At 69.2% G+C, this 114,750-nt stretch carries 102 protein-coding genes (1 of these 102 only partly in view); 58 read left to right on the plus strand and 44 right to left on the minus strand.

The window, feature by feature from the left end; all coding sequences use genetic code 11:
* Positions 1-92 precede the first annotated feature (92 nt).
* The 3 genes from JK358_RS30305 to JK358_RS30315 all read right to left on the minus strand — a co-directional run bounded on the left by JK358_RS30305 (position 93) and on the right by JK358_RS30315 (position 3,377).
* The gene (locus tag JK358_RS30305; RefSeq protein ID WP_201954463.1) at positions 93-395 is read right to left on the minus strand and encodes an ABC transporter permease subunit; all 303 of its coding nucleotides are present in this window, start codon (positions 393-395) and stop codon (positions 93-95) included.
* Positions 396-493: 98 nt separating this feature from the next.
* Positions 494-1,855: an aspartate aminotransferase family protein gene (locus JK358_RS30310; RefSeq protein WP_201954465.1), complete on the minus strand. Its 1,362-nt coding sequence runs from the start codon at positions 1,853-1,855 to the stop codon at positions 494-496.
* Between the two features lie 31 nt (positions 1,856-1,886).
* On the minus strand, positions 1,887-3,377 hold the full coding sequence (locus JK358_RS30315; RefSeq protein ID WP_201954467.1) for a CoA-acylating methylmalonate-semialdehyde dehydrogenase: 1,491 nt from the start codon (positions 3,375-3,377) through the stop codon (positions 1,887-1,889).
* A 196-nt stretch (positions 3,378-3,573) separates the two neighbouring features.
* Here JK358_RS30315 and JK358_RS30320 point away from each other — a divergent pair, with 196 nt between their 5' ends.
* From JK358_RS30320 to JK358_RS30330, 3 genes are all read left to right on the plus strand, one after another.
* The gene (locus tag JK358_RS30320) at positions 3,574-5,172 is read left to right on the plus strand and encodes a PucR family transcriptional regulator (RefSeq protein ID WP_201954469.1); all 1,599 of its coding nucleotides are present in this window, start codon (positions 3,574-3,576) and stop codon (positions 5,170-5,172) included.
* A 201-nt stretch (positions 5,173-5,373) separates the two neighbouring features.
* Positions 5,374-6,276: a D-alanyl-D-alanine carboxypeptidase family protein gene (locus JK358_RS30325; protein ID WP_269811947.1), complete on the plus strand. Its 903-nt coding sequence runs from the start codon at positions 5,374-5,376 to the stop codon at positions 6,274-6,276.
* A gap of 140 nt (positions 6,277-6,416) precedes the next feature.
* Positions 6,417-6,611, plus strand: coding sequence for a hypothetical protein (locus JK358_RS30330; protein WP_201954473.1), 195 nt, complete (start codon positions 6,417-6,419; stop codon positions 6,609-6,611).
* 15 nt (positions 6,612-6,626) lie between these two features.
* Here the strand turns inward: JK358_RS30330 and JK358_RS30335 are convergent, their stop codons facing one another.
* Complete coding sequence (locus JK358_RS30335; RefSeq protein WP_232852186.1) at positions 6,627-7,781, minus strand: DUF5925 domain-containing protein; 1,155 nt, start codon at positions 7,779-7,781, stop codon at positions 6,627-6,629.
* A 149-nt stretch (positions 7,782-7,930) separates the two neighbouring features.
* Between JK358_RS30335 and JK358_RS30340 the strand changes: the two genes are divergently transcribed.
* Both JK358_RS30340 and JK358_RS30345 read left to right on the plus strand, forming a co-directional pair.
* Positions 7,931-8,668, plus strand: coding sequence for a VOC family protein (locus JK358_RS30340; RefSeq protein ID WP_201954475.1), 738 nt, complete (start codon positions 7,931-7,933; stop codon positions 8,666-8,668).
* A 9-nt stretch (positions 8,669-8,677) separates the two neighbouring features.
* A complete protein-coding gene (locus JK358_RS30345; protein ID WP_201954477.1) occupies positions 8,678-9,439 on the plus strand; it encodes an HAD hydrolase family protein in 762 nt (253 codons plus the stop codon).
* A gap of 6 nt (positions 9,440-9,445) precedes the next feature.
* Here JK358_RS30345 and JK358_RS30350 read toward each other — a convergent pair whose 3' ends face one another.
* The gene (locus JK358_RS30350) at positions 9,446-10,135 is read right to left on the minus strand and encodes a hypothetical protein (protein WP_201954479.1); all 690 of its coding nucleotides are present in this window, start codon (positions 10,133-10,135) and stop codon (positions 9,446-9,448) included.
* Between the two features lie 246 nt (positions 10,136-10,381).
* On the opposite strand from JK358_RS30350, the gene JK358_RS30355 reads away from it, so the two are divergent.
* From JK358_RS30355 to JK358_RS30370, 4 genes are all read left to right on the plus strand, one after another.
* The gene (locus JK358_RS30355) at positions 10,382-11,623 is read left to right on the plus strand and encodes an oxygenase MpaB family protein (protein ID WP_201954844.1); all 1,242 of its coding nucleotides are present in this window, start codon (positions 10,382-10,384) and stop codon (positions 11,621-11,623) included.
* Between the two features lie 65 nt (positions 11,624-11,688).
* Entirely contained in the window at positions 11,689-12,012 is a 324-nt protein-coding gene (locus JK358_RS30360; protein WP_201954481.1) for a hypothetical protein, read from the plus strand.
* Between the two features lie 36 nt (positions 12,013-12,048).
* Positions 12,049-12,498, plus strand: coding sequence for a nucleoside deaminase (locus JK358_RS30365; protein ID WP_201954482.1), 450 nt, complete (start codon positions 12,049-12,051; stop codon positions 12,496-12,498).
* Positions 12,495-13,454 carry an isopenicillin N synthase family dioxygenase gene (locus tag JK358_RS30370; RefSeq protein WP_201954484.1) on the plus strand — a complete coding sequence of 320 codons (960 nt, stop codon included), beginning with the start codon at positions 12,495-12,497 and terminating at the stop codon, positions 13,452-13,454. Before JK358_RS30365 ends, JK358_RS30370 begins: the two co-directional genes overlap by 4 nt.
* A gap of 79 nt (positions 13,455-13,533) precedes the next feature.
* Here JK358_RS30370 and JK358_RS30375 read toward each other — a convergent pair whose 3' ends face one another.
* On the minus strand, positions 13,534-14,022 hold the full coding sequence (locus tag JK358_RS30375; protein ID WP_201954486.1) for a nuclear transport factor 2 family protein: 489 nt from the start codon (positions 14,020-14,022) through the stop codon (positions 13,534-13,536).
* A gap of 93 nt (positions 14,023-14,115) precedes the next feature.
* On the opposite strand from JK358_RS30375, the gene JK358_RS30380 reads away from it, so the two are divergent.
* Complete coding sequence (locus JK358_RS30380; RefSeq protein WP_201954488.1) at positions 14,116-14,889, plus strand: sporulation protein; 774 nt, start codon at positions 14,116-14,118, stop codon at positions 14,887-14,889.
* On the opposite strand, the gene JK358_RS40485 is transcribed toward JK358_RS30380, so the two are convergent.
* Positions 14,853-15,725 (minus strand): ATP-grasp domain-containing protein, encoded by an 873-nt coding sequence (locus JK358_RS40485; RefSeq protein ID WP_201954490.1) that lies wholly within the window; start codon positions 15,723-15,725, stop codon positions 14,853-14,855. The two genes, JK358_RS30380 and JK358_RS40485, sit on opposite strands and share 37 nt — an antisense overlap.
* Positions 15,722-16,630, minus strand: coding sequence for an ATP-grasp domain-containing protein (locus JK358_RS30390; protein ID WP_201954493.1), 909 nt, complete (start codon positions 16,628-16,630; stop codon positions 15,722-15,724). The genes JK358_RS40485 and JK358_RS30390 overlap by 4 nt, the downstream gene beginning before the upstream one ends.
* Before the next feature lie 197 nt (positions 16,631-16,827).
* On the opposite strand from JK358_RS30390, the gene JK358_RS30395 reads away from it, so the two are divergent.
* The 3 genes from JK358_RS30395 to JK358_RS30405 all read left to right on the plus strand — a co-directional run bounded on the left by JK358_RS30395 (position 16,828) and on the right by JK358_RS30405 (position 19,269).
* The gene (locus JK358_RS30395; protein ID WP_201954495.1) at positions 16,828-17,571 is read left to right on the plus strand and encodes a sporulation protein; all 744 of its coding nucleotides are present in this window, start codon (positions 16,828-16,830) and stop codon (positions 17,569-17,571) included.
* Positions 17,572-17,701: 130 nt separating this feature from the next.
* On the plus strand, positions 17,702-18,781 hold the full coding sequence (locus JK358_RS30400; RefSeq protein ID WP_201954497.1) for an NAD(P)H-dependent amine dehydrogenase family protein: 1,080 nt from the start codon (positions 17,702-17,704) through the stop codon (positions 18,779-18,781).
* Positions 18,778-19,269, plus strand: coding sequence for a carboxymuconolactone decarboxylase family protein (locus JK358_RS30405; RefSeq protein WP_201954499.1), 492 nt, complete (start codon positions 18,778-18,780; stop codon positions 19,267-19,269). Before JK358_RS30400 ends, JK358_RS30405 begins: the two co-directional genes overlap by 4 nt.
* Positions 19,270-19,344: 75 nt before the next feature.
* Here the strand turns inward: JK358_RS30405 and yaaA are convergent, their stop codons facing one another.
* Complete coding sequence (gene yaaA, locus JK358_RS30410) at positions 19,345-20,088, minus strand: peroxide stress protein YaaA (RefSeq protein WP_201954501.1); 744 nt, start codon at positions 20,086-20,088, stop codon at positions 19,345-19,347.
* Positions 20,089-20,149: 61 nt separating this feature from the next.
* Complete coding sequence (locus tag JK358_RS30415) at positions 20,150-21,667, minus strand: multicopper oxidase family protein (protein ID WP_372440758.1); 1,518 nt, start codon at positions 21,665-21,667, stop codon at positions 20,150-20,152.
* Positions 21,668-21,862: 195 nt separating this feature from the next.
* Between JK358_RS30415 and JK358_RS30420 the strand changes: the two genes are divergently transcribed.
* From JK358_RS30420 to JK358_RS30430, 3 genes are all read left to right on the plus strand, one after another.
* Positions 21,863-23,140 carry a sensor histidine kinase gene (locus JK358_RS30420; protein WP_201954505.1) on the plus strand — a complete coding sequence of 426 codons (1,278 nt, stop codon included), beginning with the start codon at positions 21,863-21,865 and terminating at the stop codon, positions 23,138-23,140.
* Positions 23,137-23,781 (plus strand): response regulator, encoded by a 645-nt coding sequence (locus JK358_RS30425; protein WP_201954508.1) that lies wholly within the window; start codon positions 23,137-23,139, stop codon positions 23,779-23,781. The genes JK358_RS30420 and JK358_RS30425 overlap by 4 nt, the downstream gene beginning before the upstream one ends.
* A 76-nt stretch (positions 23,782-23,857) precedes the next feature.
* A complete protein-coding gene (locus tag JK358_RS30430; protein ID WP_201954510.1) occupies positions 23,858-25,615 on the plus strand; it encodes a proline--tRNA ligase in 1,758 nt (585 codons plus the stop codon).
* A gap of 83 nt (positions 25,616-25,698) precedes the next feature.
* Here the strand turns inward: JK358_RS30430 and JK358_RS30435 are convergent, their stop codons facing one another.
* The 4 genes from JK358_RS30435 to JK358_RS30450 all read right to left on the minus strand — a co-directional run bounded on the left by JK358_RS30435 (position 25,699) and on the right by JK358_RS30450 (position 29,053).
* Positions 25,699-26,352 (minus strand): Uma2 family endonuclease, encoded by a 654-nt coding sequence (locus tag JK358_RS30435; RefSeq protein ID WP_201954512.1) that lies wholly within the window; start codon positions 26,350-26,352, stop codon positions 25,699-25,701.
* A 127-nt stretch (positions 26,353-26,479) separates the two neighbouring features.
* Positions 26,480-27,880 carry a three-helix bundle dimerization domain-containing protein gene (locus tag JK358_RS30440; RefSeq protein WP_307817808.1) on the minus strand — a complete coding sequence of 467 codons (1,401 nt, stop codon included), beginning with the start codon at positions 27,878-27,880 and terminating at the stop codon, positions 26,480-26,482.
* A 157-nt stretch (positions 27,881-28,037) separates the two neighbouring features.
* Positions 28,038-28,472, minus strand: coding sequence for a ferritin-like domain-containing protein (locus JK358_RS30445; RefSeq protein WP_201954516.1), 435 nt, complete (start codon positions 28,470-28,472; stop codon positions 28,038-28,040).
* The gene (locus JK358_RS30450; RefSeq protein ID WP_307817809.1) at positions 28,469-29,053 is read right to left on the minus strand and encodes a hypothetical protein; all 585 of its coding nucleotides are present in this window, start codon (positions 29,051-29,053) and stop codon (positions 28,469-28,471) included. Before JK358_RS30450 ends, JK358_RS30445 begins: the two co-directional genes overlap by 4 nt.
* A 312-nt stretch (positions 29,054-29,365) precedes the next feature.
* On the opposite strand from JK358_RS30450, the gene rimP reads away from it, so the two are divergent.
* The 7 genes from rimP to JK358_RS30485 all read left to right on the plus strand — a co-directional run bounded on the left by rimP (position 29,366) and on the right by JK358_RS30485 (position 36,648).
* A complete protein-coding gene (gene rimP / locus JK358_RS30455; protein WP_201954846.1) occupies positions 29,366-29,998 on the plus strand; it encodes a ribosome maturation factor RimP in 633 nt (210 codons plus the stop codon).
* Positions 29,995-31,023 carry a transcription termination factor NusA gene (gene nusA, locus JK358_RS30460; RefSeq protein WP_201954518.1) on the plus strand — a complete coding sequence of 343 codons (1,029 nt, stop codon included), beginning with the start codon at positions 29,995-29,997 and terminating at the stop codon, positions 31,021-31,023. The genes rimP and nusA overlap by 4 nt, the downstream gene beginning before the upstream one ends.
* Before the next feature lie 145 nt (positions 31,024-31,168).
* Positions 31,169-31,525 (plus strand): YlxR family protein, encoded by a 357-nt coding sequence (locus JK358_RS30465; protein WP_201954520.1) that lies wholly within the window; start codon positions 31,169-31,171, stop codon positions 31,523-31,525.
* Positions 31,526-31,636: 111 nt separating this feature from the next.
* A complete protein-coding gene (gene infB / locus JK358_RS30470) occupies positions 31,637-34,735 on the plus strand; it encodes a translation initiation factor IF-2 (protein ID WP_201954522.1) in 3,099 nt (1,032 codons plus the stop codon).
* 111 nt (positions 34,736-34,846) lie between these two features.
* Entirely contained in the window at positions 34,847-35,137 is a 291-nt protein-coding gene (locus tag JK358_RS30475; protein ID WP_201954847.1) for a DUF503 domain-containing protein, read from the plus strand.
* 24 nt (positions 35,138-35,161) lie between these two features.
* Positions 35,162-35,611 carry a 30S ribosome-binding factor RbfA gene (gene rbfA / locus JK358_RS30480; RefSeq protein WP_201954524.1) on the plus strand — a complete coding sequence of 150 codons (450 nt, stop codon included), beginning with the start codon at positions 35,162-35,164 and terminating at the stop codon, positions 35,609-35,611.
* 32 nt (positions 35,612-35,643) lie between these two features.
* The gene (locus tag JK358_RS30485; protein WP_307817811.1) at positions 35,644-36,648 is read left to right on the plus strand and encodes a DHH family phosphoesterase; all 1,005 of its coding nucleotides are present in this window, start codon (positions 35,644-35,646) and stop codon (positions 36,646-36,648) included.
* Positions 36,649-36,795: 147 nt separating this feature from the next.
* Here the strand turns inward: JK358_RS30485 and JK358_RS30490 are convergent, their stop codons facing one another.
* Entirely contained in the window at positions 36,796-38,388 is a 1,593-nt protein-coding gene (locus JK358_RS30490; protein WP_201954526.1) for a mucoidy inhibitor MuiA family protein, read from the minus strand.
* 322 nt (positions 38,389-38,710) lie between these two features.
* Between JK358_RS30490 and JK358_RS30495 the strand changes: the two genes are divergently transcribed.
* Complete coding sequence (locus tag JK358_RS30495; RefSeq protein WP_201954849.1) at positions 38,711-39,472, plus strand: 3-hydroxyacyl-CoA dehydrogenase; 762 nt, start codon at positions 38,711-38,713, stop codon at positions 39,470-39,472.
* A gap of 101 nt (positions 39,473-39,573) precedes the next feature.
* Positions 39,574-39,993 carry a hypothetical protein gene (locus JK358_RS30500; RefSeq protein ID WP_201954528.1) on the plus strand — a complete coding sequence of 140 codons (420 nt, stop codon included), beginning with the start codon at positions 39,574-39,576 and terminating at the stop codon, positions 39,991-39,993.
* A 49-nt stretch (positions 39,994-40,042) separates the two neighbouring features.
* On the opposite strand, the gene JK358_RS30505 is transcribed toward JK358_RS30500, so the two are convergent.
* Positions 40,043-41,830: an outer membrane protein assembly factor BamB family protein gene (locus tag JK358_RS30505; RefSeq protein WP_201954530.1), complete on the minus strand. Its 1,788-nt coding sequence runs from the start codon at positions 41,828-41,830 to the stop codon at positions 40,043-40,045.
* 305 nt (positions 41,831-42,135) lie between these two features.
* On the opposite strand from JK358_RS30505, the gene car reads away from it, so the two are divergent.
* On the plus strand, positions 42,136-45,666 hold the full coding sequence (gene car / locus JK358_RS30510) for a carboxylic acid reductase (RefSeq protein ID WP_201954850.1): 3,531 nt from the start codon (positions 42,136-42,138) through the stop codon (positions 45,664-45,666).
* 221 nt (positions 45,667-45,887) lie between these two features.
* Positions 45,888-47,213, plus strand: a complete 1,326-nt coding sequence (locus JK358_RS30515) for an MATE family efflux transporter (protein WP_201954851.1) — start codon at positions 45,888-45,890, stop codon at positions 47,211-47,213.
* Here the strand turns inward: JK358_RS30515 and JK358_RS30520 are convergent.
* Genes JK358_RS30520 through grpE form a run of 3 tightly spaced genes read right to left on the minus strand, consistent with a single transcriptional unit; the run spans position 47,210 to position 49,776 of the window.
* Positions 47,210-48,349 carry a 3-ketosteroid-9-alpha-monooxygenase, oxygenase component gene (locus JK358_RS30520; protein WP_201954533.1) on the minus strand — a complete coding sequence of 380 codons (1,140 nt, stop codon included), beginning with the start codon at positions 48,347-48,349 and terminating at the stop codon, positions 47,210-47,212. The genes JK358_RS30515 and JK358_RS30520 overlap by 4 nt on opposite strands.
* Positions 48,346-49,134, minus strand: coding sequence for an SDR family NAD(P)-dependent oxidoreductase (locus JK358_RS30525; protein WP_201954534.1), 789 nt, complete (start codon positions 49,132-49,134; stop codon positions 48,346-48,348). The genes JK358_RS30520 and JK358_RS30525 overlap by 4 nt, the downstream gene beginning before the upstream one ends.
* A 45-nt stretch (positions 49,135-49,179) precedes the next feature.
* Entirely contained in the window at positions 49,180-49,776 is a 597-nt protein-coding gene (grpE, locus tag JK358_RS30530) for a nucleotide exchange factor GrpE (protein WP_201954536.1), read from the minus strand.
* A gap of 50 nt (positions 49,777-49,826) precedes the next feature.
* Here grpE and JK358_RS30535 point away from each other — a divergent pair, with 50 nt between their 5' ends.
* The 4 genes from JK358_RS30535 to JK358_RS40490 all read left to right on the plus strand — a co-directional run bounded on the left by JK358_RS30535 (position 49,827) and on the right by JK358_RS40490 (position 56,486).
* A complete protein-coding gene (locus tag JK358_RS30535; RefSeq protein ID WP_201954538.1) occupies positions 49,827-51,509 on the plus strand; it encodes an Hsp70 family protein in 1,683 nt (560 codons plus the stop codon).
* 33 nt (positions 51,510-51,542) lie between these two features.
* Positions 51,543-54,095 carry a SaeA-related protein gene (locus JK358_RS30540; RefSeq protein WP_201954540.1) on the plus strand — a complete coding sequence of 851 codons (2,553 nt, stop codon included), beginning with the start codon at positions 51,543-51,545 and terminating at the stop codon, positions 54,093-54,095.
* Between the two features lie 123 nt (positions 54,096-54,218).
* Positions 54,219-55,160, plus strand: a complete 942-nt coding sequence (locus JK358_RS30545; protein WP_232852200.1) for a metallophosphoesterase family protein — start codon at positions 54,219-54,221, stop codon at positions 55,158-55,160.
* Between the two features lie 114 nt (positions 55,161-55,274).
* Positions 55,275-56,486, plus strand: a complete 1,212-nt coding sequence (locus tag JK358_RS40490; protein WP_201954543.1) for an XdhC family protein — start codon at positions 55,275-55,277, stop codon at positions 56,484-56,486.
* Positions 56,487-56,520: 34 nt separating this feature from the next.
* Here JK358_RS40490 and JK358_RS30555 read toward each other — a convergent pair whose 3' ends face one another.
* The 4 genes from JK358_RS30555 to JK358_RS30570 are packed head-to-tail and all read right to left on the minus strand — an operon-like array spanning position 56,521 to position 60,885.
* A complete protein-coding gene (locus JK358_RS30555) occupies positions 56,521-57,033 on the minus strand; it encodes a class I SAM-dependent methyltransferase (protein ID WP_201954546.1) in 513 nt (170 codons plus the stop codon).
* Positions 57,034-57,071: 38 nt separating this feature from the next.
* On the minus strand, positions 57,072-59,333 hold the full coding sequence (locus tag JK358_RS30560; RefSeq protein ID WP_201954548.1) for a xanthine dehydrogenase family protein molybdopterin-binding subunit: 2,262 nt from the start codon (positions 59,331-59,333) through the stop codon (positions 57,072-57,074).
* Positions 59,330-60,340 (minus strand): FAD binding domain-containing protein, encoded by a 1,011-nt coding sequence (locus tag JK358_RS30565; protein WP_201954550.1) that lies wholly within the window; start codon positions 60,338-60,340, stop codon positions 59,330-59,332. The genes JK358_RS30560 and JK358_RS30565 overlap by 4 nt, the downstream gene beginning before the upstream one ends.
* Positions 60,337-60,885, minus strand: coding sequence for a (2Fe-2S)-binding protein (locus JK358_RS30570; protein ID WP_372440759.1), 549 nt, complete (start codon positions 60,883-60,885; stop codon positions 60,337-60,339). Before JK358_RS30570 ends, JK358_RS30565 begins: the two co-directional genes overlap by 4 nt.
* Positions 60,886-61,116: 231 nt before the next feature.
* On the opposite strand from JK358_RS30570, the gene npt reads away from it, so the two are divergent.
* The 3 genes from npt (at position 61,117) to JK358_RS30585 (ending at position 63,672) form a co-directional block, all read left to right on the plus strand.
* Positions 61,117-61,791: a 4'-phosphopantetheinyl transferase Npt gene (gene npt / locus JK358_RS30575; RefSeq protein WP_232852202.1), complete on the plus strand. Its 675-nt coding sequence runs from the start codon at positions 61,117-61,119 to the stop codon at positions 61,789-61,791.
* The gene (gene truB / locus JK358_RS30580) at positions 61,791-62,726 is read left to right on the plus strand and encodes a tRNA pseudouridine(55) synthase TruB (RefSeq protein ID WP_201954553.1); all 936 of its coding nucleotides are present in this window, start codon (positions 61,791-61,793) and stop codon (positions 62,724-62,726) included. The genes npt and truB overlap by 1 nt, the downstream gene beginning before the upstream one ends.
* 133 nt (positions 62,727-62,859) lie before the next feature.
* Positions 62,860-63,672, plus strand: coding sequence for a hypothetical protein (locus JK358_RS30585; protein WP_232852173.1), 813 nt, complete (start codon positions 62,860-62,862; stop codon positions 63,670-63,672).
* A gap of 40 nt (positions 63,673-63,712) precedes the next feature.
* Here the strand turns inward: JK358_RS30585 and JK358_RS30590 are convergent, their stop codons facing one another.
* Positions 63,713-65,182, minus strand: a complete 1,470-nt coding sequence (locus JK358_RS30590; protein WP_201954555.1) for an FAD/NAD(P)-binding protein — start codon at positions 65,180-65,182, stop codon at positions 63,713-63,715.
* A gap of 155 nt (positions 65,183-65,337) precedes the next feature.
* Between JK358_RS30590 and JK358_RS30595 the strand changes: the two genes are divergently transcribed.
* Positions 65,338-66,459 (plus strand): helix-turn-helix domain-containing protein, encoded by a 1,122-nt coding sequence (locus JK358_RS30595; RefSeq protein ID WP_201954557.1) that lies wholly within the window; start codon positions 65,338-65,340, stop codon positions 66,457-66,459.
* 5 nt (positions 66,460-66,464) lie between these two features.
* Here JK358_RS30595 and JK358_RS30600 read toward each other — a convergent pair whose 3' ends face one another.
* The gene (locus tag JK358_RS30600; protein ID WP_307817813.1) at positions 66,465-67,211 is read right to left on the minus strand and encodes a metal-dependent transcriptional regulator; all 747 of its coding nucleotides are present in this window, start codon (positions 67,209-67,211) and stop codon (positions 66,465-66,467) included.
* Between the two features lie 206 nt (positions 67,212-67,417).
* Here JK358_RS30600 and JK358_RS30605 point away from each other — a divergent pair, with 206 nt between their 5' ends.
* From JK358_RS30605 to JK358_RS30635, 7 genes are all read left to right on the plus strand, one after another.
* Positions 67,418-68,368, plus strand: a complete 951-nt coding sequence (locus tag JK358_RS30605; protein ID WP_201954560.1) for a bifunctional riboflavin kinase/FAD synthetase — start codon at positions 67,418-67,420, stop codon at positions 68,366-68,368.
* Between the two features lie 95 nt (positions 68,369-68,463).
* Complete coding sequence (gene rpsO / locus JK358_RS30610; protein WP_181580904.1) at positions 68,464-68,733, plus strand: 30S ribosomal protein S15; 270 nt, start codon at positions 68,464-68,466, stop codon at positions 68,731-68,733.
* Between the two features lie 400 nt (positions 68,734-69,133).
* A complete protein-coding gene (locus JK358_RS30615; protein WP_201954562.1) occupies positions 69,134-71,392 on the plus strand; it encodes a polyribonucleotide nucleotidyltransferase in 2,259 nt (752 codons plus the stop codon).
* Between the two features lie 182 nt (positions 71,393-71,574).
* Positions 71,575-72,891 (plus strand): M16 family metallopeptidase, encoded by a 1,317-nt coding sequence (locus JK358_RS30620; RefSeq protein ID WP_372440760.1) that lies wholly within the window; start codon positions 71,575-71,577, stop codon positions 72,889-72,891.
* A gap of 210 nt (positions 72,892-73,101) precedes the next feature.
* Positions 73,102-74,835, plus strand: a complete 1,734-nt coding sequence (locus JK358_RS30625; RefSeq protein WP_201954565.1) for a tetratricopeptide repeat protein — start codon at positions 73,102-73,104, stop codon at positions 74,833-74,835.
* Positions 74,832-76,289: a VWA domain-containing protein gene (locus JK358_RS30630; protein WP_307817814.1), complete on the plus strand. Its 1,458-nt coding sequence runs from the start codon at positions 74,832-74,834 to the stop codon at positions 76,287-76,289. Before JK358_RS30625 ends, JK358_RS30630 begins: the two co-directional genes overlap by 4 nt.
* Positions 76,290-76,349: 60 nt before the next feature.
* A complete protein-coding gene (locus JK358_RS30635) occupies positions 76,350-76,814 on the plus strand; it encodes a VOC family protein (protein ID WP_201954567.1) in 465 nt (154 codons plus the stop codon).
* Here the strand turns inward: JK358_RS30635 and JK358_RS30640 are convergent.
* On the minus strand, positions 76,790-77,320 hold the full coding sequence (locus JK358_RS30640; protein WP_201954569.1) for a GNAT family N-acetyltransferase: 531 nt from the start codon (positions 77,318-77,320) through the stop codon (positions 76,790-76,792). The two genes, JK358_RS30635 and JK358_RS30640, sit on opposite strands and share 25 nt — an antisense overlap.
* A gap of 51 nt (positions 77,321-77,371) precedes the next feature.
* Positions 77,372-77,704: an ArsR/SmtB family transcription factor gene (locus tag JK358_RS30645; RefSeq protein WP_201954571.1), complete on the minus strand. Its 333-nt coding sequence runs from the start codon at positions 77,702-77,704 to the stop codon at positions 77,372-77,374.
* 93 nt (positions 77,705-77,797) lie between these two features.
* On the opposite strand from JK358_RS30645, the gene JK358_RS30650 reads away from it, so the two are divergent.
* Positions 77,798-79,021, plus strand: coding sequence for an MFS transporter (locus JK358_RS30650; protein ID WP_201954573.1), 1,224 nt, complete (start codon positions 77,798-77,800; stop codon positions 79,019-79,021).
* Between the two features lie 109 nt (positions 79,022-79,130).
* Positions 79,131-80,507, plus strand: coding sequence for a pentapeptide repeat-containing protein (locus JK358_RS30655; protein ID WP_232852174.1), 1,377 nt, complete (start codon positions 79,131-79,133; stop codon positions 80,505-80,507).
* Between the two features lie 54 nt (positions 80,508-80,561).
* Here the strand turns inward: JK358_RS30655 and JK358_RS30660 are convergent, their stop codons facing one another.
* Positions 80,562-81,656, minus strand: a complete 1,095-nt coding sequence (locus JK358_RS30660; protein ID WP_201954576.1) for a PQQ-dependent sugar dehydrogenase — start codon at positions 81,654-81,656, stop codon at positions 80,562-80,564.
* 173 nt (positions 81,657-81,829) lie between these two features.
* On the opposite strand from JK358_RS30660, the gene JK358_RS30665 reads away from it, so the two are divergent.
* Positions 81,830-82,582 carry an LppU/SCO3897 family protein gene (locus JK358_RS30665; protein WP_201954578.1) on the plus strand — a complete coding sequence of 251 codons (753 nt, stop codon included), beginning with the start codon at positions 81,830-81,832 and terminating at the stop codon, positions 82,580-82,582.
* 13 nt (positions 82,583-82,595) lie between these two features.
* On the opposite strand, the gene JK358_RS30670 is transcribed toward JK358_RS30665, so the two are convergent.
* Positions 82,596-83,252 carry a class I SAM-dependent methyltransferase gene (locus JK358_RS30670; RefSeq protein WP_201954580.1) on the minus strand — a complete coding sequence of 219 codons (657 nt, stop codon included), beginning with the start codon at positions 83,250-83,252 and terminating at the stop codon, positions 82,596-82,598.
* Positions 83,253-83,329: 77 nt separating this feature from the next.
* Between JK358_RS30670 and JK358_RS30675 the strand changes: the two genes are divergently transcribed.
* Positions 83,330-84,463, plus strand: coding sequence for an alcohol dehydrogenase catalytic domain-containing protein (locus JK358_RS30675; RefSeq protein ID WP_201954582.1), 1,134 nt, complete (start codon positions 83,330-83,332; stop codon positions 84,461-84,463).
* Positions 84,464-84,472: 9 nt separating this feature from the next.
* Here the strand turns inward: JK358_RS30675 and JK358_RS30680 are convergent, their stop codons facing one another.
* Positions 84,473-86,044 carry an esterase-like activity of phytase family protein gene (locus JK358_RS30680; protein ID WP_201954584.1) on the minus strand — a complete coding sequence of 524 codons (1,572 nt, stop codon included), beginning with the start codon at positions 86,042-86,044 and terminating at the stop codon, positions 84,473-84,475.
* 178 nt (positions 86,045-86,222) lie between these two features.
* Between JK358_RS30680 and dapB the strand changes: the two genes are divergently transcribed.
* Together dapB and JK358_RS30690 are read left to right on the plus strand one after the other, a co-directional pair.
* Positions 86,223-86,978 carry a 4-hydroxy-tetrahydrodipicolinate reductase gene (dapB, locus tag JK358_RS30685; RefSeq protein ID WP_201954586.1) on the plus strand — a complete coding sequence of 252 codons (756 nt, stop codon included), beginning with the start codon at positions 86,223-86,225 and terminating at the stop codon, positions 86,976-86,978.
* Positions 86,975-87,466 carry a hypothetical protein gene (locus JK358_RS30690; RefSeq protein ID WP_201954588.1) on the plus strand — a complete coding sequence of 164 codons (492 nt, stop codon included), beginning with the start codon at positions 86,975-86,977 and terminating at the stop codon, positions 87,464-87,466. Before dapB ends, JK358_RS30690 begins: the two co-directional genes overlap by 4 nt.
* A 62-nt stretch (positions 87,467-87,528) precedes the next feature.
* On the opposite strand, the gene puuE is transcribed toward JK358_RS30690, so the two are convergent.
* From puuE to JK358_RS30725, 7 genes are all read right to left on the minus strand, one after another.
* Positions 87,529-88,464, minus strand: coding sequence for an allantoinase PuuE (gene puuE, locus JK358_RS30695; protein ID WP_201954596.1), 936 nt, complete (start codon positions 88,462-88,464; stop codon positions 87,529-87,531).
* Positions 88,461-89,495, minus strand: coding sequence for an allantoicase (gene alc, locus JK358_RS30700; protein ID WP_201954598.1), 1,035 nt, complete (start codon positions 89,493-89,495; stop codon positions 88,461-88,463). The genes puuE and alc overlap by 4 nt, the downstream gene beginning before the upstream one ends.
* An 86-nt stretch (positions 89,496-89,581) precedes the next feature.
* A complete protein-coding gene (locus JK358_RS30705) occupies positions 89,582-90,838 on the minus strand; it encodes a DUF6986 family protein (RefSeq protein WP_307817815.1) in 1,257 nt (418 codons plus the stop codon).
* 52 nt (positions 90,839-90,890) lie between these two features.
* Positions 90,891-91,637 carry an aspartate/glutamate racemase family protein gene (locus JK358_RS30710; RefSeq protein WP_201954600.1) on the minus strand — a complete coding sequence of 249 codons (747 nt, stop codon included), beginning with the start codon at positions 91,635-91,637 and terminating at the stop codon, positions 90,891-90,893.
* Positions 91,638-91,642: 5 nt separating this feature from the next.
* Positions 91,643-93,172: an NCS1 family nucleobase:cation symporter-1 gene (locus tag JK358_RS30715; RefSeq protein WP_201954602.1), complete on the minus strand. Its 1,530-nt coding sequence runs from the start codon at positions 93,170-93,172 to the stop codon at positions 91,643-91,645.
* Positions 93,173-93,262: 90 nt separating this feature from the next.
* Positions 93,263-93,997 (minus strand): GntR family transcriptional regulator, encoded by a 735-nt coding sequence (locus tag JK358_RS30720; protein WP_201954604.1) that lies wholly within the window; start codon positions 93,995-93,997, stop codon positions 93,263-93,265.
* Positions 93,998-94,043: 46 nt separating this feature from the next.
* On the minus strand, positions 94,044-94,496 hold the full coding sequence (locus JK358_RS30725) for a MarR family winged helix-turn-helix transcriptional regulator (protein ID WP_307817816.1): 453 nt from the start codon (positions 94,494-94,496) through the stop codon (positions 94,044-94,046).
* 99 nt (positions 94,497-94,595) lie between these two features.
* On the opposite strand from JK358_RS30725, the gene JK358_RS30730 reads away from it, so the two are divergent.
* Positions 94,596-96,014 (plus strand): DHA2 family efflux MFS transporter permease subunit, encoded by a 1,419-nt coding sequence (locus JK358_RS30730; RefSeq protein WP_232852175.1) that lies wholly within the window; start codon positions 94,596-94,598, stop codon positions 96,012-96,014.
* Between the two features lie 16 nt (positions 96,015-96,030).
* Here the strand turns inward: JK358_RS30730 and JK358_RS30735 are convergent, their stop codons facing one another.
* The 3 genes from JK358_RS30735 to JK358_RS30745 form a co-directional block, all read right to left on the minus strand.
* A complete protein-coding gene (locus tag JK358_RS30735) occupies positions 96,031-96,555 on the minus strand; it encodes a hypothetical protein (RefSeq protein WP_201954619.1) in 525 nt (174 codons plus the stop codon).
* A gap of 168 nt (positions 96,556-96,723) precedes the next feature.
* The gene (kstD, locus tag JK358_RS30740; protein ID WP_201954632.1) at positions 96,724-98,415 is read right to left on the minus strand and encodes a 3-oxosteroid 1-dehydrogenase; all 1,692 of its coding nucleotides are present in this window, start codon (positions 98,413-98,415) and stop codon (positions 96,724-96,726) included.
* A 50-nt stretch (positions 98,416-98,465) separates the two neighbouring features.
* A complete protein-coding gene (locus tag JK358_RS30745) occupies positions 98,466-99,059 on the minus strand; it encodes a TetR/AcrR family transcriptional regulator (protein WP_307817817.1) in 594 nt (197 codons plus the stop codon).
* 91 nt (positions 99,060-99,150) lie between these two features.
* On the opposite strand from JK358_RS30745, the gene JK358_RS30750 reads away from it, so the two are divergent.
* From JK358_RS30750 to JK358_RS30765, 4 genes are all read left to right on the plus strand, one after another.
* Entirely contained in the window at positions 99,151-99,603 is a 453-nt protein-coding gene (locus tag JK358_RS30750) for a flavodoxin family protein (protein ID WP_201954634.1), read from the plus strand.
* Positions 99,604-99,702: 99 nt separating this feature from the next.
* Positions 99,703-100,371, plus strand: a complete 669-nt coding sequence (locus JK358_RS30755; protein ID WP_201954860.1) for a helix-turn-helix transcriptional regulator — start codon at positions 99,703-99,705, stop codon at positions 100,369-100,371.
* A complete protein-coding gene (locus JK358_RS30760) occupies positions 100,368-101,654 on the plus strand; it encodes a sensor histidine kinase (protein WP_201954636.1) in 1,287 nt (428 codons plus the stop codon). Before JK358_RS30755 ends, JK358_RS30760 begins: the two co-directional genes overlap by 4 nt.
* Positions 101,641-102,687 (plus strand): DUF8320 family protein, encoded by a 1,047-nt coding sequence (locus JK358_RS30765; protein WP_201954638.1) that lies wholly within the window; start codon positions 101,641-101,643, stop codon positions 102,685-102,687. Before JK358_RS30760 ends, JK358_RS30765 begins: the two co-directional genes overlap by 14 nt.
* 66 nt (positions 102,688-102,753) lie before the next feature.
* Here the strand turns inward: JK358_RS30765 and JK358_RS30770 are convergent, their stop codons facing one another.
* Positions 102,754-103,203 (minus strand): hypothetical protein, encoded by a 450-nt coding sequence (locus tag JK358_RS30770; RefSeq protein ID WP_201954640.1) that lies wholly within the window; start codon positions 103,201-103,203, stop codon positions 102,754-102,756.
* A gap of 146 nt (positions 103,204-103,349) precedes the next feature.
* Here JK358_RS30770 and dapA point away from each other — a divergent pair, with 146 nt between their 5' ends.
* Both dapA and JK358_RS30780 read left to right on the plus strand, forming a co-directional pair.
* Entirely contained in the window at positions 103,350-104,258 is a 909-nt protein-coding gene (dapA, locus tag JK358_RS30775) for a 4-hydroxy-tetrahydrodipicolinate synthase (protein WP_201954642.1), read from the plus strand.
* Positions 104,255-106,393, plus strand: coding sequence for a ribonuclease J (locus tag JK358_RS30780; RefSeq protein WP_201954644.1), 2,139 nt, complete (start codon positions 104,255-104,257; stop codon positions 106,391-106,393). Before dapA ends, JK358_RS30780 begins: the two co-directional genes overlap by 4 nt.
* Positions 106,394-106,471: 78 nt before the next feature.
* Here the strand turns inward: JK358_RS30780 and JK358_RS30785 are convergent, their stop codons facing one another.
* Together JK358_RS30785 and JK358_RS30790 are read right to left on the minus strand one after the other, a co-directional pair.
* Positions 106,472-107,008 carry a WKL family lipoprotein gene (locus JK358_RS30785; protein ID WP_201954646.1) on the minus strand — a complete coding sequence of 179 codons (537 nt, stop codon included), beginning with the start codon at positions 107,006-107,008 and terminating at the stop codon, positions 106,472-106,474.
* Positions 107,009-107,033: 25 nt separating this feature from the next.
* Complete coding sequence (locus JK358_RS30790) at positions 107,034-107,363, minus strand: DUF4189 domain-containing protein (RefSeq protein WP_201954861.1); 330 nt, start codon at positions 107,361-107,363, stop codon at positions 107,034-107,036.
* 190 nt (positions 107,364-107,553) lie between these two features.
* On the opposite strand from JK358_RS30790, the gene JK358_RS30795 reads away from it, so the two are divergent.
* The 3 genes from JK358_RS30795 to JK358_RS30805 all read left to right on the plus strand — a co-directional run bounded on the left by JK358_RS30795 (position 107,554) and on the right by JK358_RS30805 (position 114,158).
* The gene (locus JK358_RS30795) at positions 107,554-108,171 is read left to right on the plus strand and encodes a TIGR03085 family metal-binding protein (RefSeq protein ID WP_201954648.1); all 618 of its coding nucleotides are present in this window, start codon (positions 107,554-107,556) and stop codon (positions 108,169-108,171) included.
* A 147-nt stretch (positions 108,172-108,318) separates the two neighbouring features.
* Positions 108,319-111,327, plus strand: a complete 3,009-nt coding sequence (locus JK358_RS30800) for an AfsR/SARP family transcriptional regulator (RefSeq protein WP_201954651.1) — start codon at positions 108,319-108,321, stop codon at positions 111,325-111,327.
* 221 nt (positions 111,328-111,548) lie between these two features.
* Positions 111,549-114,158: a DNA translocase FtsK gene (locus JK358_RS30805; RefSeq protein ID WP_201954653.1), complete on the plus strand. Its 2,610-nt coding sequence runs from the start codon at positions 111,549-111,551 to the stop codon at positions 114,156-114,158.
* Between the two features lie 5 nt (positions 114,159-114,163).
* Here the strand turns inward: JK358_RS30805 and JK358_RS30810 are convergent, their stop codons facing one another.
* A protein-coding gene (locus tag JK358_RS30810) for a serine/threonine-protein kinase (protein ID WP_201954662.1) crosses the window boundary here: on the minus strand, positions 114,164-114,750 show its 3' end. Its footprint extends 1,534 nt past the window's final position; only the last 587 of its 2,121 coding nucleotides appear in the window; its start codon lies beyond the right edge, outside the window — the gene reads right to left on this strand; the stop codon is at positions 114,164-114,166.

Raw genomic sequence — 114,750 nt, forward strand, 5'->3', positions numbered from 1 at the left:
TCTCTTGCTCAGCGGTCCGGCCGCCGAGGGATGGGTGCGCGAAAGCCGCCGGACGCCATCATTCGATGACGAAACCGGCGGCTCGCGAAAAATCAGCTGGTGGCGGCGCGATCGTCGGAGCGGCGGCGCATGCGCAGCTGCCCGGCGATGACGAAGACCAGCGAAATCAGGAATGTCGCACTCGCGACGGCCTTCACCTGCGGTGCGCCGGCGAGAATGCCGGGCCACACCAGCGGCAGCACAACGGACCGGAACGCCTGGAAGGGCGTCGCATACAGGTCCATGGCCGCCTCCTGCAGCCTCGGGTCCAGCCCGGAGAGCCGGGCCTTGACGGTCACCACCACGAACGGCGAACAGAACGTGATGTGTGCGATGAGAATAGCCCAGAATCCCAAGGGGATACCGAAACCGATGAGCAGTGTCCGGTGAACCGGTAGCGGGCCGGCGCGTCCCGCAGTCCGGCCGGTTCAAATAGTCGCCGGTGGCTCGGGCGTCAGAGGTGTGCGTCGGCCACCGTCAGGGCCTGGTCGAGAATCGCCAGGCCCTCCTTGGCCTCCGCCTCGGAGATCGTGCAGGGCGGCACCACGTGAATCCGGTTGAAGTTCACGAACAGCAGCAGGCCCGCCGCTTTGGCCGCCGCGACGGTCTCCACCATGGCCGGGCTGGTTCCGCCGTAGGGGGCCAACGGTTCCCGCGTGCCGCGGTCGCTGACGAGTTCGAGCGCCCAGAAGACGCCGAGGCCGCGCACGTCGCCGATGCTCGGGTGCCGTTGTGCCAGTTCGCGCAGACCGGGTCCGAGGACGCGTTCGCCGATCTCGGCGGCGTTCTCGACGATGCCCTCCTCCTGCATGGCATTGATCGTCGCGACTGCGGCGGCCGTGGCGAGCGGGTGCCCGGAGTAGGTGAGCCCGCCCGGGTAGGCGCGGTCGTCGAAGGTGGCCGCGATGTGCGGGGCGATGGCGACGCCGCCCAGGGGCACATAGCCGGAGTTCACGCCCTTGGCGAAGGTGAGGAGATCCGGGACCACGTCGAAATTCTGGATGGAGAACCATTTTCCGGTGCGCCCGAATCCGGCCATCACCTCGTCGGCGATGAAGACGATGCCGTACCGGTCGCACAGTTCACGCACGCCCGCCAGGTATCCCGGTGGCGGGACCATGATTCCGGCGGTGCCGGGCACGGGTTCGAGAATGATGGCGGCGATGGTGCTCGCGCCCTCGAAGACGATGGTCTGCTCCAGATGCTGCAGTGCCCGCTGGGTTTCCTCGGCCTCGGTGGTCGAATGGAATTGCGTGCGGTACAGGAACGGTCCGAAGAAGTGCACGATCCCGGCATTGCCGTGATCGTTGGGCCAGCGCCGGGGATCGCCGGTGAGGTTGATCGCCGTCTCGGTGCCGCCGTGATACGAGCGGTAGCGCGCGAGCACCTTGTACTTGCCGGTGTGCAGGCGGGCCATGCGCACCGCGTGCTCGACGGCGTCCGCGCCGGCATTGGTGAAGAAGATCCGGTTCAGCTCGCCGGGCGTGCGTTCGGCGATGAGCCGCGCGGCCTCCGAGCGCGCCGCGTTGGCATGCTGCGGCGCGACCGTGCACAGGGTCGCCGCCTGCTGCTGGATGGCGGCCACCACCTTCGGATGCTGGTGTCCGATATTGGTGTTCACCAACTGGGACGAGAAGTCCAGCAGCCGGTTGCCGTCGCCGTCCCACACGTACGAGCCCTGTGTGGCGGTGACGACCATGGGTGTGAGCTGCGCCTGCGCCGACCAGGAGTGGAAGACGTGCTTGCGATCCAATTCGTAGGCGCGGGCGGCCTGTTCGCGGGCCGCCTCGGGTGTGAGTCCATTCGGCAGTGTCATGGCGAGAACTCCGTTCGGGTCGGTGGGCGGCTCAGTGGTTCTGCGGGAAGCCGAGATTCAGGCCGCCGTGGCTGGGGTCGAGCCAGCGGGTGGTGACCGCCTTGGTGCGGGTGAAGAAGTGCACGCCGTCGATGCCGTGTGCGTGCGAATCGCCGAACAGCGAGTTCTTCCAGCCGCCGAAACTGTAGTAGGCCATGGGCACCGGGATCGGGACGTTGATGCCGACCATGCCCACCTCGACCTCGTTGTGGAAGCGCCGGGCCGCGCCGCCGTCATTGGTGAAGATGGCGGTGCCGTTGCCGTACGGGTTGGCGTTGATGAGAGCCAGTGCCTCGTCATAGGTTTCGACGCGCACCACCGAGAGCACCGGGCCGAAGATCTCGTCGGTGTAGACGCTCATCTCCGGGGTGACGTGGTCGAGAACGGTGGGGCCGAGCCAGAATCCGTCGGCCTCGCCGTCGGCGCGCACCCGGCGGCCGTCGAGAACCACGGTGGCCCCGGCGTTTTCGCCCGCGTCGATGTAGGAGGCGACCTTGTCGCGATGCGACTTGGTGACCAGCGGACCCATATCGGTGCCGCGGGTGCCGTCGCCGGTGCGAATTGTCTCGGCGCGCTGGGTGATCCGCGCCACCAGATCATCGGCGACCTCGCCGACCGCGACCAGCGCGCTGATGGCCATGCACCGTTCGCCCGCCGAGCCGAAGCCCGCGTTCACCGCCGCGTCGGCCGCCAGATCCAGGTCGGCGTCGGGCAGTACCACCATGTGGTTCTTGGCCCCGCCCAGCGCCTGCACCCGCTTGCCGTGCGCGGTGCCGTTCTCGTAGACGTACCGGGCGATCGGCGTGGAGCCGACGAAGGACACCGCCTTGATCGCGGGGTTCTCCAGCAGTTCGTCCACCGCGACCTTGTCGCCCTGCACCACATTGAAGACGCCGTCGGGCAGCCCGGCCTCCTGCCAGAGTTCCGCTGTCCACAGCGAGGCCGAGGGATCCTTCTCGCTCGGCTTCACCACGACGGTGTTGCCCGCGGCGATGGCGATGGGGAAGAACCACATGGGCACCATGGCCGGGAAGTTGAACGGCGAGATGATCGCCACCGGGCCGAGTGGCTGCCGGATGGAGAAGATGTCGACCTTGGTGGAGGCGTTCTCGGTGTAGCCGCCCTTGAGCAGATGCGGTATGCCGCAGGCGAATTCGACCACCTCCAGGCCGCGGGTCACCTCGCCCAGGGCGTCGGCGAGCACCTTGCCGTGTTCGGCGGTGATGATCGCGGCCAGTTCCTCCTTGCGCTCGTTGAGCAGCTCCCGGAAGCGGAACAGCACCTGGGTGCGCTTGGCCAGTGAGGCATCGCGCCAGGCCGGGAACGCCGCGGCGGCGGCGTCCACGACCGCGCGTACGTCGGCGACGTTCGCCAGCGCCACCTCCCCGGTGACCACACCGGTCGCGGGATTCGTCACCGGCGCGGTGGCCGCGCTGGTTCCGGCGAAGGACTTGCCGTCGAGCCAGTGTGCGATGGTCTGCATATCTCCTCGTTTCGATGGATGGAGTTGTGGCCGTACGGCGAGCGGCCCGCCCCCGGTCGCCGGCACGACGGGGGACGGGCTCGAACGGGCCGTGGGAGGGGGACTGCGGTGGCCCGCGTCTCACTCTGCCGCAGGGCCCCGGGTCGAGCGTCCTACATTTCGTACGGGATTCGCGGCTTCGTATTACGATTCGTCGGTGCTCCTCTCCGTTGCCGATGTGCTGGACATGCCGGTGGTGCGCGCCGGGCAGCCGGAGGTCGTCGGCGGCGGATCGCTGGATCGGCCGGTGCGCTGGGTGCACGTCAGCGAACTCCCGGATGTGGCGAAGCTGCTGGTGGGCCGGGAACTGATTCTCACCACCGGGCAGGCGCTGTCGCAGCACGACGACGCGACCGTCGCGTATCTGGAATCGCTCGCGGCGGCGGGGGTTTCGGGGCTGGTCGTGGAATTGGGCACCTATGTGAAGGAGTTGCCGGAGGTCGTGGGGGAGACCGCCGACCGGCTCGGGCTGCCCGTCGCGGTGCTGCACCGGGTGGTGCGGTTCGTGGAGGTCACCGAGGCGGTGCACCGGGTGATCGTGGCCGACCAGTACGCGGAGCTGGAATTCGCGCGCACGGTGCACGAGACCTTCACGGCGCTGAGCGTGCGGCGGGCATCGCTGGCGGAGATCGTGAAGACCGCGGCGGGGATGCTGGACGCCTCGGTGGTGCTGGAGGATCTGACGCATCGGGTGCTGGCGTTGACCGCCCGGCACACCGCCACCTCGACGCTGCTGGAGCACTGGGAGACCACCTCGCGGCTGCTGCCCGACGCCGACGCGAATGTGGTTCCGGTGGGCCCGCATACGCAGCGCTGGGGTCGCCTCATCCTGCGGTCGAGCCGCGTGCCGAGCGCACGGGCGCGCATGGTGCTCGAGCGCGCGGCGCAGACCCTGACCCTGCACCGCATGATCGAACGCGACCGCTTCGGCCTGCACCGGCAGGCGCAGACCGGGCTCATCGACGACATGATCAACGGCCGGCTCACCGACGAGCGCGATGCCCTGGCGCTGGCGGCGACGCTGGGCCTGGCGCGCCGCTCCCGCTACATTCCGCTGGCGATAGATGTCACCGCCGCAACGGAATCCGACCCGGTGGCGCTGCAGCGGCGCACCGCGGCCATCGTCGACGCGGCCATGCACGGCGTCGCCCTCGGCCGCGCCACCGCCCTGGCCGCCCCCGAGCACGGCAACCGGGTGGTCCTGATCCTCGCGGTGGCCCGCAGCACCGACCTCGACGACACCCTCACCGTCCTGTGCACCGCGATCCTGGCCGAGGTTCGCCGCGTCTCGGGCGTGGACCGCGCCGTCATCGGCGTCGGCGCGGAATCGGATTCTCTGCTCGACACCGCCCGTGAGCTCGCGCAGGCCGCGCACATCGCCGAAGTAGCGCTGTCCCTGTCGACTTCACGCCCGCGCCCGTTCTATCGCAGCGGCGACGTCCGCCTGCGCGGCCTGCTCTCCCTCATTCGCGATGAGCCCGGTGTCCAGCGCTTCGCCGAAACCGAACTCAGCGCACTGCTCCGCCACGACATCCGCCAGACCGCCGACCTGACCCGGACCCTGCGCGAATTCCTGGATCTGGCGGGCAACAAGACCGAATTGGCCAAGCGGCTCAATATTTCCCGGCCCACCCTCTACGACCGGCTCTCCCGTATCGAACGCATCCTCGATGTCGACCTGGACGACGGCGAGACCCGCACCTCGCTGCACACCGCCCTGCTCATCCGCGACCTGGCGGCGGCGGGCGAATCCTGAAGTCCGCTCCGGTTACCCGGCACGGAGGTCTGGCGATAGCTGGCCATCGCGAGAGGGGGACGGTGCCGGGTTGCGTTGCCGGAGGTTCAGCCGCCGCTGAGCGGGAGCCGTCGGTGGCGCCGCCGATTTCGTGGCGAATCGGCGGACGTGTCGCGGCGGTGTCCGGCGAGGCCGGGGGCAGAATGTGGCGCTGTGCGGACAATGGCGCGGGTGCTGCAGGTGGTTGTCGCGGGCGTGGTGGTGGCGGTTGGTCAGGGGGGAGTGGCCGCTCCTGCCGTGAGCGCCCCGCTGCCGATGGTGCCGTGGGTGGGTTCGGAACCGCAGGGGGTGCGGGCGCCGGGGGCCGCGCTGGCCGACGGGGTCACCGGGACGCTGCTGTGGTCGCGGGAGGCGAGCACGCCGGTTCCCATCGCCAGTATCGCGAAGGTGATGACCGCGCTGGTCGTCGTGAGTTCGGGTGACCTCGAGCGGGCGGTCACCGTGCCGTCGGAGGCGATCGGCTACTGCGTGCGACACGACGGCAGCACGGCGGGGCTGGCCGCCGGCGAGGTGTTGACCGCGCGGGCGTTGCTCTACGCGTTGATGCTGCCGTCGGGGTGCGATGCCGCCTACACCCTGGCCGAATCCTTCGGACCCGGCCAGGAGGGCTTCATCGCCCGGATGAACGACACCGCAAGCCATATCGGTATGGGCGGAACGCAATTCACCGATCCCAGCGGTCTGCCGGTGCCCACCGACTACTCCACCTACTCCACTCCGGCGGATCTGGTGAGCCTGGGGCTGCGCGCCATGATGCTGCCGGCCTTCCGCGAGATCGCCGGAGCGCGCGATTTCCACCTGGCCGCCGGGCCCGGCCATCGCGAACACCATTGGCACACCACGAACCAGCTGCTGCACCGCTATCCGGGCGCCGTCGGCATCAAGACCGGCTGGACCGATGCCGCCGGATCGTGCCTGCTGTTCGAGACGGTCCGGGCCGGAATACCGATGATCGGCGTCGTGCTGCACAGCTCGCCGGGTAGTGGCGCGGTCGCCGTCGACGACGCCGAACGCATGCTGCGCTGGGTGTACGACCCCCTCTTCGCCGCGCTGCCGATCGGCTGAGACGCCGGGCTCGACCCGATCGAACCGGGTCGGTGGGGCGATCTGTGTGTGACGCCGCGTATTGACGAAAGTCATACAGCCACGGCCGATTTGGCCTATTACACTTCGTAGTAGTCAATGTGGCCGAGGAGGAGTAACCGATGGACGACTTCGAGCGCGAGGTTCGCCTGTCCGCAGTCCACGTGCACTGGTCCGAGACCGATGCCGCGTTCGTCGCACGCTCCGATCAGTATCCCGGGCTCGTCCACCGCGACGAGTACTCCTCACTCGCCGCAGTGGACGGGCTCATCGACCTCGTGCGGGATTCCTTCGCCCCGCATCGGCTGGTCGCCTGAGATCGGTTGTGCCGGTTACAGATAGCCCGCATCGCCGGTGGCCGGGGCCGGGGTGGCCTGGATGCGGGAGCGATCCTCGCGGGCCTCGATGAGTTCGGCGAGGGTCAGGCCGTCCGGGCCCACCGCCGGACGCGGGCGGTCGCCGAGTTCCCGGGCCAGCCAGGCGGTGGCCTCCGCCTGTGACAGCCGGCCCACCTCGAGCTGCGCCAGGCAGCGGCCGGGGCGCACCACCGCGGGGTGCAGGCGGGACAGATCCTCGTTGGTCGTGATGGCGACCAGGACGTCGCGGCCCTGGCCCAGCATGCCGTCGGTGAGGTTCAGCAGGCGGGAAAGACCCTGGCCGGTGGACTCTTTCGCCGATCCGCGGATCAGCTCGTCGCAGTCCTCCAGGACCAGCAGCCGCCACTTGCGCTTGCTCTCGTCGTAGGTGTCCACGCCGATGGCCACCTCCATGAGATAGCCGGGGGACGAGAACAGCACCTCGGGGTCGAGGACGCAGTCGACCTGGCACCAGTCGGCCCACTCGCGGGCCAGGGCCCGGAGCGCGGAGGTCTTGCCGGTGCCCGGCGGGCCGTGCAGCAGCAGCAGGCGGCCGCTCACCTCCTCGGGGCGCATGGTCATCAGCCGCCGCATGGCCGCGCCCACATCGGTGGCGTAGTTGCCGTCGATCTGCTCCCAGGTGTCGGTCGTGATGCCGCGCTCGCGGCGCTGCGGGCCGTGGGATCCGTTGTGCCAGAAGCCCATCGACACCGTGCTCGCGTCGGGCTCCGGCTCCGCGGTGGCGTCCAGCGTGCACTGCTCGATCACCTCGCGCGCCAGCTCCTCGCTGACGGCGCACACCTCGATGACAGCACTTCCGTTGTCGCGCCGCACGATTCGCAGCGTCCAGCCGTCGCCGACGGCCAGCTTCGAGCGGGTGCCGTTGTCGTCGCTGGTGCGCAGCACGCGGGCCGACTCCGGGCACAGGGGAGCGTCCGGCTTCACATGCTCGAGCTGCTTGGACACGGCGTGCGGCTGTTCGCCATTGACATACGGCGCGAGTCCGAGCGCGTCGATGATGTCGCGCGGGGAGTCGGAATCGTCGAGATTCATTACCCACGAGAGCGTCCCGGCCGTTTCGGCCGCGGACTCCTCGCGGCCGACCAGCCTGAGACGTTCCTGGGTGTTCATAGTCACCCGGACGATCATCCGAACATCCGGGGGTGTGGTCCAGCCATTTTCGGCCCCGCCGTAGTTCTCAAACGATGTAATCATTCAGATATATTCACCTACGCATGTGTTGTGGCTTGTCGTGATCAACCCGAAAGGACCCCGCCACCATGACGAATTCACTGCAAACCGAACAACCCGCCTTCGACCACCTGCTGCACTGGGTGCCCGACGTGGACGCCGCCGTGGCCGCCTACACCGCCGCCGGCATGCCCGCGCACGCCAACCCGCCGGACACCGGATTCCAGCACGGCGGCTGGCGCATGGACGAGCGCTACGTCGAAATCCTCACGGTCACAGACGAGGAGCGGTTCCGTGCACACATGTTCGCGCAGGCATGGACCGCGCTGGAACCTGCCGCCGCCGTCGCGTCCCGAGCCGGCGGCGGCGCGATGACCTTCGCCGTCAACGTGACCGACGTGGGGGAGACGGCCGCCCGGTTGCTCCGTGCGGGCCACAAGATCCTCGACACCGTCATCCCTCGCGAATCCACCGGCGGGAGTATCGGTTTCCGCGAGGTCTTCCTCCTGGACGCGCCGTCCTGGGCCCCGTTCTTCATCACCTACGACCCGCCGCGCGAGGTCTTCCTCGCCCAGATCCCCGCCGGCGCTTTCCCTTCCGGCGACTTCACCATGACGGAGATCGTCATCGAAACCCCTGATCCGGCCCGTTCCGCCGCCTGGCTGGCCGCGGTGATCGGCCTGCCCGTCCACGATGCCGTGCTCGATCTCCCGGGCGGCGCAGTGCGTTTCGTGCCCGGCCCGGCCGACCGCATCATCGAGGCGGTGCTGTCCGGCCCGCGCCCCCTCGACGTGACTCCGGCCGGTCTGCGCTGGCATACCCAGTAGCATTCTGTGATGGCTACACTCGATGCTCGCACAATGGTTTTCGATATCGACGGCACGCTCTGCTTCGACGGCCGCACCATCGACCCCCGCATCGTGTCGGCGATCGAGTCCGGCGCGGAGTCCGGCTTCCACATGGTCTTCGCCTCCGCGCGCCCCATCCGCGACATCCTGCCCGTGCTGGCGGGCGCGTTCGACTCCGCGACCCTCATCGGCGGCAACGGCACCTTCGTGTCCATCGCCGGTGAGGTCCGGGCCCGCGCCGCCTTCGCCCCCGCCCTGGTTCCCACCCTGCTGGCCCTCATCACCCGCTACGAGGCCACCTATATCGCCGACGGGCCCTGGGACTACACCTACACCGGAGCCCCCGACCATCCGATCCGGAACCTCCTGGATCAGGGCAAGCTGGCCCGGAACGTGGCCCTGCACACGCACTCTCAGCTGATCAAGTTCCTCATTCTCACCGCCACCGACATGCACGCCCTGGCCGAAGACCTACGCGCCCTGGGCCTGTCGCCCTATCACCACCTGGACCACAACGTCATCGATCTGGCTCCCGCGCTCACCACCAAGTGGGAGGCGCTGTCGGCCATCGGCCACCACGACTACATCGCCTTCGGCAACGACATCAACGACATCGACCTGCTGAGCAACGCCCGCCATGCGATCCGGGTCGGCAACCACCCCAGCCTCGCCGCCATCGCGCACACCACGGTCGCGCCCGACTCCGCCGCTGTCGCCGCCGAGATCACCCGTCTGACGACGACGGCCTGAGCGCGATCAGGCCGGTTTGGTGACGAGGTGGTGGTAGGCCGTGTCCAAGGGGATGTCCACGGCGAACCAGGCGGCGGGCCGGTCGTCGTCGCGGGGGCACCAGGCGGTGGCGATGCAGAGCCGGGCCACCTCGGGTGCGGTGAGGGCGGGCAGGTGCCAGGTGATGCGGGCGGGGTCGGCGTAGCGGACGCCGTATTCGGTGGAATCCGTTGGGATGGGCGGGATCTGGTGGGCCCAGCTGGTGGGCATGAGGCGACCGTCGGCGGCCTGCAGGGCGAGTAGTTCGGAGTCGGGGCCGCCGATGGAGACCATGAAGTGCTGATTCTCGATGCTGACGGCGGCGAGGCATTCGGCGTTGTCGGGGCCGGCGGCCGCGTCCGCGGGGAGGTCGGTGAGTTCGGCCGAGATGGCGAGGGCGGGGATCGTGCCCTGGATTTGCCAGATGCCCGCCCAGACGGGGACGGGTGCGCCGCCGTCCCAGGGCTGGATGTCGATGCTGCCGATCAGCAGGTCGACGGTGGCGGTGGGCTGCTGCCACCGGTGCAGGTGCGTCCCATTCGGCAAGTGCCACAGGCGGTCCGGTTCGGCGGGCAGGGGATCCGATCCGAGCGAGACGGCGAACCTGACCGCGCCCAGGGGGGTGTCGATCACCGCGGGGCGACTGTCCGCCTGGGTCAGGTCGTCGGTGGGGAGCATGCGCCCATCATGCAGGCCGGGGTTCGGGCGGCGTCCATGGGCTACCGGCACATCCCGCCGAGGGCTCGCGGCGGGTGCGGGTGATGCTGTGTGTTGGCTGAATAAGTTATGGGAAATTCCGATGATCACCGGCGGATCTTTGTGGCGTATCGAGGTCTGAAAACGTTGGTGGAAAGTCGAACACGGGTCGAAACAGCGTGTTAAGTTACTGCGCATTCTGGTCACATGCTCGATGAGGAGTGCGTCATGGACGGAATCAGCAGACGTCGCGCCATGAAAGCCGGCGGAATCCTGGGTGCGATGGGTGCTTTGGCGATCACGTCACCCGCGCGGGCGGAACCGTGGAGTTGGTCGCCGGAGGGCTCGGTCGCCGGATACGGCGCCGGAGCGGACCCGCTGACGGTGTGGGACCCCGAAGCCGACGAACTGGTGGCCGCCCTGATCGACCGGGGCGACGTCCCGCGGGTCAACGCGGCGCTGCGCACCTGGACCAGCAACGGTCAGGCGCTCCCCGCCGAATTGCCCTCGGATCTCCGGTATTTCATGGAGTACGCGCGCCGGCTGCCGCAGTGGATCGACCCGGCCGAGCTTGACCAGGCCATCGGGTTCAACAAGAAGCGCGGCCTGTATCTCGGCGTGCTGTACGGCTTCGCCAGCGGCATGATGAGCACCGTCATCCCGAAGGAGGCCCGCGCGGTCTACTACTCCAAGGGCGGACAGGACCTCAAGGACCGCATCTCCAAGACCGCCAAGCTCGGCTATGACATCGGCAACGCGAATGCCTATGCCCCCGACGGCGAAATGATCGTCACCTGCGTCAAGACCAGGCTCGTGCACGCCGCGGTGCGGCACCTGCTGCCGCAGTCCCCGCACTGGGTGAACTCCGCCGAGGAAGCCGTGCCGATCAGCCAGAACGACATCATGGTCACCTGGCACAGCCTGCCCACCACGGTCATGAAGCACCTCACCGCCTGGAATGTGCCGATCCCGGAACCGGAACGGCAGGGCTTCCTGCACTCCTGGCAGGTGGCCGCGCATCTGCTCGGCGTCCGCGACGAGTACATCCCCAACTCGTGGCCGGAGGCCAATTCCCAAGCGGCGCAAGTGCTCGATCCGATCATCGCCGCCACCCCGGAGGGCACCAAACTCGCCGACCGGCTGCTGGGGCTGGGCGCGAACATCGACTTCGCCATCCTCAGCAAACCGGTGCTCGGCGCGTTCACCCGCTTCCTGCTCGGCGACGCCCTCGCCGACGGACTGGCCATCCCGCGGGAACCGGTCTGGGATCCGCTGCTGCGCTTCAGCTGGGGGCCGTTCATCGCCGTGCGTGAGGGCCTGCTCGCCGCCGTCCCGCCGATAGGCGACCCGTACTGGCTGCTCGACGAATTCCTGCGCAAGGCAGCGCTGATCTACCTGTCCGAACTGCGCATGCCGATCAGCATCGAGATCCCGACCATGAACCGCGATATGAGCCAGCCCGCCCGCTGAGCGACTGAACCTGTTGTCCCCGAACACAATCCGTGCGCATCCTATGCGTCGGCAAAGGAAGTATCATGCGCAATTCGATCGGACTTCTCGCGGCCGCTGTCACGGCCGCGGCACTCGTCGGGACCGCCGCCACCCCGGCGGCCCACGCCGCACCGGTGGCGGACCCCGGAACAGCGGCCGTGGCCGACAGCGGAACCGGTTCCGCCGCAGTCGACTACGGCTCCTCGGCGGCACAGTCCGCGGTCGCCCTCGCCCAGCGCGGCGATGTCCTCGGCGTCATCGTGCTGCTGGGGGTCGCGCCCTTCTACATGCTGACCGGCGGCATCTGCCAGTTGGTCACGGCGTCCTCGTTCGCGGACCCGTGCGCGCCGACTCGATACGGACTGTGATCGGGTTGGCCGTGTCGAGGTGGCAGCATGGTCGCTATGAGCGATGCACAGGAAATGCTGGTCACGGCTTATGACGAGGCGCTACTCGGGCTCGCCGAAGGTGGCATCCCGATCGGGGCGGCGTTGTTCGACAGTCACGGCACGCTGCTCGGGCGCGGCCACAATCGGCGCGTCCAGAACGACGATCCGAGCGTGCACGCCGAAACCGACGCCTTCCGCAATGCCGGACGGCGGCGCGACTATCGCGACACCATCATGGTCACCACGCTCTCGCCGTGCTGGTACTGCAGCGGGCTGGTGCGGCAGTTCGGGATCGGGGCGGTGATCGTAGGGGAATCGACCACCTTCACCGGCGGCCATGAATGGCTTGCGGCACAAGGGGTTTCGATCACCGTCCTGGACGATCGGGAGTGCATCGAGATGATGACGAAGTTCATCGCCGATCGGCCGGACCTGTGGAACGAGGACATAGGAGTCGTGGAATGAACGCCATCGCCACCGTGGATCTCGACCGCTGGCGCGCGGGCGGTGCGGCCGCCGCGCAGGTGCTGCGCGAAGTCGACGCTGGCATGCAGCGGGCCGGATTCCTGCTGGTGCGCGGACACGGTGTGCCGGAAGGACTTCCGGGTGCGTTGCGCGGCGCGGCCCGCCGGTTCTTCGCACTGCCCGAGCAGGTGAAGCAGCGGTACGCGGTCAGCGTGGGCGGGCGTGGGTGGATCGGTCCCGGGCTCGAGGCCAACGGGTATTCCGAGGGCACCGAAACCCCGCCCGATCTGAAGGAGACCTTCGCCGTCGGCGCCGACACGCGCACGGGGAACCGGCGCGTCGACGACGTCTGGTTCCTCGACAATGTCTGGCCGGACGAAGTGGTGGAACTGCGAGAGCTGTCCACCGGCTACACCGCGGCCATGCGCGTCCTGTCCGATGAACTGCTGGCCCTGTTCGCGGCCGCACTCGCGTTGCCGCACAACCCTTTCGCGGGTCTCACCACGCGGCCCACCTGGACCTGCAACATCAACTGGTATCCGCCGTTGACCACGGTCGGCCCGCCCGAACCCGGCCAGTTCCGCATCGGGCCGCACACCGATTTCGGCACCGTCACCGTGCTGGACCGGGAACCCGGCGCGGGCGGACTCCAGGTGTTCACGGAGGCGGACGGCTGGGCCGACGCGCCCTACGATCCGCGCGCGCTCACCGTGAACATCGGTGACCTGCTGGCCCATTGGAGCGGGCAGCGCTGGCCCGCCGGCCGCCACCGCGTGCTGCCGCCTCAGGAATCGGCCCCCGACGAGGATCTGGTCTCGCTCATCTACTTCTACGAACTCGACCACGATGCCCGCGTCACCCCCTTGCCGCCGCCGATCGGCCGGATCGCGGGCCTGGAACCCGTTGTCTCGGCGGACTTCCTGCGCACCCGGCTGGACGCCATCACTCTGGGCTGAAGACCAACCGGCGAGTTCCCGCAGCCGTCGGATGCGGCGGCTGCGGGAGCGACCTGGTCGCGATCGGCCGGGCTGGAACTCAGTTGCCGTGCGGCGCGGGCGCTTCCGCCCAGCGATTGGCGGTGATCGCGAAGCCCGGCAGCGCGTCGGTGGACATCTTGGCCTCGAAGATGCGGTCGTAGCCGGTGCTCGCGATCCGCCACACCCCGTCCTCGCGGCGATAGGTGTCGTTGTAGTAGGCCGCGCCGCGGATCAGGATGTTGTAGTCGGGCACGATCACCGTGTCCTCCAGGCACCAGCTGCCCGTGGCGGTGTCGCCGTCCACCGTGATCTCGGGGTGGTTGGCGACGTGCACGGTGATGATGTTGCCGCCCAGCGCCGTGCTCATGTACCCGACGAGATCCTCGCGTGAGGTGAATTCGAGGGGGCGGCCGCCCGAGGGCGATCCGTACGAGCCGAGCACATCCGGGCACAGCGTGTCGGCGAATTCCGTCCACTGCTTCAGATCCAGGGTGCGCAGATAGCGGTGCTTGAGAGCGCGGATCTGCTCCATCGCGATGGTGTCCATCGGCAGAAGATAGAACCTGTTCTCATCGAGGGCAATGGTCCGTCCCGGTCCGCACGGGTGGACCGAACGGCTTCCGATCACCAGACTGTCCCTATGTTCAAGAAGTTGCTGGCGTCCGTCGGGGTGGGCGGCGCCGAGGTTGAAACCGAGTTGCACACACCCGGAGTCCAGCCCGGCGGCACGGTGCACGGCGTCATCCGTCTCAAGGGCGGCGGGGTCGAGCAGGAGATCTCCCGCGTCGCAGTCGAATTCGTCACCCGCGTCGAACTCGAGCACAGCGAGGAGGAGCAGAGCGCGCACCGCGGGTTCTACTTCACCGAGGTGCACGGGGCGCTGCGGCTGCCGGCGCACGCGCTCTACGACATTCCGTTCGGGCTGTACACGCCGCTGGAAGCGCCCATCACCTTCTACAACGGGCGGCACCTGCCCGGCATGGCGGTGTCGGTGCGCACCATCGTCGAGATCGCGGGCGCGGTCGACACCGGCGACAGCGACCCCATCGGCATCGGGGCGCTGCCCGCCCAGCACGTGATCCTGTCCGCCCTGGAACAACTCGGGCTGTCGCTGCGCTCCGCGGACTGCGAATGGGGTTCGCTGCGTGGCATCCGGCAGGAGCTGCCGTTCTATCAGGAGATCGAATTCGGTGCGTCCTACCGGTATCCGCGCCTGAACCAGCTCGAGGTCACCTTCGTCGCGCGCGCCGACGGGATGGACGTGATCCTCGAGGGTGACAAGAAGGGCAGCTGGTACAGCGAGGGCAGCGACGTCTACGACGTGCTGTTCGTGGACTACAACTCGCTCAGCCACGTGGACTGGACCGCCGTGCTGGATCAGCGCCTGGCGGCTATGGCCTCACGCGGGCACTGAGCCGACGTGAGGGCATGGGCGGCCAGCGCTTCGGCTGCGCCGTCCTGGCCCCGCATGCCGGGGAAGGCGTTCACGTCGATGATCACCGGCTGCCCGTCGACCTCGAGCAGGTCGACGCCGTAGACCTCCAGGCCGAACACCGCGCCGACCCGCAGCGCGAGCTCCGACCACGGATGCGGGCCGGGTAGCGGTTGATCGGGAAGGGTTGTGCCGGAGGCGAATTCCGATCGCCGCAGGGCCGCGAACACGCGACCCGCCACCACCCACAGCTTGTGATCCCAGCCGGTGCCCGGCATCCACTCCTGTGTGATCACCGGCTCATTCGGCCAAAGCTCCTGCAGGGCAGCGAGTTCCGCGCCCTCGGTCACCCGGGTGACGAGATCGTCGCGGCGACTGCGATGGCTCTTCACCACCAGTGCGCGGGGCAGTGGCCCGGTGACCGGACCCAGCCACGACCGCAGCGCCCCGATGTCCGGCCAGGCCGTGGTGGCGGCGAAGGGCAGCCCGGCGTGCTCCGCGCGGCGCGCCATCCATACCCGGTCCTGACAGAACTCCGTCGCCGCCGCCGTGTTGACCACGGGAATTCCGCGCCGCTCCAGCGTGCGGGCGAGTGCGATCGCGGACGGCGTGCGCGCCTTCAGCAGGTACACCTGCGCGGGCTCGGCCGGTGGTTCCGCTGTGGGGGAGAGGGTTTCGACACGGTGCCCGGCCGCCTCCAGCAGTGCGGCGGTACCGGCGAGCAGCGGATGCGCGGCGTCGGCCGTGAGCAGTCCCACCCGAACCGATCCGTCACCCGAGCCGACGACGCCCGCCGCTCGCGCGGCGGTGACGCTCACAGCTGGGCCGCCAATGCGATCCGGCCGGGCTGTTCGGCCGAGCACAGCCGGGAATGCGAGCTGCCGTTGCGTGCGAGGTCGATTACGGCCGCGGCCACCGTTTCCACCGCGTCGGGCACCTTGCGGAAGCTGGGAAAGTCGTTGATATCCACCACGACCGGCCCGTCCGGGCCGAGCACGATATCCACGCCGTACAGATCGAGGCCGAAGATCTCGCCGATCCGCGCCGCGATCTCGGCCACCTCGGCGGTCAGCGGGACCGGGCGATCCGGGGCGGTGCGCGCACCCGCCAGCGGGGAGGTGCGTTCGGTGCCGTAGAGCCGGCCGCCGACGCAGTAGACCTTCAGATCCACACCGGAATTCGGCACATACGGCTGGGCGATCACGAGGCTGGTCTCCGCGAATTCCCCGGCCAGCGCGAGCAGTTCCTCGGGACGCTCCACCCGGTGCACGCCGCGTCCCGAACTGCCGTCGGCGGGTTTCACCACCAGCGGATAGCGTGCGGAGGGTAGTCGAGCCAGATCGGCCAGTCGCGCCGCCGCCCACGTCGGGGGCACCGGCAATCCGGCCGCCGCGGCGATCACGGCCGCGGCGGCTTTGTCCCGCACCCCGCGAATCGCGCGGGCGTCGTTGACCGTGGTGAGCCCGGTCGCGGCGGCGGCCTCCAGCAGCCCCAGGCCCGGCCCACCGGACACGGTCTTCAGCACCCAGGCATCGTGGCTTCCGGTGTGCAGCAGCGAATTCAGTGCCAGCAGTTCACCACCCGGCCGCAGCACCTCGACCCGATGCCCCCAGCGGCGGAGCCGGTGTGCCACTTCGCCCGGCATCCCGTCCCTGCGGTACTGCTCCTCGACCAGAAAGCAGAAACTCATCCGAGCCGCCACGGCGGTCCCCCGATTCTTCACGCTGTTCCCTTGCGGCACAGACTGTTTGCCGTTCCTTCACCACGATCATCTGTTCCGCTCGCTGGAGCGCAACAACTTCGACCCGGCAGTGCCGAAAATTCAGGGTTCGCTCAGGGAGAACCCTGGCCCCACACCGGAATACCGGGTGCGCGGACGCCGCGCTGGCGGAAGTTGCGCGAGCTTGCCAGGATTGGCGCATGGTCGAGAAATTGCCGACGGCGGGCGGCGTCGGCGGAGCCCGGGTCGAAACCGAACTGCACACCCCCGTCGTCCGGCCGGGCGAGCTGGTGCGCGGTGTGATTCGGTTGCGGGGCGGGGATATTCGCCGGGACGTCAACCGGATCGCGGTGGAGCTCGTCGCCACGATCGCCGACGGGTTCGCGGGCGAACACGCGGTGGAGCCGCGGCGGTTCCATCGCAGCGTGGTGGCCGGGCCGTTGCACTGGGAAGCCCACGGGGGCCACGACTTCGAGTTCGAACTGGCCCTGCCGTTCGAAGCGCCGCTGACCGGGTACGACGGCAACTCGCTGCCGGGCACCGCGGTTTCGGTGCGCACCCTCGTCGATCTGACCGACGGCATCGCGGGGGACACCCGCCCCCTCACGGTCGAACCACTGGGCGTGCAACACGAAATCCTCTACGCCCTGGAGGATCTCGGCTTCGGGCTGCAACACGCCGAGCTGGAGGACGGCTGGATCCGGGGCATCCAGCAGGAGCTGGCGTTCTATCAGGAGATTCGCTTCGCGCCGTCCACCGACTATCCGAAGCTCGAGGAGCTCGTGGTCGTGTTCGTTGCCGGGACCGACGGGGTGGAGGTGGTGCTCGAGGTGAACAGGAACGAGGGCGACGCCTACGGCTCGCTCTACGTGGACTATGGCGAGGAAGACGATCTGGACTGGACAGCCACCCTCGACGCGCAGCTCTCCGGCCTCGGGCACTGAGCGGAAATGGCACCGGTTCGCCATGTGAACCGGCGCTGAATCACTGAGTGAGAACGGCTCTGGACAGAAAAACTGTAACGTGTTCTCGATTTCGCTCCGGGAGCGTGCCGGGAGTTGCTAGCCTCCCGGCATGATCGCCACCCTGGTCTGGGGCACCGGCAATGTCGGCCGGGCAGCCATCCGCGCCGTCGCCGCGCACCCAGCCCTCACGCTCTCCGGTGTCCTCGTTCACGATCCCAAGAAAGTCGGTAGGGACGCGGGCGAACTCGCCGGGCTCGACACCGAACTCGGCGTCCCCGCCACCGACGACATCGACGCCGCGCTCGCCGCGAAACCCCGGGCGGTCGTCTACGCCGCCTCCGGGGACATCCGGCCCTTCGAAGCCTTCACCGACATCCTGCGCGCCATCCGCGCCGGAGCCGTCGTCGTCACGCCCGCGCTCTACGCCTTCTACGACCACCGCAGCGCCCCGGCGGATCTGCGCGAGCAGGTCGAGGCGGCCGTCGCCGAAGGCGGCGGGTCGCTGTTCGTCTCCGGCATCGACCCCGGCTGGGGCAACGACGTGCTGCCCCTGCTCATGACCGGGCTGGCCACCAGCGTGGATGTGGTGCGCTGCCAGGAGATCTTCGACTACACCACCTACGACCAGCCCGATTCGGTGCGCTACCTGGTCGGCATGGGGCAGCCCATGGACTACCAGCCGCCCATGCTCGCGCCCGGCGTGCCGACCATGGTGTGGGGCGGGCAGATTCGGCTCATGGCGCGGGCCCTCGGCGCGGAGCTCGACGAGATCGTCGAGACCCTCGACCGGCGTCCGCTCGACGACACCATCAGCACCGAGCGCATGGGCGAATTCGAGGCCGGTACGCAGGGTGCGGTGCGCTTCGAGGTGCAGGGCATCATCGGCGGGGAACCCCGCATCGTCATCGAACACGTCACGCGCATCCACGGCTCCTGCGCACCCGACTGGCCGACGCCGCCCACCGGCGACGGCGCGCACCGGGTGATCCTCGAAGGCCGCCCGCACATCGAGGTCAGCATCGAGGCCACCGATGAGGGCGGCAACCGCTCCGCGGGCGGAAACGCCACGGCCGTAGGCAGATTGGTCGGCGCCATCGACTGGCTCGCCGCCGCCGAACCCGGCCTCTACGACGCTCTCGACATCCCCCTCCGCCCCGCCGTCGGCATTCTCGGAAAGGCCAAGCCATGATCATCGACATTCCCGAAGGCAAAGACCCCATCGGCTACGTCTGGGGAGAGATGGTGCCGGGCATCGGCATCGCCGCCTCCCAGTTCTCCCTCGCCGTCTACGAGCACACCACCCTCGGACTGCGCGAATTCGAAGCCGCCCGTTTGCGTATCGCCGCCATCAACGGCTGCCTGTTCTGCCTGGACTGGCGCACCGACCGCAAGGGCGAGAAGGTCGAGGACACCTTCCTCGACGAGGTCGAGCAGTGGCGCACCAGCGACGCCCTCGACACCCGCGCGAAACTCGCCGCCGAATACGCCGAACGCTATGCGCAGGACCACCACAACCTCGACGACGAGTTCTGGGAGCGCATGAAGGCCCACTACTCGCACGCCGAGATCGTGGAGCTCTCCATGTGCATCGGATCCTGGCTCGCCTTCGGGCGGCTCAACCATGTGCTGGGGCTGGACGCGGTCTGCGTGCTGCCCAGTCACGCCGCCCAGCAGTAACACGCTGTGCCCTGAGCTCGCCTGCCCGGCAATATCCTTGCCGGGCAGGCGATGTCGTTCAGATGTAGTGACCGCTCAGGTGAGGACGAGAAGTTCTGTCGGCGAGGCGATCTCGCAGCGCAGGCCGAACTTCTCCGCCACCCGCGCCACGCCGCCGATATCGGTGGGCTCGGTGCGCGAGAGCACCAGCGCGCGGGCCAGCAGGCCCTTGTGATGTTTGTTGAAGTGGCTCACCACGGTTCGGCTGCCGTCCGGGCGTTCGGTGAGCACCGTCGCCGTCACCGCGCCCGGGATGCGGCCCAGATTCTGGTACGTGCCCGACCGCAGATCGATAGTCAGCGCACCGTCGGTCTCCGCACGCAGCGCCTCGGGCAGCACCTTCTTCCACACCGCCTGCAGCGTCGGCTGACCCGGCAGCTTCGAACCACCCGAGAGCCGGTACGCCGGAATCGGATCGCCCGCCCGGACCACACCGAACAGCGCCGAACCGATCGCCAGGCGCGCATCCGCCTTGGCGCGCTGGGCTTTCGTGAAACCCGGGGCGTCGAGCGCGTCGTAGAGCACACCCGTGTAGCGATCCAGCGCCGGGCGCGTGGGGGAGCTGCGCAGGGCGGCGTTGCGGGCGATCTCCGCGTCCGCGCCCTTGCCCAGACCCAGCGCCGAACGCGAGGCGTCCGGATCGGCCGCGAGCTTCGTCAACTGCGTGACGAGTTCGTCGCGCACCGCCGTGAGCTGCGGCATGGCCAGCGAATCCAGATTCAGCGGACCGCCCGAGCCGCCATCGGACTTGGTTTCGGAGGGAGGCAGCAGCACCAGCACGAGCGCTTAGGGTAGTGCCCCGCACGGCGTGCCGGTGCGGCGGGCGGTCGGTGTGCGCGTGTCACCCGTGCCGACCGTGCGGCGAACCGGACATATCCATCGGCGCGGGCCGCTCGCCCGGACCCAGCACCAGGAACTGGCCCATCATGCCGCGATCCTCGTGCAGCAGCAGATGACAGTGGTACATGTACGGGATCGCCGGGTCGGTGTAGTCGGCGAAGTGCATGGCGAGGGTGTAGGTCACACCCGGCGCGGTGTAGATCGTGTCCTTCCAGCCCGACAGCTCCGGCGGCGGCGCGGCGCCGTCCACCGCGAGCACCTGGTACTGGACGTCGTGGACATGGAAGTTGTGCGGCCAGTTGTCGTTGTTGCGGACCGTCCACACCTGGGTGGACTCGACCGGGATGGTCAGGTCGACGCGGTTCATGTCCATGCGCTGGTTGTTGATCATGAACCACTTCAGCTCGAAGGCGTGATCCGGTGCGGTGGTCGCGGCCGCCAGCGCGGTCATGGGCACGAGCGTGGCGGGCACCTCGGCGGCGGGCCGGAGGGTGCTTGCCGGGCGCAGGCTCAGGATGTCGAAGCTGTCGTCGAAACCGAACTCGGCGGCCCGGTCGATACCGTCGCGCTCGACCACCGGCGTCGATCGCAGGGTGACCGGCTCGCCCGCGCGGACGGTGACCACGATCTCGGCCCGCTCGCCGGGGCTGAGCTGAATCCGGTTCAGCGGCACGGCCTTCGGCATCAGGCCGCCGTCGGTGGCCACCAGCTGGAACACGCGGTCGTCGGAGAATCCGAGCGTGTAGATCCGGCCCGACGAGCCGTTCAGCATGCGCAGCCGGATCCGTTCGGTGCGGACTTCCAGATGCGCGCCCGCGATGCCGTTGGTGACGATGGTGTCGCCTAGCAGGCCCACATCGGTGGGGGCGGACTCGTCCAGTGCGCCATCGGGCGTGAAGCGCCGATCCTGGATCACCAGGGGGATGTCGTCCACGCCGTACTCGCCCGGCAGGCCGAGCGCGTCGGCCTCGTCGTCGTCCACCAGGAACAAGCCCGAAAGTCCCCGGTACACATGCTTTTCGGTGACGCCGTGCGGATGCGGGTGGTACCACAGCGTTCCGGCCTGCTGCGCCACCGTCCACTCGGCCGTCCACTCCGCTCCCGGCGCGATCATCTGGTGTGGGCCGCCGTCCGAGCGCGCGGGTACGTGCATGCCGTGCCAGTGCACCGTCGTCGGCTCGGGCAGGGAATTACGCACGCGGCAGCGGACGGCCTCGCCGCGTCGCGCCCGCAGGGTCGGACCGAGCACCGAACCGTTGAATCCCCAAGTGGCGGTGTGTTTTCCGGCCAGCATCTCGGTGGTCCCGGCCTGGGCTTCCACATCGAACACGCGAACCCCGGCCGCGTCGATGGTCGAGGCGGCGAGCGGCGGAATCGGCAGCGGCCGAGTCGCACCGGCCGCCGAGCCCCCGGTCGCGCTCCCCGCCGACCCGTCCCGCCCCGGCGAGCACCCGGCCACCACCGCCAGCGAGGTGACTGCGAATCCAGTGAGAAAGCCCCTCCGCGAGACCACGACCACTCCTTTGCCTGCCGATTGCTGAACCCCATCCAGCCTCGGCGGCCGTGTCCGTGTGTTGTTCGGCCGCGAGGTCCGTGATCACACCCGCACTTCCGGCCTCGAGGACCTTGTGCCTGCCGGGTGCGGCGTGCTAGGGCACCGGCCGTGGGAGGCTCGGAGCCGGACGGGGTTCGCCGGTCACCTACCGTTGCCTGTGTGAAGGACCTCCTCGACTGGCGTGCTGAACGCCCACTGCTGCGGTATCTGCCGCTGGCGGTGGTGCCGGTGCTGTTGCTCGCGAGCACCTTTCCCGGCCAGTTCCGGGTGCCGCTGAGCTACTGGCTGCTCGCCATGGCGGCCGCCGCGATCTTCGCCTTCGGGCAGCGGTGGCCGCTGCCGGTCTCGCTGGCCGTGTCGGCGTTTGCCGTGCCGATGCTGCACGCCCCCGCGTGGGGGCTGTCGGGTCTGGTGCCGTACCTGGGCGCGGTCGCCCTCGCGGATGTGGTCATGCGCAGCACGGGATGGCGGGTGGCGGCCATCGCCACCGCGGGCTGGGCGCTGGCGGTGATCATCGGCCAGTGGAACGGCCACGACGAATCGCTGCCCCGCGCGGCCGTTCTCGTCCAGGCGGGCACCTACGTCGGGCTGCCGCTGCTGCTCGGCCTCTACCTGCGCGGTCAGCGCACCCTCGCCGCGACCATGCGGGATCGTGCGGTCGAGGCCGAAAACCGCCGTGACGCAGCCGAATCCCATGCCCGGGCCGCCGAACGCAGCGCCATGGCCCGCGAGCTGCACGACCTGGTCGCCCACCACATCGCGGCAATCCTGTTGCGTATCAAGGTCGCCCGGCATGTGGTCGCCGACGCCGATCCGCGCGTGACCGCTGTCCTCGACGATGTCCGCGATACCGCCACCTCCGCCCTCGCCGATATCCGCAGGCTGCTCGCGGCCCTGCGCGACCCGGAACTCAGCGAGGCCGCACCGGTGGATTCCGCCGCGCTGGGTACCGAGATCGCGGCAGCCGTCGAGCGAGTCCGGGCGGCGGGGCTGACCGTGGACGCCGAAATCGACTCTCGGCTGGACGGATTGGACGCGATCGGCCGGCTGACCCTGCTGCGTCTGGTGCAGGAATCGCTCACCAACGCGATGAAGTACGCCGATCGCGCGGCCCCGGTGCGGCTCCGGCTGAGCGACCGGGCGTCCCGCGCCGCGGCTGCGCCCGGCATCGTGCTCGACATCAGCAACCGGCTGCGCGAGCCGTCGGCGGCGGCCGGGGACGGGCACGGCATCATCGGGATGCGGGAGCGGATCGAAATGGCCGACGGCACCCTCGACGTCGGCGCGGTCGGCCGCTACTGGCGACTCGAAGCCCATTTGCCTACCGCCACCGCGCAATCCGGAGTCGGCGCACAGGCCGATGCGACAGCGACCCGGCAGGCGGCGGCACCGTTGCCGGCGACGCCACTCGATGCGGACGGAGGCGCGACGCGATGATTCGGGTGCTGCTGGTGGACGACCAGCGTCTGATCCGCGCGGGCCTGCGGATGCTGCTCGAGTCCACCTCGGATTTCCTCGTGGTGGGGGAGGCCGCGGACGGGGTGGAGGCGGTGCGGGCGGCGGCCGAGCTCGCGCCGGATCTGGTTCTCATGGATCTGCGCATGCCCGGCCGGGACGGGACCTCCGCCACCCGCGATATCCGGGCCGCGCGCCCGGAGTCGAAGGTGCTGGTGCTCACCACCTTCGACGATGACGATCACCTGTATCCCGCGCTCGCGGCCGGGGCGTCGGGGTATCTGGTCAAGGACACCGATCCCGCCGACCTGCTCGCCGCCATGCGCCGCACCATGGAGGGCGACATGCTGTTCTCGCCCGCCCTGCTGCGCCGGCTGGTCGAGCGGGCCGTCACCACACCCGAGCCGCCGCCCGCGCGGGTCGGGCTCACGCCGCGCGAACACGACATCCTCGATCTGGTCGGCGACGGGTACGCCAATCAGGAGATCGCCGACCGGCTGCACCTGGGTCTGAGCACAGTCAAGACCCATATCGCCAACCTGCTCGACAAGACCGGCACCGACAATCGGGTCCGCCTCGCCGTTTACGCCGATCGCAGCCGTCGCAATCAGCCGCTCGAGTGAGCTGCGTCCCGGCCGGGGGTGCGGGAACGGTAATGCGTTGCGGGTATCGCGTGCGCACCGACTACCCTGTGCTTCCGTGATCACGCGCCTCTCCCAACTCTTCCTGCGCACCCTGCGCGACGACCCCGCCGACGCCGAGGTGCCCAGCCACAAGCTGCTGGTCCGCGCCGGATACGTGCGCCGCATCGCCCCGGGTGTCTACTCGTGGCTGCCGCTGGGCCTGCGCACGCTGCGCAAGGTCGAAGAAGTCGTCCGTGAGGAAATGAACGCCATCGGCGCTCAGGAGATCTCGCTGCCCGCGCTGCTGCCGCGCGACCCGTACGAGGCCACCAACCGCTGGACCGAATACGGCGACGCGCTGTTCCGGCTGAAGGACCGCAAGGGCCAGGACTACCTGCTCGGCCCCACCCACGAGGAACTGTTCGCGCTCACCGTGAAGGGCGAATACAACTCCTACAAGGACCTGCCCGTCACCCTGTACCAGATCCAGACCAAGTACCGCGACGAAGGCCGCCCCCGCGCCGGCATCCTGCGCGGCCGCGAGTTCATCATGAAGGACTCGTACTCCTTCGATCTGGACGACGACGGCCTGAAGAAGTCCTACAACGCGCATCGCGAGGCCTACCAGCGCATCTTCGAGCGCCTCGGCGTCTCCTACGTCATCGTGGCCGCCACCTCCGGCGCCATGGGCGGATCGGCGTCCGAGGAGTTCCTGGCCGACAGCCCCGTCGGCGAGGACACCTACGTGATCTGCCGCGAATCCGGCTACGCCGCCAATGTCGAAGCCGTCGTCACCGCCGCGCCGCCGGAGATCGCCATCGAGGGCCAGCCCGAGGCGGTCGTCCACGACACCCCCGGCACCCCCACCATCGCCACCCTCGTCGACTGGGCCAACAACGCCGGTATCGACAAGCAGCTCGGCCGCACGGTGACCGCCGCCGACACGCTCAAGAACGTGATGGTCAAACTCCGCCACCCCGACGGCAAGACCGAAATCCTCGCCGTCGCCGTCCCCGGCGACCGCGAGGTCGACGACAAGCGCCTCGGCGCGTCCGTCGAACCGGCCGAGGTCGAGATGCTCGACGACGCCGACTTCAAGGCCAACCCCTTCCTGGTCAAGGGCTACATCGGCCCGAAGGCCCTGCAGGCCAACGGCATCCGCTACCTCGTCGACCCCCGCGTGGTCACCGGCACCTCCTGGATCACCGGCGCCGACGAACCCGGCAAGCATTACGTCGGCCTGGTGGCGGGCCGCGACTTCACCCCCGACGGCACCATCGAGGCCGCCGAGGTCCGCGACGGCGACCCGTCCCCCGACGGCCGCGGCGTCCTGGAATCCGCCCGCGGCATCGAAATCGGCCACATCTTCCAGCTCGGCCAGAAGTACACCGACGCCTTCGAGGTCGACGTCCTCGGCGAGAACGGCAAGCCGGTGCGCCTGACCATGGGCTCCTACGGCGTCGGCGTCTCCCGCATGGTGGCCGTCATAGCCGAGCAGATGCACGACGACAAGGGCCTGCGCTGGCCCTCCGAGATCGCCCCCTACGACATCCACGTCGTCATCGCCAACAAGGACGAGGGCGCGCGCTCGGGCGCCGAACAGGTTGTCGCCGAACTCGACTCCCAGGGCCTGGAAGTCCTCTTCGACGATCGCACCGCCTCCCCCGGCGTCAAGTTCAAGGACGCCGAACTCCTCGGCATGCCCTACGTCCTCGTCGTCGGCCGCGGCTGGGCCGAAGGCAAGGTGGAACTGCGCGACCGCTTCGCGGGCACCAGCGAAGAACTCCCCGCCGACACCGCCGTCCAGGCTGTCCTCGCCAAGATCCGCGGCTGACCCTCGGCATCAACCGAATACGCACCGAGCCGTGCGACACCTCGTGTCGCACGGCTCGGTGCGTGTAGGGCCACGAACCCGGTTCAGAATTCGAGCTCGGACCACGGGATGCGGATCGCGAAGGGGTGGTCGAACTCTATTCCGAGTGATGCCCCGAACGTCCATTCGCCCGCCACGATGTAGTTGGCAGGGCGAAACGGTGTGACGCCGTCCGGGAGCTGCCCGTGGCCGGATTCGAGGCCGTACGCGCGGATGCTGGCGATCCGACGTGGGTTCCGGCCGAGGATAACTTCCCAGTACCACGGTATTCCCGCGCCCGCGTACCGGGCTTTCTTCGCCTCTACGTCGCGCTCGGTGTTGGACGGCGCGAGAACCTCTCCGGCCACCAGCACATCCGAGGCACGAATGTCCTGGTACTCCTGCTCGAGGCAGCGGAATACCAGGAAGTCCGGAGTGACGAAGTCGGATTTGCCTGTGCGGCCGAAGAATACGTTGGTCTCAGAGGAGACGCGCCAGCACTGTTCCGGATGGCTGGACATTCTCTCCCGGGCGCAACGCCGAAGTGCGGACCACAACAGGTTCGTGAAGTCCTGGTGCTCGGCGGGGCCTCTTCGCACCCACACCACTCGGCCTTCCCACAGCTCGATCTCCCCGGCGATTTCGTCGGGCAGTTGCTCGAGTTCCTCCCAGGTCATGTACTCGGGCAGATCCGGTCCCTCGACAGGTGGGGTCGGCATATCCGCCATGCTACCGAGATCGAATGTGGGATCGGTCTGTCGTTCGCGACTTGTCATCAATCCCCCTCGAATCGGAAATCCTGCAAGGAGGATTCGAGCCGGGGTGCTCCGGGATTGCTTTCCCGGCCTAGTTGTAGGACGCGGCGACGCCGTCGAGGAGGTGTTCGAGGGTGTCGTAGGTGGGCGGGTCGACTATGTCGATGAGGGTGGGGGTTACCGGGATCTGGTGCTGGGCGGCGACTGTGGTGAACAGGGATTGGTCGGCGGGGCGGAAGCCGTGCTCGGCGGCCAGGCGCTGGAGATCGGGGTCGGTGGTGAGGAGTTTGCCGAGGCGGTCGCCGGAGTCGTCGAGGGGGACGACGGTGTGCTGGGAGAGGACCGTGGGGGAGGGGTAGAGCAGGACCATGTCGGACTTGATCTGGTTGGCGATCGCGGCTGCCATGTATTGGGATTCGTAGATCCAGACCAACGGGGTGGGGCCCATGCCGTTGGCGAGGTAGTCCTTGAAGGGGGCGTCGGAGGAGGACTCGGTGTAGCCCTGGCGGGTGAACAGGCGGGAGACGCGGGAGACGGCGTGGTCTTCGGCGGTCCGGCCGCGGACGATGGTGTTGTCGTTGGCCACGTAGGCCGCTACCGAGAGGTACATGGCGGCGGAGTTGGAGGTGCGGGGGTCGGTGGTGGCTACGAGGATGTTCTTGCGGACGGGGTAGGTGGTGTTACCGGGCAGGGCGTCCCACTGGGTGCCCTTCTCGGCGAGGGCCAGATAGGCCTCCATGTCGAAAGTCGGTGGGGTGGTGGGTTTTACGATGCCCGCCTGGGTGAGCAGATCCGCGATGGGGCGGAAGGTGGCAATGGCCATGGGGGAGGAGAAGGGGGTGTATTTGGCGGTGATGTTGCCCGCGCGCTGGATGCGTTCGGCCGCGGCGGCACTGGAGGGGAAGGCGAAATCGTATTCGGCGAGATCGACGGTGGTGGAGATCTGGCGGGAACCCGCGGGTTCCACTTCGATCTTCAGACCGTGCTTCGCCAGTGCGTCGATGACGCGGGGGTCTTCGAAGAAACTCATCTTCTCCGAACCCACGACCCCGCGCACCGTGGTCAGGGACATGGGCGCGGCCGCTATCGGTTCCGAATCCGGTTGGCGCACAACCAATGCCACGACGGAGGCGAGAACCACGGTCATTACCGCCGCCGCGATCCAGACAATGCGTTTGCGGTCGGCGGGGATGAATGTCGGTGCGTCGGAATCCGTTTCCTTCAGCGGCAATCGCAGATCCGGTTGCGGTTGCGGGGAATTGTTCTTGACGGGTGGCTGCTCCAATTCCCGGCGCACGATGCGCTCCACCAGAATCGGAATGAAGTCGCGGATCCTGTGCCCGTCGAAACGCTGCCGGGCGGCGTCCACCATGGCTTCGACACAGTCCGCGGAATGCGTGTCCCCATAGGTTCCGGCCAGGCGATCCGTCAGCTGCCGCAGGGCCTTCTCCTCCTTGGCCGCCCTGTCCTCCACCGCCACGTGTACTGCCACCAGCATCTCCTCGCCTCACCGAAAATGGCTGTGCGGCAGTGGAATTACCACTGCCGACAACCGCGTCGACATCGATGCATAGCGGGGCATTCGAAACAGCGGGTGCCGCGAAGGTGTGCACCGGCTGAACGGCGGGCGGAAACCGGCCCGAACTCGGTCAGGAGCGGCCCGGGAAGGCCGTCGTCGCCGGATTCGTGCCGAGAATCGACTGCCAGGTGGCCAGGCGCAGCGCCGAATCGGTGAGCGCGCCGACCGCGTAGGCGCGGACATCCGCGCCGCCCGCGTGCTCCACCGCCGCGCACCAGGCGACAGCGCAGTCCGATTCGACGGTGACGGCCAATTTCGCGGCCGGAATCGGATCATTCACTTCGAACGGCACCGTATAGGCCGCATCGGGAGCGGGCACCGAAATATTGAGTCGCTCCATCAATTCGATGGTGGCGTCACGGCGGGCGCGATGCGCCGCCGTGTATTCGGCCACCAGTTTCAGCCGATCCGGATTCGCGTAGGCGGCCACCACGCCATAGGCGTAGACAGCGGCGTATTCGGCACTCAACGCATCCTCGAGCGCCTGGGTGTCGGGCGTGGTCATGCCAGCAGCACCCCCGCGTGGGCGGCGCACGCGGCGCTGATCGAACCGAGCAGCCCGGCCCGGTAGCCGGTCTGGGACGCGCACAGATCCGCGGCGGCCCGCTGCGCGCTGGTCAGCCGGGTCCGCAATTCGGCCACCGTCGGCGGCTGCGCGGGCGCGGCCGGGGTGACCGGCGGGGTGCGGTGGCTGGGTGTGGTCCCGTCACCGTAAACGCCGATGACACGGTCGATTTCGGTCCGCAGCGCATCGGCGTGTTCGGCGCGCTGCGCGGCCACGGTCTGCAGTGCTCCGGCCCGGTCGGGGTTGGTGGCAATGGCGGCGGTCGCGTACACGGCATCGGTACGCGCTGATTCCTCTTGTGTGACAAGCGGATCCGGCATCGACGGTGTTTGTTCGGTGGAGCAGGCGACCGCGCCGAGCGCGGCGACGGCCAGCGCGCCCCCTCCGGCCAGCCGCAAGGCGGTCCGGCGGTCCACCGCCGAGCCGGTATCGGGTGAGGATGTGGGGCACAGGGCCGGGGACCCTGTTCGGTCCGGTGGGACCGCGACACCGGCCGACCGGCCGCTCAGACTGCTGCGCACGCATACATCGTGCCAGCCGTCGCAGCCGCACTGCCGTGCCAGGGCCGTCCGATAGGCTGTGATCTCGATCGATACGCCGACCCGTGCGGGCGAGTCGCTCTGGACACGCCGGACGGGCCGGAGCGCCGACCATGCCGAAGTCGAGACCGTTGGCTGGTCCTTTACACTCTTTCAGCGCGTTACGCTAGACCTTCGGTGGGGTATTTCGCCGACTCTGTCCCAACAGAGCCACGAATACCCCGCCAACCGCGCCCGACCAGGATCGTTCACCGACAACTCAACCCGTCACAACTGAACCAGGAGCCGCCCAACATGCCGATGCCGACCGAGGAAAGGGTGAGCCAGCTAGTTGCTGGGCTCGTCGAACGCCGAGGGTTCGACCTCGAAGGCGTAACGATTTCGGCTGCCGGTACCGTGCACGCCCGGGTTCTCGTGACCATCGACAGCGACGGATCCCCCGATCTGGATGCCGTCGCCGGATTGAGTTCGGACATCTCCGAGGCGCTCGACGACGCCGGTGACTTCGGTGAGACCCCGTATCTGCTGGAGGTCACCACACCCGGCATCGATCGCCCTCTCACCGAACTACGTCACTGGCGGCGCGCACAGGGCCGCAAGGCGAAGATCACCCTACGCCCCGGAGTCGAATCTCCGGATGAAAAGGGCAAAACACGCTTCGAGGCCCGCGTGGGCGCCACCACCGACTCCGAGGTGGCGCTGGTCCTCGGCGGCAAGCGGAAACCACACCGGGTGACGGTGCCGCTGGCCGATATCGAATTCGCCGTCGTCCAAGTGGAATTCAGTCCACCCGGCGCCGCCGAACTCGAACTCGCAGGGGGAGTAGCGCAGGGCCGTCCCCAGCCCGGCGCCCAGGAGGTACCCGCAGAAACAACCGAAGACGCTGCAGCAGCAACCGTTTCATCGACCGAAGGGATCGTGGAATGAACATCGAAATCGAAGCCCTGCGCGCGATAGTCGCCGACAAGGGGATCTCGATGGAGACGGTGATCTCCGCGATCGAGTCGGCCCTACTCACCGCGTACCGGCACACCGAGGGCCACCAGCCCAACGCCCGCATCGACATCAACCAGAAGACCGGTGTCGTGCGCGTCATGGCCCGCGAACTGGACGCCGACGGCAATGTCATCTCCGAATGGGACGACACCCCCGAGGGTTTCGGCCGCATCGCCGCCACCACGGCCCGCCAGGTCGTGCTGCAGCGGCTGCGTGACGCCGAGAACGAGAAATCCTTCGGCGACTTCGCCACCCACGAGGGCGATATCGTCGGCGGCGTCGTGCAGCGCGACGCCCGCATGAACGCCCGCGGCACCATCGTGGTCCGCATCGGCAGCGAGGCGCACGGCGCGGAGGGTGTCATCCCGCCCGCCGAGCAGGTGCCGGGCGAGACCTACGAGCACGGCGACCGCATCAAGTGCTACGTGGTCGGCGTCTCGCGCGGTCCGCGCGGCCCGCAGATCACCCTCTCGCGCACGCACCCGAATCTGGTGCGCCGTCTGTTCGCGCTCGAGGTCCCCGAGATCGCCGACGGCTCCGTCGAGATCGTGGCCGTCGCGCGGGAGGCCGGGCACCGCTCCAAGATCGCGGTCCGCTCGACCGTGCAGGGCGTCAACGCCAAGGGCGCGTGCATCGGCCCGATGGGTCAGCGCGTGCGCAACGTGATGAGCGAGCTGGCCGGCGAGAAGATCGACATCATCGACTACGCCGACGATCCGGCCGCCTTCGTCGGGAATGCTTTGAGCCCGTCGAAAGTTGTGTCCGTCACCATCGTCGATCCCGACGCGCGTGCCGCCCGGGTCGTGGTGCCGGACTTCCAGCTCTCGCTGGCGATCGGAAAAGAAGGTCAGAACGCCCGTCTGGCGGCCCGTCTGACGGGCTGGCGGATCGACATCCGGAGCGACGCCGCCCCTGATGTCGCAGGTTCGATGCGTTCGGAGGCCCACCGCGGCTGATCCCGCGAGTGTGCTCCACCCCCGCCGGCGGGCAGCCGCCGGCGGCTCCGCCGAACCCGCGCGATCGACCAAGATCGGCAATGAAACAGACCCCGCGGATGACATGTTGGTAACTTCCCAAGGGGACGGATGCGGAGATCGGGACATGACAGCGGTACAGTGGACGCAGGCTCAGCGCGAGTCTCCGGTTTCATCGCGCGCCGCACAGGTGAAAGAACGCTCCACACCAGTGCGAACGTGTATCGGATGCCGGAAGCGAGCGTTGGCTGCCGATCTGATGCGGGTCGTGGTGCAGGCTTCTGCGAGTAGTGAGCAGAATCTTGCGGTCGTTCCCGATCCGCGGCGCAGACTTCCCGGACGGGGTGCTTGGTTGCACCCCACTTCCGCTTGTCTGAGCCAAGCAGTTCGGCGCCGAGCATTCGGCAGAGCACTACGAGTGTCCGGAAATCTGGATATCTCAGCCCTGGAGCAAGACGTAGAGAACAGGCACGAGCACTCATGAGCACACCGTGAAGTCCAAGCGATGATCGGCCATCGAAATTAGTCGAGGTCGTGCGGGTCGCCCTTCTTCCAGGAAGGGACGCCACGCTCGACCTCATCAGTGAGGAGAGCAGTGGCAGGCAAGGCCCGCGTGCACGAGTTGGCCAAAGAACTCGGTGTCACGAGCAAGGAACTACTCGCACGGCTCAAGGAGCAGGGCGAGTTCGTGAAGTCGGCGTCCTCGACGGTGGAAGCACCCGTCGCACGCCGTCTGCGTGAGTCGTTCGCCCCGAAGAGTGCCCCCGCGAACGGCACCAGCAAGTCCGCCAAGCCCGGCGACGCCCCCCGTCCGGCCGCCAAGCCGACGCCCGGCGCGAGCTCGGGTCCCCGTCCGGGTCAGCCCGGACCCCGTCCGTCCGCCCCGGCCCCGGCAGCTCCGGCTCCGCGTCCGGCGGCTCCGGCCCCGCAGGAGCCGGTGGCTCCCGCGGCGCGCGTCGAGGCTCCGGCCGCGCGTCCGACCCCCGGTGCCAAGCCGGGTCCGGCCGCCAAGCCCGCGCCCCGTCCCGTGGCCGAAACCCCCGCTGCCCCAGCGGCTTCCGCTGCTCCAGCGGCTCCTGCCGCGCCCGCTCCGGGTGCGTCGCGTCCGAACCAGGGCCAGGGTGGCCCGCGTCCGGGCCAGCAGCAGGGTCCGCGTCCGGGCGGCCAGCCCCAGGGTGGCGCGACCCCGTCCGCCGCACCGCGTCCGGCCGGCCCGAAGCCGGGTCCGAAGACGCCGCGCGTCGGCAACAATCCGTTCAGCTCGGCCCCCGAGCAGCCGCGCGCCCCGCGTCCGGCTCCGGGCCCGCGTCCCGGTCCGGCCCAGGGTGGCCCGCGTCCGGGTCCCGGCCAGGATCGTGGCCCGCGTCCGGGTCAGGATCGCGGTCCGCGTCCCGCGCCCGGTCAGGGCGGTCCCCGTCCGGGTCCGGGCCAGGCAGGCCCGCGTCCGGGTGGCGCTCAGGGCGGTCCCCGTCCGGGTGGCCCGCGTCCGAGCCCCGGCTCGATGCCTCCGCGCCCGAATCCGGGTGCCATGCCCTCGCGTGCCGCGCGTCCGGGTCCGGGCCAGGGTGGCCCGCGTCCGGGTCAGGGTCCGCGTCCCGGTGGTGCCGGTCGTCCGGCCGGTGCCGGTGGCGGCGGTCCCTACCGCGGTGGCGGTGGCGGCGCTCCGGGCGCCGGTGCGGGTGCCGGTGCCGGTGGCGGCGCCGCGGGTGGTTTCCGCGGTCGTCCCGGTGGCGGTGGCGGCGGTGGCCGTCCCGGTTCGGGTGGCGGTCGCGGCGGTGCCGCGGGTGCCTTCGGACGTCCGGGTGGCGCGCCCCGCAAGGGTCGTAAGTCGAAGCGGGCGAAGCGCGCCGAGTACGAGTCGATGCAGGCTCCGATCGCCGGTGGCGTGCGGCTGCCGCGCGGCAACGGCGAGATCATCCGTCTCGCCCGTGGTGCCTCGCTGTCCGATTTCGCCGAGAAGATCGGCGCCAACCCGGCTTCGCTGGTGCAGGCGCTGTTCAACCTCGGTGAGATGGTCACGGCCACCCAGTCGGTGAACGAGGAGACCCTCGAGCTGCTGGGCGGCGAGATGAACTACGTCGTGCACGTGGTCTCGCCCGAGGACGAGGACCGCGAGCTGCTCGCCAACTTCGACCTCACCTACGGCGAGGACGAGGGCGACGAGGACGACCTGCAGGTGCGTCCGCCGGTCGTGACCGTCATGGGTCACGTCGACCACGGTAAGACCCGACTGCTGGACACCATCCGTAAGGCGAACGTCCGTGAGGGCGAGGCCGGCGGCATCACCCAGCACATCGGCGCCTACCAGGTGCTGGCGAACGTGAACGGCGACGAGCGTCTGATCACCTTCATCGACACCCCCGGTCACGAGGCGTTCACCGCCATGCGTGCCCGTGGTGCGAAGGCCACCGATATCGCGATCCTCGTGGTCGCGGCCGACGACGGCGTCATGCCGCAGACGGTGGAGGCCATCAACCACGCGCAGGCCGCGGACGTGCCGATTGTGGTGGCGGTCAACAAGATCGACAAGGAAGGCGCGAATCCGCAGAAGATTCGCCAGCAGCTGACCGAATACGGTCTGGTCGCCGAGGAGTACGGCGGCGAGACCATGTTCGTCGACATCTCGGCCAAGCAGGGCACCAATATCGAGTCGCTGCTCGAGGCTGTCGTCCTGACCGCCGACGCGGCACTGGATCTGCGGGCGAACCCCGACATGGACGCGCAGGGTGTGGCGATCGAAGCCCACCTCGACCGCGGCCGTGGCCCGGTGGCCACCGTCCTCATCCAGCGCGGCACCCTGCGGGTCGGCGACTCGATCGTGGCGGGCGACGCCTACGGTCGCGTGCGCCGCATGGTCGACGAGCACGGCGACGACGTCGAGGCGGCGCTGCCGTCGCGGCCCGTCCAGGTCATCGGCTTCACGTCGGTGCCCGGCGCCGGTGACAACCTGCTGGTGGTGGAGGAAGACCGCATCGCGCGTCAGATCGCCGACCGCCGCAACGCTCGCAAGCGCAACGCCCTGGCCGCGCGCAGCCGCAAGCGGATCTCCCTGGAAGATCTGGATGCCGCCCTGAAGGAGACCTCGGAGCTGAACCTGATCCTCAAGGGCGATAACTCCGGTACGGTCGAAGCCCTCGAAGAGGCCCTGCTGGGCATCGATGTGGGCGACGAGGTGCGCCTGCGCGTCATCGACCGCGGTGTCGGTGGCGTCACCGAGACCAACGTCAACCTGGCGTCGGCCTCCAACGCGATCATCATCGGCTTCAACGTCCGTGCCGAGGGCAAGGCGACCGAGCTGGCGAACCGCGAGGGCGTCGACATCCGGTACTACTCGGTCATCTACCAGGCCATCGACGAGATCGAGAAGGCCCTCAAGGGTCTGCTCAAGCCGATCTACGAAGAGGTCGAGCTGGGTCGGGCGGAAATCCGCCAGATCTTCCGCTCCTCCAAGTTCGGCAATATCGCCGGTTGCTGGGTGCTGTCGGGTTCGGTCAAGCGCAACGCGAAGGCGCGCCTGCTGCGCGACAACGTGGTGATCGCCGAGACCATGACCATCGCCTCCCTCCGTCGCGAGAAGGACGACGTCACCGAGGTCCGCGAGGGCTACGAATGCGGTTTGACGGTCACCTTCAACGACATCAAGGAAGGCGACATCATCGAGGCCTACGAGATGCGGGAAAAGCCGCGCGACTAGGTTGAGCAGTACGCGGTCCCTCCGGACCTTCGGGTCCGGAGGGACTGTGCCCCTGTTGATTCCGGGTAACTGTGCGCGCATTCCCCGGGGCGCGTTCATATGACTGAAAAGCTGTTTTTCGGAGCGCTCGAATTCGATATCTTGCTCGGTGATGTGCATTCACTGAAGGAGAAGCGCTCGGTCATCCGCCCGATCATCGCTGATCTCAAACGTTTCGACGTGAGTGTCACCGAGGGCGGGGAACACGACAGATACCGGCGTTCGTTGCTGGGTGTGGCGATAGCCAGCTACGGCATGAATCACTTGACCGAAGTGCTCGACAAGTGTGAACGACACGTCGCCAATCGTCCGGAGCTAGAGTTGCTGGCGGTACGCCGGCGCGTTTTCGGACCCGAAGACTGACGATTATGTGAGGAGGGCAGAGCCGTGGTGGATCAAGCCAGGGCACGCCGTCTCGCCAAGCGGATTTCCTCGATCGTGGCCACCGCCATCGAATACGAGATCAAGGATCCGCGGCTGAAGTTCATCACCGTCACCGACGCGAAGGTGACGGGTGATCTGCGAGAAGCGACCATCTACTACACCGTCATGGGTGAAACCATCGACGCCGAACCGGATTACGCCGAAGCCGCGGCCGGACTGAAGAAGGCCACCGGCATTCTGCGGTCCAAGGTCGGCGCGGGCACCGGGGTGAAGTTCACCCCCACCCTGGCGTTCGTCCTGGACACCGTGCCCGACGCGGCCCGCCAGATGGAGGATCTGCTGGCCCGCGCCCGCGCCTCCGACGAGCGGGTCGCCCAGGTCGCGGTGAATGCCACCTACGCTGGTGACGCCGATCCCTACAAGGCCGACTCCGACGAGGACGGCGAAGACTGACCTGGGGTCGGTGACCCGGGAGGAGAGCACCGGTGACGGAACCGGTCGATCTGGGCGCGGCGGTCGCGGTGCTCGACAACGCCCAGTCGGTGACGGTGCTCTGCCATGTGCAGCCCGACGCCGACACCATCGGCAGCGGCCTGGCCCTGGCCCAGGTGCTGCATCGGCGCGGGGTGCCCGTCCGGGTGTCCTTCGCCGAACCCGCCGAACTCCCGGCCTCCATGCGCTCGCTGCCCGGCATCGAATTCCTGGTGCCGGCCGGTGCGGTGCCCGCCACCGTCGACGTCCTGGTTGCCGTCGACTGCGGCAGCGCCGGACGGCTCGGCTCGCTGCGTGACCGCCTCGACGGCGCTCGCACCACCCTGGTCCTCGACCACCATCGGTCCAACACCCGCTTCGGCATGGTCAATGTGATCGACGAATCAGCCGAATCCACAGCGGGTCTGGTGGCGCGCATCCTCGACGCCTGGGGTGAACCCATCGATCGCGGTGTGGCGCACTGCCTGTACGCGGGCCTGGTCACCGATACCGGCTCCTTCAAATGGGCGCGCCCCGGCTCACACGCCCTGGCCGAACGCCTGCTGGCCACCGGCATCGACGGCGCCACCATCACCCGCACGCTCATGGACACCCACCCCTTCGGCTGGTTGCCCATGCTCTCGCGTGTCCTGGCCACGGCGCAGCTCGAGCGCACCGCCGCCGGGGGAGCGGGACTCGTCTACGTCTTCGTGCGGCAGGCGGATGTGAACGGCGTGCGCTCCGAGGAGGTGGAGAGCGTCGTGGATATCGTGCGCACCACCGCCGAGGCCCAGATTGCCGCTGTCTTCAAGGAATCCCGCACCGAGTCCGGGCACTGGACGGTCTCGCTGCGCTCCCACGATGCCGCCGACGGCACGCCGGGCGTGGATGTGGCCGGGGTGGCCGCAGCGCTCGGCGGCGGCGGACATCGTTATGCGGCAGGCTATTCCGCCACCGGTGCGCCGGAGCCGCTCATTGCCGCCCTGCTCGCGGAACTCGGTTCACCCGCCGGGGCGTAGTTCTCCGACGCGGGCGAGGCCGGGCGCGAACGTACGCATCCTGTCGGCTTCGGGACTACCGGTGGCGTGGAATCCGCTCCGCGCCACCGGATGTCGCGTACTCACGCCACCGGATGTCGCGTACTCACGCCACCGGATGTCGCGTACTCAGTCGTGCAGGCCGTGGATGGTGACGCCCTTGGCGGCTTCGACGCGGTAGCCGAAGGTGATCACGGCCTCGGCCTGCGGATCGAGGTGGGCCTTCCAGGTGACGATGCCCATCTCGTCGCGTTCGGCGGGGTCGGGTTTGGCGGTGGTCTCCTTGACCGTGATGGCGGCGTCGCGGGCGACCGGGAGGCGGTCGAGGACGGTGACGTCGGCGGGGCGCTTGCCGTGGTTGCTGACGGTGATCGTGTATTCCAGTTCGGTGCGCCGGTTAGAGCCGAGGGTGGCCTTGGAGGCATTGCGGCGCACCAGCTCTCGTTCGACGCGGATGCGATCGTCGACGCCGAGGGCCAGTTCTCGTTCCTCACCGGGCGCCCAGATGTCGAGATCGGTGGCGCCGACGAATTCGGCCTCGTGGAACAGTGACGCGCGCCCCGCCGGGAGGGTGTGCTCGGAGTTGTTCTTCGCGGTGGCGCGCAGCACCGCCTCGGGGGAACGGACCGGTGCGGTGACGTGGTCCAGGTGGACTTCGAGGTCCAGTGCGGTGATGACGGTGCGGTGCGCGCTGCCGTCGGAGGCCACCGCGATCGGGCGCAGGGGCGTATAGGTGGCGGCGGTGGCGCCCTGCTCGACGGCGGCGACGGATTCCCGTACCGGCGGCGGGGCGGCGGCCGGAGCCATAGCGGCGGGGGCGGGCATCGCGCGCATGGCGTCCATCGCGAAATCGGCTGTGTCCTCGGAGCGTTCGGCGGCCGCACCGTAGGCGCCCGCCACGGACCTGCGGGCGCGGGCCTTCGGGCGGGGTGCTTCGGCGCTGACGAACCAGGGCGCCAGCTCCGGCACCTCCAGCCCCTGGGCGGGGCGGGCCGTGGACAGCTGCAGACGGCATTCCGGCCAATCCTCGCCGGTGTGCTGACGCACCAGCCCGAACCAGCGCAGTGCGAGCGCGTCGTCGGTGAGCCGCAGGTCGTAGCTGCTGTGCCAGCTCGCGGCCGGGACCATGTAGGAGACTTCCAGATTCGCGTCGGTGTTCTGGGTGGCCTCGACGGTGACGACTACCGCGAGGACATCGGCGCGGGTTTTGCCGCGCAGGTCGGCCAGCCGCCGCGCGATGGCCTGCTGCTCACGAATATGCTCCTGCCGCAACCATTCCCGCTCCCGGCGGGCGGTGTGCACGTTCGCGTACTGGGAGTCGAGGCTTTCGGTGAACGCGGTGACCCGCTCCTCGCCCGCCTTGGCCAGGGCCTCGGCGGAGCGCCGCGCGAGCCGTTCCAGGAAGACGATGCGTGCGTCCGCCGCGCGGTCGGCATCGCCGAGTTCGGCCAGCGCGTCGGCCAGTTCGCGGTTGCGGGCCTCGAGTTCGGTGACCTCTTCGTCGTGCGATTCGGTGTGCCGTTCGGTGACGACGTCCACGCCGAGAACCGTCAGCTCACCGTGTCCCGCGACCCGTACCGAATCGTGCACCAGCCCGAAAGGCAGTGGCGCCACCCGGATTCGATGCTCACCGGCGGTGAGCTCCGCCGTGCCCGAGCGGGTGACCCGCGCCCGGTCGGGATAGACGGTGACCGCGGTGATGGACGTGTCGAGTGTCGTCATGCGAACCAGCCTGCCTCGAGTCGGGCGATCGGGCTCGTGAGATGCGCCGGATCTCGCACCCGCGTCGGCGAGCCGCCCGTCCTACGGCGTGGTGCCGCAGGTCTTCCGACTGCCGATCGGCTGTGCGCGGATCTCACCGGAACGCGGGGTGGCCGGGCGGCCGCGGACTTCGTCCCGGCCCGGGGGTGCTCGCCGGCCTTTGCCGGAGCGGTCGGGTTGGACACAGTGCCCGTCGGCTTTGTGAGAGTGCACGTTGCCGGTTCGCCGGGGGCTTGCTGACATGGAGGGCGCTGCCGTGAACTATCGGAAGGACGCAGCCCTCATGCAGATTCGCGACCATGTCGCCCTCGTCACCGGCGCCGCCTCGGGGCTGGGCCTCGCTACGGCACGCCGCCTGCTCGCCGATGGTGCGAAGGTGGTGCTGCTGGATTTGGCGGACTCCGACGGTGCGGAGGTCGCCGCGGAACTCGGTGACAGCGCGGTGTTCGCGCCCGCCGATGTCACCGAGGAGGACGAGGTGGCCGCGGCGTTCGATCTCGCCGATTCGCTGGGCGCCCTGCGCGCGGTGGTGAACTGCGCGGGCATCGGGCTGCCGGGCCGAATCCTCAATGGCGACAAGGTGGTTCCGCTGCACGCCTTCCAGGTGGTAGTGGATGTGAACCTGATCGGATCGTTCAATGTGCTGCGGCTGGGCGCACAGCGCATGGCGCGCACGGAAGCGCTCGGCGGTGAACGCGGCGTCATCGTCAATACGGCCTCGGTGGCCGCATTCGACGGGCAGATCGGGCAAGCCGCCTATTCGGCGTCGAAGGCCGCCATCGCCGGTATGACCCTGCCGCTGGCCCGCGATCTCGCCGAACATCTGATCCGTGTGGTCACCGTCGCCCCCGGCATGTTCGACACCCCGCTGCTGGCCGCCCTCCCACAGCAGGCGCGCGAATCCCTGGAGGAGCAGGTCCCGCATCCTCGCCGGCTGGGCGACCCCGCCGAATTCGCCGACCTGGTCGCGCATATCGTGGCCAACCCCATGCTGAACGGCGAGGTGATCCGTCTCGACGGCGCGATCCGCATGGCTCCGCGCTGAATCCGATCGGCGCATGCGGAACGATCCTGTGTCCCGGCACGTCACGGCACGGCCCCCGCGCCCGGCGCCCACCTGTGTCCCGCATCTGGAACACTTTCAGTGTGAGTGAGCGGATGGAACGGTTCCTGGCGTGGCGGGACCGGGTGGCCGGCGGTGACAGTGAGCGCGCGATCGCGGCGCGTATGGGCATCGGCAACAACCGGGTAGGCCGCCACCTGCGGGAAAGTGATCCGCCCGTCGCCGAAACCGTCATCGACTTCGCCCGCGCCTACGGCGTCAACCCGGTCGACGGCCTGGTCGCCGCCGGCCTCATCCAGCAGGACGAAGCCCTGCGCGCCGCCGCCAGCGACCCCCTGCGCGCCGCCTCCCAGCTGCAGCTTCTCGACGAGCTCACCCGCCGTGAGAAGGAACGCCTGCGCGGCCCGCTGAGCACGCACGATCCGGAGCACTCCGCGGAAACGTCGCCGGGCCGCCGCCGCTTCCGCCGCGACACGACAGTCGGGAAGGGGCTGCTGACCTGAGCGCGGTGCGCTCCGGCCGCAGCTCCCGCCGAAGGTTCGGGGCCGGCCGCTAGCCGGCTGGGCGGAAGCCGATCAGCTCGAGCTCCTGCCCGTCGTCGCAGTAGCCGAGGATCACACCGGGAGCCGGGACGAGTCCACTGGTCCGGCAGTACCCGGCCGTCTCCAGGAGCGGCTGTGGCTGCGACGGCGCGCCGTCCGTGCGACTCCACGCCCGGATCTCGTCTCGGCCGTCCCCTGATGCGACCGTGTCGTTCGATGCCACCTGCACGATCTGCGTGCCCAGGAGGGCGATGTCGGTGTAGGCCAGGGTGCTCGGCAGGTCGGGGAGCTCGTACTTCGCCACGCCCGTGGTTCGATTCACCACGACATCGCGGGCACCGGCTCCCCGAACCCATTCGCGCGCAACCGCATCCGTGGTCTGCGGGTCGACGGCACCATAGCTGTCGACCCACTCGATCGGCGGGGCGGTGGCGAGCTCTCCGGGTGCGCCGATGACGAGCATGGTGGGGGTGGGCAGATTCCATTCGATCGCGACACCGGTGCGCAGCGGCTTCAGGTCGGCGGAGAATCTCGCCGTGCTGGTCTCCGCTGCCCGGGGAATCTCACGCCGTGCCACGACGGCCCCGGTGCGGGCGTCCAAAGCTGTTATCGCAGCGGATGGTTCGGCACTGTATCCGCACCAGTCGAAGGTGTAGACGGTGGTGGCCGTGACCACGGGCCGCACCCGGTGCGGCTGATGCGCGGCGCACTCGACTGCGGGCTCGGCGGTCCATGCCAGCGCGCCGGTGCGCGGGTCGTAGCCGCGCAACTGATCCCGCCAATCGAGGACCAGCGCGGCGCCGTCGAGCGACTGCGTTCCCAGCTGCTCGTAGGCGCCCGCGTCGATGCCGAAATCCGAATTCCGCCAGAGGATTTCGCCGGTGACGGCATCGAAGGCGATCCATCCGGCGCGCCGCCACTGCGCGAGGATCACGCTGCCGCCGTCGATGGATGTCAGCGACCGTTCGATGTAGCCGCCGCCGATCGGCCTGCCGTCGTCGCCGGTCCGCCGCAGGTAGTGCCAGGTCGGTGCGCCGGTGGCGCCGTCGTAGGCGGTGATCCCTGCCACGGAGCTGACGACGAATCCGGTTCCCGCCGTGGTGAAGTCGCCGAAGAAGGTTTGTCCTCCGGCCCGGCCGGTCGCCGGGACCGATAGTCGATACTGCTCTACGCCGAGACGATCCGGTACCGCGGGTACGGCGACCCGCGCCGCGGTGACATGGTCGAGGTTGCGCCGATCGTCCCCCAGGTACTCGGTGCCGACGGCGACCGCGCCCGAGACGACCAGTCCGGCGACAACCGCCACGGTGGCCGTGCGCCGGGGGATGCGGGCGAAAGCCGAAGGCTCCCCGGCGAGCCGGAGTACCAGCACGCCGCCGAGCGTCACGAGGACGCCTGCGGCGATGGCCGCGGGCAGGGCCGCGAACCAGGGGTGGTCGGTGCGCAACTCGTCCCAGGCCCAGGGCAGCCGATATTTCACCGCCAGGTACGGGAAGGTGAGAAGACCGCCCGCGCCGACCAATCCGACGATCGGTCCCCAGTCCCGGTAGCTGCCGTGGGGTGCCGCCAGGAGCACCGCGGCACAGACGATCAGCAGGAGCGCACCGGCCACCAGGGCGGCGGTGGCGAGCGTCTCCGGCAGGGCGGACAGATCGACGGACGGGCGGTCGGTGAGCCAGCCCTTCGTCCGCATCGACGCGCCGTCGAGCGGCCGTGATTCGGCGTACCAGCGGCTGTAGGCCGCGAGGAGCATGCCGCCCGCGACCAGCCCGGCGCCGAGCGCCCCCGCTGTCGGCACCCGTCGACGTGGAGCCCGTGCGGGCTCCGCTGAGTCTGTCGCGTCACTGGTCGCTGTGGCGTCGTCCGCTGTAGCGGGCACGCTCTCACCCCTCCCGAGCTGGCCTGTTGCCGATCGAACGTCGAGCCTAGTGGTGGGTGGTCCGCGTGCTGCGGCGGGGCGGGTGGCCGGAGATCTCTTGACAGCGGGGTGGTTCGAGGTCGACCTTGAGATAGTTGGCATAGGTAAGTTAATTGGGCAGTGTGGCCGGGTGGCAGGTGGGTTCGGCTGTCACGGGCGATATCGGTCCAGGAAGGCCGGTCGTGGTGCGGGAATCGCGGACTGTGGGGCGTGAACGGCGGATTGCGGCCGCTCTGGCCGAGGAGCAGGTGCGGGCGACACTGTCCGAACCCGCTGTGGCCGAGGCGGTGCGGCGGCCGGGGTTGCGGCTCGGGCAGATCGTGGACACCGTCCTGACCGGGTACGCGGAGCGGCCGGCGCTGGCCTGGCACGCGGCGGAGACGGCGATGGACGGTGCGGGCGGCAGGGTGCGTCGGCTGCTGCCCGAGTTCGAGACGATGACCTACGGTGCGCTGCGGTCACGGGTGAGTGCGCTGGCCGCGGTGTGGGCCGACCTCGGCGACCCGCTCGCGGGAGGGGACGAACCGGCGGACCGCGCGCGGCGCGGTGCGGTGTCTCCGGGGGAGTTCGTGTGCACCCTGGGCTTTTCCAGCCCGGACTATGTGACCGTCGATCTGGCGTGCGCGCGCGTTGGCGCCGTGGCGGTGCCGCTGCAGCACAGTGCCGGTGTGGCGCAGTGGGTTTCGATCATCGCCGAGACCGAGCCCCGGGTGCTGGCCACCGGTCTGGAGCTGCTGGATCCCGCGGTGACGGCGGTGCTCGACGGGTTCATGCCCGACCGCGTGCTGGTGTTCGATTTCCATCCGGAGGTCGACTCGCACAGAGCCGCACTGGAATCCGCGCGGCAGCGGCTGGCGGGGACCGGGGTGGTGGTGGAGACGCTGGGGGAGGTGCTGGAGCGTGGGCGGGCCTTGCCGGAGCCGCCGGTGTACGTGCCCACCGAGGATGCGCTGGCGCTGCTCGTCTACACCTCGGGGAGCACCGGGACGCCCAAGGGCGCGATGTACACCGATCGGCTGGCGGCGGCCTTCTGGCTGGCGGCGGTCGGGATCCGGGTTCCCGCAATCACTCTCAACTACATGCCGCTCAGCCATGTGGCCGGCCGGCTCACCCTGTACGGGACGCTGGTGCGGGGCGGGACGGCGTACTTCGCGGGCGGCAGCGATATGTCCACGCTGTTCGAGGACTTCGCGCTGGTGCGGCCCACCGAGCTGGTGTTCGTGCCGCGCGTGTGCGAGATGGTGTTCCAGCGGCAGCTGAGCGAGGTGGACCGCCGTGTGGTCGCGGGGGAGGACCGCGAGCGGGCCACGGCGGCGGTGGAAGCCGAACTGCGGGATGGTCTTTTCGGCGGCCGGTACCTCACGGCGCTGTGCGCCAGCGCCCCGCTCTCGGCGGAGATGAAGGCGTTCGTGGAATCCGCGCTGGAGGTGGAGCTGCACGACGGCTACGGCTCCACCGAGGCGGGCGGCGGGGTGCTCATGGACAATCGGGTGCGCCGCCCACCGGTGCTCGAATACCGGCTGGCCGATGTGCCGGAGCTCGGATACTTCCGCACCGACAAGCCTTATCCGCGTGGGGAATTGCTGCTGAAGACCACGACCATGTTCCCGGGCTACTACAGGCGGCCCGAGATCACGGCGGAGATGTTCGACGCGGACGGGTTCTATCGCACCGGTGATGTGGTGGCCGAACTGGAGCCGGATCACCTGGTGTACGTGGATCGCCGCAACAATGTGCTCAAGCTGTCGCAGGGTGAATTCGTGACGGTGGCCAAGCTGGAGGCGGTCTTCGGAACCAGCGAGCTGATCCGGCAGATCTTCGTGCACGGATCGGGCGAGCGGGCCTACCTGCTCGCGGTGATCGTCCCGGTGGCGAGCGCCGCGGGGATGGATCCCGTGGAACTGAAAGCGGCACTGACGGATTCCCTGCGGCGCATCGCCCGCGATGCCGGCCTCGAATCCTATGAACTGCCTCGTGATTTCCTGATCGAGACCGAACCGTTCACGGTGGACGACGGCCTGCTGTCGGGAATCGGAAAACTGCTGCGGCCCAACCTGACCGCCCGCTACGGCGCCCGGCTGGAACAGCTCTACGCCGACCTGGCCCGGCAGCAGGGCGACGAACTGCTCGCCCTGCGCCGCGCGGCTGCCGACCTGCCGGTGCTGGAGTCGGTGAGCCGGGCCGCGCGGGCGGTACTCGGCTGCGCCGCAACCGATCTGCGGCCGGACGCGCACTTCGCCGACCTGGGCGGTGATTCGCTGTCGGCTCTGTCGTATGCGACGCTGCTGCGCGAGATCCTCGGCGTGGACGTGCCGGTCGCCGTGATCGTCGGCCCCGCAACCGATCTGGCGGCCATCGCCGCGCACATCGTCGCCGCGCGCGAGTCGGACGGCCGGCGGCCGACGTCGGCAGCGATCCACGGGGACGGGCGGGTGCTGCGCGCCCGCGATCTCACCCTGGACCGGTTCCTCGATGCGGACACCCTGGCCGCCGCCGCGGCGCTGCCCTCGGCCCCGCAGCCGCCGCGCACCGTGCTGCTGACCGGAGCCAACGGATACCTCGGCCGCTTCCTGTGCCTGGAATGGCTGCGGCGGCTGCGTGATTCGAACGGCACCCTGATCTGCCTGGTGCGCGGCGCCGATGCCGAGGATGCGCGCCGCCGTCTCGAGGCCGCGTTCACCGGCACGGATCCGGCGCTGCACGCGGAGTTCCAGGAATTGGCGAGGCATCGGCTGCGCGTGCTGGCCGGTGACATCGACGCCCCGAATCTGGGCCTGAGCGAGGCGGATTGGTCGGAGCTCGCCGAGACTGTCGACCTGATAGTCCATTCGGCCGCCCTGGTGAACCATGTCCTGCCGTACGAGCAGCTGTTCGGTCCCAATGTGCTCGGTACCGCGGAGATGATCAGGTTGGCGATCACCGTGCGCCGCAAGCCGATCAGTTATCTGTCGACGGTCGCGGTGGCCGCCGGGATCGATCCCGCCGAGTTCACCGAGGACGGCGACATCCGCGAGACAAGCCCCGAACGCGGTCTCGGCGACGGGTACGCCAACGGTTACGGCAACAGCAAATGGGCGGGCGAGGTGCTGCTGCGCGAAGCCCACGACCTGTGCGGCCTCCCGGTGGCGGTCTTCCGCTCCGACATGATCCTGGCGCACAGTGGTTTCGCCGGTCAGCTCAACCTGCCGGACATGTTCACCCGCCTGCTGCTCAGCGTGCTGGCGACCGGCCTCGCGCCCGGCTCGTTCTATGCCACCGACCCGGCGGGCAATCGGCAGCGCGCCCATTACGACGGTCTCCCAGCCGATTTCACCGCCGCCGCCATCACCGAGCTCGGCGTCCGGGTCACCGCCGGTTTCGAATCCTTCGATGTGCTGAACCCGCACGACGACGGCGTCTCGCTCGACGAGTTCGTGGACTGGCTGATCGACCAGGGTCACGCCATCGACCGTATCGACGACTACGCGGAGTGGCGTTCGCGTTTCGACACCGCGCTGCGCGCCCTGCCCGACCGGCAGCGTCGCAATTCCCTGCTCCCGCTGCTGCACGCGTTCCGCCGTCCGGCCCCGCCGATTCGCGGTGCGGCCCTGCCCGCCAAGAAGTTTCACGCTGCCGTGCAGCAGGCGGGTCTCGGCCCGGCGGGCGATATCCCGCATCTGTCCCCGGAGCTGATCGCCAAGTACGCCGCGGATCTGCGGCTGCACGGACTGCTGTAGCTCTTCGCCGATGGTCGGCGAACTGGCCGTTCGGATCAGCAGGCGGGCCGGTGCGCGCGCCGGGAGCGGCGCGTCGCTTGCCGAGGCGTGTCGGGCGCGTGTGTCAAGGTGGGCGAGTGCGAAGTGGTGACGAGGCGGCGGGAGCGCGGGAGCGGCCGGAGACCGGCAACGGTGCCGCGCGGGAGACCGCGACACGGACCGGGCGATCCGGCGCCGAGGACGTGGCCGACGCGGGTCCGCGCCGAATCCTCGGGATCGCGGTGCCGACCCTGGGAGTGCTGGTCGCCGAACCCGTCTACCTGCTGTTCGATATGGCTGTGGTGGGCCGCCTGGGCGCGCTCGCGCTGGCGGGGCTCGCGGTGGGCGGGCTGATCCTGGCGCAGGTGAGCACCCAGCTGACCTTCCTCAGCTACGGGACGACGGCGCGGGCGTCGCGGCGGCACGGCGCGGGGGACGAGCGCGGTGCGGTGGGGGAGGGCGTGCAGGCCAGCTGGCTCGCGATCGGTGCCGGGTTGGCGATCGTCGCGCTGCTCCAGATCTTCGCGGGCCCGGTGACCGGCGCCATTGCGGGCGGGGACGATATCGCCGGCGAGGCGCTGCCGTGGCTGCGGATCGCGCTGCTCGGCGTGCCGTTGATCCTGCTGTCCATGGCGGGTAACGGCTGGATGCGTGGCGTCCAGCAGACCCGGCGGCCTCTGCTGTATGTGATTGCGGGCCTGGCGCTTTCGGCGGTGCTGTGCCCGGTGCTGGTGCACGGCCTGCTGGGCGCGCCGCGGATGGGGCTGGAAGGTTCGGCGGTGGCCAATGTGGCCGGGCAACTGGTCAGCGGCGGGTTGTTCCTGCGCGCCCTGTTCGTGGCCGGGGTGCCGCTCGCGCCGCACCCCTCGATCATGCGGGCGCAACTGGTGCTCGGCCGGGATCTGATCGCCCGAAGTCTGGCGTTCCAAGCGTGTTTCGTATCGGCGGCCGCGGTGGCGTCGCGGTTCGGGGCGGCGTCGGTGGCGGCGCATCAGCTGGTCCTGCAGCTGTGGAACTTCCTGGCCTTGACCCTGGATTCGCTGGCGATCGCCGCCCAGACCCTGGTGGGTGCGGCGCTGGGCGCCGGAAACGCCAGGGGCGCACAGGGTCTCGCCCGCCGGATCACCTCGTGGTCGACGGTGTTCGCGCTGTTGCTGGCCGCGGCGTTCGCGGCCGGATATGCGGTGATCCCGCGGCTGTTCACCGATGATCCGGCGGTGCTCGAGCGCACCCACGTGGCGTGGTGGTTCTTCGTGGGCATCATCCCGATCGCGGGCGTGGTCTTCGCCCTCGACGGTGTACTGCTCGGTGCGGGCGACGCCGCGTTCCTGCGCAACGCCACCCTGGGTTCGGCGCTGCTGGGCTTCCTGCCCGCCATCTGGCTGTCGCTGGCCTACGACTGGGGGATCGCCGGAATCTGGTCGGGCCTGGTCGCTTTCATGGTGCTGCGCTTGATCGCGGTGTCGTGGCGGGCACTGTCCGGCCGGTGGGCGCGGGTCGGCGCGGACGTGCCCGGCCGGATGGCCTAACTCGCCTGATCGCCTGCGGCGGCGCGCTTTTCGAGGTTCTCCGCCACCTCGGCCTCCCAGTTCCGGTTGGCGTGGCTGGTGTCGACCTCGAATTCGAAGCGCGCGGTCATCTCCGGGGTGATGTCGGCGACGTCGACGTAGAACTGCTCGTACCACCGCCGCTGCTGATACACCGGCCCGTCCTCCTGCGTGAGCAGTGGATTGTCGATGCGCGTCTTGTGTTTCCAGATCTCGACATCCTGCAGGAATCCCACCCCGAAACTCTTGGCGAAGGCCTTGGCCAGTGATCCGGCCTTCTCCGGCGGCAGCCCGGGAATGCGCTGCACGCTGACACCCCACTGCAGCATGAACGAATTGTGGGTCACCGGATAATGGCAGTTGATGAGCACCACCTCCACGGTGTGCTCACCGAAGTCGTTGTGCAGGTAGTTGATCATGTAGGACGGCCCGAAATACGAAGCCTCCGAACGCAACAGCGTCATCGGCCCGGAATAGTTCGATCCGGAGTACACGTCCGGCCGTCCCTTGGACTGCAGGAACTGCGTCGCCACATGCCCCTCGAACACATTCCGGAACGAGATCGGGTAGGCGTAGTGAATGTAGAAGAAGTGCGCCATATCGACGTTGTTGTCGATGATTTCGCGGCAGTGCGCGCCTTCGATGAGCAGCTGATTCCAGCTCCAGTCGCTCCATTCGTCGGTGCCGATGCCCTCGATCTCCGGAATGGCGACCTCCGGCGGCGGTGGGTTGCCCTCCGGATCGTTCCAGACGAACAGCTGCCCATTGGTCTCGCAGGTGAGCCAGGCGCGCGTGCGCGCCAGCGGCGGCACCCGCCGCGCGTATGGGATGGCCGCGCATTTCCCGTCGCCGCGCCAGCGCCAATCATGGAACGGACAGGCGATATTGTCGTCCTTGACGCTGCCGTAGCTCAGATCCGCGCCCATGTGCCGGCAGTATCCGTCGAGTACGTGCAGCTCGCCCTTGCTGTCCGACCAGACGACGAGTTTGCCGCCGAAAGCGTTGACGGAGTGCGGTTCTCCGTCGCGGAAGGTGTCGGCCAGTCCGAGGCAGTGCCACCCGCGCGCGAATCGCGTCATGGGTTGGCCGACATCGATCATCCGGGCCTGCTGGGTCATCTGCGTCCTCCGCGATTGATGATCGGAGCCATCACGCCGGGCAGAATTCTGTTGAGCCCGATGAGAATCCGGTTGTAGGCCGGAAATGTGATGAACTGCTTGTTCTTCGACACCCCGTGCAGGATGGCGTCGGCGGCGTCGAGGGGGCGCACCTTGGCGAACGGCAGGGTGTCGATCGAGGTGCGGTAGTCGTATCCGTTGAGATTGACCGCGCTGTCGAAGATTCCGGTGTCGACGACGCCGGGCAGGACGACACTCACACGGACGCCGTAGCCGGCGGCTTCGGCGCGCAGGGAGGTACTCAGGCCCACCACGGCGTGTTTCGTGGCCGCGTAGGCGGTGGAGCGGGCGACCGGCATGACCCCGGCGCTGCTGGCGGTGTTCACGATGTGCCCGCGGCCCTGTGCGCGCATGCGGGCGTAGGCGTGCTGGGTGCCGTGGACGACGCCCCAGAAGTTGACGCCGACGATCCTGTCCCACGCGTCGGGCGTCATATCGGCGAAGTCGCCGCCGACCACGATGCCGGCATTGTTGAACATGAGATCCAGCCGGCCGTGCTCGTCGACGACCCGGTCGACCACCGCCGCCACGGCCTCCGAGTCCGAGACGTCGGCGACGATCGTCGTCACCGGACCGAGTGCGCCGGAAACCGATTCGGTGAGGCCGTGCGCGTCGCGGTCGACGGCGTAGACCGTGGCTCCGCGCGCGAGCAGTCTGGTCACGAGTGCGCGTCCGATGCCGGACGCCGCGCCCGTGACGATCGCGGTCGCGGAGTAGAACGTCATGCGCAGAGGTTAAGCATCGGCGCTTAAATCAGCAAGCGTTGAGGATTACTCCTTGTTTGCCCGATGCCGGCGCACGATGACCCGGGCCGGGCGCACCGACCGGTCGGCAATGGTGAGGCCGGGCTGCAGCACCGAATCCACCGTGCGGTCGTCGGCCGGATCCGCGGTGGCGACCACATCCGCGGCCTCCATGGTCGAGGCGTCGAAGACCACCCCGGCGGCCGGGACCACGACCTGGCCGCCGCGGCCGGTCAGCAGGCGCTCCACCCGATTGGCGAAGGTTTCGAAGGCGGCGTGCTCGGTGTCGGACTGTGCCGTCGTGGCCAGCGCCAGCGCATCGCCGTAGAGCGCGAACAATTCCACGACCAGCGGTGCGTCCGCGCCCGCCCGTTCGCGCTGCGCGCGAGCCCTGGCATCGTCGGAGAGCCGTTCGAGGGCGGCGGCCTGGCGGGCGACGATCCGGGTCAGGTCGTCGATGCGCTCGGCGACCTCGGCCGTCGTCGGTTCGGCGGGCCGCGCGAGCGTCTCGGCGGCCGACTCGGCCACTTCGGCCGGCGCGGCGGTCGCGGGCGCGGCGGCGTCGTCCGGCAACTGTCCGGCGGTGGTCTCGGAATGCCCAGTCGCTGCGGCTGATTCGGTCATGCTCGCACGATAGTCCCGGGTGTCCGTGGCGGCTGATACGATCGCCGACTATGGGGGTCTTCGGCATCGACCTGGGCACAACGAATTCGGCTATCGCGCGGATCGACGCGGACGGCCGCCCGGAAGTACTCGTGGGAATGAACGGCGAACCGACTATTCCGTCGGTGGTGCTGTTCGCGTCCGCGCACGATCATGTGGTGGGTGAGGGCGCCCGGCGGCAGTCGCGGCTGGATCCCGAGCACGTGTGTTCGCTGGTGAAACGCCGTATGGGTGATGCGGAGTGGCGGTTCGCGGCGCACGGGCAGCGGTGGTCGGCCCCCGCGGTCTCCTCCCTGATCTTGAAGAGCCTCGCCGCCGACGCCGAATTCGGTGGCGGCGGCACCGTCCAGCGGGTGGTCATCACGGTGCCCGCCTACTTCGGCGACGAAGAGCGCCGCGCCACCATCCAGGCCGGCACCTACGCCGGGTTCGATGTGGCGGGCGTGCTGTCCGAGCCGATCGCGGCCGCGCTGTCCTACGGTTTCGGGCGGCTCGACGGCAGCATCGAGATCGGCAAGGGCGGCGCACGGGAGACGGTGCTCGTCTACGACCTCGGCGGCGGCACCTTCGACGCCACCGTCATCGAACTGGCCGATCGCCGCATCTCCGTGCTCTCGGTCGAGGGCGATCACCAACTCGGCGGCGCGGATTGGGACGAGCGCATCGCACTGCACCTGTCCCAGCAGTTCTGCGCCGCCAATCCCGATGCCGAGGATCCGCTCGACGATTCGGCCGGTTCGCAGATGCTGGTGCTGGCCGCCGAACGCGCCAAGCGCGAGCTGAGCGACGCCGAGAGCACCGAGGTCGTGGTGGCCCACGACGGCGCTCGCGCGGTGATCACACTGACCCGCACCGAGATGGAGGCCATGACGGCCTCGCTCATGCGGCGCACCATCGATCTCGCCAAGGCATGTCTGACGGCGGCCGGGGCGCGCGGCGTGCACCGGGTGGATCGGCTGCTGCTGGTCGGCGGCTCCTCGCGGATGCCGATGGTGGCGCGCGAACTGCAGCGCGAACTCGGCCTCCTCGGTGAACTGCGCGATCCGGATCTGTCGGTGGCGCGCGGTGCGGCGCTCTACGGCGAGAAGCTCGAGATGGAGCGGCTGATCGTCGCCGATCTGGTGACCCGCGGCCGACTACGCGACGGCGCCGATCTGCGCGAAGCCGATCCGCGGGAACTGGAACAGTCGCTGGCCCGGGTGGCGGCCTCCTTCGGGCAGCCGGTGAGCCTGGTGCGCCGCATGCTCGAGATCCAGGTCGACACGGTGGTGTCGCGGGGCTTCGGTGTGCTGGCGCTGGACACCTACAACGGGCTGGCGGCGAGCTGGCTGGTGCACCGCAATCAGACCCTGCCGATCAAGGTGCGGCGGTCCTACGGCACGGTGCGCGCGGATCAGGATCAGATCGAGCTGACCATCGTCGAACAGCAGGGGCAGGCGGCCTCCACCCGGCCCGAGGATACGAAGGTCTTGGTGGAGGGGCGGATTCGCGATATCCCGCCCGGCTACGCGGCGGGCAGTGAGGTGCGGGTGACCTTCGAGATGGGTTTCGACGGTGTCCTGCACGTGACGGCCTTTCACGTGGACGCGAATATGCCGCTCACCCTGTCGGTGCAGACCGGGGCCACGCTGTCGCAGGCGGACGTGGCGCGCGAGCTGGACCAGTTGCAGCGCACCCGGCGCCGGCCCGCCTGACCCTTCGAGACGCCGAACCCGAGACGAAAAGCCATGCACGCCTTCGATCCCAACGACTATCGCAAGCGGGTGCTCGCCGCCGTGGAACGCCGCGGCGGCATCGAGACCTCGGATGCGTTCGAGCTGTACGACATTCCGCTGGAGGACGCCGAGCGGCTCACCGATGTGCAGGTGAAGGAGCGCATCGACGAGGTCTGGGGTTTCTGGCAGAAGCAGCGCGATCATCCGAAGTATCGGGTGCTGGTGGGGCTGCTCGTGGACGAGCACGACGAGCTGTCCGAGCCGCTGCTGCGCGCGGCCTCGCGGCGCGTGGAGGCCGATCGGGTGCGACAGCTTCGGGCGCGGCGGGATTCGGAACGCTACGAGATGCTCGACACCGCCATCGAGCGGCTCGTGGCGCGGTACGGCGGCGTGCCGACCGGCAAGATTCCGGGTCTCGAGGATATCGGCGGGATGAGCGGCCTGAACGCCGCGGAGATCCAGGCGCGCATCCGTCGGCACCGTCTCATCGACGAACCGTCGGCTCCGGCTCCGGCCCCCGCTCCCGGTCTGGATGCCGGTAGGCGGCAACAGATCCGGAAGCTGCTCGCCGAGTACGAGCGCCTGCTCCCCGGCGACCCGGTCCCGACCCTGCTGGTGCTGCTCGGCCTCGATTTCACGAAGGCGCACCAGACCGGCGAAATCCACCTGCGCGCCGAGGCTTTGCGCTCCCGCACCCGCGAACTCCCGCCCGGCCGCATCCGCGTGGTCCTCGACGAACTCCTCATCCACATCAGCGACCTCCTGGAATCCGGCGGCCCCCTGGTCGACGAGTACCTGCGCGCGATCGTCGACGACGTCACCGACCTGCTGCGTCCCCAGGTCCGCGCCGCCGTCCTGGTCGAAGATCACCTCGTCGCAGCCGATTTCGACTTCCTCGTCGGCGAGGCCATGACGGCCGGTCTCGACCACTCCACCGCCGAACAGGTCCTCATCGGCCTCACCGACGAACTCGGCACCACCGTCGAAGGCCGCGAACACCTCGCGGGTTCCGGTGCCCCCGTTCGTCTTCCGAGTTCGGCGGGCGCGGGATCCACCGGCCACGGCGGCACGGGCGGCTACCGCAGCGCCGCCGGATCCACGGGTCATGGCGGCTCCGGCGGGGCGACCGGTACCGTCGGCCGTGGCAGCGCGAGCACCGGCCACGGCGCGCCTTTCGGTGGCGGCACCGGAACATCCGGGGGCGCAACGGCTTCCCGTGCTTGGGAGGAACCGCTCAGGGCGGCCCGCGCCGCCCTGCGCGCCGGGCGGCCCCGCGAGGCCGACCAGCACGTGCAGGAGGCCAGGCGCAGACTCGGCGGCGACAGCACCGGCATGACCTCCCTTCGCCCGGTGGCGGACGAGGTGGACCGCGTGCTCCTCGAAGCCTCGCTGCGCTGGCGCAAAGCCGGGGTCGCCTACGCGGGTCGGCGCTACGTCGAAGCGCTGCAGCACCTGGAATACCTCGAGCACACCGCCTCCGACGTCCCCAACCCCGACCCCCGCGGCCCCGGCCTCGACCAGCTGGCCACCACGGCCCGCGCCGAACTCGCCAAGGCGGACCAACTCCTGGCCTCCGCCCCCGCGGCTCCGGCCGCCGCCCGAATGCGCGCTCTCCGAGCCATTTTCGACATCTGCGCCGACCACGCCGGGGCCACCGCCGCCCTCGCGGCCCTGCCCGTCGACGCCCCCGGCAAGGTCTCCGCCGCCCGCAAACCCGACGGCACCATCGTCATCTCCTGGAACCCGTCACCCACCGAAGATGCCGAATACCGCGTCACCCGCCTCCAGCCCGACGGCAGCTGGCGCGTGGTCGGCCGCACCCGGGGCACGGCCCTCGAGGACGGCGGCTCACCCACCGGCCCCGTCCCCACCTACGGCGTGGTCGCCTCCGTCTCCGGCCGCACCTCCGAAATGTCCCGCTCCGATCAGGCCCCACCCGCTCCGGCGGTCGTTCCCGCCTCGGGCGCGACGACCGCCACCGGGACACCCGTCACCGCCGATGGCACGGCCACCTCGCGAGGCACGGGCACCTCGGCACCTGCACCGTCGCCGTCGACCGGCCGCATCGACTACACCCGCCCACCGCGCCGCCGCGACACCACGGGAACTGGTTCCGGCCCGGGAGTCCCGCCCGTCGGGGGATCCGCTGCCGCCGGTGAGGCGGCGACCGGCGCGGGACGCTCCGCGCAGCCCGGCACCAGTCCTGCCCCCGGTCGTTCGGCATCGCCCACCGGAACCGCGTCAGGCGCGGCGACCGGCGATATGCCCGCGGTCGGGCAGCTGGCCGAGCAGGGTGGGCTGCTGGTTTTCGACTGGCCGGCGGGTGTCACCGAGGTGATGGTCTACGCGCGCGGCGACGCTCCGCCCGCCGCGCCGGGTGACCCGCAGGCGCGCGGGTGGAAGGTCACCAATACGCGCTATCAGATCGACGGCGGGGCGCGGGTGCTCGCGGATATCCCTCGTCCCTGTCATCTCGCGGTGGCGGCGTGCCGTCGTGAGCCTTCCGGAACCCTCACTGTCGCAGCCGCTTTCGGGCCGGATTCGCACATCCACTGGATCCACTGACACCGTCCCCGCCTCCCTGCCCGCATCGGCCGGGTGGGGGCGTGGGAATCTGGTGGGGGTCGGTGCTGTTGGTGCGTGGACCGGTCGTGAACAGAGAGGTGGAGCTGGGTGAATCCGAAACTGATGGCGGTGAGCGACATCCATGTCGGGCATCAGGGCAACAAACCCGTGGTGGAGGCCATTCGAGCGGATTCTCCGGAGGATTGGCTGATTCTGGCCGGGGACGTGGGGGAGAAGACCGAGGACATCCGGTGGGCGCTGCAGACCCTGCGGAGCCGATTCGCGAAGGTCATCTGGGTTCCCGGCAATCACGAGTTGTGGACTACCGCAAAGGATCCCGTGCAGATGCACGGCGCGGCACGCTACGACTACCTGGTCTCGATCTGCCGCGATCTGGATGTGGTGACGCCGGAGGATCCGTTCCCGGTCTGGACGGGTGCGGGCGCGGAGGAGCACGGCGGCGCGGTCACGCTCGCGCCGATGTTCCTGCTCTACGACTACTCATGGCTGCCGGAGGGGACGCTCACCAAGGCGCAGGGCCTGGCGTTGGCCCGCGAGCGCAATGTGGTGGCGACCGACGAATTCCTGCTCGGCTCCGAGCCGTACGCGACCCGCGATGCCTGGTGTCACGCCCGCGTGCAGTACACCAAGCGCCGCCTGGACGCCCTGCCCGCCGAGACCCCGCTGGTGCTGATCAACCACTGGCCGCTGCTGCGCAAGCCCACCGACATGCTGTGGTACCCCGAGTTCGCCCTCTGGTGCGGCACCGACCTCACCGAGGACTGGCACGTCACCTACAACACGGTGTGCTCGGTCTACGGCCACCTGCACATTCCGCGCACCACCCACTACGACGGCGTCCGCCACGAGGAAGTCTCCCTCGGCTACCCCCGCGAATGGCAGCGCCGCGGCCTCCCCGACAAACTGCTGCGCCAAATCCTGCCCACCCCCGACTACGGCGACACCCTCAACGCCTGGGGTGGCCACTTCAAGATCACCCCCGAAATGGAACAACTCGCCCAGCAGATGCGGCAGCAGGCCGAGAAGCGCCGGGGCCTGGCCTGACCCGCCGGATCGGGGAGCCCTGACGGCGGAGTCCAGCCCGGAATTCCGTCATCGCAGCTCCCGCACCCGCCGGGGTCCGTGCGTAGCGGACTGGACGGTGTGATGATCGAAGGTATGCGCGATGTGCTGCCTCGGCTGATCGACCTGGTCCGGGAGGGGCCGGTCGCACTCGCGCGCGTCGTCGGCGTCACCGGCTCGGGCCCGCGACAGGTCGGGGCGGCCATGATCGTCACCGGCACCGGCGAGGTGGTCGGATCGCTGTCCGGCGGCTGCGTCGAAGCGGCTGTCGCGGAATCGGCGGCGCACGTGATCGACGGCGGTGAGGCGGTACTCGAGCGCTTCGGCATCGCCGACCCCGACGGCATCGCGATCGGGCTCACCTGCGGCGGCGAGATGGAGGTCTTCCTCGAGCGGGTGGACGCGACGCGATTGCCGCTGCTGGAAGCACTGCGAAGCGATCTCGCCGAGGGCCGCGCGGTGGCCCTGGTCACCACCCTGGACGGTGCGCCCCAGTGGCGGCTGATCCGTCCACGGCTGGAGCGTCCGCGTTCCGGTGCGGAGCGAGCGCTGGATTCCTCCGATCACGGTGCCCGCCAGTCTGATTCGTTCGAGGCGAGCTCCGCCCGCCCCGTCGATGTCGCCGGTGGCAGGGACGGCGAGGACGGTGATGCCGTCGGGTCCGGCCCGAGGGACATCAGCCGGGACGCGCTCGGTCTGGCGCACGCGGGCCGGACCGGGACGGTCGGGTCGGAGGAGTGCGTTCCGACCGCGTTCCCGCCGCGCGCCTTCGTGCAGAGCTTCGGCCCGCCCGCGCGAATGATCCTCGCGGGCGCGAACGATTTCGTGCGGGCTCTGAGCAGGCTCGGCCGGCAGTTGGGCTACCGCGTCACGGTCGTCGACGCCCGCGAAACCTTCGCCACCGCGGCACGATTCCCCGCGGCGCACGACGTGGTGGTGGACTGGCCGCACCGCTACCTGCGGCGTGAACACGAGCGCGGCCGAATCGATTCGCGCACCGTCGTTCTGGTGCTCACCCACGACACCAAATTCGACGTGCCCATGCTCGCAACAGCTTTGGATATCGCGGACATCGCCTTCCTCGGAGCTCTGGGTTCCCGCCGCACTCACACCGACCGGGTAGCCCGGCTCGCCGCCGCCGGCGTCACCCCGGACCAACTGCGCCGGTTGCACAGCCCGGTGGGCCTGGACCTCAATGCCGTCACACCCGATGAAACGGCGGTTTCCATTGCGGCACAGATCATCGCGGAGGCCGGTGGCGCGTCCGGCCGCGCGCTGGCCGCCCTCGACGGCCCGATCCACCGCTGAACAGGGGCCTGCTCTGCTGGTGCGACAGCCGGGCTCACCTGTTCCGGAGGGCCGGCTCCGGACGCACCGCGTGGGCCAGGTGGGCGCGGAAATGCGGGCAGGTGCGAAAGTCGTCGGCTCGGCATTGGAGAGCGTCGTAGATCGCCAGCAGGCCCCCGGGGCTCAGGACCCGCCGGATATCGGTCGCGGCGGCGGCCACATCCGGCCATTCGTGCATGCTCAGGCTGGAGATCACCACATCGAAACTCGCGGCGGGGTAGGGGAGTCCGGTGACATCCCCGACCACGAGCTCGGCCCGCCGATCCAGGCGCCCGGCGGCGAGCGCGATCATGTGCGGTGACAGGTCGACCCCGTGCAGCCGCAGGTCCGGTCGGCGGTCGGCGAGGTGGGTCAGCAGTTTTCCGGGGCCGGTGCCGATATCGAGGACTGTCGCGCCCCGCGTTGCCGTCCGGTCGACGTCGGCCGTGATGTGGCGGTAGAGGCCCTTGAGCAGGCGGGTGGCGCGGCGGTCGTAGGAGCGGCTGGCCTGGAGGTCGAAGCTGGTCATGGCATCCCTTTCGTCCGGTGTGCCGCCAGCCTCCGGCTTCAGGTCGACCTGAAGTCAAGCAGGTGTTCGATGCGGACCGGGATCTCGCGGACGCGGACACCGGTGGCGTGGTGGATGGCGTTGATGACCGCGGCGGCGGCCCCGATCATGCCGAGTTCGCCGAGTCCCTTGACGCCCAGGGGATTCACGACATTGTCCTCGACCTCCACGAAGGAGATGTCCACCTCGGGTGCGTCGGCATTCACCGGCAGCAGGTATTCCAGCAGGGACGCGTTGGCCCAGCTGCCGTCACGCACATCCGGCAGCGTCGCCTCCATGAGCGCCTGGGACAGACCCCAGTTCATGCCGCCCAGCACCTGACTGCGCGCGAGTTTCGCATTGAGCACCCGTCCCGGCGCGAACGTGCCGACCATGCGCCGCACCCGGACCAGTCCGAGATCCGGATCGACGGCGACCTCGGCGAACTGCGCCCCGAAACTGATCTTTCCGAACGGGGTGTTCTGGTCCGGCGGATTCCAGGCGCCGATGGCCTCCATATCGATGAGGTGATGCCGGGTGAGAAGCGCCGAATACGTCTCCCCGACAGCGGGATTCGCGCGCACCCGCAGCCGCCCCTGATGCACCTCGAGTTCGGCGGCGATGCGGCCGTGCAGCGGCGACGCGCTGTCGCCGATCGCCAGCTCCATCACCTGCGCCAGCAGGTCACCGCACGCGGTGTGCACGGCGGCGCTGATCATGCCCGCTCCCATGGAGCCCACGGCGGCGGCGATATTCGGGTAGTCGGAATCGCCGATATCGACTCGGACACTGTCGAATTCGAGTCCCATCGCATCTCCGGCCACCTGCGCCATGGTGGTCGCGACGCCGGTCCCGAAGTCCTGGGTGCCGGCCTGCACCACCAGTGACCCGTCGGCCAGCAGGCGCGCATGGGCCCGCTGTGGCTGTCCGGGCGCGTAGACCGGATAGCCCGCCGTGCCCATACCCCAGCCGATGAGCCAGTCCCCGTCCCGGCGTGCTCCGGCCGCCCGCTGTTCGGCCGACCAGCCGAACCGTTCGGCGGCGGTGCGCACGCACTCCACGTATCCGTCCGAGCTCCAGGGATGTCCGCTCTCCGGATCGATGGCGGCGTGATTGCGCAGCCGCAGTTCCATCGGGTCGACGCCCAGTTCCTCGGCCAGTTCGTCGATGGCGCATTCGAGGGCGACCATGCCGGAGGCCTCACCCGGCCCGCGCATGAACGTCGGGGTCATGATGTTGCCGCTGACGAGCTGATACTGCCCGTCGTAGTGGGGGATGGCGTATGCCTGCCCGGCGACGCCGAGTGACAGTTCCGCCCAGTCGTCGAAAGGTGAAGTGACCGAGAGCTTGTGATGCCGCAGCCCGGTGAAGCCGCCGTCCGCGTCGCAGGTGAGGGTGACCCGCTGCTCCTGCTCCTCGCGCAACCCGGTGCCGTAGAACATCTGCTCGCGGTCGAGCACGAGCTTCACCGGCCGCCCGATCTCGCGCGCGATCATGGGTGCGAGCGTCACATGCGGCCACATCATGGCCTTCGCGCCGAATCCGCCTCCCACGTAATGGGATACGACGCGCACATGGCTGGGCGAGATGCCCAGGTAGGCGGCCACGGTCGCCTGGGTGGCATTTATGCCCTGGGTGGAATCGTAGATGGTGACGGTGTCGCCGTCCCACACCGCCGCGGTGGCCGAACATTCGATGGGATTGTGATGGTTGGCGGCGAAATGATAAGTGGCGTCGAAGGTATGGGCGGCCGACCGCGCGGCCGCCTCGAAATCGCCGCGGGTCTGCACGGCCGGAACCAGCCCGCAGAAGATCTTCTCCGGCTGGTACCGGGCGTCGCGGCCGTCGTCCAGCCGGATCAGCGGGTCCTTGTGCTTGTAGTCGGCGGTGACGAGTTCGGCGGCGTGCTGGGCGATTTCGAAGGTGTCCGCGAGCACGACGGCGATGGGCTGGCCGTAGTAGTGGATCTCGCCGTCCTGCATGGGGAAGAAGGTCTGCCCCGGCGCGGGCCCGCCGTACGCGGACGGGAACTGCGGTGGGATCGTGGCCACCTTCGGCAGGTTCTCGTGCGTGAACACCGCGAGCGCGCCCGCGTTCAGTGCGGCCCGGATATCGACGGATCGCACACTGCCGCACCCGATCCGAGCGCCCACGAGGACCGCGTGCACGACTCCGGGCAGGGGTATCTCGGCCGTGTAGTGCGCCGCGCCGGTCACCTTGGCGCGTCCGTCGACGCGATCGAAGCCGCGCCCGACCAGCGGACCGGACATGGTGGCGGTCATCGTGCACCTCCCAGCGGATTCACCGGTGGCCGAACGGCTTCCAGGGCCCGCACCAGGGTGCGCTGGGCCAGTTCGACTTTGAAGACGTTCATGGGATGCGAGGTGTCGGCCGCCTCGAGTTCGGCGGCCGCCGCCTTGGCGAAATTCGCCGGGGTGGCGGATTTCCCGAGCAGCAGGGATTCGGCGGTGCGCGCCCGCCACGGCTTGGTGGCGATGCCGCCCAACCCGATTCGCACGTCCACGACGGTGCCGTCGGCCACGTTCATGGCGACCGCGGCCGAGGTCAGCGCGAATTCGTAGGATTCGCGGTCCCGTACCTTGAGGTAGTGCGAGTTGCGCGCGAACGGCAACGGCGGCACGTCGATCCGGGTGATCAGCTCGTCCGCGGCGATCGGATGCTCCAGGTGCGGTGTGGTGCCCGGCAGCAGGAAGAAGTCGTCGAAGTCGATGGTCCGTTCGCCGCGCGGACCCCACACGGTGACCGTGGCGTCCAGTGCGACCAGCGGTATCGCCACATCGGAGGGATGGGTGGCGAAGCACATCGGGCTGGTGCCGAGAATCGCGTGCCCCCGGTGGATTCCGTCCATGGCCGCGCATCCGGCTCCGGGATCGCGTTTGTTGCACGCCCTTTCGGTCTCCCGGAAGTAGGCGCAGCGCACCTTCTGCATGAGGTTGCCGCCCATGGTCGCCATATTCCGCAGCTGCGCCGACGCGCCCTTCCACAGGGCCACCGACAGGAACGGATACCGTTCCCGCACACCGGCTTCCGCGGCGACCTCGCTCATCTTGGCCAGGGCGCCGATGCGCAGCCCGCCCGCGGCGGTGTGCTCGATGCCGCCGAGCGGCAGCCAGGTGATGTCGACGACATTGGCGGGTTCCATGGCCCCGATGCGGAGCATGTCCACGAGCGTGGTGCCGCCGGCCAGGAAAACCGTGTCCGGCCTGGAGGTTACGGTGCTGACCGCCTGTTCGAGCGAGGTGGGCCGGGCGTAGGCGAGAGGTTTCACGGCCGCTCTCCGTCCGCCTCGCGCATGGCGTCGCGTCCGTTGCGGACGGCCTCGCGGATGTTCTGGTAGGCGGCGCAGCGGCAGATGTTGCCGCTCATCCACTCCGCGGTCTCGGTGTCGGATTCCGCGTGTCCCTCGTCCACGCATTTGATGGCCGACATGATCTGCCCGGGTGTGCAGTACCCGCACTGGAATCCATCGGCTTCCAGGAACGCCTGCTGCATGGGGTGCAGCTGGTCCCCGTCGGCGACGCCCTCGATGGTGGTGATCTCGCGGCCCTCGGCGGCCATCGCCAGGGTGAGGCAGGCCAGCACCCGCCGGTTGTCCACCCATACCGTGCAGGCCCCGCAGCCGCCCTGGTCGCAGCCCTTCTTGGTGCCGGTGAGGTGCAGGTGCTCGCGCAGCGCGTCCAGCAGGCTGGTGCGTGGTTCGAGCACCGCGAAATGCTCGTGACCGTTGACGCGCAGGGTGGCCATGATGCGGGTGGGCCCGATGAATTCCGCGGGCGCGACCCCCGTCCGGCCGGTCGACGGCTCGACTGTCATATACGTCCTCCTGCCCGGTTCGACGCCGTGCGGCGTCGCGGAAAGTGCTGGATTACGTGCGAATACGAGCTGGCAACATCCTAGCAATCTGGGCCGGTGCGCGCAGCGCGAGCGACGATCCCGAATCCGGTTACGGCGGCGCGCACGCTAGGCTCGATGCGGCAGTTCGTGGCATTGAGCAGGAGGCGGGTCATCGAGGAGCGGGCGGTCGCGGCGACGGAGTCGGCGCGCTTGATCGGCAGGATTTTGCCCAGCGGAGTGGCGGCGGCCGAACTGCTGGCGTACCCGGAGGACTTGAAACCACACCCCGGCGAGGAGCACCTCATCACCAAGGCGGTGGAGAAGCGGCGCCGCGATTTCATCGGCGCGCGCTACTGCGCCCGGCAGGCCCTGGCCCAGCTGGGTGAGCCCGCGGTCGCCATCGGCAAGGCCGACGACGGCGCACCGGTCTGGCCGCGCGGTATCGTCGGCAGCCTGACCCACACCGAGGGCTACAAGGCCGCGGTGCTGGCCCACAAACTCCGCTTCCGATCGGTGGGCATCGACGCCGAACCGCACGCGGAACTGCCCGACGGCGTCCTCGACTCGGTCAGCCTGCCCGCGGAACGCGAGTGGCTGGCCGCGGCGCTGCCCGGCACCGGACTGCATCTGGACCGGCTGCTGTTCTGTGCCAAGGAGGCCACCTACAAGACCTGGCGTCCGCTCACCGGCCGGTGGCTCGGCTTCGAGGACGCGCACATCACCTTCACCGTCGACGAGGAATCCGGCGGCAGTGGCGGCGGCACCTTCCACAGCGAACTGCTGATCCCCGGCAACACCACCGACGGCGGCTCCCCGCTGAAATCCTTCGACGGCCGCTGGATCGTCGCCGACGGTCTCATTCTGACCGCGATCGTGGAGGCCTGATGAGCGAGAAGCGCACCCCCGTGGTCGACGCCCTCGGCGGACTGCTGATCGTCGACAAGGACGGCGGCTGGACCAGCCACGACGTGGTCGCCAAGAGCCGAAGGCTGTTGCGCACCAAGAAGATCGGGCACGCCGGCACCCTCGACCCGATGGCCACCGGCGTACTGGTGCTCGGCGTGGAGCGCGCCACCAAGATGCTCGGCCTGCTCACCCTGACCACCAAGGCGTACACCGCCACCATCCGGCTCGGGCAGTCCACCGTCACCGACGACGCCGAGGGCGAGGTGGTGGCCACCACCGCCGCCGGGCACGTCACCGACGCCGAGATCGCCTCCGGCGTAGCCGAATTGACCGGCGACATCCAGCAGGTCCCCGCCACCGTCAGCGCCATCAAGGTCAACGGTGAGCGCGCCTACGCGCGCGCCCGCGCCGGTGAGGACGTCCAGCTGGCCGCCCGCCCCGTCACCGTGAGCCGCTTCGATGTGCTGGCCCGCCGTGATGTCGACACCGGCACAGCGCAATTCGTGGACCTCGAGGTCGAGGTCGAATGCTCCTCGGGCACCTACATCCGCGCCCTGGCCCGCGACCTCGGCGAAAAGCTCGGTGTGGGAGGACATCTCACCGCGCTGCGGCGAACCCGGGTGGGGCCCTTCACGCTCGAGCACGCCCGCACCCTCGAGCAGCTGACCGCCGCCGCGGAGGCGGAGGAACCGCTGCTCAGCCTGGACATCGACCAGGCGGCGCGCACCGCGTTCCCGACCCGCGAGATCGACGACAAGCAGGCCGACGACCTCCGCAACGGCCGCTGGCTCGAACCCGTCGGCGTCAAAGGCGTGTACGCGGCGATGGATTCGGCCGGCCGGGCCATCGCCCTGCTCCAGGAGAGCGGTAAACGCGCCTCCTCGGTCATGGTGGTGCGGCCCTCGAACCTATGATCGACTCGCCGTCAACACCCCGGAACTGAGGCTACTCACCTGCGGTAATCCCTGTCCCCCCGCGCGCGATATATCGGAACAGGACAGCTCGAGGGAGGGCGGAGCGATGCGTGCGCGCAGGCTTCTACAGACAGTGGTGTTGATCGGTGCGACGGTGGTCGCGGCGGCGTGTGGTTCGGACGAATCACCGCCGGTGCGAGTCGAATCGGTGACGGTGACGACATCGGCGGGCACGCCGGGCGCGACGACGAACCCGCCCGCCGACACCGCACCGCCGGCGCAGACCCGGCCCGCCACGACGGTGACCACCACGAAGCCCGTGACCACCGTGAAGGAAACCACCAAGCCCCCGGCGAATCCGACGGGCCAGGGCACGGTGATCATCCGAACCCAGAGCCTGTCCGGGGTGGCCATCCCGTACGTGCCGGTGACCATCAGCCTGCACCGGCCCTGCGACCCCACCGGCAACGATCTGCCCGAGGGCACGCCGGAGATCCAGAGCTGGTCCGCGACAACCGATCTCGACGGTCGTGCCAGCTTCAGCGCCCCCGTCGGCTGCTACCGGCTGCGCATGACGGCCCCGCCCGGCACCAACCCGGTGCCCGAGGGCATGCACACCCTGTTCCTGCCCGCCGACGGGCAGACCGTGACCGGCCAGTTCCGCTTCCAGGATCCGGCTCCGGGCCCGATCTGCGCCTCCCAGACCATCGTTCACGATCTGAACGTGGACGCGTGGATGCGGGACGCCACCCCGACCGTCACCAACTGCGACGGCTACTGGGCGGTCATCGTCTGGGATGTCCCCGGCGACAGCCAGCGCATCGTCTCCCGCACGCCCAGCACCCCGTGGCAGACCTACGTCGGCTTCCCGCACGATGTCTGCTGGACCAAGGCGCGCGCGGACGGCGTCCCCGACTCCTTCGAGTCGTACTTCACGAAATGCTGAGGTAGCCGCGCGACCGCGCCTGCGTAACGGTGCCGCCGGACTAGGTCCGTTCGAGCAGCGTGTGCGCCAGCCGCGCGGCCGAGTGCGCCAGACCGGGCGGATTGGTGGCGATGAACATCGAATCGGCGGCCAGATTCCCCAGCACATGCCAGGCCGGATCGGGACTGTCACCGACCAGCAGCCGACGCGTCGCGGGATCGACCCGCAATCCGCCCGCCGGATCCAGTTCGGCCGCACCGGCGTTCAGCAGCGCGCTCACCAGCGGTTCGGCATCCTGCGGCGTGGTGTAGGCCGAGGGATTGACGGCATTGATCACCACACCCGCCGTCCACCGCGCGGCATCGGACACCGCGAATCCGCCGGCGGCGCGGGCCTCGATCTTCCTGAGCCCGGACCGCAGCCGCAGCTGCCCCGAATCCAGCAGGCGCAGAATGATTCTCGCGTTGTGCGGAACCATGGGCGAGCTCAGACTGTTGATGGTCCGGAAATGCTTGTCGCGCAACATCGCCCGCTCGCTCTCGGCGAGCAGCGGCCACGCCACCGGACCCGCGACGCGAATCGCCCTGGTGAGCAACCGAAGTCCACGATGTCCCGAATCGACGCCCTCGAGCTGGCGGCGCAGCCGCACCACCGGATCCTCGGCGGCGGTCGACAGGATCTCCTCGGCGAAACTGTCGAAATCGTCGCCGTATCGGGCCAGTTCGGCGCGCATCAGCGAAACGAGCGCCGCGAGACTCAGCTCTCCCCGCTCGCCCGCCGCCCGGATCACCGCCTCCGGCGTGAGCTCGGCGACCTCCAACGCCAGGGGCCGCTGCTGCACGAAAGGCAAAGTCCCGCCGCGAGACAGAAAGCTGACGGCCCCGCGGTGCCCCCGCGCCTCCAATGTCACCGCGATATCCACCGCCGTCAGCCCGCTCCCGATCACCGCCACATGCGCGTCCGCCGCAACCCCCGCCAGCGTGCGCGCCACCGGATACGGTTCCGCCACATACCCCGGCGTACCCGACAACCCGTAGTGATCGCGCGGCCGCCCACTCCCGACGCCCAGCACCACCCGGTCCACCGCCACCCGCGCACCGCTCCCGGCGTGCAGCACCACCCGATCGGCCTCGGTGGCGAATCCGGTGACATGCGCGTTCACCACACTCACCTGCCACCCGGCCCGCCGCAGCGCATCGACGGCCGCCCGCGCGGTCTCGGCCAGATACTCGCCGTAGTGCGCGCGAGGCAGCAGCGGCTGCCCGAGCCCGGGGTCGAGATACCGCTCGGCCCCGGCGCGCCCCCGCACCCACTCCTGGTAATGCCCCATATCCCCGGCTCGGACCGACATGAGCGGCGGTGGCGCGTTGACCCGCACCGTCTCCGCGTCCACCTGATAGGGCCGCCCGCGCCACACCGCCTCCGACCCGTCGAAAACCGTGACGGCGTGCGCGGATCCTTCCGCTCCGGTGGCCAGCGCATCCAGCAACCCGACCGCCGCCACCCCCGCACCGATGATCCCGATATGCATCGCCATTCCTTCCGCTCGACTGTGCTGCGTTGCCCAGCCTCACGGCCCACGCCCTCGGTTCCCATCCCGCGATCGGGGGAATTTCCGCCCCGCCCACCGGTTCCCCCTCATATGAGGGATGGCGCGGCACCCGCTCCGGCAGCAGGATCTGCCGCATGACCCCATCGCGCCACGCGGTCGCCGCGCTGCTCGACGACATCGACGCCGCGCCGGACGCACATGCGCTGTTCGCCACGACCTCCGAGCGGCTGCGGCGGATCGCCCCGTTCGACGCGGCGGTCTGGGTGGCCACGGACCCGGTCAACGGGCTGACCACCGCGCCGGTGCGGGTGGAGAATCTGCACGAGGGCGGGTGCGGAACCTATTGGGAGTCGGAGCTTCTCGCTGAGCATGTGAACCTGTTTCGTGATCTGGCGCGGGCACGGGTGCCGGTGGCGGGGTTGCGGGCGGTGACCGGTGGTGCGCCCGCCGTCAGTGCGCTGTACCGGAACTTCATGCGGCCCAGGGGTTTCGATGACGAGCTGCGGGCTGTTTTCCGTTCGGACGGTCAACCGTGGGGGCAGTTGAGCCTGTTTCGATCGGTCGGTCGTCCGGCGTTCGACGCGGCCGAGACGGCTCTGCTGCATACGCTTTCCGCGCCCCTCGCGCAGCGGCTGCGTTCGTTCGCGCAGCCGGGCGGACCGGTCTGCGAGCAGTCGCCGGTGGACGCGGTGGACGGTCCGGGCATGCTGCTGTTCGGTCCGGACGGTGCGCTGGTGTCGATCAACGCGGAGGCCAGGGAACTGCTCGCCCAGATGCCGCCGGGTCCGTCCACCGCGACTCCGCTGGGGATCGATCTGCCGTTGCCGGTCTGGATTCTCAGCACCGCGGGGCGGGCTCGGCTGACCGGCGGCAGCACCCGGATCCGGATTCGGGCGACCAGCGGCCGCTGGCTGGTGTGTCATGCGTCCTGCCTGCGCGATGCACAGGGTCAGCCCGGTTCGACAGCCATGGTGATCGAGCCCGCCACCCCGTCGGAGATCGCGGCGCTCGTCGTGGCGGCCTACGAATTGACCAGGCGGGAAATGGAAGTCGTGGAGTTGATCGCGCGCGGCCTGCCCACCGCCGACATCGCCGCCCGGCTCGTGGTGTCACCGCACACGGTCCGCGATCATGTGAAGTCGGTGTTCGACAAGGTCGGAGTGACCAGCCGGGGCGAACTGGTGGCCAGGCTGTTCACCGAATTCCAGGAGCCGCTCATGCCCCGCGGAACCGTGCGCGCCGAGTTCCCGGACTGACCTCGCTAGGCCGTCAGCCAGATCGCTTCGGCGGCAATGCTGCCCAGGTCGATGGTGCGGTCGTCGAGCCGAATCGCGATGGTGCCGGCGAAGTCTCGTCGCTCGGCCACCTCGATGAGGGTGTCCAGTGCGATGCCCAGCGAATCGAAGTACCGCAGCATGGCCGGGTCGGAGTCGGAAATCCTTGCGACTCTGCCGGATTCGCCGTCCTGGAAATCGCTGAGCTGCCGGGCCGGGGGAGTGGGCACCGCGCCGTCGGCCGAGGGGATCGGGTCGCCGTGCGGATCCCGGTCGGGGTGGCCGAGTTTGGCGTCGATGCGGGCCATGAGCGTCTCCGAGACGGCGTGCTCGAGCACTTCCGCCTCGTCGTGCACTTCGTCCCAGCCGTAGCCGAGTTCGTTGACGAGGAATGTCTCGATGAGCCGATGGCGGCGAACCATGGCGACGGCGGCGCGTCGGCCGTCCTCGGTGAGCGTGATGGCCCCGTAGCGGGCGTGTTCGACCAGACCCTGGTCGGCGAGCTTGCGGACGGCCTCGGACACCGTGGAGGCGGATACGCCTATCTTCTCCGCGAGCAGCTTGGTCGACACCTTTTCCTGTGACCACTCCTGCGCGGTCCAGATCACCTTCAGATAGTCCTGCGCGACCGACGACAACTCGTGCGCGACGGTGGCGGTGGCTCCGTTGGGTGCGGAAGGGGCGGACGGATCGGCCAGCTCGCGGCGCGTGGCGATGTCTCGTTTTCCGGGCACGTAACCGAGCTTAGGCACACCTGGTCTGGTTTCCCACATCGGCGCGCGAGCTGGTACATGAACAGCTGGAGCGGCCCGTAGGGCCTCGATTGAGGGTGGCGGTGGGAGACGGGTGGGCGTGAACACAAGGTGACGTGCGCGCTACACGGCAGAAAGATCCTTACACCGAAATATTGTCTGTGACGCGCTTTGCGTAGGCTTCCGGTGTGCAGAGATGGCGAAGTCTCGATGAGATGCCCGCGGAGTGGGGCCGGTGCGTGCTCACGATCGGGGTGTTCGACGGCGTGCACCGAGGTCACGCCCAGCTCATCAGTCGTGCGGTGAAATCCGCTGCGGTGCGGGGCGTTCCGTCGGTGCTCATGACTTTCGACCCGCACCCCCTCGAGGTGGTGCGGCCGGGCTCGCATCCGGCGCAGCTGTCGACGCTCACCCGGCGCGCGGAACTGGCCGAGGAACTCGGCATCGACGTGTTCGTGGTGATGCCGTTCACCCAAGAATTCATGAAGCTGACGCCCGAGCAGTACGTGCAGGAGCTGCTGGTGAACCGGCTGCACGTGAGCGAGGTCGTGGTGGGTGACAACTTCACCTTCGGCGCGAAGGCCGCGGGCACCGTCGACACCATGCGCGAGCTGGGCCGCAAGTACGGCTTCGAGGTGGACGGGGTGCAGCTGCTCGGCGAGCACGCGGTCACCTTCTCCTCCACCTACATCCGCGCCTGCCTGAACTCCGGCGACATCACCGCCGCCGCGGAGGCGCTGGGCCGGCCGCATCGCCTCGAGGGCGTGGTCGTGCACGGTGACGGCCGCGGCAAGGGCCTCGGCTTCCCGACCGCCAACGTGGCCCCGACCATGCACGCCGCGGTTCCGGCCGACGGCGTCTACGCGGGCTGGTTCACCGTCCTCGACGACCCGGACTTCGAACCGCGCATGGCCGCCATCTCCGTGGGCACCAACCCCACCTTCGAGGACGGCCGCCGCCGCACCGTCGAACCGCATCTGCTGGACTTCGACGGCGACCTCTACGGCAAGAAGGTCGCCGTGGATTTCGTCGAGCAGCTGCGCGGGATGCGCAAGTTCGATTCGATCGAGGAGCTGGTGGAAGCCATCGGCCATGACGTCGACGAGGCCCGGAAAGTCCTCACCTCGCAGGACGTGTAAACTGGCCCGTCGGGTTTGCTGCGGTTCGCGGCGGCGCCCATCCGGGATCTCTCCCGGACCCCCAGTGAGCGCGGACTGAAACAAGGAGATTATCTGTGGCTCTGACCACCGAGCAGAAGAAGGCCATCCTCGCCGAGTACGGCGTGCACGAGAAGGACACCGGTTCCCCGGAGGCCCAGATCGCGCTGCTGTCGAAGCGGATCGCCGACATCACCGAGCACCTCAAGAAGCACAAGCACGACCACCACACCCGCCACGGTCTGATGGCGCTGATCGGTCGTCGCAAGCGGCTCTCGAAGTACCTGCAGAACACGGACATCGAGCGCTACCGTTCGCTGATCGAGCGTCTCGGCCTGCGTCGCTGATTTTTTTGCGACACATCACAGCTGCCATAGGTAGTTGACGAACCGGTCAACGGGGAGGCATAGAATCTCCTCGTTGGCCATTCGTGCATTCAGCGACAACCGCCGTATGCACGACAACACGAAGCCGTATGCACCCGTCGCGTGGCGTCGGTCTTCGGTAGTGGCTTTTCGGCAGGCGCGCAAAGAGGGAAACGCAAGCGCAGCCGGAGGGCTTCGATCGATGACCGCCTCCGCGTCGCCTGCTCTTTGGAATGGATACCGTCAAGGGGATGAGGCTCGGGTGTGCCCGCAACAGCCACGAGGGCTGCCGCGCGCCCATGCCGGGTACGGCTGACCTGCCGGATCGCGCAGCAACGACATGCGCTGGATCCGGCGAAGACGAGAGGTTGAGAAAAGAAAAATGACAGACACTGTGACCAGTTCCGCCGCCGAGGTCGAGCCCGGCGTCTTCGAGTCCGTAGCCCTGATCGACAACGGCAGCTTCGGCACTCGCACCATCCGCTTCGAGACCGGCCGCCTGGCCAAGCAGGCCGCGGGTTCCGTGGTCGCCTACCTCGACGACGAGACCATGCTGCTGTCGGCCACCACGGCCTCCAAGCAGCCCAAGGATCAGTTCGACTTCTTCCCGCTGACGGTGGACGTCGAGGAGCGCATGTACGCCGCGGGCCGCATCCCCGGCTCGTTCTTCCGTCGTGAGGGCCGTCCCTCCACCGACGCCATCCTGACCTGCCGCCTGATCGACCGGCCGCTGCGTCCCTCCTTCGTGGACGGCCTGCGCAACGAGATCCAGGTCGTCGTGACCGTCATGTCGCTGGATCCCAAGGATCTGTACGACGTGGTCGCCATCAACGCCGCCTCGGCGTCGACCCAGCTCGCGGGCCTGCCCTTCTCGGGTCCGGTCGGCGGCGTGCGCGTCGCCCTGATCGGTGACCAGTGGGTCGCGTTCCCGACCGTCGAGCAGCTGGAAGGCGCCGTGTTCGACATGGTCGTCGCCGGCCGCGTGGTCGAGGGCGACGTCGCCATCATGATGGTCGAGGCCGAGGCCACCGACAATGTGCTCGCGCTGATCGCCGACGGCGGCACCGCGCCGACCGAAGCCGTTGTGGCGCAGGGCCTCGAGGCCGCCAAGCCGTTCATCGCGCGGCTGTGCAAGGCGCAGGCCGACCTGGCCGCGCTGGCCGCCAAGGAGACGGGCGAGTTCCCGGTCTTCCTGCCGTACCAGTCCGATGTGTTCGAGGCCGTGCTCGGCACCGCCAAGGCGGAGCTGAACGAGGCGCTGTCCATCGCGGGCAAGCACGAGCGCGAGGATCGCATCGACGAGATCAAGCTCGATGTGCTCTCCAGCCTGGCCGAGACCTTCGAGGGTCGCGAGAAGGAGATCGGCGCGGCGTTCCGCTCGGTCACCAAGAAGCTGGTGCGCCAGCGCATCCTGACCGACGGCTTCCGCATCGACGGCCGCGGCCTGGCGGATATCCGTTCGCTGTCGGCCGAGGTCGCGGTCATCCCGCGGGCCCACGGTTCGGCGCTGTTCGAGCGTGGCGAGACCCAGATCATGGGCGTCACCACCCTCGACATGGTGAAGATGGCGCAGCAGGTCGACTCGCTCGGCCCGGAGACCTCCAAGCGCTACATGCACCACTACAACTTCCCGCCGTACTCCACCGGTGAGACCGGTCGCGTGGGTTCGCCCAAGCGCCGCGAGATCGGCCACGGCGCGCTCGCCGAGCGTGCGCTCATGCCGGTGCTGCCCTCGCAGGAGGAGTTCCCCTACGCCATCCGTCAGGTGTCGGAAGCGCTGGGCTCCAACGGCTCCACCTCGATGGGCTCGGTCTGTGCCTCGACCCTGTCGCTGCTGAACGCCGGTGTGCCGCTGAAGGCTCCGGTCGCCGGTATCGCCATGGGCCTGGTGTCGGACACCGTGAAGAACGACAAGGGTGAGGACGAGGTCCGCTACGTGGCCCTCACCGACATCCTGGGCGCCGAGGATGCCTTCGGCGACATGGACTTCAAGGTGGCCGGTACGCCCGAGTTCGTCACCGCCCTGCAGCTGGACACCAAACTGGACGGCATCCCGTCGCAGGTGCTGGCCGGTGCGCTGAACCAGGCCAAGGACGCTCGCCTCACCATCCTGGATGTCATGGCCGAGGCCATCGCCACCCCGGACGAGATGAGCCCCTACGCTCCGCGCGTCACCGCCATCAAGATCCCGGTCGACAAGATCGGTGAGGTGATCGGACCCAAGGGCAAGGTCATCAACCAGATCACCGAGGACACCGGCGCCAACATCTCCATCGAGGATGACGGCACCGTGTTCGTCGGCGCGACCGACGGCCCGTCGGCGCAGGCGGCGATCGACGCGATCAACGCCATCGCGAACCCGCAGCTGCCGAAGGTCGGCGAGCGCTTCCTGGGCACGGTCGTGAAGACCACCGCCTTCGGCGCGTTCGTCTCGCTGCTGCCGGGTCGCGACGGTCTGGTGCACATCTCCAAGCTGGGCAACGGCAAGCGGGTCGCCAAGGTCGAGGACGTGGTGAACGTCGGCGACAAGATCCGTGTCGAGATCGCCGATATCGACAACCGCGGCAAGATCTCGCTGGTGCCGATCGACGAGGATTCGGACAACAACGCCGAGGCCGCCGTGGCGGCCGACGCGGAGTAATCCTCACGCTCTGACACGCGGTGGCCCCCTGCGCCCAATCGGCGCAGGGGGCCACCGATTGTCGTACTGCGGGAGTACGGTTCAACCACTAGTACTCATTCTGTTGCGCCACCCGGCTCGGGCGGCGAGGATCTCCACGCACGAAAAAGGACACTCCACTGTCGGGTAAGGCTCCCTCCCTGGTGATCACGAAAACCGAAGCGCTGCCGGCCGATGCCGGTGTGCGGCGGACCGTTCTGCCCGGTGGGCTACGCGTCGTCACCGAGCACGTGCCGGGCGTGCGCTCGGCCTCCATCGGCGTGTGGGTCGGAGTCGGCTCACGCGACGAGGGCCCGACGGTCGCCGGTGCGGCGCACTTCCTCGAGCATCTGCTGTTCAAGGCCACGCCCACGCGCTCGGCCCTGGATATCGCCGAGGCCATGGATTCGGTGGGCGGTGAACTGAACGCGTTCACCGCCAAGGAGCAGACCTGCTACTACGCGCACGTCATCGACGAGGATCTGCCGCTCGCGGTGGATCTGGTCTCCGATGTGGTGCTGCGCGGCCTGTGCCGCGCCGAGGACGTCTCGGTGGAACGTCAGGTGGTGCTGGAGGAGATCTCCATGCGCGACGACGATCCCGAGGACACCGTCGGCGATATGTTCCTCACCGCGATGTTCGGCGACCATCCGGTGGGCCGGCCGGTGATCGGCAGTATCGAGACCATCGAAGCCATGCAGGCGCATCAGCTGCGCTCCTTCCATCAGCGCCGCTACCGGCCCGATCGCATGGTGGTCGCGGTGGCGGGCAATATCGAGCACGAGCACACGGTGGAACTCGTGCACCGCGCTTTCGCCCCGCATCTGGAAGCCGGTCGCGAGCCCGCGCCCCGCCGCGAGGGCAAGTTCCGCCCGCGCGGCAATCCCGAACTGCTGCGCATGTACCGCGACAGCGAACAGGCGCACCTGGTCTTCGGCACCCGCGCCTTCGGCCGTCACGAGGGCGAGAAGCGCTGGCCCCTCTCGGTATTGAACACGGTGCTCGGCGGCGGCCTGAGTTCCCGCCTGTTCCAGCGCATCCGCGAGGAACGCGGTCTCGCCTACTCGGTCTACTCCAGCGTCGACACCTTCGCCGACACCGGCGCCTTCTCCGTCTACCTGGGTTGCCAGCCCGAAAACCTCGGCAAGGTGGCCACTCTCGCGCGCACCGTCCTCGAGGAGGTAGCGGCCAACGGCATCTCCGACGCCGAATGCGCCCGCGCCAAAGGCTCCCTGCGCGGCGGCCTGGTCCTCGGCCTCGAGGATTCCGGCTCGCGCATGAACCGCATCGGCCGCAGCGAACTCAGCTACGGCAACCATCGCAGCGTCTCCGAAACCCTCGCGCGCATAGACGAAGTCACCACCGACGAGGTCTCGGCCATCGCCCGCACTCTGCTGTCGCGCCCCTTCGGCGCGGCCGTGGCGGGCCCCTACCGCCGCACCCGCGACCTCCCCGCGGTGGTCCGCAACCTGGTCGTCTGACCTGCACGGGCCCGGATCTTCCGGGCCCGGCGGGTCGTGCGTTGTCCCGGCGGGCCCGGCCCGGACGCGAAATTCTTTGCGCGATAGGTGGACTTGCCGTCGCGGGTCGGCAACTGGTCGGCTAGTCTCGCCCGGAACCGTTGCACACAGTGCGGCGGTCGGACGCCGGACCCTGGTTGCGGGGGTGGCGTGCTCACGATCGGGAGAGGGATGTTCGACACCTCGCAGGTGCTGGAAAAAGCGCGCGTCGCAAGTGATCTCGGCCGACTGGACGAGGCTCGGGAGATAGTCGGCAAGGCGCTCGCGGACGCGCCACATGATCCGGGCCTGCTGGAGGAGATGGCCGATATCGCGTATCGGCTGGATCGGGTGGACGAGGCGTTGCGGATGGCCGGGCTGGCTATCGCCGCCGACCCGGATCGGGTGGAGGCCCATCTCACGGCGGCGCTGGCCTTCGAGGCCGCCGCGCGCGACGAAGAAGCGGTTCGCCATGTGCGGGTGGCGGTTTCGCTGGAGCCGGAGAATCCGGCGGCACTGCTGACCCTGGCGGGGGTGCTGTCGCGGGTGCGGCGCACCGAGTTGGCCGAGCGGGCCGAGGCGCGCACCGCCGTGGTGCGGGCGATGCAGGTCGCGCCCACCGCGAACACGCATGCGGCGGCCGCCGCGCTGGAACTGGAGTTCGGGGATCGGGCCGCCGCCGAGAAGCATGTCGCGGCCGGGCTGGAACTCAATTCACTGCACACCGACCTGCTGCTGCTGAAGGCGCGCCTGGAGGTGTGGAGCGGCGGGCCGATCAGCGTGCTGCGCGGGCTGCTCGCCTCGCGGCCCGGCCATCTGCCCGCCCGGCAGACCTTCGCCGCCACCACGTGGCGGTCGATGCTGGGTGCGGCGGGCTGGGTGTGGGCCGCGCTCGCCGCGATCGCCCTTGCGGCCGTGTGGATTCCGGCCGGCGGGCTCACCTGGGCCGTGTCGGTCGTGCTCGCGGCGGTGCCGGTGGCCTGGGCTCGGATCTTCCAGGGGTTGAAAGAGCAACTGCCGGAAGGCTATCTGCTGCGCCGACTACGCAGCCGCCGAGAAGCCCTGCCGGCGTTGGCGATTCTGGTGGTCGCGCTGCTCGTCGGAGGCGTCGGCGCGCTGCTGGTGCGCACCGACGGCGACGGGTACGCGGTCCGGGACGGGAGCGTGCTGCTGCTGGCCGCGGCCGTGGCTGTCGGTCTCACGCACGGTCTGCTGTTCTGCGCCTGGCTGCGCCGCAACGGCGGCGAGGAGGACTCGCTGGGCAGTTTCGTCTTCGCCGCGTACCGCTTTCTGCTGACCGCCGCCATCGCGGTGGCGGGCGCGGGATTGCTGGCGGCCCTGGCGGATTCGGCCCACCAGCCCGATGCGGCCTGGACCTTCACGGCGTTGCTGAGCATCGTCGCGGGTGTCTTCGCCGTCGAAATGCTGATCGCGGTGCTCGTGCAGTCGCGTCGTCGTCGCCGCCGTCGGCTGGCCGCCACCCTGGGCGGCATGCTGGCCCCGGCGATTCTCCTCGCGGCCGGTGGATTCCTCTGGGCCGCAGGCCATGTCGCGTCCGCCGATTTCCAGGGTGGTGCTTCGGCCCCCGAGGCGCCCGTCGCCCCGGCCCCCGTCACCTCCACGACGGTCCCGCCGACCACGACCACCACGACGGTCACCACGCCTCCGCCCCCGCCGGCCGAGACGATCGCCCCACCGCCGGAGGCGCCCGCGCCCCCGCCCGAGGGCTTCATCCCGCCGCCGCCCGCACCCGAGGTCCCGGTGGAACCGGCGCCCCCGCCGCCGCCCCGGCCGAACCCGCTCCCGAGGTGGTGCCGCCCGCGCCATAGGCCGGTACGCCCCACGGTTCCCGCCCGGCACGGACGGGCCGCACAGTGCGGGTTCGGTAGCCAGCGACGGCGTACGGGGGCAGACTGTCTCGGGTGACGAATCTGAGCAAAGGCGCCAATGTGCCCGTCGCCGCCGGGGCCGTGCGTGCGGTCCTCGGCTGGTCGGGCGGGCCCGGGGTTCCCGATATCGATGCCTCGGCGCTGCTGCTGACCACCGCGGGCCGGGTGCGGTCGGATGTGGACTTCGTGTTCTACAACCAGGCCGGACACCCCAGCGGAGCGGTGCGGTACGCGGGCAAGCAGGGGAGCGCCGATGCGGTCGAGGTGAATCTCGCTGCGGTGGAGGCGGATATCGACCGCATCGCGGTGTGCGCCTCCGCCGACGGCGGCACCTTCGGGCAGGTTCCGGGGCTGACCCTGCGCCTGCTCGACGCCGCCGGAGGGGCCGAGATCGCACGCTTCGACATCGCTGCCGGGCCGGAGACGGCCATGCTGTGCGGGGAGCTCTATCGGCGCGGCGGGGTGTGGAAGTTCCGCGCCGTCGGCCAGGGCTGGTCGAGCGGATTGGCCGGGCTGGCCACCGATTTCGGCATCAGCGTCGACGACGCCCCCGCGGCTCCCGCGAGTTCCGCTGCGCCACAGCCGATCCCCGCACAGCAGCCGCACACGCCCCCGCGGCAGCAGTACGCCCCGCCGCCGCAGCAATTCACGCCGCCCCCTGCCCCGCAGTTCGCCCCGCCGGTGCAGCCTTCTCCGCCACCCCAGCCCGCCGTGCCCGGTGTGCGGCTCACCAAGGGGGAGGATCAGCTGCCGATCGATATGCGCAAGCGGATGTCGCTGCGCAAGGAGCAGGTGGCGGTCAGCCTGGCCAAGCAGGGTATGCAGGGGCTGACGGCGCGGGTCATCCTGGTGCTGGACGCCTCCGGGTCGATGACGATGCTCTACGAGAAGAAGGTCGTGCACCGGGTCGTCGAACGCATGGCCGCGGTGGCCGCGCAACTCGACGACAACGGCGTCATGCCCGCGTGGACGTTCGCGAGCAATCCGGCGCGGCTGCCGGATCTCACGCTCGCCGATCTGCCGCGCTGGCTGGAACTGCATGTGCGCTGCGGGCAGTTGAAACTGTTCGGCGGGCGGCGCGCCGCGAATCTGCAACCGGGCCAGGTGGATATGCGCGTGGTCGGCATCCAGAACGAGGAGCAGAAGGTGATCGCGGAGGTGCGCAACCAGGTGCGCGCCGAACGGGTGCCGCTGCCCACCATCGTGCTGTTCTTCTCCGACGGCGGCGTCTACAAGAACCGCGAGATCGAGCGGGAACTGCGGGCCGCCGTCGAGGAACCGATCTTCTGGCAGTTCGTCGGCCTCGGCAGCAAGGCGGGCTACGGCGTGCTGGAACGCCTGGACACCATGGGCGGCCGCCGCGTCGACAATGTCGGCTTCTTCTCGGTCGACGATATCGACAACCTCTCCGACCCCGAACTCTACGATCGCCTGCTCTCGGAGTTCCCGTCCTGGATCAAGGCCGCCGCCGCGGCGGGCATTCTGCGCTGACCGCCCCGGTGCCCGCGCGTCCGGCTCTATCCTGGGAAGCGTTCGTCCGAGGAGGAGCGTATGGGCGTGGTCACCGGTTTCGCGCATGTCAAGATCCCCGTCACGGATCTGAAGACCAGCACCGCCTGGTACCGCGCGCTACTCGAGCTCGAGCCGGGTTTCGAATTCGTCGAGAACGGTGTGCTGCGCGGCGTCGGCCTCGTCGACCGCAGCACCGGCGTGCGAGTCTCGTTGCGCGAGCGCGCTTTCTGTGTGGGCGCGCCCGATCTCACCGGATTCGACATCGTCGCCTTCCGGCTGCCCACCCAGGACGCTCTCGACGATTTCATCGCCCACTGCCGCGATCTCGGCCTCGACTACACCTATCAGGATCGCGGAACCTTCGGCGCCGCAATCGATGTCCCCGACCCGGACGGCACGATCGTGCGGTTCATCTTCGATCGGGTGGAACCGGAGACGTTCGTGGGCCTCGAATTCGACGACACCGGATACCTGGGCAGTTACGACACTCCGCAGCTGCCCTGATCCAGTTCCCGGCGCATGGCGGTGCGCGGCCAGCGGTCCAGGCCGATCTCGGCTTCGTGTGTGCGCACGCGCAGCAGGTCGGGGGTCAGCTCGGCGGGATCGAGCGGGCGGAAGCCGAGGCGCTCGTAATATGGTGCGTTCCACGGCACTTCGACGAACGTGGTGAGGGAGAGCGCGGCCACGCCCTGTGCCCGCGCGCGGTCGGCCAGATCCTCGATGAGCGCCCGCCCGATCCCACGGCGCGCGTGCTCGGGATGGACGGATACCTGGCTGATGTGGACGGTGTCGTCGGCGCGGTCGTGCAGGAGGTAGGCGACCGGGTGATCCGAATCGTCCACGGCCACCCGGGCGCGCCCGGCCCGCTGGTAGACCTCGAGGGTTTCCAGTGCGGGTGGTTCGTCCTCGGCGATCTCCGTCATGCCGAGCGTGCGAAACGGTTCGCCCGCGGCGATTTCGATCTTCTGCAGCGTGGGCAAGTCGGTGACGGTCGCGGGCCGGATGCGCATGAGGGAACGGTAGCGCGAAGTGGCTCCGCGCCGCCTCGGGAATCCGCGCCGCTATTCGTCGGCGCGGTTCGCCGCGGTCAGGATCGCGGGCAGCAGGCCGGGTAGTGCTTCGTTCACATCGTCGGTGCGCAGTCGCTGATAGATATGACCCTCCACCGTCAGCCGCTCGGTGAGGCCGGCCTCGCGCAGGATCTTGAAGTGGTGGGCGGCGGTGGACTTGCTGACGCCGTCGTAGAGCGCGGCGCAGCGCAGTGCGGTCCCGGCATTGGCCAGGCGGCGGATCATCTCCAGGCGGACCGGGTCCTGCAGCGCGCCGAGGACCGCCGGCAGGGCGGGCGGAGGTCCGATCGCGGGCAGTACCGGGGCCGCTTCGGTGTCTGGCATGAGCTACCTCACTAGGAAACCAGGTTTGACGTTCATCGAACCAGGGGTAGTGTCGGGTTCGATCAGAATCAAACTTACCTGATGGAGGGTTCGATGGCAGCAGCAGCGACGGTTGCGCCGCGTGCCGGGCAGGGAAGCCAGAGCTGGGCGTACGCGCTCGTCCTGGCGGCGAGCGGCGTGGCGCTGGGCGTCTCCGGGGTGCCCGCCCCGCTGTACGGCATCTATCAGCAGGAGTGGAATTTCACTCCGCTCACCACCACTTTCGTCTTCGCCGCCTACGCGGTCGCCGCGCTCGGCGCGGTGCTCGTCTCCGGCCGCATCTCCGACTCCGTGGGCCGAAAGCCGGTGCTGCTGGGCGCATTCGGCGTCATGGTGCTCGGTTTGATCGTCTTCCTGCTCGCCGACAACGTGGCCATGCTGCGGCTGGCGCGGGCCCTGCACGGCGCGGCGGTCGGCGCGACCGTGGTGGCGGGCGCGGCGGCGCTGCTGGACCTGCGGCCCGCGCACGGCGCGCGCTCCGGTCAGCTGTCCGGCGTGGCCTTCAATGTCGGTATGGCCGTGGCGATTCTGGGCTCGGCGCTGCTGGCCCAGTACGCGCCGCACCCGCTGCGCACGCCGTATGTGGTGATCACCGTGGTGTGCCTGCTGGTGGCGGTCGGTGTGCTCGCACTGCGCGAACCGCACACGGCGCGGGTGGCGGGTCCGATCCGGATCGCCAAACCGGCTGTGCCACAGGAGATTCGCGGCGACTTCTGGTTCTCCGCGCTGGGCGTGATGGCGGCCTGGTCGGTGCTGGGCGTGCTGCTGTCGCTGTACCCGTCCCTGGCGGCGGCCAAGACCGGCGTGCACAACCTCGTCTTCGGCGGCGCGGTCGTGGCGGCCACCGCCACGGCGGGTGCGCTCACCCAGTTCTTCGCCACCGGGATCCCGGCCCGGCGCGCGGCCATCGTCGGCGATATCGGCATGGCGATCGCCCTGCTGCTCACCCTGCCCGCGCTCGCCACGCACAACTGGGTGTGGGTGCTGGCCTCCGGGGTGGTGCTGGGCGCGACCTTCGGCCTCGGTTTCGGCGGTTCGCTGCGGCATCTGTCGAATGTGGTGCCGCAGCACAAGCGCGGCGAAACCATGTCGGCGTACTACCTGCTGGCCTACTCGGCCATGGCGTTGCCCACGGTGCTGGCCGGATGGGCGGCCACCACGTGGGGTTTGAACACCGTGTTCCCCTGGTTCGTCGGTGCCGTCGCGGTGGCGTGCCTGGTGGCAGCGGGTATCGGCTTGCGCCGGAACTCGGCGGCCAAAGTGCCTGCGACAGTCTGAAATACAGACACGCTGGGCGTGTCGCGGGCGCTGTCGCTATCCTTCCGCTATGCGGCGGTGGGGGTGGTTCGGCGCGGTGCCGAACCGGACGGTTCACCGGTCGGCACTGATGAGGGTTGTGGTTCCCGCGGTGGTGATCGGGCTTCTGGTCGGTGTGTGCACAGGATTGCTGCTGCTACGCGACGACGGCGAACAGCCGAAACCCTTGGACCGCAACACGATCCTGGTGGCGGTGGTCGCCGGACTGCTGGCCGCGGCGCTATCGCTGCTGGCATTGCGCCGCCAGCGCGACAGCGAGCGCGGCCGCTTCGCCGAACTGTTCGGGGCGGCGGCCATACAGCTCGGGCACTCCGATGTGGCAGTGCGCATCGCCGGGGTCTACGCCATGGCGGGGGTCGCGGACGGTGCGGGCACGCCCGGTCAGCGCCAGCAGTGCGTGGACGTGCTGTGCGGCTACCTACGCCTGCCCTACGTGCCCGATGAGGGGGCCAGCCACCTGGTCTCCAAAACGCAGCGGATCGAGGACGCCGGGACGGCCGTGGAGCGGGTGTACGGCTACCGGCAGAACGACCGGCAGGTTCGCGACACCATCCTGCGCGTGATCGCCGGACACCTCCGCCCCGGCGCCGAAAGATCCTGGTCCAGCTGCGATTTCGACTTCTCCGACGTGATCTTCGAGGATCTGGACTTCCGCGATGTGACCTTCGCGGGCAATGCCACCCGCTTCACCAACGCGGTCTTCGTCGGCGGCCGCGGCACCCACTTCGACCGCGCCCGCTTCCTCGGCCCGCGAGTCACCTTCCGGGGCGCGGTCTTCCGAGCCGCCGCCACCCGCTTCGACGGCGCGATCTTCGCCCACTCCCAGCCCGTCCGCGGGGAACGCGACACCGCCGGAACCACCTTCACCGACGTGACCTTCGCCGCCCCGGTCTCCTTCGACGGCGCCCAGTTCGGCGGTGTCCGCACCGCCTTCACCCGCGCCACCTTCGCCGGTGACCGCAGCAGCTTCGCCGACGCCACCTTCGCCGCGGACCTCACCACCTTCGAGCACGTCCTCTTCGACGGCGGCCGGGTGACCTTCGCGACCGCCCGGTTCTCCAGCGCCAGAATCACGTTCGCCGATATCCGGTGCTACGCCGAGGCCACCGCCTTCGACTGCGCCCACCTGGGCAGCCGCGGCCGCTGGCGGGTCGGCGGCACCCGCGAGACCACCTTCGCGCGCGCCGAATACCACGGCCGCGTCTCCTTCGCCGACGCCGTCTTCGACGGCCGCGCCGCGATCTTCACCGGCGGCGACTTCTTCGGCGAAATCTCCTTCCGCAGAGCGGCATTCGACGCCCGCGAGGTCGTGTTCGAGAAGCCGAAAGCCTGGGTCGGCGTCCGCTTCGACTGGGACGAGAACCCCACCACCAAACCCGCCAACATCCGCCCGGAAGCCTGGCCGCCGGTGCCCGCCGAGAGCACACCCGAACTGACCAAAGGCTGAACCGCCTCGTCGTCCCGGCGTGCGGCGCACCCGCGTCACGCCGAGGTCTTCGGCCTAGCGGGCGGGGAAGCGGATGACGCGGTCGTCGCCGGTCGCCGGGTCGCCGCGGCCGTCGGTGTTGGAGGTGGTCACCCAGAGCGCGCCGTCCGGTGCGACGGCGACAGTGCGGAGGCGGCCGAGCTGATTCTCCAGGCGGGCTTCGGGTTTGCCGGTGCGGCCGTCGCTCAGGGGGACGGTCCAGAGGCGTTCGCCGCGGAGGGCGGCGGCGTAGAGGGTGTCACCGGTGATCGCGATACCCGAGGGGGAGGCTTCCGACGGTTTCCAGGTGACCAGGGGCTGGGTGAATTCGCCGCCGCGGGTGTCGCCACTGCCCTCCACCTCGGGCCAGCCGTAGTTGCGGCCGGGTTCGATCAGATTGATCTCGTCGAAGGCGTTGCGGCCGAATTCGGCGGCGAACAGGCGGCCCGAGGAATCCCAGGCCAGGCCCTGTACGTTGCGGTGCCCGAGGCTGTAGACGGGCGAGCCGGGCGTCGGATTGCCCGGTGCCGCAGCGCCTTCCGGGGTGAGGCGCAGGATCTTTCCATTGGGATCGGCCGGGTCCTGGGAGCGCGAGGTCTGCCCGGCGTCGCCGGTGCCGACGTAGAGCAGCCCGTCGGGGCCGAAGGCGATCCGCCCCCCGTCGTGGATGGAGCCCTTGGCGATACCGCTGAAGATCACCTGCGGCTGCCCGTCGAGCCGGAAGCGCACGATCCGATTGTCCTGTGCGGCAGTGAAGTACGCGTACACGTACCGGTCTTCGGCGTAGCCCGGTGAGACCGCGATGCCGAGCAATCCGGCTTCCCCGGTCGCCTCCACGCCCGGCACCTCGTACACCCGCTCGGTGCCGACGCCGGGCGTGACCTTCACGATCGCGCCCGAATCCCGTTCGGCCACAAGCGCACTCCCGTCGGGCAGGAAGGCCAGCCCCCACGGCACGTCGAGCCCCTGCGCCACATCCTCCCCGGCCGCCAGATCGGGCACACCGGAGGGCTGGCTCGGAGCCGTCCGCGTGACGGTGGCGGTCGCCGTAGGCCGCGAATCCGTGTCCTGCCCGCAGGCGACGGCCCCCAGCAGAAAAGCGACGGTCAGAACCCCTAGTCGTGCGCGCATACCTCCATCATGACCATCAAGACCGCGAACTGGCCCTGAAGAGGGCGCAATGTCGGATTGCTACTGAATTGCGCCATGGGATAGCTTGCAGGCGGAGTGGGACTGGACCGTGCCGTGCGCCTGTCGATCAGCCACACTGGTAGGTGTAGGGAAAGTCGTTGTGGGGGTTGGGTGTGCACTGGGTGCTGATCGCCGTGGCTGTGTCGCTGCTGGTTGCCGCCACGGTGATCGGGATTCGACGAACACGCGGACGACCGCGAGGGGAGCGCGGCGCACTGGCTCCCGTGCTCGCCCTGCTGGGCGCACTCGCCCTGCTGATCGGCCTGCTTCCGGCCGCCCAGGACGTGGCCTCCGACCTGGGCGGTGCGACCGTCGCGGGCACCGCCGGGCCGACCGCGCCCGGCCTCGTCCCCGCGGGCCTGCCGACCGCGACCACCAGCGCCAAACCCGCCGCCCCCGACCCGCTCGCCGCGCTGCGGGTCGGTGACTGTGTCGAGGTCCCCATGGACCAGGTCGCCGACCCGAAGACGGGCGAGCCGACCTGGGAGGCGGGATCCCCCGCCCCGGCCGACTGCGACTCCCTCGACGCGAATTACCGTGTGGTGCAAACGGGTCCGGGCGAGTGCACGGGAAACCTCTACAAACTGGAGACCTCCCGGCACGACAAGTCCGGCAACCTGATCTACCACCTGTGCCTGGCTTTCGACTGGCGCGTGGGCGTCTGCTACGACGCCACCCAGATGGACGAACCTCTCAAGGTCGACTGCACCACCCCCGGCCCGCACATCGTGCAGGTGACCGCGGTCCTGCTCGACACCACCGAGGGCGGCGGCTGCCCGCGCGACGGTCAGGGCGCGGTCTGGGTCGTCTGGGAGAAGCGTGTCATGACGGTGTGCTTCCGCGGCAGCGACGACCCGGGCCGCTGACCGGCCGCGCGGTTCAGCGGCGACGGCCGATGGTGATGCCGTCCGGAATCAGCCATGTCGGCAGGGGCCGGTGGATCTTGCGCTGGGCGACCACCTCGAATCCGGCGTCCTCCAGCAACTTCCGCGTCGCCCGCTGTGACGGCGCGTGCGCCGGCATGATCGGGCTGCGCGTGATCCGCTGGATCGGCCCCGCCGTCGGGCTGCTCGGCAACATGGTCGCGATGGCCACCAACCCGCCGGGAACCAGCACCCGATGGAATTCCCGCAGCGCCACCGGATGGTCGAAGAAATGGAAGGCGCTGGTGGTCACCACCGCGTCGAGCGCGCCGTCGGTGAGCGGCAATTGCTCGGCGGGCGAGTGCAGCCAGCGCACCTGCGCGTTCCGGGCGCGGGCCTGGGCGAGCATGCCGGTGGAGGCGTCCACGCCATACACCGCCTCGGGTCGCAGTTCACGCTGGATCCGGGCAGTGAGAATGCCCGTCCCGCAACCGATATCGGCGATGCGGCGGGATCCGGCGGCGCGCAGTTCGGCGACCATCTCGTCCTGTGGCGGGCGGTAGACGATGTACTGCAACGGCCGCGTGTCATAGGCGCGGGCGACCGTGCCGAAGAATTTCGTCACGACGGAATTGAGGCCCCGATTGCCGGCGGCCAGGGAAGGTGTGCTCATGGGTGCTCCTCTATCCGAGACACATCGAAGCAGATATCCAGCTGTCTGGGAAGGTGCCGTGGAGTACCGTCGGGCCCATGAGGATTCGCGGTGCTGTCCTGGAACGAATCGGAGCCGAGACGCCGTTCGCGCAGTCGAAGCCGATCACGGTGAGCGAACTGGATCTGGGGGAGCCCGGACCCGGTGAACTGCTCGTCCGGATCGAGGCGGCGGGCCTGTGCCATTCGGATCTCTCGGTGGTGGACGGCAACCGGGTGCGCCCGGTGCCCATGCTGCTCGGCCACGAGGCCGCCGGAATCGTCGAGGCCGTGGGCGCGGAGACCGGCGATATCGCGGGCGAGGGCGATATCGCCGTCGGCCAGCGCGTGATCATGACCTTCCTGCCCCGCTGCGGCGAATGCTCCGGCTGCGCCACCGAGGGCCGAACCCCCTGTCTCGCAGGCAGTTTGGCCAACAACGCCGGTGAACTGCTGAGCGGCGGCCGCCGCCTGCTGCGCGACGGCGCGCAGGTGCACCATCACCTGGGCGTCTCCGCCTTCGCCACGCACGCCGTGGTGGACCGCCGCTCGGTGGTGCCCGTGGACGACGACGTGCCGCCGGACGTCGCGGCCGTGCTGGGCTGCGCGGTGCTGACCGGCGGTGGGGCACTGCTGAATTCGGCGAAACCCGCCCCGGCCGATCGCATCATGGTGGTCGGGCTCGGCGGGGTGGGCATGGCGGCCGTGCTGGTCGCCGCCGCCCTGCGGGAAGGCACGGGCCGCGACGTGATCGCCGTGGACACCGTGCCGGACAAATTGAAGATCGCCCTGGAGTTGGGCGCGACCCAGGCGTACACCCCGGCCGAAGTGGCCAAGCAGGGCATTGTGGCCGAGGCCGTGATCGAGGCCGCCGGAAATATCCGCGCCTTCGAAACCGCCATCGCCGCAACGGCTCCCGGCGGCACCACCGTCACCGTCGGCCTGCCCGCCCCCGACGCCGTGGCCTCGATCTCCCCGCTCGGCCTGGTGGCCCAGGGCCGTTCGATCGTCGGCAGCTACCTGGGTTCGGCGGTGCCGTCGCGCGATATCCCCGAATTCGTGCGCATGTGGCGGGAGGGCAGGCTGCCGGTGGAGCGCCTGGTCTCCTCCCGCATCCGCCTGGAGGACATCAACGAGGCCATGGACGAGCTGGCCGCCGGCCACGCCCTGCGCCAGGTCATCGTGTTCGACTGAGCCCGGGGGTCAGCGGACGTCGAACGTGATCGTCTTCGTCCGCGTCGTGGCGGGCAGCTTGGTGGTGTCCACCATCAGGATCTCGCCCGAGTCCGGTACGCCGTTCGGCATGGTCTTGGCTTCCAGGCCGAACGGCGGCTGATCGCCCGTGACGCCCGCCAGCCCGAAGTCGCTGTCATTGGCGATGTAGAGCGTCTTGCCGCCGTCGGTGGTGGCGACACCCTCGATCTTGTCGTGGCCGAAGAACTTTCCGTCACCGTTGAGCTCGGTCACCAGCCCGCCGAGGTCGAGGCCGAGCTTCTTGCTCACCGGCGTGATCCCGGCCTTCCGCAGTGCGGCCACCCCGTCGGCGGTGCTCACCGCGCCGACCCAGGTTTCGAGCGGTTTCCCGTCGATCTGCAGGCCCTGCTCCGGGTTGTACTGCGCCCCTGCGACTGTGGACTGCGGCCCGATATCGGTCGCCTGCGAGATGTCGATGGTCCACAGTTTCTTGTTCGCCCTGGGCTCCTTGTTGCCGTCGCGCTCGTCCACCAGGAACGTGGTGCTACTCAACGCGGTGATCTCGGACGCGCCCAGCTTCTCCTTCGGGTTCTCCAGCGGATACGCGAACTCCTTGACCGCCTTGGTCTTCAGATCAACGGTCACGATGCGCGTCATCGGCACCTCGCGCGCGGAGCTCAATCCCGCTGTGGTCAAACCACTCTGGATGATGCCCACCAGCGTGCCGCCGTCCGGGGTGACGGTGAGCCCCTCCATGCCCTGGTTCGGCGTGCGCAGCCCCAGCTCCCTGGGCAGTCCGCGCCCCGGCGCGAGCCGCTCCAGCTCGGTGCCCTTGGCGTCGAAATGCACCAGGAACGGCCCGTATTCGTCGGAGACCCAGAAGGTGCCGTCGGCGAGCGCGACCAGGCCCTCGCTGTCGATGCCGTGGTCGGTGGGGGCGAGCACGTTCCCGTTGAGATCCTTCATGGTCTCGCCGGTGTTGGCGGACAGATCGACCATCCCGTTGAACGGCTGCCCGGCCGGATTCTTCAGCAGGATCGTGGACTGCACGACCGCCTTGGTGCCGACCATCCTGAACTTCGCGATCTGCGGCGTGAAATCCGAGACGGGAGCGACCTTTTCGTTCTTGCCCTTGCCGTCCACATTCGGGCCGCGGTCGGTGAGCCCGTAGAACTCGTCCGTCGACCCCGGCACCGGCACGAACGCCGACCCGTACGCACTGCCCTGCACGGTGACGCCACCGTATTCACCCAGCGGCTCGATATCGGTGGTGTACAGCTTCACCGCGTCGGTGGTGGTGACGGTGACGCTGTCCGATCCGGTGTACCCGGCGGCCGGCGTGTACACCACCGACCCGTCGGTCCGGCGGCTGATGGTCCCGTGCTGCGGATCCGCGATCGCGACCGCCGCCGAGCCGCCGGACTTCGCCAGCAGTTCGTCCAGCGAGATCACCAGCGGCTGATCCCTGGTGGCGGTGAAGTCGGCCCCGCCATCGGACGAGGACGAACAACCGGCGGTGGCAGCGGCGGCGCACACGGCGACGGCGACGAGCGCGCTACGGGTATTACGGCGAATTCTCACCAGCGATGCCTATCTGCTCGATTCGACGCCGAGTTGGCCGGAAGCTGAACAGTTGCGGACGCGCGCATGGCGTGGCGTCCGCCACGCGGGCCCACCGGGCTCGTTTCCGCGCGACCGCCGCCCGATAGGCTCTGACCTGACGAACGAGTGTCGAGTCGAAGTGATGTGAGGAGACCAGGTGACCACGAACCGGATCCGGGTGGGTGTGCTCGGGGCGCGCGGCAAGGTCGGGCAGGCCATCTGCGCCGGGGTCGAAGCGGCCGCCGATCTGGAGCTGGTGGCCCAGGTCGACAAGGACGACGCCCTGGCGACCTTCACCGAGTCCGGCACCCAGGTGGTCGTCGACTTCACCCACCCCGACGTGGTGATGCCCAATCTGAAGTTCCTGGTGGAGAACGGCATTCACGCCGTCGTCGGCACCACCGGCTTCGACGCGGACCGCTTGGAGCAGGTACGCGGCTGGCTGGCCGCGAGCCCGGGAACCAGCGTGCTCATCGCGCCCAACTTCGCCATCGGCGCGGTGCTGTCCATGCGCTTCGCCGAGCAGGCCGCCCGCTGGTTCGAATCCGTCGAGGTCATCGAACTGCACCACCCGAACAAGGCCGACGCCCCGTCGGGCACCGCCTACCGCACCGCGGGCCTCATCGCCGCCGCGCGCGAGAAGGCCGGTGTGGGCCGCAGCCCCGACGCCACCTCCACCGAACTCGAGGGCGCGCGCGGCGCGGACGTGGACGGCGTCCGCGTGCACTCGGTGCGCCTCGCGGGGCTGGTCGCGCACCAGGAGGTGCTGTTCGGCACCCAGGGCGAGACGCTGACCATCCGCCACGACTCCATCGACCGCACCTCCTTCGTGCCCGGCGTCCTGCTCGGCGTCCGCAAGGCCCCGTTCCGCCCCGGCCTCACCGTGGGCATCGACGAGCTGCTCGACCTGTGAGCAGCGCCGAGGACAAGGTCGGCCGGGAGGTCGCGAAGAAGGTCGTCTTCATCGCGGCCCTGGTCCTCGTGCTGGTGTTCTACTTCTTCATCCTGGGCCGCATGTCGATCAGCCTGATCGGCAAGGGCTCCATCCCGGCCGTGGCCATCGGCATCGGCATCCTGATCCTTCCGCTGGTCGGCGTCTGGGTGGTGGCGAGCAGTGTCCGCGCCGCCTTCGCCCACCAGCATCTGGGCCGCCGTGCCCACGATGAGGGCTTCGAGGTGGACGTCTCGTCGTTGCCGCGCCGCCCCTCGGGCCGCATCGAACGCGAAGCCGCCGACCAGCTCTTCAACCAGGTCAAGCAGGAATTCGAAGCCGACCCCGACAACTGGCGCACCAACTACCGCGCCGCGCGCGCCTACGACTACGCCGGCGACCGCACCCGCGCCCGCGAAATGATGCGCCGCGCAGTGGAACTCGAACGCATCGACCGCACCGGCAGGTAACGCGGCGACGAGAGCGGCCCGGAACCCTGTGGTTCCGGGCCGCTTGCGGGTGGTGCTCCGGCTCAGGCGGGATGGATTTTGCGCCAGTGGTCGGCGATATCGATGCGGCGGGTCAGCCAGACCTTGTCGTGGGATCGGACGTGGTCCAGGAAGCGCTGCAGGGACTTCGCGCGGGCCGGTTTGCCGACGATGCGGCAGTGCAGGCCGACCGAGAGCATCTTGGGAGCCCCGGCCTCGCCCTCGGCGTAGAGGACGTCGAAGGCGTCGCGGAGGTAGGCGAAGAACTCGTCACCATTGGCGAAACCGGCCGGGGAGGAGAACCGCATGTCGTTGGTCTCCAGGGTGTACGGGATCACCAGCTGGTCGGCCTCGCCCACCTTGACCCAGTACGGCAGGTCGTCGGCGTAGGAGTCGGAGTCGTAGGCGAAACCGCCGTGCTCGACCACCAGCTGGCGGGTCTGCGGGGAATCCCGGCCGGTGTACCACCCGCGCGGCGGTGCCCCGAAGAGACGGGTGATGATGCGCACCGCCTCTTCCATGTGCGCGCGTTCGGTTTCCGGATCGGTCTCCTGGTAGGAGATCCAGCGCAGACCGTGACAGGCGATCTCGTGGCCGAGGCGCTTGAACTCCGCCACCGCTTCCGGATTGCGTTCCAGGGCGCGGGCCACACCGAAAATGGTGAGCGGGATATCGCGCTGTTCGAACATGCGCAGGATCCGCCAGAGCCCGGCGCGCGAGCCGTACTCGTAGATGGACTCCATGCTCATGTGCCGGTTCGAGAAGGCCGCGGCGGGAACGATATCGGAGAGGAAGGTCTCCGAGCCGGGATCGCCGTCCAGCGGGTTGTTCTCGCCGCCCTCCTCGTAGTTGAGCACGAAGTTGACGGCGATATTGGCGTCACCGGGCCACCGCGGATGCGGCGGGTTGGGGCCGTAGCCGACCATGTCGCGCGCATACGCGAGATCGAAAGCGCCGGGCTCCGGGATGTGCTCGCTCATGCCAGACCATCCTCCTCGGCGCGCAGCCGGGTCCGGGCCGCTTCGGTGAGGCTGCCGAAGACGCGCAGGCGCGCCAGGCCGCCGTCGGGGTAGGCGTCCAGCCGCACCCGCACCACGGCTTCGTCCGACTCGATGGCGAAGCGGTGCCGGGTGTCGGGCTGCAGCACCGTGCGGGCCAGCAACTCCACCTCGCTGCCGTCGGCGCGAATTCCGGTGAGGGCGGCCGCGCCCGGAGCGTTGAACAGGAAGTAGGAGGTGTCGATCTCGACCATGGTGAGTACGCCCTCCTCGACCAGCCGCACGTCCACCCAGTCGTTGGTGGACTTGTCGCGGCCGCGCGCGGTCTCCCAGCCGTCGCCCATGACGCGGGCCCGGCCGGGCATCAGCACATTCTGCGGATGCGAGTAGAAGCGGTTGGAGCAGTCCGCCACCAGACCGCCGTTCTCCAGCGCGGCCAGATCGAACGGGCCCGAATCCAGCCAGCGCAGTTCGGGTTTCGCGATGCCGTGCACACGCAGCCGGGCCACGCCGCCGTCCGGGAACATGCGCAGCCGCACATGCGTCCAGCGCCGGTCGGAGTCGACCGTGAACGGGTTCTTCGTATCGCCCTCCACCTTGGCGCGTGCCACGATCGTGGTCCAGCCGTCGGCCGCCGCCAGCTCCCCGGCCGACGGATAGCCCGGTACCGCGATGGCTTCCACCGACACCTCGGGCGGGTAGTTCCCCTTGAACCAGGCCGTGTCCACGACCACGCCCTTGATCACGCCGGGCACGCCGAGCCGCACGATGGCGGTGTCGCAGTCGTCGTCGGCCGGGAACGCGCCGATATCCCCACGCCGCCGCCGGGTCTCCCATCCGTCGTACACCTGACCCTTGTGGCCGAAGGTGGCGGGGGAGTACTCGGACTCTTCGGGACGGATGAGATTCTCCTTCTCCGCGAAGGATTCGTCATTCGCCCACACCACCGCGCCGCCCAGCGTGCGGACCGCCAGATCGGGTAGCAGGGTGAAATCAGACGACTCGACAGTCATGGAACTCCTTTGTCAGCACTACGGAAACTGGAAACGGTTGGCTCCCAGCGCCGCCCGGCCGTGCGGTACACGGCCGGGCGGCGGATTCACGGTTGAGGATGTCCTCCCGGGGCGGTTGCGACCACGCTCGCGGGGTTGACCCAGGTGCGGTCACGCAGTTTGTCCAGCACCTCGACGGTCGCGGCCGGGACCAGGGCGGTCACCGCCTCCGGTTCGAATGCGCCACAGGCCAATCCACGCAGCACCACGGTCGCGAGCGCCTGCGCGGTGGCGGGTTCGTCCACCACCGAGCCGCCCTGCCGGTCCAGGTAGCGGCCGATGCGCGGCGCGGCCACCTCGAGCGCCCTGCGGTAGAAGGCGAAGGTGGCGGCCCAGCGGGTCGCCAGATGGCCCGCGCCCATATCCCAGCCCTGGTAGTAGCCGCGCTCCAGCGACCGCGACACCAGCCGGAAATGCCGGGCCACCGCCTCGCGCACCTGCTCCTCGGTGCCGATCGGCAGGATCTGGGTGGAGCCGTCGCACACCCACACGCCGGTCTGCGCGGCCGCGGCCTGCATGACCGCCTTGGCATGGTCGGCGACCGGATGCTCGAGCGACTGGAACTGCGGCGAGATACCGCAGGCGGCGCTGTAGTCGTAGGTGCCGTAGTGCAATCCGGTGCAGCGCCCGGCGGCGCGGTGGATGGCGGCGGCGACCGTCGCGGTGCCGTCGGCGGCGATCACGGCCTGCGGGCTCTCGATCTGCAACTCGAACCTCAGCGCACCGGCGGGCAGTCCGTGCGCGGATTCCAGTGCGTCACACAGCGCCACGGCCGCGTCGACCTGATCGACGTGCCGAATCTTGGGAATCGTGAACACGAATCCTGCGGGCACGCCGCCCGCGCCCTCCAGCACCAGCTCCAGCGTGCGCACCGCGCGCACCCATTCCAGCGTGGTGAGCCCCTTCATCCGGATACCGCGCGAGAACACCTCGGCGGGCAGTGCCGCCAGCACCGCACCCGCATGCCGGGCGTCCCGATCCTCCGCGGCGTCGCCCCGCGTGCCGTACCCGTCCTCGAAATCCAGCCGCAGATCCTGAATCGGCCGCTGTCGCAGCGTATTCAGTACCCGCGCGAACACCTCGTCACCCGCGAGCTCGGTCAGCAATCCGGCCTGACTCTCGGCCAGGTCGACTGCCGCCCTGCCCCATTCACCCGGCAGCTCGGCCGTCGCATCGGCGGCGCACACATACGCGGTGTGCACGGGCTGCCCCGCCCGATCACCCGGGTACAGCCGGGCCAGCGCGGAATCCACCGCACGCACCCGGTTTTCGATACCGGCCAGCACTTCTGGCGGCAACGTCACGAACGAACCTCCTTGTTCGGGAATGAAATAGCCGATGCTGTGACCCGCAGCGTCACAGGTGCGGCCCGGGATCGTCGAGGGTGAATCCCGAGAGCAGGCCGGTGTACTGCTTGGGCAGCGGCCGGGCGTACTCGCCGCGCCCGGACTTGCGCAGTCCCATGGTGACCAGGGACTGCACGGTCAGGGTGGCGGCGGTGACGCCGTCGATGACCGGCACGCCCACCTCGCGGGTGAGGTACTCGCACAGATCCGCCATACCCGCGCAGCCGAGCACGATGGCATCGGAGCCGTCGGCGTGCACGGCTTCACGGCAGGCGTCCGCGATGACCGTGCGCGCCTTGGGATCCTCGAGTTCCAGCACCGGGATCTCACAGGCGTGGATGCCGAAGCAGAACCGTTCCATCCCATAGCGTTCCGCGAGTTCGGCGGCGCGGCCGGAGGTGCGGGCCAGCGTGGTCACCACACTGAATCCGCGCCCCAGATGACTGGCCGCCTGCATGGCCGCCTCCGCGATGCCGATGACCGGCCCGCGCGCCAGCTCCCGGGCCGCGTCCAGGCCGGGATCGCCGAAGCAGGCGATCACGTACCCGTCCACGCCCTCGGTCTCCCCGCGCGCGATTTCCGCGAGCAGACCGGGCACGGAAAGCGCTTCGTCGTAATGACTTTCGATGGATACCGGTCCCATCGAGTTGGTCGCCCCCTCCACCGTGGTGCCGGGGGCCGCGACCGCGCGGGCGCAGTCCTGCGCGATGGCGGTCATGGCCGCCGTGGCGTTCGGATTGATGACACGAATTCTCATGGACCTCACCGATTTTCGAGTGCGGATACCGTGATGCGCAGCGGTCCGCGGGTGGCGAACAGGACGTAGCAGATCAAGCCGAGCCCACAGCCGATGAACCAGCTGTACTGGGCCGCGGTGTACATACCGGCGATCCGGCCGGAGGTCATCACCGGGAATACCGCCACGGCCGCGCCGATCACCGTGGCCAGCACGGCCGCCGGGTTGTATCCCCTGCGATACCAGTATGTTCCGCGCTCGGACATGGTGAACAGGTCGTCCACCACCACCTTCTGCTTGCGCACCAGGTAGTAGTCGGCGATGAGCACACCGAACAGCGGGCCGATGAACGCGCCCAGCGTCTCGAGGGTGTAGTGGATGACATCCGGGTTGTTGTACAGATTCCACGGCGTGATCAGCACCGAGCCGACCGCCGCGATCATGCCGCCCATCCGCCAGCTGATCTTCTGCGGGCTCACATTCGAGAAATCGAAGGCGGGGGAGATGAAATTGGCGACGATATTGATGCCGATGGTGGCGATGGTGAAGGTCAACGCGCCCAGCACGATCGCGAACGTATTGTCGATCCGCGCCACCGTCGCGACGGGATCGGTGATGAGCTCGCCGTACACCGGAATGGTCAGCGACGCGGTCACCACCACCAGCAGCGAGAACACCAGGAAGTTGAGCGGCAGCCCCAGCAGGTTGCCGCGCTTGACGGCCGCGAAAGTGCGCCCGTAGCGCGAGAAGTCACCGAAGTTCAGCATCGGCCCGGAGAAGTAGGACACCACCAGCGCGATCGCGCCCAGCATGACCGGCACCGCCGCCCAGCCGGTCTTGGTGACCGTCTGCCCCATGCTCAGATCGATGCCGCTCCAGCCGGCCTTCCAGATCAGATAGCCGCACAGCACGAACATCACGACATATACGGCGGGCCCGCAGAAGTCGATGAACTTGCGAATGGACTCCATGCCACGCCAGAACACGCACGCCTGCAGTACCCACAGCAGGAGGAACGAGGCCCAGCCCAGCGCCGAGAGCCCGAGGAAGCCGTAGTCGCCGACGACGGCATAGGGGGCCAGTCCCGGGAACAGTTTGATGAGCACGACATCCAGGGCCGCCGAGGCGAGGAAGGTCTGAATGCCGTACCAGGCCACCGCGATCAGACCGCGAATGATGGCCGGAATATTCGCGCCGAGCACGCCGAAGGAACTGCGGCACATGACCGGATAGGGCACCCCGGTCACCTGGCTGGGCTTGGCCACCAGATTGCACAGGCCGTACACGATGGTGATGCCGACGACCAGCGCCACCAGCACCTGCCAGCTGTGCAAACCCAGGGCGAACAGACTGCCCGCGGTCACGTAGCCGCCGACGCTGTGCACGTCGGACATCCAGAACGCGAAAATGTTGTAGGTGCCCCAGGTCTGCTTCTCCAGGGGCGCGAGGTCTTCGTTGGTGAGGCGGGGATCGTAGGCCGCAGCGGCCTGAACAGGTAAGGGAGGCACCGCTTCGGTGACTGCGCCGGGCGACGGCGGCGCAACTGTTTCGGGCATGTCGCACATCCGATCTCATAGGGTCCCGTCGAACGGGAAACAAGGTGTGCGAGAACCTATCGAGCGGGTATTGCCCGGGTATTTCCGGAACTATATATCTTCCGACCTGGCCGGATCGGCGAACAATCCGGTGTCGGTCGGCAGCTTCGACACTACTCCGTTGAGCCGGTCGTGATGATCGTCGGTGGCCGCCAGCAACTCCTCGGCATCACGGGCCAGGAAGGCCGCCAGCTGCCTGCTGTGATCGGCCTGCAGCACGATCCGGTCGGCGGTGCTGGCATGCACCATGGGCTGCACCGGCTCGGTGATGTTCCAGGCGTATTCGAGCATGTGCACCACGCGCGCCATCCCCGACGGGCGCACCAGCGCGAGATGGAAGTTCCGGGTCTCCCGGTGATAGGCCACCGCGTTCTCGGTGAGCACGGCCCGCTCCAGCCGCTCATAGGTTTCGCGGGCCAGCCGGTGATCGTCCGCGGTGGCCCGGTGCACGGCCGCGGCCAGCGCCGCCGATTCCAGGCTCTCCCGGACCACATACAGTTCCTGCAGCTCACCGGCGGTCAACATGGTGACCTGATACCCGAAGTTGGGCCGATGCTCGACCAGACCCTCGCCGATGAGGGTCTGCAGCGACTCGCGCACCGGAATCGCGCTCACGGTGAAGGTCCGCGCCAGCTCGCCCAGCGGCAGCCCCGCGCCGGGCGGCAGATGACCTTCCAGGATCAGCCTGCGCAGTTCCACGAGGATCTCGTGCTGCGTGTAGCCGCGCTTGGCGTCCAGCGGGGGTGTCAGCTGGGGTAGGCGGGGCAGGCGCGGTCGAGAAGGCATCGGACCACCGTAGTCGGTCGCGAATCAGGACATACCGGTTACGGACTCAAAGGTCTGTTTCGTCGTAGCCGAGCGCCTTGAGCGACAGCCGGTGCAGGGTGCCGCGTTCCTCGGGTGTGAGCCGGGCCAGTAGCACCTCGGTGGCCGCGGCGATCCGGGCGTCGGTCGCCTCGCGCTGCCGATTGCCCGCGGCCGTGATGCTCAGCTGATATTTGCGCCGATCGTGCGGATCGCGGGTGCGGGTGACATAACCGGACTTCTCCATCGCATCCACCAGCCGGACCACCTCGCTGCGATCGATGCCCAGCGTGTTCGCGATCTCCTGCTGCGTGATGTCGCCGCGCTCGGACAGATAGGTGAGCATCCAGTGCTCACGCAGCGGCGTGCCGAGTTCGGTGTGCATGGCCTTGTGCAGCTTGCCCAGCGTGTAGGTCGGGTAGCGCAGTAGGCCGCGCGGGTTGTACTCGGACGCGACAGGGCCGCACTCGTCTCCGCTCACCTGCTGATCCTACCTATTGTTGAGTACCTCAATCATTGATACGCTCCACAACTGCGGGCGCTCGCACAACTGAATCCGTTCAACTGAAGGAGAGGTCCGATGACGCGAATGCGCATCGACACCATCCCCGTCGACTCCGGCCCCGAGGCCGGCAAGATCCCCGCCCATGTCTGGCGCACCGCCGCCGTCGTCGTCTTCGGCGCCATCATGGGCATGCTCGACACCTCATTGATCAACCTCGGCCTGCACACCATCGCGGCCGACCTGAATACCTCACTGGCCAGCATTCAGTGGGTGGCCAGCGGATACCTTCTCGCCCTGGGGGTTTCGCTCACCGTGTGCGGCTGGCTGGCGCGGCGCGTCGGCGTCGGACGGCTGTGGCTGGGCGCGCTGGCCGCGTTCACCATCGCCTCCGGGCTCTGTGCCCTCGCCGGAACCGCGAATTGGCTTGTCGCCCTGCGGATTCTGCAGGGGCTGGCGGCGGGAGTGATGATTCCCGCCGGGCAGACGCTGCTCGGGCAGGCGGCCGGGCCGCAGCGCATGGGGCGGGTCATGGGCGTGGTCGGCATCGCGGTGGTCGGCGCGCCGGCGCTCGGGCCGACCATCGGCGGAGTGATGCTGGCGCACTGGAACTGGCAGTGGCTGTTCCTGATCAATATTCCGCTGGGATTGATCGGGTTCGCACTGGGTCTGCGCTACCTGCCGCTGGGACCGGGAATCCCCATGCGGCGCTTGGATATCGCCGGGGTCGTTCTCGGCGGCGGCGGGGTCTCGGCGGTCGTATACGGCCTGTCCGAGATCGGTGAGCGCGGGGCGGTGACGGCGGTATCGGTCTGGCTGCCGGTACTGGCCGGAGCGGCCGCGCTGGCCGGGTTCATCGTGCGCGGTCTGCACAGTACTCGGCCGCTGCTGGATATCTGCATGTTCACCAATCGGGTGTTCGCGGCGGCGAATACGGCCAGCTTCTTCGCCGGGGCCGCGATGTTCGGGGTGATGGTGTTGCTGCCGTTGTACTTCCAGGTCCTGCACGGGTACGGGCTGATCGGGACCGGCGTCGCGCTGATCCCCTTCGGCGCGGGCGGCGTGCTCACCCTCCCGATCGGCGGGCGGCTCACCGATCGCTTCGGCGGTGGGCTGGTCGCCACCGTCGGCAACCTCGCCGTGGCGATCACCGTGCTGCCGCTGGTATTCCTGCCCGCCGATGCCGCGCCCACGCTGATCCAGGTGCTGCTGTTCGCGGCCGGCGTGGGCACGGCGCTCGCCGGACTGCCGCTGGTGTCCGCCGCCTACGCCGCGGTCCGGCCCGAACAGCTGCCCGACGCAACGGCATTCGTGAACATCCTGCAGCGTGTGGGCGGCGCGGTGGGCGTCGCGGCGGTCGCGGTCATCCTGTCACGCGCGGCGAACTCCGCGGCCGATCCGATCGACGGATACCACCTGTCGTTCGCGGTGCTCGCCGCGTTGTCGGTGGTGGCCGCCCTCGCGTCCACGCTGCTGCGCGGAAGGCAGCGCGGCTGAGGGCAGGCCATGGCCGTCAGCCCTTGGTGCGCACCGTCAGGTCGTCGAGCAGGATCATGAGCTCGCCCTCGCGCTTGATCACATCCATCACCTGAATCTTCAAGCCGTGCAGCGTCACACCCGAAATCGGTTCGGCCAGTGCGGCTCCCACCCGATGCCAGTCGCGGTCGGCGGTGAGCAGGCCCAGGAGCAACTCCTGGGCTTCGCCGTCGGCCGCGGTCAGCTGAGCCGATACCCGGAGGGCGGCGTGCGGGCTGCGCACCCACAGGTCCAAGCCCTCGGCCTCCCCGGTGATGGTGAACGCCCGGCCGGGCTTGGCCCGCAGTTCGATCTCGGTCTTGTCGGTGGCGGCGCGCACCAGCAGGGCCACCGCCTTCACGTCCGCGCCAGCGACACCGTCCGCGTAGACGCCGGGGCGCTTGCTCGGCGCGCCCTCCTTGAACGTCATGACGTGGGTGCGGTCCGCGGCCTCCCCGGCGACCTCCCACTTGTCCTTGCTCTCGAAGTCGTCCAGGAGCACCTCGAGCGATGCATCCGACATTTCCCCGCCGTCCCTTCGTTTCCGCGTAGTCGTGCTGCCCGAAACCCTACAAGCCGCCGGGAGATCATGGTGTGCCGCGAGAAGACAGGAGGGTTGCGCGCGGATGTCGGGCGCGCGACACGCGGACCCGGGCAGCGCGCAGGCTCGCCCGCGCTGCCCGGGAACCGCTCAGTTCGCCGCCGTGACCTGCGCGGCGTCGAGAGCCGCCAGATAGCCGAACACGATCGCGGGTCCGATGGTCGCGCCGGGACCGGCGTAGGTGTAGCCCATCACCGGTGCGCTGGTGTTGCCCGCCGCGTAGAGACCCTCGATCACCGAGCCGTCGGCGCGCAGGGCGCGGGCATCGGCATCGGTGTCGATACCGCCCTTGGTGCCCAGATCGCCCGGCACCATCCGCGCCGCGTAGAACGGGCCCTTGGACAGCTCGCCCAGACTGGGATTCGGCTTGTTGGTGATGTCGCCGTAGTAGTGGTCGTAGGCGCTCACGCCGCGGCCGAAGTCGGGATCCGTTCCGGCACGGGCATACTCGTTGAAACGGTGCACGGTGCCGGTGAGCGCGTCCGCCGGAACGCCGATCTTCTCGGCCAGCTCGGCGATACTGTCCGCCGACGTGATCGCGCCCGACTCGAACCACGAGCGGGGGAGCGGCTGCAGACCCGGAACACCGCAGAACACATAGCGACTGCGGTAGGTCTGATCGAAAATCAGCCAGGCGGGCAGGTTTTCGGCGGGCCCGTCACCCAGGCCGTGCTCACCGCCGAACATGCGATGGGTGGCCTCCACATACGGCAGCGACTCGTTCATGAACCGCACACCACGCGCATTGACCATGATGCTGCGCGGCAACGACCGTTCCGCCAGCGCGAACCAGGTGCCCTTCGGCTTCGGCAGCGGAATCGACGGCGCCCACCACGCGTCACCCATGAACGACAGCGCCGCGCCCAGCCGGACCGCGGCCGTGATGCCGTCACCGGTATTGGTGGCTGCGCCGAGCGCGTACTCGGCCGAAACCGGTGCGCGATGGTACTTCTCGCGCATCTCCGCATTGTGGTCGAAGCCGCCGCAGGCCAGCACCACACCATGACGCGCGCGCAGAACCGTTGTACTGCCCCGGCTTTCGAGCACCACGCCGACCACCCGATCGTTCTCGGTGATCAGTTCGGTCATCGCGGTGTTCAATCGCACCGGCACCCCGGCCGCGCGCACACCCATCATCAGTTCGGCCATGAGCGCGGACCCGAACCCGACCAGCCGCTGCCGCCGGATCTTGCCCCACAGCGTGCGGCCCGCCACCTTCAGGCCCGCCAGCGGACCGCGCCAGTGCCGCAATCCCGTACTGAGCCAACGGTAGTCGCCCTGTTTGACGATGAGCGGCGACTCCGCGTAGTGCGGGTGCAGTGTCGCCAGATCTCCCGCCAGCGCTCGCGCGTCGAAAGCCTTGGGCTCACAGGACCTTCCGGCGGCCAGCCCGCCCGGAGCCTCCGGATGGTAGTCGGAGTACCCCTGCACCCACTCCAGCCGCAAGGCCGAATGCGCCATGAGGAATTCGAGCGCCTCGGCCCCGCGGTCGATGTAGGCGTCGATCCGCGCGGCGTCCACGTGCCCGCCGACAATATGGTGCAGATAGGTGCGCGCCGCCTCGAGATCGTCCGCGGGCGCGTGTTCGCGCAGCACCGAGTTCCCGGGAATCCACACCCCGCCCCCCGACCGCGCCGACGACCCGCCCCAGTACCTGGACTTCTCCACAATCACGGTGCTCAACCCGTGCCGAGCCGCCGTAATGGCCGCCGCCATACCGGCTGCCCCCGACCCGACCACGATGAGATCGACGGTCTCGCCCGCCGCGCTGTCCTGCTGCATGTTCTCTGTTCTCTCTGTATTCCAGTGCCGCCGAATAATATTGCGGACCGTTAACTCTTCGCGCGCCAGCGATCATCGAGCACGGCGGCGAGCGCTCCCTCCACGCACACCGCCAGCGAAGCCCCCTGGTCATGCGTACTGCGCAGCCACTGCAGATACCCGAACTCGGCCGCGGCCAGCATCAGATGCACGAGTAGCCCCGGATTGCTGTCCGCCCCCGGATCCCGCGACATCCGTTGCCCCACAAGCTCGACCAGCCGCTCCCGATGCTCGGGTGTGATCAGCGCGACCCGCTCCAGCAAATGCGGCGCGGTCCGGAACGCGGCCCGCCACTGCTCCAGATCCGCGGCCGCGAGCGTCGTGGACCGAGTCGTAATCGCCTGCGCCAAAGCAATATCCGCGGCCTCACCCGCCGGCCGCCCCTCCAGCAGTCCGGCGATCCCCGCCCCACCCTCCCGAACCGGATCCAACAGCAGATCCTCCTTACTCCGCACATGCCGGAAGTAAGTACTGGCCGAAATCCCCGCCGCCGCCGCGATCTGCTCGGTCGTAACCGCATCGAACCCATCGCGCGCGAACAACTCGAAGGCCGCCCGCTGAATCTCAGCCCGAATCTGCCTGCGCTGACGCTCTCTCAATGACACACCTGAGAGTATCTCCACTCATGACAGTAACTGTCAAGAAAGCAGAACCTGTCATCGACTGCCCGGCCGGTAGCGCACTAGGCTCGCTGGTATGCCGAGGCTGCTGATCATCCACCACACGCCCTCCCCGCATATGCAGGCGATGTTCGAGGCAGTCGTATCCGGCGCGACCGATCCGGAGATCGAGGGTGTCGAGGTTGTGCGCAGGGCCGCGCTGGCGGTGTCGGCGACCGATGTGCTGGAAGCGGACGGGTACCTGCTCGGGTCCCCCGCCAATCTCGGGTACATGAGCGGCGCTCTCAAGCACGCGTTCGATGTCGTCTACTACCCGTGCCTCGATTCGACGCGAGGGCGGCCGTTCGGCCTCTACCTGCACGGCAACGAGGGCACCGAGGGAGCCGAGCGTGGCGTCACCTCCATTACGACCGGACTGGGGTGGACCAGGGCCGCGGAGTATGTGGCGGTGTCGGGCAAGCCTTCGAAGGAAGACCTCGAAGCATGCTGGGAACTCGGCGCGACGGTCGCCGCTCAGCTCATGGGGTGAGCCGATGGTGCCCCCGAATTCTGGTGGCTGACGGATTCGGCGCGGGCGGGGTCATACTCGGAGGCGAAGTGCCGGGAGTGGGAAGAGGTGAGGGCCGCCGTGGAGGCGCAGAATTCGGGGATACGCCGTATCGGGTTGGTCGAGGACCATGAGTCGGTGGCTATCGGGCTGGCGGCCATGTTGGCGCCGGAGCCCGATCTGGAGTTGGTGATCGCCGCGGGGACGGTGGCGGAGCTGTTGGCTGACGCGCCGCGGTTGGATCTGGTGGTGCTGGATCTGCGGCTCGCCGATGGGTCTTCGCCGGAGGACAATGTCCGGGCGCTGCGGGATCGCGGGGTCGAGGTGCTGGTGTTCACCGGCGCGGATAATCCGTTCCTGGTGCGGTCGGCGGCTCGGGCGGGCGTGCTGGGGGTGGTGCGCAAATCCGAGGATGTGCCGACGGTGGTGGCTGCGGTGCGGGCCGCCGCCAAGGGGGAACAGGTGGTGACCACCGACTGGGCGGCCGCCATCGACGGGGATCCGCAGCTTTCCGACGTGGGGCTGAGCAAGCGGCAGCAGGAAGTGCTGACGCTGTACGCCTCGGGGGAGAAGGCTTCACGGGTCGCGCGGATGACCAAGCTGTCCGAGCAGACTGTCAACGATTACCTGGGTCGCATCCGGCAGAAGTACGCCGACGCCGGACGGCCCGCGCCCACCAAGACCGATCTGTACAAGCGCGCGGTCGAGGACGGCTGGCTGCCTGTTCCGGAACGACGCCCGCAGGCATGACCGCATCGGGGGCAGTGGATTCCACGCCCGCACAACGGTTTATCGCCGCGGCCGCCCAGTTCGTGCAGCGGGTGCGCGGCCTCACCGCCGCCGAGGATCTGGCCACCGCCGCCTACGACCGCATCATGCGGCGGCTCGGCGTCTCCATGGGCTTCGCCGGCGTGATCGTCTGCCTGGTCGAACTTCCCGAGATCGCCCAGCAGGGCCGATTCGCGCCCGACTGGTGGACGGCCCCGGCCGTGGCCCTGGCGTTCGGCTGGTATCCGGTGCTGGTCGTGGTGTCCATGCTGTCGGGCGCCCGGCCGATCAAATTCGTCGCCGGATGCGGCGCGGTGAGCCACCTGCTGGTGCTCGCCAGCATTCCGTTCGTGCTCGAGGCGCACACGGTGGTCTCCTCGGCGGTGTGGCCGTACCGGGTGACGCCGCTCGCCGTGACAGCGGCCGTCCTGGCGTGGCCGACCCGGCTCACCGTCTCCTATCTGCTGGTGGCCGCCGCGTCGGCGGCGCTGTCCACGGTCTACACGGTCACCGAGATCACCCCGACCGTGATCGTCGAGAACTTCCTGCGCGCCGCCGGATTGTCGGCCCTGTTCGTCTGGTGCGGCACCGCCGCCACCGGCGCGGCCGCCCGCGTCGACCGCGAATCGGCCATCGCCAGCCGCCGCGCCGCGGCCCAGGCCGCCGCCCAGGCCCGCGACCGCGAGCGCGCCAGATTCGCCGCGCTCATCCACGACGCCGTGCTCTCCACCCTGCTCGAAGCCTCCCGCGCCGGAACACAATCCGATGTCCTGCGCCGCCAGGCCGAACGCACCCTCGAACAACTCGACGAATGCCGCGGCGACGACCGCGATCCCGATCTGCTCGACGCCCGCTCGGCCATCCTGTTCCTGCGCTCGGCCGTCCAGGAGATCAATCCGGGCATCCGGTTCGCGACCCGCACCTGGCCCGGCTACGACGATCTGCGCATGCCCGTGCACGCGGCCGGCACTCTCGCCGCCGCCCTCGCCGAAGCCGTCCGCAACAGCCTGCGCCACGGCTCGGTGCCCGGCCGCGAGGTGCGCCGCACGGTCACCGCCACCGTCAGCGCGGGCAGCATCCGCCTCGTATTCACCGATGACGGCGCGGGATTCGACCTCGCCGCGGTCTCGGCCGACCGGCTCGGCATCTCCATGAGCATTCTCGGCCGCATGCGGCAGCTGGCCGGCGGCTCGGCCTTCGTGGAATCGCAGCCGGGGGAGGGCACCACGGTGACGCTGGTGTGGGGTGGCGATGGTTCCCGTTGACACCCGCCCCGGCGAACTCGACCCCCGCTTCGGCCTGCGTGATCTGCTCGGTCTGCGGGGCCGTGCCGCCTGGCTGTTCCTGCTGCTGCTGGAAGCCACGATCGCGCTGTACATGATCCGTAACTTCGACCAATCACCGCTGTGGGCAGCGCTTCTCGGGATGGCGCTGCTGCTCAGCGCGGGCGCGCTGGTGCTGGTGATCCCGGTGGATCCGCTGCCGCTGCCGGTGGCGCTGTACGCGGCCGGTGCGGCCGCGTCGGCGACCGGTCTGGCGGTGCTGAGCCCCTCCGGCGACCACGCGCATCAGACGGTGTGGTCGGCGTTCGCCTCGTCGTATGTGTTCGCGGTGCTGGTGCTGCGCGGCCGGGTCCGCACCGCCTGGCTCGGCGTGGCCGGTGTCGCGGGCGTGCTCCTGCTGGCCGGGCTCGGCTCACAGATCCACACGCGCACGGTCATCGGCACCCTGGTGCCGATCGGAACCGTCGCCGCCATCTCGGTTTTCGCGGCCGTCATGAAACCCATGCAGCGTTCGCTGCGCCTGCTGCGCGAGGACGCCATGATGCGCGCCGCCGCCGAGGCGACCATGGCCGCCGCCGACAGTGAACGCACCCGGCAGCTCGCGCGCCTGGACCGGGTCGCCCGACCCATCCTGGAGCGCATCGCCGACGGCGCGGAACTCACCGCCACCGAACGCGAGGAATGCAGGCTGCTGGAAGCCGAACTGCGCGACGGCCTGCGCGCGCCGCAACTGGTCACCGATGAGCTGAGCGGCGCGGCGCGCGGGGCCCGTGGGCGCGGCGTCGAGGTCATCCTCCTCGACGACGGCGGTTTCGCGGGCGTCCCCGAATGGGTGCGCAGGCGGGTAATCGACGCGGCCACAAAGGAATTGGATGCGGCCAACGCCGGTTCGGTGACGGTCCGCGTGCTCCCGCTGGGCCGCCGTGTCCTGGGCACGGTCCTGGCCCAGTCCCCGGATCAGGACCGCCGCACCGATATCGACACCGACGGCAACGTCACGGTGTGGGACGACTGATTCGCGACCACCGGCTCACGCGGACCGGTTCGAGCGGACCGGCTCGCTGAGCCTCCAGTGCCGGAGTCACGGCGCGTCGCAGCGCCCCGGCCCGCCCCGCTTCATCTGATCGCGCAGCGCGCCCTGCACCGCCGCGCCCAGCCAGGAGTTCAGCGATTGCCCACTCTGTGCCGCGGCCTCCTCGGCCCGCGATTTGATCTGCTCCACCAGACGCAGCGTGACCCGGCTGATGTCCCCGGTCATCTCCTCGAAGCTGGGGTTGTCGTGCTCGCCAGGGGTCTTGCGGACATCCACGTGCGCGTCGGTGCCCTCGACCGAGACGTGCACCGTGCGGTCGGTGAGCGTCGCGTTCACCTCGGCCGCCAGGTCGGACAGTGCCGCGAGCAGGACCAGCCGTGCCGAGTTTTCCGTGGCGGCGGCCAGGGCGGCGGCCGTGGCCTGCGTTTTCTCATCGCCGAGCGCGGCCGCGGCGATGAGGTTCTCGCGCAGTTGGGCGGTGTATTTGTTCAAATCCATGACATCAGTGTGGCGTCATTTCTGGCGTCACGCCAGGAAACTTTTGGCGTCATGATCGACAAAGCGGCGCGAATCACCGTTACCGCTGGGCCTGTTCGGGTATAACGATGCAAATGTCGTTCAGGTGACGCTGTAGCCTTCTGACTATGACGAACGGCGAATCGACGCGAACCGAGCTGCACGCGTCCGGCACAGTAGGTGTCGCGATGGTGACCCCCTTTACCGCCGAAGGCAAGCTCGATGTCGATGCGGGCGTCGCGCTCGCCGCCCGCCTGGTCGACGGAGGCGTCGACCTCCTGGCCATCTCCGGCACCACCGGCGAATCGCCCACCACCACCGAGTCGGAGAAGTTCGACCTGCTGCACGCCGTCGTCGACGCCGTCGGCGACCGCGCCACCGTCATCGCGGGCGCGGGCACCTACGACACCGCGCACAGCATCGAACTGGCCCGCAACGCCCAGCGTGCCGGGGCGCACGGCCTGCTCGTCGTCACCCCGTACTACTCGCGTCCCACCCAGGACGGCATCTTCGCGCACTTCACCGCCATCGCGGATGCCACCGATTTGCCGGTGACGCTCTACGACATTCCGCCGCGCTCGGTGGTGCCCATCGCCACCGAGACCATCAAGCGGCTCGCCGAGCACCCGCGCATCGTCGCGGTGAAGGACGCCAAGGGCGATCTCGGCGCCGGCGCCGAACTCATCGCCGAGACCGGGCTGGCCTTCTACTCCGGCGACGATGTGCTGAACCTGCCGTGGCTGTCCATTGGCGCGACCGGATTCATCAGTGTCATCGGGCATCTGGTGCCCGAGCGGCTGCGTGCCCTCGTCGACGCCTACCGGGCCGGCGATGTCGGGCGCGCCCGCGACCTCAACGCCTCGATGATGCCGCTGAACCGGGCCATGGCCGGGCTCGGCGGTGTCGCCATGACCAAGGGCGCGCTGCGCCTGCTCGGCATCGAGACCGGCGAACCGCGGCTGCCGCAACTCATGCCGAACCCGGACCAACTCGATCTACTCGCGGCTGACCTGCGCGCGGCCGGGGTGCTTGCATGACGGGCCCGGCAGACGACGCGCAGGTGACCCCGGCTCGCCGCCCCCGCCGCACGGCCTCCCGTGCCGCGGGCGCTCCGGCCCCGGCTCCGGCCGAGCCGAAGGCCGCCGCGCAGCCGAAGAAGGCCGGCCACTCCGAAGCGCCCGCGGTGCATCCGGCCGCCGCGCAGCCGAAGATGGCCACCCAGTCGGAGAGCGTCGCGGAGCAGCCCGCCAAGTCCTCGGCCCGCGCCAAAGCCACGGCCGAAGCGCCGGAAAGCGATGCGGCACAGCCGGTTCGCGGTGGTTCCGCCCGCGGCGACCGCCGCAACGGCGCGTCTCGCTCCGCGTCGAAGCCGGAGGAGTCCGCGCCCAAGGGCCGTCAGGGTGATCGCAATCGGCGCGGTGGCGGCGGTGGCCGCGGCCGGCCGGGCGGCGGCCGCAACGACAGGTCCGAGCAGACCGCGCCGCCGCAGCGCGACCCGCTGGCCCTGGGCATCCCGCCGAAGGCCCCGAAGGGTGGCCTGCGCGTGTTCGCCCTCGGCGGCATCGGCGAAATCGGCCGCAACATGACGGTTTTCGAATACGACGGCAAGCTGCTGATCATCGACTGCGGTGTGCTGTTCCCCGAGGACCAGCAGCCCGGCGTCGACCTGATCCTGCCCGATTTCGGTCCCATCGAGGACCGCATGGACGACATCTCCGCCGTCATCCTCACCCACGGGCACGAGGATCACATCGGCGCGGTGCCGTTCCTGCTTCGCCTACGCCGCGACATCCCGGTCATCGGCGCGAAGTTCACCCTCGCCCTGGTCGCCGCCAAGTGCCGCGAACATCGCCTGCAGCCCAAGCTGATCGAGGTCATCGAAGGCCAGCGCACCCAGCACGGGCCGTTCGACTGCGAGTACTTCGCCGTCAACCACTCCATCCCGGATGCCATCGCCGTGGCCGTGCGCACCCCCGCGGGTCTGGCCCTGCACACCGGTGACATCAAGCTCGATCAGCTGCCGCTCGACGGCCGTCTCACCGACCTGGCCGGTTTCTCCCGCCTGGGCGACGAGGGCGTGGATCTGTTCCTGGTCGACTCCACCAATGCCGAGGTGCCCGGCTTCGTCACGCCCGAGCGTGAGATCGGCCCGGTGCTCGACAATGTGATCGGCAAGGCCAAGGGCCGGGTCATCGTGGCCTCCTTCGCCTCGCATGTGCATCGCATCCAGCAGGTGGTGGAGGTGGCGCAGCGCTACGACCGCCGCATCTGCTTCGTGGGCCGCTCCATGGTCCGCAATATGCAGATCGCCCAGGATCTCGGCTACCTGGATGTGCCGGACGGTCTGGTGGTCGATCTGGATCAGGCCGCGAACCTGCCGGTGCACAAGCTGGTGCTCATCTCGACCGGCTCCCAGGGTGAACCGCTGTCGGCGCTGTCGCGGATGGCGCGCGGCGACCACCGGCAGATCAACATCCGCGCCGACGATCTCGTGGTGCTGGCGTCCTCGCTGATCCCCGGCAACGAGAACGCGGTCTTCGCCGTGGTGAACGGCCTGGCCCGGGTCGGCGCGACCGTGATCACCCAGCAGAACGCGAAAGTCCATGTGTCCGGCCATGCTTCGGCCGGCGAGCTGCTGTACCTCTACAACGCGGTGCGCCCCACCAACGCCATGCCCGTGCACGGCGAGTGGCGGCACCTGCGCGCCAACGGCGCGCTCGCGGTGGCGACCGGCGTTCCCGAGGAGCGGGTCGTGCTGGCCGAGAACGGCGTGGTCGTCGACCTGGTCGACGGCATCGCCACCATCACCGGCCGGGTTCCGGTCGGCCAGGTGTACGTGGACGGCCTGTCCGTCGGCGACGTCGGCGAATCCACCCTCTCGGATCGTCTGGTCCTCGGTGAGGGCGGCTTCATCTCCATCACGGTCGCCGTCGATTCGACCACCGGAAAGCCGGTCAGCGCGCCGGAGGTGCACGGCCGCGGCTTCTCCGAGGATCCCGAGGCCCTCGACGACGCCCACGAACTGGTCGAAGCCGAACTGCGCCGCCTCACCAACGAGGGCGTCACCGACACCCACCGCATCGCGCAGAGCGTGCGCCGTGTGGTGGGGCGCTGGGTCGCCGAAACCTACCGCCGCCGCCCGATGATCGTCCCGACAGTCATCGGCGTCTAGCGCTGGTACTCGAAGAGCAAGCGCCCCAGCAGCTCTCGCTGCTGGGGCGCTTGTGTTGCAGGGCGATCGGGTCCCGCCTCACTCCTGGCAGGCGGCCGAATCGAGTTTGGCGGACTTCACGATGGAGCAGGCGAAGGTGTGGTCGACCTTCCACTCGGTGTCCTCGGCGACGAAGGCGACGGTGGCGTTCTCCACCGGCTTGCCGCCGATGGTAATCTTCGCGTCGGCGGTGAGCTTGCCGTCCGTGGGCTCCGAGACGCCGATGATCTCGACGGTCACATTGTTCTGTTCGGCGGCGTCCACGAGTTTGGTGACCAGCTGCGGGTCCTGACCCGCGTTCTCGATCCAGTCGACCTTGGTCTTGGGGTCGATCGAGGAGTCGAAGGCCTTGGTGATCTTCTCGTTCAACTCCGCGACGGTGGGTTTGGCCAGATTCGGGGCCGGGGTGGTCACCGGCGCGGTGCCGTCCACGGCGCCGTCGGTGTCGGTGGTGCCGTCGAACACCGCCGAGGTGGTGTTCTCGGTGGTCTGCGCGTCGTCGGATCCGCAGGCGGTCAGGCCGAGTGCGGCGGCCAGCACGGAGGCGGTCGCGACACGGAAGAGGTTGTGCTTCAACGTATTTCCTTCGGGTTCGAGGCGATCAGAGCTGGTATCCGGTCGTGCAACTCCAGTGCACGACCGACGCGTCGGCGGCATTGCGGTTCAGCGCCTGACCGCGCGCCGCGGCCTTCGAACTGCCCACGCCGAAGGTGTATTTGTTGCTGCGCTTGGAGAAGGCCACCGCGCCGCACCCGTTGGAGAACCGTGCGACGACCTTGCAATCCCCTCGGCCGCACTGGTCCATCGCGGCGGCCGCCGCGGCGGAGCTGGTGGCGGCGTCGACCGCGTAGCCGAGGTGGCCGCTCGGTGACAGTGCAGTACTTCGATATCCGCTGCTGCGAATTCGAATGCTGTTGCCAGTCGACTGAATTGACGGTTGTCAATATGGAATCGACTGGCGCCGAACCTATGTGCTCGGTGCTTGCCACCTCTGGGCTGACTTGATAGTGGGGGAGCGAGCTTACGGAAGACCGTGTGGTTCGCTTAACGGCCGATTGCGGTCCACTTGCCGAGGGCCTGCGGGCGTGGCAGGCACTGGACGGTCGGGTTAGGGTTTCCTCATGAGCATGGCCCAGAGGGAACGTCAGGCACTGGTGCGCGCGATGGCCGACACCGGCCCCGACGCCCCCACCCTGTGCGGCGATTGGACGGTGCGAGATCTCGCGGCCCACTTGATTGTTCGCGAGCGCCGTCCCGATGCCGCCCCGGGCATCTTCCTCAAGCCCTTCGCGCCCTACGAGGAGAACGTGCGCCGCAAGGTGGCCGGGCGCGAATTCCCGGAACTGCTCGACCAGGTGCGCACCGGCCCGCCCTTCTACCTGCGCCCGGTCGACGCCCTCATGAACCTCACCGAGATGTTCGTGCACCACGAGGACGTCCGCCGCGGCACGCCGGGCTGGGAACCGCGTCAGCTGCCCGCCGCCGACGAGGCCCGGATCTGGAAGGTGCTGACCGGTATGGCGCGCATGGCATATCGCAAATCACCGGTTACTGTCGCGCTCGCGACGCCCGACGGTCGCCGCACCGTCACGCACAAGGCCGGGGATCGCACCGTCGTCCTCGTCGGCCCGCCCTCGGAGCTCCTGCTGCACGCTTTCGGCCGCGACGAGGTGCGGCTCGAGGCCACCGGCGAGCCCGCGGATGTGGAGACCGTCTTCGCCCTCGACCGCAGCGTGTGACGGTCCGGCCGCGGGCGCTCGAGCGATCCCGAGTGGTATTCGGCGTGCGCGTCATGAAACGATCACGCGACGAACGGTAGTTTTCGTGCGACGAACGGTCGAAGCGCCGGTTCGCCGGATGTCCGTGGTGTGATGAGGTGGTAGGCAATGTCTTGGCAACTGACGGTTCTCGGACCGGTCGAGTTGAGGGTGGCGGACACGCCGACCCCGGCCATGCCACCCAAACAGCAGGCGGCGCTGGCGATACTGGCCGGCTCGGCGGGGCGCACGGTCTCGATCGAGGAGCTCGTCGACGGCATCTGGGGCGCCGATCGCCCGTCCTCGGCGGTCGGCTCACTGCGCAACTACGCCTGGGCGCTGCGTAAACATTTTGCCGCACAACGGGATTCGGTACCAGCCGCGGCCATGGACGATCCGGCCGGGGCGTCGGCGACCGCATGTGGTTCGGTGCGGTTGTCGTCGGAGACGCGCGGTTACCGGCTGGAGGGTTCGATCGAACTCGACGCCGATCAGGTCGAGCGGCTGCGCGCCGAAGCCGAGACCGCGCGGGCCGGAGGCTATCTCGATCATGCCGAAGCGGCCTTGCGGGCGGCGCTGCTGCTGTGGCGGGGCGACCCGCTGACGGGGGTGCCGGGGCCGTGGGCCGCCGCCGAGCGCACCCGGCTGCGCCGCCTGCAGCGCGCGCTACAGGAGGATCTCGCCGATATCGCGGTGCGGCGCGGCGACTACCTGCACGCGATCGGTGATCTCGAGGCCCTCATCGCAGGCGATCCGCTCAGCGAACGCCTGCGCGGACTGCTCATGACCGCGCTGTACCGGGCCGGACGCCGGACCGAGGCGCTGGAGGAGTATCAGCGCGTCCGCCGGGTGCTGGTGTCGCAGCAGGGCATCGAACCCGGACCCGTGCTGGTGGAACTGCACCGCCGGATCCTGGCCGACGAATTGCCCGCCGAACCGGAGTCGGCTCCCGCGGTCGCTCCGAAACCGGCCCAATTGCCGCCGGATACCACCGATTTCACCGGTCGGCAGGAATTGGTGCGCGGTCTCGGCGTCGCCCTCGCCCACCCGGGCGCGCTGGTCGCCATCTCCGGGATGGGCGGCGTCGGCAAGACGACGCTGGCCCTGCATGTGGCACACCGGATCCGGGAGAATTATCCCGACGGTCAGCTGTATGTGGACCTGCACGGGGCCGATGCCGAACCGGTCGAGCCCGAACATGTGCTCGGCGCGTTCCTGCGCGCACTGGGCGTCCCGCAGCGTGAGGTCCCCGCCGGTGTCGACGAGCGGGCCGCGCTGTACCGCTCCGCCATCAGCGGTCGCCGCCTGCTGTTCCTGCTCGACAATGCCCGGGACGCGGCGCAGGTCGCGCCGCTGCTGCCCGGCGAGCCCGGATGCGCCGTCCTGGTCACCGCGCGCCGGCCGTTCACCGCACTGCCCGGCGTACATTCGGCCGCCCTGCGCGTTCTCGAACCCCGGGAAGCGGTGGAACTGTTCTCCCGCATCGTGGGATACCACCGTGTGGCCGCCGAACCCGAGGCGGCGCGCCGCATTGTCGATCTGTGCGGCCTGCTGCCGATGGCGGTCCGCATCGTCGCGGCCCGCGTCGCCGCCCGGCCGCAGTGGACCATCGTCTCCGAGGCCGACCGCCTGGCCGCCGACCGCCACGACCTGGACCGCTTCCGCGCCGGTGATCTCGCCCTGACCGCCGCCTTCCGCGCCGGCTACGAGCAGCTCCCGCCCGCCGCCGCCCGCGCCTTCCGCCTGCTCGCGGTGGCCGAACTGCCCGATCTGCCGCTGGCCGCCACCGCCGCGGTCCTCGACACCCTCGAGCCCATCGCCGAGGACCTGTGCGAGGAACTCGTCGACCGGGCCATGCTCGAAACCGTCGGCCGCGGCCGCTACCACTACCACGACCTCATGCGCCTGTTCGCCCTGAGCCGCCGCGCGGACGGCAACGGCCACAACATGATTGCCGACGGCCCCGATACGGATGCGCGTCGCGGCGGTGACGTGGACGTGACGGCGCGGCTGCTCGACTACTACCTGGCCACCATGAAAACCGTGCTGCGCGTGCGGCATCCGGGCTTGCGGCTGCGGCTCGCGCCGACCGGGCATCCGGGGACGCGGCTCGCGGATCTGGACGCCACCCGCGATTTCCTCACCGTGGAGCGGCGGAATCTGGTCGCGCTGTATCGGCTCGCCGTCGCGGGCACCCCGCATCACCGCACGCTCGCCGCGGATCTGGCCCTGGCGGTGGGGGAGACCATGCTGGCCAGTGACGCCACCGTCGATATCGAGAAGGCCCTCGAGGAGCTGATCCGCGCGACCGAGGCCGACGGCAACCGGGTGGCGACCCAGCGTGCCCGGCTCGCACTGGTTTTCGTGCAGGTCGCCGAATTGAGCGATCCGGTGCGGGGAGCCGAGCACGTGCGGCGGCTGCTCGACGACGTGGATCCGGACTCCGAGCCGTGGGTGGCCGGAACCACCCACGTCTTCGCGGGCATTGTCGAACTGCATCAGCACGAACCCGCCCGCGCCAGTGCGTTCTTCGCCGACGCCCTGCGCTATTTCCGCAGTGGCGCGAGCCCGGAATGCGTGCGTGTGGCCTATTCCTTCCTCGCCCAGGCGTATTCGGCCGCCGGCCGCCACCGCGACTCCCTCGCCGCGGCCGCGCGCGCCGTGGTCGGCGACAGTCACCCGGGCACCCGCCGCAACATCATGTGGGCGCTGACCGAAGCCGCCTGGGTCATGAGCAGCGAGGGCGAGGCCGACCTCGGCTGCGACCTCTTCGACGCCGCCCTGCACGCCGCCCGCCGCGCCGGCAGCACCCGCTTCGAATCGGCGGTGCACGCCCGCGCCGCCCTGGCGCACCTGACCGCGGGCCGCCTGTCCCAGGCCGCCGAGCAGGCCGAACGCGCCGAGGCCACCCGTGACTCGGGCCGGGTGGGCGTGGTCCACACCTACAACCTGCTGGTCCGCTACACGGCGCTGCGGCACCTCGGCCGCAATGTCGATGCCGCCGAATGCTATCGATCCGCCTGCACTCAGATCCCGGATTTCGATGCCGCCCTGACCCGCTGGACCACCCTGGTCGCCACCCGCCCCGCCCTCGCCGCCCGCGACGATCGTCAGCCCGCCCTCCCCGCGGCGCACTGACCTGCCCGCCCCGTGGTGCCGTCGCGCGCGGGGTGTTCGCGCGTAGAGTGTCGAACGGCACTTCGCCCGCCGGGGCCGGATGAGCTCGTGATCTTGGCTGGTCACGAATGGTTTTCCGGGCGGCCGGGCCGGATTGTGGCGGTGGAGGGCCGGGCGCGTGATGTGGGTGAGCCGTGTGTTGCGGATGGTCCGTATGGGGCGGTTGCGGCTAGCCTGGGGGCATGGCAGGTAAGTCCCGCGGTACCGCAAGCCCACGGTCGCGAGCGGGATCGGCGCGGGGGCAGGCTCCTGCACGGTCCCGGGCGAACGCGTCGAACGCCGCGCGCAATCCCTCGCGGGGGCGCGCGCCGGCGGGACGTACCCCGGCGGCGCGGCGGGCGCCCGCGCGCAGGCCCGCGCCGCGGCGGCAGTCGAATACGGCTCCGCTGGCCGTCCTGCGGCGCGGTGTGGTCAGCGGCTGGAACATGCTGGCCAACGGGCTGGGCGCGGCCACCCGGGCGGTGAGCCGCGCCGGGGATATCGAGCACGGTCATCGCCGGGACGGGATCGCGCTGGGGCTGGTCGGTTTCGCGTTCGTCATCGCGGCCGCGGTGTGGCTGTCGGCGGGCGGCCCGGTCGGGCACTGGGTGGATGTGGCCGTGCGGTCGGTGGCCGGATCCGTTTCGGCGGCACTGCCGTTCGTGGCGGTGGGCATCGCCGTGATTCTCATGCGCACCGAACCGCATCCGGAGATCCGGCCGCGCCTGGTCCTGGGCGGTTTGCTCATCGGCCTGCCCATCCTGGGTCTGTGGCATCTGGCGGCGGGTGCGCCCGGCGACTTCCACGGCCGTTCGCGCGCAGCCGGTTTCGCCGGGTACGTCGTCGGCGGCCCGCTGCGGGACGGCTTGAGCGGCTGGCTGGCCGTGCCCCTGCTGCTGCTGGCCATCGGCTTCGGTGTCCTGCTGGTCACCGGCACCACGGTCCGGGAGGTCCCCGAACGCCTGCGCGAGATCTTCGGAACCGGCAGCGGTGGTGACGAATACGAGGACTACCGCGGCGAGGGCCTCTACGACCCGTCCAACTACGACGAGGACGGCTTCCCCCGCCATCGCCCGGAGGTGCGCCGCAAGCGCGGCAAATCCCCCTCCGACAACTATCCGGCCGACGAGTTCGGCGACCCCGACGCCGCCACCGAGATCATCGGCGAGCCCCCGCTGCAGGACGCCAAGTCCGTCGCGGCCGAGGAGAAGCCGAAACCCAAGCCGCGCAAGCCGATCAAGGTGGTCGACCAGACCCCCGAACCGCCGCCGCAGCAGCAGCAACTCGAATTCGTCACCGACCGCGAGGTCGACGGCGACTACCAGCTGCCCCCGCTGACCCTGCTCACCGACGGCGATCCGCCCAAGAAGCGCAGCGCCGCCAACGAATCCATGATCGAGGCCATCACCGAGGTCCTGGTGCAGTTCAAAATCGACGCCGCCGTCACGGGTTTCGTGCGCGGTCCGACGGTGACCCGTTACGAGGTGGAGCTCGGCCCGGGCGTGAAGGTCGAGAAGATCACCGCCCTGGCCCGCAATATCGCCTACGCGGTGGCCACCGAGAACGTGCGCCTGCTGGCCCCGATTCCGGGCAAGTCGGCGGTGGGCATCGAAGTCCCCAATGCCGATAGGGAATTGGTGCGCCTGGCCGATGTGCTCAAGGCCCCCTCGACTCGAAACGACCACCACCCGTTGGTGATCGGCCTCGGCAAGAACATCGAGGGCGAGTTCGTCTGCGCCAACCTGGCCAAGATGCCGCATCTGCTGGTCGCCGGTTCCACCGGCTCCGGTAAGTCGAGTTTCGTGAACTCCATGCTGGTTTCGCTGCTGGGCCGGGCCACCCCCGACGAGGTGCGCATGATCCTCATCGACCCCAAGATGGTGGAACTCACGCCCTACGAAGGCATTCCGCATCTGATCACGCCCATCATCACCCAGCCGAAGAAGGCCGCCGCCGCGCTGGCCTGGCTGGTGGAGGAGATGGAGCAGCGCTATCAGGACATGCAGGCCAACAAGGTTCGCCATATCGACGACTTCAACCGCAAGGTGAAGTCGGGCCAGATCACCACGCCGCTGGGCAGTGAGCGCGTGTACCGCCCCTACCCGTACATCCTCGCCATCGTGGACGAGCTGGCCGACCTCATGATGACCGCGCCGCGTGACGTCGAGGACGCCATCGTGCGCATCACCCAGAAGGCCCGTGCCGCGGGCATTCACCTGGTGCTGGCGACCCAGCGTCCGTCGGTGGACGTGGTCACCGGCCTGATCAAGACCAATGTGCCGTCCCGGTTGGCCTTCGCCACCTCGTCGTTGACGGACTCGCGCGTCATCCTCGACCAGCCGGGCGCGGAGAAGCTCATCGGTATGGGCGACGGCCTGTTCCTGCCCATGGGCGCGAGCAAGCCCACCCGTCTGCAGGGTGCGTTCATCTCCGACGAGGAGATCCACGCGGTCGTCGAATTCTCCAAGAACCAGGCCGAACCCGACTATCAGGAGGGTGTCACCTCGGCCAAGGCGGGGGAGAAGAAGGATGTCGACCCCGATATCGGCGACGATCTCGATCTGCTGCTGCAGGCCATCGAACTGGTGGTGACCTCGCAGTTCGGTTCCACCTCCATGCTGCAGCGCAAGCTGCGCGTCGGTTTCGCCAAGGCCGGGCGGCTCATGGATCTCATGGAGACCCGCGGCGTGGTGGGTCCGAGCGAAGGTTCCAAGGCTCGCGACGTGCTCATCAAACCCGATGAGCTGGACGGTCTGCTGTGGACGATCCGCGGCGGCGGTGACGCGCCGCCGGACGACGACTCCGGCGACTGATCGCGTCAGCGGTCGAGCACCGACACGAATCCGCTGCCGCCGTTCACGTAGACGTCGTGGGTGCGGGGGTCGACCGCGATGCCCTTGGCGGTCGGCACGGCGACCGCGCCGGTCACCGTGCGGGATCCGGTGTCCACGACCTGGACGCCGGTGAAGGGCCCCACCGTGTAGGCGGTTCCGGTATCGGGGTCGATGACCACATTGCGCTGTGCCTGGTCCATGCGGGAGCTGGAGATGTCGAGTTCGATGGTGTCGGTGATGACATTGGAGACCGTGTCGACGACGGTGATCACCGTGCCGTCGGTGATGTAGAGGACGCGGCGTTCGGGATCGACGGCGATCCGGTCGAGGGTGATTCCGCTCGCCTGCAACGGAATCACGGTTTTCACCGTGCGAGTGAGCGTGTCGACGACCTTGACGGCGCGTTCGTTGCGAGTGGTGACGTAGGCGATGTGCGTCTTCGAATCGAGTGCGAGGGAGATGACCTCCTCCGCGCCCGTGCTGAGCGGGATGGTGCCGGTGACGGCCTTCGCGCTGGGATCGATGATCGTGAGCGAGCCGGTGAGTTCCGTTGTCGTGGAATCGTTCTTGT

The organism is Nocardia acididurans (assembly GCF_016741815.1).
Taxonomy (GTDB): Bacteria; Actinomycetota; Actinomycetes; order Mycobacteriales; family Mycobacteriaceae; genus Nocardia; species Nocardia acididurans.

What these genes read in the sequence shown, in the direction of transcription:
- JK358_RS30310 (WP_201954465.1), bottom strand. Translation starts at nt 1,855, where the DNA reads ATGACACTGCCGAATGGACTCACACCCGAGGCGGCCCGCGAACAGGCC.
- JK358_RS30315 (WP_201954467.1), bottom strand. Translation starts at nt 3,377, where the DNA reads ATGCAGACCATCGCACACTGGCTCGACGGCAAGTCCTTCGCCGGAACC.
- JK358_RS30325 (WP_269811947.1), top strand. Translation starts at nt 5,374, where the DNA reads ATGGCGCGGGTGCTGCAGGTGGTTGTCGCGGGCGTGGTGGTGGCGGTT.
- JK358_RS30330 (WP_201954473.1), top strand. Translation starts at nt 6,417, where the DNA reads ATGGACGACTTCGAGCGCGAGGTTCGCCTGTCCGCAGTCCACGTGCAC.
- JK358_RS30335 (WP_232852186.1), bottom strand. Translation starts at nt 7,781, where the DNA reads ATGAACACCCAGGAACGTCTCAGGCTGGTCGGCCGCGAGGAGTCCGCG.
- JK358_RS30340 (WP_201954475.1), top strand. Translation starts at nt 7,931, where the DNA reads ATGACGAATTCACTGCAAACCGAACAACCCGCCTTCGACCACCTGCTG.
- JK358_RS30345 (WP_201954477.1), top strand. Translation starts at nt 8,678, where the DNA reads ATGGCTACACTCGATGCTCGCACAATGGTTTTCGATATCGACGGCACG.
- JK358_RS30350 (WP_201954479.1), bottom strand. Translation starts at nt 10,135, where the DNA reads ATGCTCCCCACCGACGACCTGACCCAGGCGGACAGTCGCCCCGCGGTG.
- JK358_RS30355 (WP_201954844.1), top strand. Translation starts at nt 10,382, where the DNA reads ATGGACGGAATCAGCAGACGTCGCGCCATGAAAGCCGGCGGAATCCTG.
- JK358_RS30360 (WP_201954481.1), top strand. Translation starts at nt 11,689, where the DNA reads ATGCGCAATTCGATCGGACTTCTCGCGGCCGCTGTCACGGCCGCGGCA.
- JK358_RS30365 (WP_201954482.1), top strand. Translation starts at nt 12,049, where the DNA reads ATGAGCGATGCACAGGAAATGCTGGTCACGGCTTATGACGAGGCGCTA.
- JK358_RS30370 (WP_201954484.1), top strand. Translation starts at nt 12,495, where the DNA reads ATGAACGCCATCGCCACCGTGGATCTCGACCGCTGGCGCGCGGGCGGT.
- JK358_RS30375 (WP_201954486.1), bottom strand. Translation starts at nt 14,022, where the DNA reads ATGGACACCATCGCGATGGAGCAGATCCGCGCTCTCAAGCACCGCTAT.
- JK358_RS30380 (WP_201954488.1), top strand. Translation starts at nt 14,116, where the DNA reads ATGTTCAAGAAGTTGCTGGCGTCCGTCGGGGTGGGCGGCGCCGAGGTT.
- JK358_RS30395 (WP_201954495.1), top strand. Translation starts at nt 16,828, where the DNA reads ATGGTCGAGAAATTGCCGACGGCGGGCGGCGTCGGCGGAGCCCGGGTC.
- JK358_RS30400 (WP_201954497.1), top strand. Translation starts at nt 17,702, where the DNA reads ATGATCGCCACCCTGGTCTGGGGCACCGGCAATGTCGGCCGGGCAGCC.
- JK358_RS30405 (WP_201954499.1), top strand. Translation starts at nt 18,778, where the DNA reads ATGATCATCGACATTCCCGAAGGCAAAGACCCCATCGGCTACGTCTGG.
- JK358_RS30425 (WP_201954508.1), top strand. Translation starts at nt 23,137, where the DNA reads ATGATTCGGGTGCTGCTGGTGGACGACCAGCGTCTGATCCGCGCGGGC.
- JK358_RS30435 (WP_201954512.1), bottom strand. Translation starts at nt 26,352, where the DNA reads ATGCCGACCCCACCTGTCGAGGGACCGGATCTGCCCGAGTACATGACC.
- JK358_RS30445 (WP_201954516.1), bottom strand. Translation starts at nt 28,472, where the DNA reads ATGACCACGCCCGACACCCAGGCGCTCGAGGATGCGTTGAGTGCCGAA.
- rimP (WP_201954846.1), top strand. Translation starts at nt 29,366, where the DNA reads ATGCCGATGCCGACCGAGGAAAGGGTGAGCCAGCTAGTTGCTGGGCTC.
- nusA (WP_201954518.1), top strand. Translation starts at nt 29,995, where the DNA reads ATGAACATCGAAATCGAAGCCCTGCGCGCGATAGTCGCCGACAAGGGG.
- JK358_RS30465 (WP_201954520.1), top strand. Translation starts at nt 31,169, where the DNA reads ATGACAGCGGTACAGTGGACGCAGGCTCAGCGCGAGTCTCCGGTTTCA.
- JK358_RS30490 (WP_201954526.1), bottom strand. Translation starts at nt 38,388, where the DNA reads ATGACGACACTCGACACGTCCATCACCGCGGTCACCGTCTATCCCGAC.
- JK358_RS30495 (WP_201954849.1), top strand. Translation starts at nt 38,711, where the DNA reads ATGCAGATTCGCGACCATGTCGCCCTCGTCACCGGCGCCGCCTCGGGG.
- JK358_RS30520 (WP_201954533.1), bottom strand. Translation starts at nt 48,349, where the DNA reads ATGACCCAGCAGGCCCGGATGATCGATGTCGGCCAACCCATGACGCGA.
- JK358_RS30525 (WP_201954534.1), bottom strand. Translation starts at nt 49,134, where the DNA reads ATGACGTTCTACTCCGCGACCGCGATCGTCACGGGCGCGGCGTCCGGC.
- grpE (WP_201954536.1), bottom strand. Translation starts at nt 49,776, where the DNA reads ATGACCGAATCAGCCGCAGCGACTGGGCATTCCGAGACCACCGCCGGA.
- JK358_RS30535 (WP_201954538.1), top strand. Translation starts at nt 49,827, where the DNA reads ATGGGGGTCTTCGGCATCGACCTGGGCACAACGAATTCGGCTATCGCG.
- JK358_RS30540 (WP_201954540.1), top strand. Translation starts at nt 51,543, where the DNA reads ATGCACGCCTTCGATCCCAACGACTATCGCAAGCGGGTGCTCGCCGCC.
- JK358_RS30545 (WP_232852200.1), top strand. Translation starts at nt 54,219, where the DNA reads ATGGCGGTGAGCGACATCCATGTCGGGCATCAGGGCAACAAACCCGTG.
- JK358_RS40490 (WP_201954543.1), top strand. Translation starts at nt 55,275, where the DNA reads ATGCGCGATGTGCTGCCTCGGCTGATCGACCTGGTCCGGGAGGGGCCG.
- JK358_RS30555 (WP_201954546.1), bottom strand. Translation starts at nt 57,033, where the DNA reads ATGACCAGCTTCGACCTCCAGGCCAGCCGCTCCTACGACCGCCGCGCC.
- JK358_RS30560 (WP_201954548.1), bottom strand. Translation starts at nt 59,333, where the DNA reads ATGACCGCCACCATGTCCGGTCCGCTGGTCGGGCGCGGCTTCGATCGC.
- JK358_RS30570 (WP_372440759.1), bottom strand. Translation starts at nt 60,885, where the DNA reads ATGACAGTCGAGCCGTCGACCGGCCGGACGGGGGTCGCGCCCGCGGAA.
- truB (WP_201954553.1), top strand. Translation starts at nt 61,791, where the DNA reads ATGAGCGAGAAGCGCACCCCCGTGGTCGACGCCCTCGGCGGACTGCTG.
- JK358_RS30590 (WP_201954555.1), bottom strand. Translation starts at nt 65,182, where the DNA reads ATGCATATCGGGATCATCGGTGCGGGGGTGGCGGCGGTCGGGTTGCTG.
- JK358_RS30595 (WP_201954557.1), top strand. Translation starts at nt 65,338, where the DNA reads ATGACCCCATCGCGCCACGCGGTCGCCGCGCTGCTCGACGACATCGAC.
- JK358_RS30615 (WP_201954562.1), top strand. Translation starts at nt 69,134, where the DNA reads ATGACAGACACTGTGACCAGTTCCGCCGCCGAGGTCGAGCCCGGCGTC.
- JK358_RS30625 (WP_201954565.1), top strand. Translation starts at nt 73,102, where the DNA reads ATGTTCGACACCTCGCAGGTGCTGGAAAAAGCGCGCGTCGCAAGTGAT.
- JK358_RS30635 (WP_201954567.1), top strand. Translation starts at nt 76,350, where the DNA reads ATGGGCGTGGTCACCGGTTTCGCGCATGTCAAGATCCCCGTCACGGAT.
- JK358_RS30640 (WP_201954569.1), bottom strand. Translation starts at nt 77,320, where the DNA reads ATGCGCATCCGGCCCGCGACCGTCACCGACTTGCCCACGCTGCAGAAG.
- JK358_RS30645 (WP_201954571.1), bottom strand. Translation starts at nt 77,704, where the DNA reads ATGCCAGACACCGAAGCGGCCCCGGTACTGCCCGCGATCGGACCTCCG.
- JK358_RS30650 (WP_201954573.1), top strand. Translation starts at nt 77,798, where the DNA reads ATGGCAGCAGCAGCGACGGTTGCGCCGCGTGCCGGGCAGGGAAGCCAG.
- JK358_RS30655 (WP_232852174.1), top strand. Translation starts at nt 79,131, where the DNA reads ATGAGGGTTGTGGTTCCCGCGGTGGTGATCGGGCTTCTGGTCGGTGTG.
- JK358_RS30660 (WP_201954576.1), bottom strand. Translation starts at nt 81,656, where the DNA reads ATGCGCGCACGACTAGGGGTTCTGACCGTCGCTTTTCTGCTGGGGGCC.
- JK358_RS30670 (WP_201954580.1), bottom strand. Translation starts at nt 83,252, where the DNA reads ATGAGCACACCTTCCCTGGCCGCCGGCAATCGGGGCCTCAATTCCGTC.
- JK358_RS30675 (WP_201954582.1), top strand. Translation starts at nt 83,330, where the DNA reads ATGAGGATTCGCGGTGCTGTCCTGGAACGAATCGGAGCCGAGACGCCG.
- puuE (WP_201954596.1), bottom strand. Translation starts at nt 88,464, where the DNA reads ATGAGCGAGCACATCCCGGAGCCCGGCGCTTTCGATCTCGCGTATGCG.
- alc (WP_201954598.1), bottom strand. Translation starts at nt 89,495, where the DNA reads ATGACTGTCGAGTCGTCTGATTTCACCCTGCTACCCGATCTGGCGGTC.
- JK358_RS30710 (WP_201954600.1), bottom strand. Translation starts at nt 91,637, where the DNA reads ATGAGAATTCGTGTCATCAATCCGAACGCCACGGCGGCCATGACCGCC.
- JK358_RS30715 (WP_201954602.1), bottom strand. Translation starts at nt 93,172, where the DNA reads ATGCCCGAAACAGTTGCGCCGCCGTCGCCCGGCGCAGTCACCGAAGCG.
- JK358_RS30720 (WP_201954604.1), bottom strand. Translation starts at nt 93,997, where the DNA reads ATGCCTTCTCGACCGCGCCTGCCCCGCCTACCCCAGCTGACACCCCCG.
- JK358_RS30730 (WP_232852175.1), top strand. Translation starts at nt 94,596, where the DNA reads ATGACGCGAATGCGCATCGACACCATCCCCGTCGACTCCGGCCCCGAG.
- JK358_RS30735 (WP_201954619.1), bottom strand. Translation starts at nt 96,555, where the DNA reads ATGTCGGATGCATCGCTCGAGGTGCTCCTGGACGACTTCGAGAGCAAG.
- kstD (WP_201954632.1), bottom strand. Translation starts at nt 98,415, where the DNA reads ATGCAGCAGGACAGCGCGGCGGGCGAGACCGTCGATCTCATCGTGGTC.
- JK358_RS30750 (WP_201954634.1), top strand. Translation starts at nt 99,151, where the DNA reads ATGCCGAGGCTGCTGATCATCCACCACACGCCCTCCCCGCATATGCAG.
- JK358_RS30760 (WP_201954636.1), top strand. Translation starts at nt 100,368, where the DNA reads ATGACCGCATCGGGGGCAGTGGATTCCACGCCCGCACAACGGTTTATC.
- JK358_RS30765 (WP_201954638.1), top strand. Translation starts at nt 101,641, where the DNA reads ATGGTTCCCGTTGACACCCGCCCCGGCGAACTCGACCCCCGCTTCGGC.
- JK358_RS30770 (WP_201954640.1), bottom strand. Translation starts at nt 103,203, where the DNA reads ATGGATTTGAACAAATACACCGCCCAACTGCGCGAGAACCTCATCGCC.
- dapA (WP_201954642.1), top strand. Translation starts at nt 103,350, where the DNA reads ATGACGAACGGCGAATCGACGCGAACCGAGCTGCACGCGTCCGGCACA.
- JK358_RS30780 (WP_201954644.1), top strand. Translation starts at nt 104,255, where the DNA reads ATGACGGGCCCGGCAGACGACGCGCAGGTGACCCCGGCTCGCCGCCCC.
- JK358_RS30795 (WP_201954648.1), top strand. Translation starts at nt 107,554, where the DNA reads ATGAGCATGGCCCAGAGGGAACGTCAGGCACTGGTGCGCGCGATGGCC.
- JK358_RS30800 (WP_201954651.1), top strand. Translation starts at nt 108,319, where the DNA reads ATGTCTTGGCAACTGACGGTTCTCGGACCGGTCGAGTTGAGGGTGGCG.
- JK358_RS30805 (WP_201954653.1), top strand. Translation starts at nt 111,549, where the DNA reads ATGGCAGGTAAGTCCCGCGGTACCGCAAGCCCACGGTCGCGAGCGGGA.